This is a genomic window from Actinoplanes sichuanensis, from assembly GCF_033097365.1.
GTDB lineage: Bacteria > Actinomycetota > Actinomycetes > Mycobacteriales > Micromonosporaceae > Actinoplanes > Actinoplanes sichuanensis.
In genome coordinates this window covers 2,693,265-2,808,607 of record NZ_AP028461.1, presented here as the reverse complement: position 1 = coordinate 2,808,607, position 115,343 = coordinate 2,693,265, and the positions used below count along the sequence as shown (strand labels likewise).

103 protein-coding genes and 3 pseudogenes (2 of these 106 cut by a window edge) are annotated in these 115,343 nt (G+C 70.4%); 45 read left to right on the top strand and 61 right to left on the bottom strand.

Going from position 1 to position 115,343, the window contains the following annotated elements; genetic code table 11:
* Together Q0Z83_RS12505 and Q0Z83_RS12500 are read right to left on the bottom strand one after the other, a co-directional pair.
* On the bottom strand, positions 1-207 hold the 5' portion of the coding sequence (locus tag Q0Z83_RS12505; protein ID WP_378078153.1) for a DUF397 domain-containing protein. 15 nt of this gene lie to the left of the window's left edge; 207 of the gene's 222 nt are visible here — the first part of the coding sequence; its start codon is at positions 205-207; the stop codon falls past the left edge of the window.
* Positions 207-431 carry a hypothetical protein gene (locus tag Q0Z83_RS12500; protein ID WP_317794043.1) on the bottom strand — a complete coding sequence of 75 codons (225 nt, stop codon included), beginning with the start codon at positions 429-431 and terminating at the stop codon, positions 207-209. Before Q0Z83_RS12500 ends, Q0Z83_RS12505 begins: the two co-directional genes overlap by 1 nt.
* A 596-nt stretch (positions 432-1,027) precedes the next feature.
* Between Q0Z83_RS12500 and Q0Z83_RS12495 the strand changes: the two genes are divergently transcribed.
* Both Q0Z83_RS12495 and Q0Z83_RS12490 read left to right on the top strand, forming a co-directional pair.
* Entirely contained in the window at positions 1,028-1,822 is a 795-nt protein-coding gene (locus tag Q0Z83_RS12495; protein WP_317794042.1) for a helix-turn-helix domain-containing protein, read from the top strand.
* A 5-nt stretch (positions 1,823-1,827) separates the two neighbouring features.
* On the top strand, positions 1,828-2,163 hold the full coding sequence (locus Q0Z83_RS12490) for a PCC domain-containing protein (RefSeq protein ID WP_317794041.1): 336 nt from the start codon (positions 1,828-1,830) through the stop codon (positions 2,161-2,163).
* A gap of 98 nt (positions 2,164-2,261) precedes the next feature.
* Here Q0Z83_RS12490 and Q0Z83_RS12485 read toward each other — a convergent pair.
* The 5 genes and pseudogenes from Q0Z83_RS12485 to Q0Z83_RS12465 form a co-directional block, all read right to left on the bottom strand.
* Positions 2,262-2,450: pseudogene (locus tag Q0Z83_RS12485) on the bottom strand (HAD family hydrolase); the annotation flags it as partial.
* A 159-nt stretch (positions 2,451-2,609) separates the two neighbouring features.
* The gene (locus Q0Z83_RS12480; RefSeq protein ID WP_317794040.1) at positions 2,610-3,068 is read right to left on the bottom strand and encodes a hypothetical protein; all 459 of its coding nucleotides are present in this window, start codon (positions 3,066-3,068) and stop codon (positions 2,610-2,612) included.
* Between the two features lie 29 nt (positions 3,069-3,097).
* Positions 3,098-3,985, bottom strand: coding sequence for a hypothetical protein (locus tag Q0Z83_RS12475; protein ID WP_317794039.1), 888 nt, complete (start codon positions 3,983-3,985; stop codon positions 3,098-3,100).
* 86 nt (positions 3,986-4,071) lie between these two features.
* Positions 4,072-6,084, bottom strand: a complete 2,013-nt coding sequence (locus Q0Z83_RS12470; RefSeq protein WP_317794038.1) for a M3 family metallopeptidase — start codon at positions 6,082-6,084, stop codon at positions 4,072-4,074.
* Positions 6,085-6,350: 266 nt separating this feature from the next.
* Positions 6,351-9,407: a WD40 repeat domain-containing serine/threonine protein kinase gene (locus tag Q0Z83_RS12465; protein WP_317794037.1), complete on the bottom strand. Its 3,057-nt coding sequence runs from the start codon at positions 9,405-9,407 to the stop codon at positions 6,351-6,353.
* A gap of 193 nt (positions 9,408-9,600) precedes the next feature.
* On the opposite strand from Q0Z83_RS12465, the gene Q0Z83_RS12460 reads away from it, so the two are divergent.
* Both Q0Z83_RS12460 and Q0Z83_RS12455 read left to right on the top strand, forming a co-directional pair.
* Complete coding sequence (locus Q0Z83_RS12460) at positions 9,601-9,768, top strand: hypothetical protein (RefSeq protein WP_317794036.1); 168 nt, start codon at positions 9,601-9,603, stop codon at positions 9,766-9,768.
* The gene (locus tag Q0Z83_RS12455; RefSeq protein WP_317794035.1) at positions 9,765-10,721 is read left to right on the top strand and encodes a sensor histidine kinase; all 957 of its coding nucleotides are present in this window, start codon (positions 9,765-9,767) and stop codon (positions 10,719-10,721) included. The genes Q0Z83_RS12460 and Q0Z83_RS12455 overlap by 4 nt, the downstream gene beginning before the upstream one ends.
* A gap of 38 nt (positions 10,722-10,759) precedes the next feature.
* Here the strand turns inward: Q0Z83_RS12455 and Q0Z83_RS12450 are convergent, their stop codons facing one another.
* The 3 genes from Q0Z83_RS12450 to Q0Z83_RS12440 all read right to left on the bottom strand — a co-directional run bounded on the left by Q0Z83_RS12450 (position 10,760) and on the right by Q0Z83_RS12440 (position 13,588).
* Positions 10,760-11,689: a DUF389 domain-containing protein gene (locus Q0Z83_RS12450; RefSeq protein WP_317794034.1), complete on the bottom strand. Its 930-nt coding sequence runs from the start codon at positions 11,687-11,689 to the stop codon at positions 10,760-10,762.
* 85 nt (positions 11,690-11,774) lie between these two features.
* Positions 11,775-12,152, bottom strand: a complete 378-nt coding sequence (locus Q0Z83_RS12445; RefSeq protein WP_317794033.1) for a DUF2795 domain-containing protein — start codon at positions 12,150-12,152, stop codon at positions 11,775-11,777.
* Between the two features lie 215 nt (positions 12,153-12,367).
* Complete coding sequence (locus Q0Z83_RS12440; protein WP_317794032.1) at positions 12,368-13,588, bottom strand: ester cyclase; 1,221 nt, start codon at positions 13,586-13,588, stop codon at positions 12,368-12,370.
* A 94-nt stretch (positions 13,589-13,682) separates the two neighbouring features.
* Here Q0Z83_RS12440 and Q0Z83_RS12435 point away from each other — a divergent pair, with 94 nt between their 5' ends.
* On the top strand, positions 13,683-14,051 hold the full coding sequence (locus tag Q0Z83_RS12435; RefSeq protein ID WP_317794031.1) for a winged helix-turn-helix transcriptional regulator: 369 nt from the start codon (positions 13,683-13,685) through the stop codon (positions 14,049-14,051).
* Positions 14,052-14,119: 68 nt separating this feature from the next.
* On the opposite strand, the gene Q0Z83_RS12430 is transcribed toward Q0Z83_RS12435, so the two are convergent.
* The 9 genes from Q0Z83_RS12430 to Q0Z83_RS12390 all read right to left on the bottom strand — a co-directional run bounded on the left by Q0Z83_RS12430 (position 14,120) and on the right by Q0Z83_RS12390 (position 19,997).
* On the bottom strand, positions 14,120-14,263 hold the full coding sequence (locus Q0Z83_RS12430; protein WP_317794030.1) for a Fe-Mn family superoxide dismutase: 144 nt from the start codon (positions 14,261-14,263) through the stop codon (positions 14,120-14,122).
* Between the two features lie 75 nt (positions 14,264-14,338).
* Positions 14,339-15,100, bottom strand: a complete 762-nt coding sequence (locus Q0Z83_RS12425) for a hypothetical protein (RefSeq protein WP_317794029.1) — start codon at positions 15,098-15,100, stop codon at positions 14,339-14,341.
* A 94-nt stretch (positions 15,101-15,194) separates the two neighbouring features.
* Positions 15,195-15,890, bottom strand: coding sequence for a YwqG family protein (locus tag Q0Z83_RS12420; protein ID WP_317794028.1), 696 nt, complete (start codon positions 15,888-15,890; stop codon positions 15,195-15,197).
* A 26-nt stretch (positions 15,891-15,916) separates the two neighbouring features.
* A complete protein-coding gene (locus Q0Z83_RS12415) occupies positions 15,917-16,684 on the bottom strand; it encodes a hypothetical protein (RefSeq protein ID WP_317794027.1) in 768 nt (255 codons plus the stop codon).
* A complete protein-coding gene (locus Q0Z83_RS12410; RefSeq protein WP_317794026.1) occupies positions 16,677-17,177 on the bottom strand; it encodes a SigE family RNA polymerase sigma factor in 501 nt (166 codons plus the stop codon). Before Q0Z83_RS12410 ends, Q0Z83_RS12415 begins: the two co-directional genes overlap by 8 nt.
* A complete protein-coding gene (locus Q0Z83_RS12405) occupies positions 17,170-18,306 on the bottom strand; it encodes a DMT family transporter (RefSeq protein ID WP_317794025.1) in 1,137 nt (378 codons plus the stop codon). The genes Q0Z83_RS12410 and Q0Z83_RS12405 overlap by 8 nt, the downstream gene beginning before the upstream one ends.
* 160 nt (positions 18,307-18,466) lie before the next feature.
* Positions 18,467-19,126 (bottom strand): hypothetical protein, encoded by a 660-nt coding sequence (locus Q0Z83_RS12400; protein ID WP_317794024.1) that lies wholly within the window; start codon positions 19,124-19,126, stop codon positions 18,467-18,469.
* 41 nt (positions 19,127-19,167) lie between these two features.
* The gene (locus tag Q0Z83_RS12395; RefSeq protein WP_378078135.1) at positions 19,168-19,413 is read right to left on the bottom strand and encodes a helix-turn-helix domain-containing protein; all 246 of its coding nucleotides are present in this window, start codon (positions 19,411-19,413) and stop codon (positions 19,168-19,170) included.
* Complete coding sequence (locus Q0Z83_RS12390; RefSeq protein ID WP_317794022.1) at positions 19,413-19,997, bottom strand: DUF2975 domain-containing protein; 585 nt, start codon at positions 19,995-19,997, stop codon at positions 19,413-19,415. Before Q0Z83_RS12390 ends, Q0Z83_RS12395 begins: the two co-directional genes overlap by 1 nt.
* Positions 19,998-20,199: 202 nt before the next feature.
* On the opposite strand from Q0Z83_RS12390, the gene Q0Z83_RS12385 reads away from it, so the two are divergent.
* Both Q0Z83_RS12385 and Q0Z83_RS12380 read left to right on the top strand, forming a co-directional pair.
* Positions 20,200-21,807, top strand: a complete 1,608-nt coding sequence (locus Q0Z83_RS12385; protein ID WP_317794021.1) for a methyl-accepting chemotaxis protein — start codon at positions 20,200-20,202, stop codon at positions 21,805-21,807.
* A 153-nt stretch (positions 21,808-21,960) separates the two neighbouring features.
* Entirely contained in the window at positions 21,961-23,769 is a 1,809-nt protein-coding gene (locus Q0Z83_RS12380; protein WP_317794020.1) for a S8 family serine peptidase, read from the top strand.
* A gap of 53 nt (positions 23,770-23,822) precedes the next feature.
* Here the strand turns inward: Q0Z83_RS12380 and Q0Z83_RS12375 are convergent, their stop codons facing one another.
* A complete protein-coding gene (locus tag Q0Z83_RS12375) occupies positions 23,823-25,220 on the bottom strand; it encodes a sensor histidine kinase (protein WP_317794019.1) in 1,398 nt (465 codons plus the stop codon).
* Between the two features lie 109 nt (positions 25,221-25,329).
* Here Q0Z83_RS12375 and Q0Z83_RS12370 point away from each other — a divergent pair, with 109 nt between their 5' ends.
* The gene (locus Q0Z83_RS12370) at positions 25,330-26,013 is read left to right on the top strand and encodes a response regulator transcription factor (protein ID WP_317794018.1); all 684 of its coding nucleotides are present in this window, start codon (positions 25,330-25,332) and stop codon (positions 26,011-26,013) included.
* A gap of 87 nt (positions 26,014-26,100) precedes the next feature.
* The gene (locus Q0Z83_RS12365) at positions 26,101-26,523 is read left to right on the top strand and encodes a hypothetical protein (RefSeq protein WP_317794017.1); all 423 of its coding nucleotides are present in this window, start codon (positions 26,101-26,103) and stop codon (positions 26,521-26,523) included.
* Positions 26,524-26,531: 8 nt separating this feature from the next.
* Here the strand turns inward: Q0Z83_RS12365 and Q0Z83_RS12360 are convergent, their stop codons facing one another.
* Complete coding sequence (locus Q0Z83_RS12360) at positions 26,532-27,494, bottom strand: isopenicillin N synthase family dioxygenase (protein ID WP_317794016.1); 963 nt, start codon at positions 27,492-27,494, stop codon at positions 26,532-26,534.
* A gap of 154 nt (positions 27,495-27,648) precedes the next feature.
* Positions 27,649-28,119 (bottom strand): GNAT family N-acetyltransferase, encoded by a 471-nt coding sequence (locus Q0Z83_RS12355; protein ID WP_317794015.1) that lies wholly within the window; start codon positions 28,117-28,119, stop codon positions 27,649-27,651.
* 108 nt (positions 28,120-28,227) lie between these two features.
* Between Q0Z83_RS12355 and Q0Z83_RS12350 the strand changes: the two genes are divergently transcribed.
* Positions 28,228-29,700: an amidase gene (locus Q0Z83_RS12350; protein WP_317794014.1), complete on the top strand. Its 1,473-nt coding sequence runs from the start codon at positions 28,228-28,230 to the stop codon at positions 29,698-29,700.
* 318 nt (positions 29,701-30,018) lie between these two features.
* Here Q0Z83_RS12350 and Q0Z83_RS12345 read toward each other — a convergent pair whose 3' ends face one another.
* The 3 genes from Q0Z83_RS12345 to Q0Z83_RS12335 all read right to left on the bottom strand — a co-directional run bounded on the left by Q0Z83_RS12345 (position 30,019) and on the right by Q0Z83_RS12335 (position 32,521).
* Positions 30,019-30,516: a hypothetical protein gene (locus tag Q0Z83_RS12345; protein WP_317794013.1), complete on the bottom strand. Its 498-nt coding sequence runs from the start codon at positions 30,514-30,516 to the stop codon at positions 30,019-30,021.
* Between the two features lie 550 nt (positions 30,517-31,066).
* Complete coding sequence (locus Q0Z83_RS12340) at positions 31,067-31,366, bottom strand: hypothetical protein (protein WP_317794012.1); 300 nt, start codon at positions 31,364-31,366, stop codon at positions 31,067-31,069.
* A 123-nt stretch (positions 31,367-31,489) separates the two neighbouring features.
* Positions 31,490-32,521, bottom strand: coding sequence for a hypothetical protein (locus Q0Z83_RS12335; protein ID WP_317794011.1), 1,032 nt, complete (start codon positions 32,519-32,521; stop codon positions 31,490-31,492).
* Between the two features lie 889 nt (positions 32,522-33,410).
* Here Q0Z83_RS12335 and Q0Z83_RS12330 point away from each other — a divergent pair.
* A complete protein-coding gene (locus Q0Z83_RS12330; RefSeq protein ID WP_317794010.1) occupies positions 33,411-33,728 on the top strand; it encodes a PadR family transcriptional regulator in 318 nt (105 codons plus the stop codon).
* Positions 33,728-34,327, top strand: a complete 600-nt coding sequence (locus Q0Z83_RS12325; RefSeq protein WP_317794009.1) for a hypothetical protein — start codon at positions 33,728-33,730, stop codon at positions 34,325-34,327. The genes Q0Z83_RS12330 and Q0Z83_RS12325 overlap by 1 nt, the downstream gene beginning before the upstream one ends.
* 281 nt (positions 34,328-34,608) lie before the next feature.
* Here the strand turns inward: Q0Z83_RS12325 and Q0Z83_RS12320 are convergent, their stop codons facing one another.
* Genes Q0Z83_RS12320 through Q0Z83_RS12310 form a run of 3 tightly spaced genes read right to left on the bottom strand, consistent with a single transcriptional unit; the run spans position 34,609 to position 36,159 of the window.
* A complete protein-coding gene (locus Q0Z83_RS12320) occupies positions 34,609-35,457 on the bottom strand; it encodes a helix-turn-helix domain-containing protein (RefSeq protein WP_317794008.1) in 849 nt (282 codons plus the stop codon).
* Positions 35,438-35,956: a DUF6879 family protein gene (locus tag Q0Z83_RS12315; RefSeq protein ID WP_378078154.1), complete on the bottom strand. Its 519-nt coding sequence runs from the start codon at positions 35,954-35,956 to the stop codon at positions 35,438-35,440. Before Q0Z83_RS12315 ends, Q0Z83_RS12320 begins: the two co-directional genes overlap by 20 nt.
* The gene (locus Q0Z83_RS12310; RefSeq protein ID WP_317794006.1) at positions 35,956-36,159 is read right to left on the bottom strand and encodes a hypothetical protein; all 204 of its coding nucleotides are present in this window, start codon (positions 36,157-36,159) and stop codon (positions 35,956-35,958) included. Before Q0Z83_RS12310 ends, Q0Z83_RS12315 begins: the two co-directional genes overlap by 1 nt.
* Positions 36,160-36,845: 686 nt before the next feature.
* Between Q0Z83_RS12310 and Q0Z83_RS12305 the strand changes: the two genes are divergently transcribed.
* A complete protein-coding gene (locus Q0Z83_RS12305) occupies positions 36,846-37,547 on the top strand; it encodes a Type 1 glutamine amidotransferase-like domain-containing protein (protein ID WP_317794005.1) in 702 nt (233 codons plus the stop codon).
* Positions 37,548-37,566: 19 nt separating this feature from the next.
* Positions 37,567-38,400 carry a hypothetical protein gene (locus tag Q0Z83_RS12300; RefSeq protein WP_317794004.1) on the top strand — a complete coding sequence of 278 codons (834 nt, stop codon included), beginning with the start codon at positions 37,567-37,569 and terminating at the stop codon, positions 38,398-38,400.
* Between the two features lie 101 nt (positions 38,401-38,501).
* Here the strand turns inward: Q0Z83_RS12300 and Q0Z83_RS12295 are convergent, their stop codons facing one another.
* On the bottom strand, positions 38,502-39,110 hold the full coding sequence (locus tag Q0Z83_RS12295; protein WP_317794003.1) for a hypothetical protein: 609 nt from the start codon (positions 39,108-39,110) through the stop codon (positions 38,502-38,504).
* A 316-nt stretch (positions 39,111-39,426) separates the two neighbouring features.
* Here Q0Z83_RS12295 and Q0Z83_RS12290 point away from each other — a divergent pair, with 316 nt between their 5' ends.
* The gene (locus Q0Z83_RS12290; protein ID WP_317794002.1) at positions 39,427-40,524 is read left to right on the top strand and encodes a hypothetical protein; all 1,098 of its coding nucleotides are present in this window, start codon (positions 39,427-39,429) and stop codon (positions 40,522-40,524) included.
* 84 nt (positions 40,525-40,608) lie between these two features.
* A complete protein-coding gene (locus Q0Z83_RS12285; RefSeq protein WP_317794001.1) occupies positions 40,609-43,395 on the top strand; it encodes an AfsR/SARP family transcriptional regulator in 2,787 nt (928 codons plus the stop codon).
* Positions 43,396-43,426: 31 nt separating this feature from the next.
* Here the strand turns inward: Q0Z83_RS12285 and Q0Z83_RS12280 are convergent, their stop codons facing one another.
* The 9 genes from Q0Z83_RS12280 to Q0Z83_RS12240 form a co-directional block, all read right to left on the bottom strand.
* Positions 43,427-43,753, bottom strand: coding sequence for a hypothetical protein (locus tag Q0Z83_RS12280; RefSeq protein ID WP_317794000.1), 327 nt, complete (start codon positions 43,751-43,753; stop codon positions 43,427-43,429).
* A 36-nt stretch (positions 43,754-43,789) separates the two neighbouring features.
* Positions 43,790-44,020, bottom strand: coding sequence for a hypothetical protein (locus Q0Z83_RS12275; RefSeq protein WP_317793999.1), 231 nt, complete (start codon positions 44,018-44,020; stop codon positions 43,790-43,792).
* A 103-nt stretch (positions 44,021-44,123) separates the two neighbouring features.
* On the bottom strand, positions 44,124-45,578 hold the full coding sequence (locus tag Q0Z83_RS12270; RefSeq protein WP_317793998.1) for an FAD-dependent monooxygenase: 1,455 nt from the start codon (positions 45,576-45,578) through the stop codon (positions 44,124-44,126).
* 12 nt (positions 45,579-45,590) lie between these two features.
* Positions 45,591-46,727, bottom strand: a complete 1,137-nt coding sequence (locus tag Q0Z83_RS12265) for an SGNH/GDSL hydrolase family protein (RefSeq protein ID WP_317793997.1) — start codon at positions 46,725-46,727, stop codon at positions 45,591-45,593.
* 114 nt (positions 46,728-46,841) lie between these two features.
* A complete protein-coding gene (locus tag Q0Z83_RS12260; RefSeq protein WP_317793996.1) occupies positions 46,842-49,751 on the bottom strand; it encodes a BTAD domain-containing putative transcriptional regulator in 2,910 nt (969 codons plus the stop codon).
* Positions 49,752-49,897: 146 nt separating this feature from the next.
* Entirely contained in the window at positions 49,898-50,845 is a 948-nt protein-coding gene (locus tag Q0Z83_RS12255; protein WP_317793995.1) for a carbohydrate kinase family protein, read from the bottom strand.
* 12 nt (positions 50,846-50,857) lie between these two features.
* Positions 50,858-51,634: an ATP-binding cassette domain-containing protein gene (locus Q0Z83_RS12250; protein WP_317797068.1), complete on the bottom strand. Its 777-nt coding sequence runs from the start codon at positions 51,632-51,634 to the stop codon at positions 50,858-50,860.
* Positions 51,628-52,665, bottom strand: coding sequence for an ABC transporter permease (locus tag Q0Z83_RS12245; RefSeq protein WP_317793994.1), 1,038 nt, complete (start codon positions 52,663-52,665; stop codon positions 51,628-51,630). The genes Q0Z83_RS12250 and Q0Z83_RS12245 overlap by 7 nt, the downstream gene beginning before the upstream one ends.
* Before the next feature lie 50 nt (positions 52,666-52,715).
* Positions 52,716-53,777: a sugar ABC transporter substrate-binding protein gene (locus tag Q0Z83_RS12240; RefSeq protein WP_317793993.1), complete on the bottom strand. Its 1,062-nt coding sequence runs from the start codon at positions 53,775-53,777 to the stop codon at positions 52,716-52,718.
* A 315-nt stretch (positions 53,778-54,092) separates the two neighbouring features.
* Between Q0Z83_RS12240 and Q0Z83_RS12235 the strand changes: the two genes are divergently transcribed.
* Positions 54,093-55,112, top strand: a complete 1,020-nt coding sequence (locus tag Q0Z83_RS12235; RefSeq protein WP_317793992.1) for a LacI family DNA-binding transcriptional regulator — start codon at positions 54,093-54,095, stop codon at positions 55,110-55,112.
* 72 nt (positions 55,113-55,184) lie between these two features.
* Here the strand turns inward: Q0Z83_RS12235 and Q0Z83_RS12230 are convergent, their stop codons facing one another.
* Positions 55,185-56,765, bottom strand: coding sequence for a tetratricopeptide repeat-containing diguanylate cyclase (locus Q0Z83_RS12230; RefSeq protein WP_317793991.1), 1,581 nt, complete (start codon positions 56,763-56,765; stop codon positions 55,185-55,187).
* Between the two features lie 135 nt (positions 56,766-56,900).
* Here Q0Z83_RS12230 and Q0Z83_RS12225 point away from each other — a divergent pair, with 135 nt between their 5' ends.
* Together Q0Z83_RS12225 and Q0Z83_RS12220 are read left to right on the top strand one after the other, a co-directional pair.
* Positions 56,901-57,788, top strand: coding sequence for a DUF4142 domain-containing protein (locus Q0Z83_RS12225; protein WP_317793990.1), 888 nt, complete (start codon positions 56,901-56,903; stop codon positions 57,786-57,788).
* A 128-nt stretch (positions 57,789-57,916) separates the two neighbouring features.
* Positions 57,917-58,306 carry an ATP-binding protein gene (locus tag Q0Z83_RS12220; protein ID WP_317793989.1) on the top strand — a complete coding sequence of 130 codons (390 nt, stop codon included), beginning with the start codon at positions 57,917-57,919 and terminating at the stop codon, positions 58,304-58,306.
* Between the two features lie 59 nt (positions 58,307-58,365).
* Here Q0Z83_RS12220 and Q0Z83_RS12215 read toward each other — a convergent pair whose 3' ends face one another.
* Entirely contained in the window at positions 58,366-59,397 is a 1,032-nt protein-coding gene (locus Q0Z83_RS12215) for a helix-turn-helix transcriptional regulator (RefSeq protein WP_317793988.1), read from the bottom strand.
* 189 nt (positions 59,398-59,586) lie between these two features.
* Here Q0Z83_RS12215 and Q0Z83_RS12210 point away from each other — a divergent pair, with 189 nt between their 5' ends.
* From Q0Z83_RS12210 to Q0Z83_RS12170, 9 genes are all read left to right on the top strand, one after another.
* On the top strand, positions 59,587-60,627 hold the full coding sequence (locus tag Q0Z83_RS12210) for a sugar ABC transporter substrate-binding protein (RefSeq protein ID WP_317793987.1): 1,041 nt from the start codon (positions 59,587-59,589) through the stop codon (positions 60,625-60,627).
* A gap of 8 nt (positions 60,628-60,635) precedes the next feature.
* Complete coding sequence (locus Q0Z83_RS12205; RefSeq protein WP_317793986.1) at positions 60,636-62,141, top strand: sugar ABC transporter ATP-binding protein; 1,506 nt, start codon at positions 60,636-60,638, stop codon at positions 62,139-62,141.
* Positions 62,138-63,160, top strand: coding sequence for an ABC transporter permease (locus Q0Z83_RS12200; RefSeq protein ID WP_317793985.1), 1,023 nt, complete (start codon positions 62,138-62,140; stop codon positions 63,158-63,160). Before Q0Z83_RS12205 ends, Q0Z83_RS12200 begins: the two co-directional genes overlap by 4 nt.
* Positions 63,157-64,854: an amidohydrolase gene (locus Q0Z83_RS12195; RefSeq protein WP_317793983.1), complete on the top strand. Its 1,698-nt coding sequence runs from the start codon at positions 63,157-63,159 to the stop codon at positions 64,852-64,854. The genes Q0Z83_RS12200 and Q0Z83_RS12195 overlap by 4 nt, the downstream gene beginning before the upstream one ends.
* Position 64,855: 1 nt before the next feature.
* Positions 64,856-65,794 (top strand): TIGR03619 family F420-dependent LLM class oxidoreductase, encoded by a 939-nt coding sequence (locus tag Q0Z83_RS12190; RefSeq protein ID WP_317793982.1) that lies wholly within the window; start codon positions 64,856-64,858, stop codon positions 65,792-65,794.
* Between the two features lie 127 nt (positions 65,795-65,921).
* Complete coding sequence (locus Q0Z83_RS12185; RefSeq protein WP_317793981.1) at positions 65,922-66,362, top strand: phage holin family protein; 441 nt, start codon at positions 65,922-65,924, stop codon at positions 66,360-66,362.
* The gene (locus Q0Z83_RS12180; protein WP_317793980.1) at positions 66,359-66,736 is read left to right on the top strand and encodes a DUF3618 domain-containing protein; all 378 of its coding nucleotides are present in this window, start codon (positions 66,359-66,361) and stop codon (positions 66,734-66,736) included. The genes Q0Z83_RS12185 and Q0Z83_RS12180 overlap by 4 nt, the downstream gene beginning before the upstream one ends.
* A gap of 81 nt (positions 66,737-66,817) precedes the next feature.
* The gene (locus Q0Z83_RS12175) at positions 66,818-67,144 is read left to right on the top strand and encodes a hypothetical protein (RefSeq protein ID WP_317793979.1); all 327 of its coding nucleotides are present in this window, start codon (positions 66,818-66,820) and stop codon (positions 67,142-67,144) included.
* Positions 67,145-67,276: 132 nt separating this feature from the next.
* Positions 67,277-68,206: a GNAT family N-acetyltransferase gene (locus Q0Z83_RS12170; RefSeq protein ID WP_317793978.1), complete on the top strand. Its 930-nt coding sequence runs from the start codon at positions 67,277-67,279 to the stop codon at positions 68,204-68,206.
* Here the strand turns inward: Q0Z83_RS12170 and Q0Z83_RS12165 are convergent.
* Positions 68,140-68,913 (bottom strand): tyrosine-protein phosphatase, encoded by a 774-nt coding sequence (locus tag Q0Z83_RS12165; RefSeq protein WP_317793977.1) that lies wholly within the window; start codon positions 68,911-68,913, stop codon positions 68,140-68,142. The genes Q0Z83_RS12170 and Q0Z83_RS12165 overlap by 67 nt on opposite strands.
* A gap of 112 nt (positions 68,914-69,025) precedes the next feature.
* Between Q0Z83_RS12165 and Q0Z83_RS12160 the strand changes: the two genes are divergently transcribed.
* The 5 genes from Q0Z83_RS12160 to Q0Z83_RS12140 all read left to right on the top strand — a co-directional run bounded on the left by Q0Z83_RS12160 (position 69,026) and on the right by Q0Z83_RS12140 (position 73,190).
* Positions 69,026-69,643, top strand: a complete 618-nt coding sequence (locus Q0Z83_RS12160) for a TetR/AcrR family transcriptional regulator (RefSeq protein WP_317793976.1) — start codon at positions 69,026-69,028, stop codon at positions 69,641-69,643.
* A 143-nt stretch (positions 69,644-69,786) separates the two neighbouring features.
* Complete coding sequence (locus Q0Z83_RS12155; protein ID WP_317793975.1) at positions 69,787-70,305, top strand: TrmH family RNA methyltransferase; 519 nt, start codon at positions 69,787-69,789, stop codon at positions 70,303-70,305.
* A 134-nt stretch (positions 70,306-70,439) separates the two neighbouring features.
* Positions 70,440-72,353 (top strand): ABC transporter ATP-binding protein, encoded by a 1,914-nt coding sequence (locus Q0Z83_RS12150; protein ID WP_317793974.1) that lies wholly within the window; start codon positions 70,440-70,442, stop codon positions 72,351-72,353.
* 50 nt (positions 72,354-72,403) lie between these two features.
* Positions 72,404-72,607, top strand: coding sequence for a hypothetical protein (locus tag Q0Z83_RS12145; RefSeq protein WP_317793973.1), 204 nt, complete (start codon positions 72,404-72,406; stop codon positions 72,605-72,607).
* A gap of 166 nt (positions 72,608-72,773) precedes the next feature.
* On the top strand, positions 72,774-73,190 hold the full coding sequence (locus Q0Z83_RS12140; protein WP_317793972.1) for a S26 family signal peptidase: 417 nt from the start codon (positions 72,774-72,776) through the stop codon (positions 73,188-73,190).
* A 50-nt stretch (positions 73,191-73,240) separates the two neighbouring features.
* Here the strand turns inward: Q0Z83_RS12140 and Q0Z83_RS12135 are convergent, their stop codons facing one another.
* Both Q0Z83_RS12135 and Q0Z83_RS12130 read right to left on the bottom strand, forming a co-directional pair.
* A complete protein-coding gene (locus Q0Z83_RS12135) occupies positions 73,241-74,056 on the bottom strand; it encodes a DcrB/PsbP domain-containing protein (protein ID WP_317793971.1) in 816 nt (271 codons plus the stop codon).
* Positions 74,057-74,172: 116 nt separating this feature from the next.
* The gene (locus Q0Z83_RS12130; RefSeq protein ID WP_317793970.1) at positions 74,173-74,673 is read right to left on the bottom strand and encodes a serine/threonine-protein kinase; all 501 of its coding nucleotides are present in this window, start codon (positions 74,671-74,673) and stop codon (positions 74,173-74,175) included.
* Between the two features lie 9 nt (positions 74,674-74,682).
* Here Q0Z83_RS12130 and Q0Z83_RS12125 point away from each other — a divergent pair, with 9 nt between their 5' ends.
* Positions 74,683-75,399: a hypothetical protein gene (locus Q0Z83_RS12125; RefSeq protein WP_317793969.1), complete on the top strand. Its 717-nt coding sequence runs from the start codon at positions 74,683-74,685 to the stop codon at positions 75,397-75,399.
* 66 nt (positions 75,400-75,465) lie between these two features.
* Here Q0Z83_RS12125 and Q0Z83_RS12120 read toward each other — a convergent pair whose 3' ends face one another.
* A complete protein-coding gene (locus tag Q0Z83_RS12120) occupies positions 75,466-78,495 on the bottom strand; it encodes an AfsR/SARP family transcriptional regulator (RefSeq protein WP_317793968.1) in 3,030 nt (1,009 codons plus the stop codon).
* Positions 78,496-78,763: 268 nt separating this feature from the next.
* Positions 78,764-83,332: a family 78 glycoside hydrolase catalytic domain gene (locus Q0Z83_RS12115; RefSeq protein ID WP_317793967.1), complete on the bottom strand. Its 4,569-nt coding sequence runs from the start codon at positions 83,330-83,332 to the stop codon at positions 78,764-78,766.
* Between the two features lie 233 nt (positions 83,333-83,565).
* Here Q0Z83_RS12115 and Q0Z83_RS12110 point away from each other — a divergent pair, with 233 nt between their 5' ends.
* A complete protein-coding gene (locus tag Q0Z83_RS12110) occupies positions 83,566-84,228 on the top strand; it encodes a tannase/feruloyl esterase family alpha/beta hydrolase (protein WP_317793966.1) in 663 nt (220 codons plus the stop codon).
* On the opposite strand, the pseudogene tnpA reads toward Q0Z83_RS12110, so the two are convergent.
* Positions 84,171-84,640: pseudogene (gene tnpA, locus Q0Z83_RS12105) on the bottom strand (IS200/IS605 family transposase). The gene Q0Z83_RS12110 and the pseudogene tnpA overlap by 58 nt on opposite strands.
* Positions 84,641-84,664: 24 nt before the next feature.
* Here tnpA and Q0Z83_RS12100 point away from each other — a divergent pair.
* The gene (locus Q0Z83_RS12100; protein WP_317793965.1) at positions 84,665-85,897 is read left to right on the top strand and encodes an RNA-guided endonuclease InsQ/TnpB family protein; all 1,233 of its coding nucleotides are present in this window, start codon (positions 84,665-84,667) and stop codon (positions 85,895-85,897) included.
* 76 nt (positions 85,898-85,973) lie between these two features.
* Here Q0Z83_RS12100 and Q0Z83_RS12095 read toward each other — a convergent pair whose 3' ends face one another.
* Both Q0Z83_RS12095 and Q0Z83_RS12090 read right to left on the bottom strand, forming a co-directional pair.
* Entirely contained in the window at positions 85,974-89,315 is a 3,342-nt protein-coding gene (locus tag Q0Z83_RS12095) for a toll/interleukin-1 receptor domain-containing protein (protein WP_317793964.1), read from the bottom strand.
* Positions 89,316-89,479: 164 nt separating this feature from the next.
* Positions 89,480-90,340, bottom strand: coding sequence for a pyridoxal-phosphate dependent enzyme (locus Q0Z83_RS12090; RefSeq protein WP_317793963.1), 861 nt, complete (start codon positions 90,338-90,340; stop codon positions 89,480-89,482).
* Between the two features lie 133 nt (positions 90,341-90,473).
* Between Q0Z83_RS12090 and Q0Z83_RS12085 the strand changes: the two genes are divergently transcribed.
* Positions 90,474-91,649: a serine hydrolase domain-containing protein gene (locus tag Q0Z83_RS12085; protein WP_317793962.1), complete on the top strand. Its 1,176-nt coding sequence runs from the start codon at positions 90,474-90,476 to the stop codon at positions 91,647-91,649.
* A gap of 202 nt (positions 91,650-91,851) precedes the next feature.
* Here Q0Z83_RS12085 and Q0Z83_RS12080 read toward each other — a convergent pair whose 3' ends face one another.
* The 9 genes from Q0Z83_RS12080 to rpmB all read right to left on the bottom strand — a co-directional run bounded on the left by Q0Z83_RS12080 (position 91,852) and on the right by rpmB (position 98,749).
* Positions 91,852-93,021: an MFS transporter gene (locus Q0Z83_RS12080; protein WP_317793961.1), complete on the bottom strand. Its 1,170-nt coding sequence runs from the start codon at positions 93,019-93,021 to the stop codon at positions 91,852-91,854.
* Between the two features lie 34 nt (positions 93,022-93,055).
* The gene (locus tag Q0Z83_RS12075) at positions 93,056-94,093 is read right to left on the bottom strand and encodes an ABC transporter substrate-binding protein (RefSeq protein WP_317793960.1); all 1,038 of its coding nucleotides are present in this window, start codon (positions 94,091-94,093) and stop codon (positions 93,056-93,058) included.
* A gap of 15 nt (positions 94,094-94,108) precedes the next feature.
* Entirely contained in the window at positions 94,109-94,933 is an 825-nt protein-coding gene (locus tag Q0Z83_RS12070) for an ABC transporter permease (protein WP_317793959.1), read from the bottom strand.
* Complete coding sequence (locus Q0Z83_RS12065) at positions 94,930-95,691, bottom strand: ABC transporter ATP-binding protein (RefSeq protein WP_317793958.1); 762 nt, start codon at positions 95,689-95,691, stop codon at positions 94,930-94,932. Before Q0Z83_RS12065 ends, Q0Z83_RS12070 begins: the two co-directional genes overlap by 4 nt.
* Positions 95,688-96,623, bottom strand: a complete 936-nt coding sequence (locus tag Q0Z83_RS12060) for a DUF6282 family protein (protein ID WP_317793957.1) — start codon at positions 96,621-96,623, stop codon at positions 95,688-95,690. Before Q0Z83_RS12060 ends, Q0Z83_RS12065 begins: the two co-directional genes overlap by 4 nt.
* Before the next feature lie 210 nt (positions 96,624-96,833).
* Entirely contained in the window at positions 96,834-97,868 is a 1,035-nt protein-coding gene (locus Q0Z83_RS12055) for a CobW family GTP-binding protein (RefSeq protein WP_317793956.1), read from the bottom strand.
* Between the two features lie 175 nt (positions 97,869-98,043).
* Entirely contained in the window at positions 98,044-98,349 is a 306-nt protein-coding gene (gene rpsN, locus Q0Z83_RS12050; RefSeq protein WP_317793955.1) for a 30S ribosomal protein S14, read from the bottom strand.
* Entirely contained in the window at positions 98,349-98,516 is a 168-nt protein-coding gene (gene rpmG, locus Q0Z83_RS12045) for a 50S ribosomal protein L33 (RefSeq protein WP_317793954.1), read from the bottom strand. The genes rpsN and rpmG overlap by 1 nt, the downstream gene beginning before the upstream one ends.
* Positions 98,516-98,749: a 50S ribosomal protein L28 gene (gene rpmB, locus Q0Z83_RS12040; protein ID WP_317793953.1), complete on the bottom strand. Its 234-nt coding sequence runs from the start codon at positions 98,747-98,749 to the stop codon at positions 98,516-98,518. Before rpmB ends, rpmG begins: the two co-directional genes overlap by 1 nt.
* A gap of 59 nt (positions 98,750-98,808) precedes the next feature.
* Between rpmB and Q0Z83_RS12035 the strand changes: the two are divergent.
* Positions 98,809-100,060 (top strand): annotated as a pseudogene (locus Q0Z83_RS12035) (CobW family GTP-binding protein).
* Positions 100,061-100,062: 2 nt separating this feature from the next.
* Here Q0Z83_RS12035 and Q0Z83_RS12030 read toward each other — a convergent pair.
* Positions 100,063-100,566, bottom strand: coding sequence for a hypothetical protein (locus Q0Z83_RS12030; RefSeq protein WP_317793952.1), 504 nt, complete (start codon positions 100,564-100,566; stop codon positions 100,063-100,065).
* 57 nt (positions 100,567-100,623) lie between these two features.
* On the opposite strand from Q0Z83_RS12030, the gene Q0Z83_RS12025 reads away from it, so the two are divergent.
* The 3 genes from Q0Z83_RS12025 to Q0Z83_RS12015 are packed head-to-tail and all read left to right on the top strand — an operon-like array spanning position 100,624 to position 105,506.
* Entirely contained in the window at positions 100,624-102,888 is a 2,265-nt protein-coding gene (locus tag Q0Z83_RS12025) for an ATP-binding protein (RefSeq protein ID WP_317793951.1), read from the top strand.
* Between the two features lie 46 nt (positions 102,889-102,934).
* Positions 102,935-104,392: an aldehyde dehydrogenase family protein gene (locus tag Q0Z83_RS12020; RefSeq protein ID WP_317793950.1), complete on the top strand. Its 1,458-nt coding sequence runs from the start codon at positions 102,935-102,937 to the stop codon at positions 104,390-104,392.
* Position 104,393: 1 nt separating this feature from the next.
* A complete protein-coding gene (locus Q0Z83_RS12015) occupies positions 104,394-105,506 on the top strand; it encodes an NAD(P)-dependent alcohol dehydrogenase (protein WP_317793949.1) in 1,113 nt (370 codons plus the stop codon).
* 58 nt (positions 105,507-105,564) lie between these two features.
* Here Q0Z83_RS12015 and Q0Z83_RS12010 read toward each other — a convergent pair whose 3' ends face one another.
* Together Q0Z83_RS12010 and Q0Z83_RS12005 are read right to left on the bottom strand one after the other, a co-directional pair.
* Entirely contained in the window at positions 105,565-107,346 is a 1,782-nt protein-coding gene (locus tag Q0Z83_RS12010; protein WP_317793948.1) for a serine/threonine-protein kinase, read from the bottom strand.
* 40 nt (positions 107,347-107,386) lie between these two features.
* Positions 107,387-108,895, bottom strand: coding sequence for a protein kinase domain-containing protein (locus Q0Z83_RS12005; protein ID WP_317793947.1), 1,509 nt, complete (start codon positions 108,893-108,895; stop codon positions 107,387-107,389).
* A gap of 188 nt (positions 108,896-109,083) precedes the next feature.
* Here Q0Z83_RS12005 and Q0Z83_RS12000 point away from each other — a divergent pair, with 188 nt between their 5' ends.
* The 4 genes from Q0Z83_RS12000 to Q0Z83_RS11985 are packed head-to-tail and all read left to right on the top strand — an operon-like array spanning position 109,084 to position 111,381.
* Positions 109,084-109,374 (top strand): WXG100 family type VII secretion target, encoded by a 291-nt coding sequence (locus Q0Z83_RS12000; RefSeq protein ID WP_317793946.1) that lies wholly within the window; start codon positions 109,084-109,086, stop codon positions 109,372-109,374.
* An 8-nt stretch (positions 109,375-109,382) separates the two neighbouring features.
* Positions 109,383-109,670, top strand: coding sequence for a hypothetical protein (locus Q0Z83_RS11995; RefSeq protein WP_317793945.1), 288 nt, complete (start codon positions 109,383-109,385; stop codon positions 109,668-109,670).
* Positions 109,667-110,812 carry a hypothetical protein gene (locus Q0Z83_RS11990; protein WP_317793944.1) on the top strand — a complete coding sequence of 382 codons (1,146 nt, stop codon included), beginning with the start codon at positions 109,667-109,669 and terminating at the stop codon, positions 110,810-110,812. Before Q0Z83_RS11995 ends, Q0Z83_RS11990 begins: the two co-directional genes overlap by 4 nt.
* Positions 110,809-111,381, top strand: coding sequence for a hypothetical protein (locus tag Q0Z83_RS11985; RefSeq protein ID WP_317793943.1), 573 nt, complete (start codon positions 110,809-110,811; stop codon positions 111,379-111,381). The genes Q0Z83_RS11990 and Q0Z83_RS11985 overlap by 4 nt, the downstream gene beginning before the upstream one ends.
* A gap of 6 nt (positions 111,382-111,387) precedes the next feature.
* On the opposite strand, the gene Q0Z83_RS11980 is transcribed toward Q0Z83_RS11985, so the two are convergent.
* A protein-coding gene (locus tag Q0Z83_RS11980; protein WP_317793942.1) for an FtsK/SpoIIIE domain-containing protein crosses the window boundary here: on the bottom strand, positions 111,388-115,343 show its 3' portion. It continues 451 nt past the right edge of the window; only the last 3,956 of its 4,407 coding nucleotides appear in the window; its start codon lies off the right edge, out of view — the gene reads right to left on this strand; its stop codon occupies positions 111,388-111,390.

Genomic DNA, 115,343 nt, shown 5'->3' with positions numbered 1-115,343 from the left:
CTCGCCGTGCCGAGTGCCCTCCAGGAACGCGGACCACTCGTCTGGCGTGAAAAGCAGCGCCGGACCGTCCGGGTTCTTCGAGTCGCGGACCGCGGTCGCCTGCCCGACGAACGCGACCTCTACGCAGTTGTCACAGTTCGGGCCGCTGAAACTGCTTTTGAACCACTCCGCACCGTCCAACTCGACGCTCATGCCCTTGACTTCAATCATGATGTTTCTCCCTCCTGCCCGGTCGCTCCGACCGGGACGTCTTCGTGTGCGAGGCACAGGTTGTAGATGGCGTCATCGCCGCTTCCGTCGTCGATCGACGCCAGAGTGAGCCGGGCGGCCGGCACTCGGGTCACGAACCCTGGGCCGGCTCCCGTGTCGATCCATACTTCCGCCCACTCCTGGTCCAGCTCGCGCGGGCCGACCACCAGCGGCTCATACACGTGGAATCACCGGCCCTGCCACGCTCGATGTGTCCGATGCGCTATCGCCGTGGGTACCGCGACACGTCCGGCACAGTGCGCGGGTCGCGTCACGAGGCCGATTTGACGACGGCACGTAGATGTGCGGGCCGTATTCGACGCGCTCGATGACCACGTACGGCGCGGTATCCGGGCCGCCGCCAGTACAGAGGCAGTAGCGGTGACTCGGGTTCGCGGTGACGGCCTGGAGGACCGGCAGACTCGGTGCGGAATGACCGTTGATCTCCGGGCAGGACGACGTGTGGAAGATCGCGCCCGGCGGGTACTCGCGGAGACTCACGCTGTCCGCCCCGTCTGTCGGGTGGCCGGATCGATCGGGCCAGGACTGGATAGCGGCATCGTGTTCTCACCGCACCGGGGGCACCATCGACTCTTCACCCTGAACAGGGTCAGTCCGGCCGCGAAGCCCAGACACAGAAACACGATCGCGATGCCGCCTACCACTTCGCCCCCCAGGTGAGTAATGATTCCTTTCGGCTCAGCATTGACCTGCGGACAGCCACGCCAAAGGCAGCGGGTGTCTTCAACCCGCTTCAGTTCGGGATCAGGGGTAGCGGATGAGCCAGCTAGGCGCGATCTTGAAAGAGGCGCGAACCTCAGCCGGCCTGTCCCTGGCCGGATTGGCGAAGCGAACCGGTTACAGCCGCTCGCACCTCGGCAACATTGAGAACGGCGTACGTCAGGCGACCCCCGACGTGATACGGAAATACGAGGAAGCGTTAGGGGATTCTTTGAAGCGTCGAAGTCTCTTGCTGGGAAGCCTTGGCATTCTCGCTGCCGGTTCGGAGGACGACACGGCAACGGCGATAGCGCATGAGATCACGAACGGGCGTAGCGGCCTGCTGACGGAGCTACAAACCAGTCACGCCACCGATAAAGCGATTGCCGCGATCGTTTCCCAGGATGCGGCGTCCCTTGCGGCTCTGAAGAAATGGAGCCATCGGGGTGAAGCCGTTCTCCGGGTGAACTCTGCCGGCATCCTCGCGAAGACCCGTTCCTCATTGGCCGGCACGGAAGCCGTCACCGTCCTACGCACCGACGGAGACGTGCGGGAGCTGTACGCCACGGCCGTCCTCAGCCGTGTTCTCGCCCTCCCGTGGGAGGACGCTGCCCGGTCGACAACGGGCGGCACGCTGTCCGATGTCCAGGTAGCGCGTATGGCTGAGGAACTGGCGAACCCTTACGACGCGGGCGCCCGATGGTGCGCCGCTCTCGCCCTTTACCGGAGCCGGGACAGCAATCCTGAGGCCGTTTCCGGAGCCCTTCTTTCGGCTCTCCGTGTGGAGACGGCAGCCGAGAATCTTCGCGCGATCGGTTCCGCCCTGGCAGGTATCGACCCCCTGAAAATCTAGGAGTCATGGTGCATCTGATCACTGTCGAGAAAGATCAGGAAGTTCTGGCGACGATTGGGGCGGCTCTTGCTGAGTTAGGCGTAACCGCCGGTTCGATGACCCTGATCGGAGCCGTTCAGACGGCGACCGTCTCGGTTATGAAGAAAGATGATGCGCTGACTGACTACCTGCGCACCTACGATCAGCCGCTAGAGCTGAGCGGAACCGGAGAAATCTGGGACGGCAAGCCACACATTCACGTCACGCTGTACGCGGAGGACTTCGTAACCGGCGGACATCTGCACTCCGCGACGGTAAGGGAATTCTTTGTTCATGCCTACGTCACGCCGTTGGCAAGCTGATTTTGCGGCCCTCCACATGATGGTGGAGGGCCGCAAAATCCGTCGCATGGCATGGCTGGAATCAATTCTCGAAGTAGCCGCACAGTCCGGTTCTGGGCCTATTCGTGTTCAGCGCGTTCGATTAGGATCCGTGCAACGGCTCCCATGCTCGTGATCACTGCGTCGGCTCCGGCCTGCCGGAACGGTTCTTCTTTCGTAGGCCGGTTCGCGTAGGCGATGCTTCGTACCCCCGCAGCGTGTGCGCCCTCGATGTCGGAGAGCGAGTCACCCACCAGGGCACAGCGGGTGAGATCCAGCGCGGTCGAGTGAGACTGAGTGAGATCAACGAAAGAAGCCCCTGACCGCCGAATCGGCTGTTCAGGGGCCTCTTTGTGCCTGTGGTGGCGGGTAGAGGATTCGAACCTCTGTAGCTTTCGCGACGGATTTCCGGGCCGATCCGGCTCGGTTCAGGCCTGGAGGGAGCAGTGGCCGAGGGTCCCGTCCGCGCTGGTCGGCGGGTTGAGACTGGTGAGATTCACCTGGGCCGGGTGGAACTGCCAGTTCACCGTCTCGACCTGCCATCGCAGCTGCATCCGCCGTGGTGACCGGAAGTCCATGAGCAGGACGTGGTCGGCCGGCTCGACGTGCCACTCCCCCGCCCCGTCGGGGACCGGCACATCCATCGGGCCGTCGGAGCCGTCGACGACGACGCCGACCTCGCCGATGCAACGGCTGATGCCGCTCGCGGTGAAGGTCCCGTCGCTGTTCAGGCTGATGGCAGCGGTGCGCTCGGCGCTGAGCCAGTCGGCGGTCAGGTTCTCCGCCGTCGCGTCCACGGTGACGCCCAGCACCGCGACGTAGCCGACCACCCCGGCCGCGACCAGCACCGACAATGCCACTGCCGACACCAGAACCCTCATCCTCATGATCGCGGAAGCTATCAGGTCGATCGATGTCAGATGCTGACCGGGTGGCCGGCCAGGACGGCCTCGACCAGCGCGCCGCCGGCCAGGAAGAAGTCCAGACCGGCGGCGCCGGCCCGGACGGTGAGGACCTGGACACCCCGGTAGGCAGGGTGCGGCTGAATCTGAATGCCGGTGATCCGGCTGCGGGGCAACACCGTACGGGCCGAGGACAGGTCGTCGCCGGTGCCGGTGAACCAGTCGCGGCGGTGGATGACCTGGATCTCCCGGTCGTCGGCGGCCACGATCGAGGCGTGCAGGACCGTGGGCCACACCTTGCCGCGGACCCGGGCGAGCCCGGCGACCGGGGTCACCACGCGTCGGCCGGCGACGTTGACCGGCCGCATCCCCGGCTCCTGCGTGACCATCCGGTGGTAGTCGGTCAGCAGGCCGGTGTCGGCGCGGTCCAACACCGGCTCGACGTGGTACGCATCGGCGGGCACCGTCGTCCGCTGCGGCACATACCACCGCCGGAGCAGCGTGATCAGCTCCCGGATCGGCCCGTTGGCGGACCCGTTGTACCGGACGGTCACCACCGGCCCGTCGACCGTGTGCACGCTCAGCAGCCCGTTGAGCAGCCGCACGCTGTCGGCGATCGCCGCGATCCGGTCGTGTGGGATGCGGTGGGTGTCGTAGTGGTCGTCGCGGCGGGCCAGGACGGTCAGATTCTCCTCGTCGACCGCGAGCAGGTAGTCGTACAGATGCATGTCGGGGTGGGCATTGCGCCGTTCGATGTCCCGCGGCACCTTCAGGACCAGCCGGTAGGCGGCCGGGTCGATCCCGGCGCTCTGATAGAGGCGCGGCAGGTCGTCGAAGTCGCGGACCTCGTCGATCCACGGGCCGAAGCGGTCGAACTCCGGGGTGCTGTCGGCGCTGATCACAACGCCGCAGCGTACCCGGGCCGGGAAAGGACCGGCGTGCGGCGGCAGCCGGCCCGTGCGGGGCTTCGGCTGCCGCCGGAGGACGGTCAGGCGAAGCCGCGCAACCGCATCAGCGCCTCGGTGTCGACGTCGCGGCCGCGGAACCTGCGGAACGCCTCGTCCGGCGCGACGGCGTTGCCGACCGCGAGGATGTCGTCGAGGAACGACTTGGCGGTGGCCGGGTCCCACACGCCCTTCTGTTCGAACAGCTCCCAGGCGTCGGCGGTCAGCGCATCGGCCCAGAGATAGACGTAGTAGCCGGCCGAATACCAGTCGCCGGAGAAGATGTGCCCGAACTGGGTCGGGCGGTGACGCATGACGATCTCCCTCGGCAGGTCGATCTCGGCCATGCAGCTCTTCTCGAATTCGTCCGGATCGATCGGGTCGTCCGGCGTCGCGGCCAGGTGGATCTTCATGTCGTAGATCGCCGAGGCCAGGAACTCGACCGTGCTGAAGCCCTGGTTGAACTTCAGCGACTGCTGGATCTTGGTGAGCAATTCGGCGGGGATCGGCGCGCCGGTGTCGACGTGCAGGGCGAACCGTTCGAGCACCTCCGGCGTCGGGAGCCAGTGCTCGTTGATCTGGCTGGGGAACTCGACGAAGTCGCGTTTGACCGCGGTACCGGCCAGACGCGGATAGGTGACGTTCGAGCTGAGACCGTGCAGGGCGTGGCCGAACTCGTGGAACATGGTCACGGCGTCGTCCCAGGAGATGAGCACGGGGCCGGTGCCCGACTTCACGAAGTTCGAGTTGTTGGACACGATCGGGGTGACCTCGGTCCGGAAACGCTCCTGGGTGCGGTACTCGTTCATCCACGCACCGGAGTTCTTGCCGGCACGGGCGTAGGGGTCGAAATACCACAGGCCGACGCGCTCGCCGTCGCGCGTCACCTCGTAGACCGACATGTCCTCGTGGTAGACGGGTAGCCCGTGGAGTTCGGCGAAGTGCAGGCCGTAGAGTTTTTCGGCGGCCCAGAACATGCCGTCACGGATCTTGTCGAGCTGGAGGTAGAGCTTCACCTCGTTCTGGTCGAGGTCGTACCTCGCCTTGCGCACCTTCTCCGAATAGAACCGGTGGTCCCAGGCCTCGATCGTGATGCCGGCACCCTCCTGGTCGGCGATCGCCTGCATGTCGGCGATCTCCTCCCGGGCGCGCCGCAGGGCCGGCCCCCACAGCTTCATCATCAGGTCGATGGCGGCCTGCGGCGTCTTCGCCATGTTGTTCTCGACGGTCCAGTGGGCGTGCGACTCGAAACCGAGCAGCTTGGCCCGTCGACTACGGAGTTGGAGGATCTCGCTGATCACGGCCTTGTTGTCGGTGGCCGTGCCGTTGCCACCGCGCATGATCCACATACGCCAGCCCTGCTCCCGCAGGTGGCGCTTGGCGGAGTAGGTGATGAACGGCTCCATCGAGGAACGCGTATTGGTGAAGACCCACTTGCCCTTGAGACCGTGTTCCTCGGCTGCGGCCGCGGCCGCCTCCCGCAGCGACTCGGGCAGGCCCTCGAGGTCCGCCTCGGTCTCGATGGTGAGCCGATAGTCCTCCTCGTCGGCCAGCTCGTTCTGGCTGAACCTGGTGTAGAGCGAGGCGAGCTTCTGATTGAGGTCCTTGAGCGTGGCCTTGTCGGCGTCGTCGAGCGCCGCGCCCTGCCTGGTGAATCTCTGGTAGTAGGTCTCGACCAGGCGCACCTGCTCCGGCGTCAGGCCGGCGGCGGCCCGGCCGTCGTGGACGGCCTTGATCCGGGCGAACAGCCGAGCGTTCTGAATGATGTCGTCGCCGAAGGCGGACAGCACCGGCGACATCTCGGTCTGCAGGTCCTGCATCGCCCGATCGTTCATCGTCGAGGTGAAGACGCTGAACAGACGTCGAGCCCGGTCCAGGGCACGACCGCTGTCCTCGAGCGCGACGATCGTGTTCGCGAAGGTCGGTGCCTCGGTCACGCCGGCGATCTCGGCGATCTCGGCCCGGTTGAGCACCATGCCCTCGTTGAGCGCCGCTCTGATCGAGGCCGGGTTCACCTGGTCGAAGGGCGGGTAGCCGCCATGCTCTCCAGTCCACACCCCGAACACCCTATCCCCCCGGCCGCTTTCTGCCGCGCGGGCGAGGCTCGAGAGGCCGGGCGATCCGAGTGCGGCGGTGATGGCGGCGGACTGCAGAAAGACGCGGCGTCGCACGGGAGGTCCTCCGGCATCGGTTCGAACACGGCCCAGGCCGCTCCAAGATCGCTTATGGGACGGGAAGCCGGTGGTGTTTTGTCGGCTTCAGTTGGCTATTTCAGCATAAAACCACCAGGAGAGAGGACACGACGGGCAGGGGCCCGAGCCGATCACCCGCAGGGGCGCTCGAACTGCAGGCCCGGGGCGTACGCCGCCCACTCCTGCGCCGTCAGGCCGCTGGTCTGCTGGCAGGCCGCGGGCAGCGGGTCACGCAGCACCGCCCGGATCGGCACCAGGTCCCAGAGCGCCACCCCGGCCGGCTCGGCGGTGACCAGCAGCGGCTGCCGGGAGCTGAACGCCGAACCGGTGGTCCGGCCGCCCACCACCGCCAGCAGCACCGGATCGCTGGCGAAGCCGACACTCCAGATCTCGGTGGACCCGCCCGAGGTGACCGCCAGCAGCGAGCCGTCGGCGGACAGGGCGAGCGAGTCGGGCCGGCCGAAATCGGTGCGCCGCGCGGTCCGTACCGACCGGTCGTTGCCGTCCCGGTTGTTCCAGACCGTCAGATCCTGACCGACCGTGACGGTGAACGCGCCTCCCGCGACGAGCGCCGCGGGCCCGACGCTGTTCACCGCGAGTGTCCCGGTCTTCGTCGGCGCCGCCGGGTCGACCAGGTCCCAGACGGTGACGTTGCTGCTGCCGCTCTGCGGCCCGGCACTGTCGGCGACCGCCAGGGTGCCGCCGGCCAGGCCGAACCGGGCGGTCAACACGTTCACGGCCGGTATGGCGGCGACCAACGGCGGTTTCTGCCCACCGGCCAGCCGGTGGATCCGGATCTGCCGCTGCGGGCCGTCGGCCAGGACCGCGACCAGCCCACGGACCGGCTCCAGGTCGAGCACGGCACCCGCCTCAAGGTCCGGGAAGACGTTGCGCGGGCCGGCCGCGGTCAGCGCGTAGAGACTGCCGCTGGTGTAGTAGAAGGTCGTGCCGTGCACCGCGTAGGTACTGCTCACCAGCGGTGCACCGGCCGCCGGCAGCAGTGTCGCGGTACCGGCCGGCCGCGGGTTTCCGGCGTCGATGACGTCCCAGTAGTCGAGGTGCTCGGCCGAACCGGCGGCCACCACGTCCTCGGCCGACACCGAGACGGTCCGATCCGGGATCACGGTGGGGCCCTTGAGGGTGGCCCGGCGCCGTGGCGCGAACCCGTCGATCTGCCACAGCATCGCCGACCCGGTCAGGCGTGGTCCCGGCGTCAGGATCCGGGCACCGTCCGGGCTGAAGTCGATCGAGGTGATCCACCCGCCGGTCCGGGTCATCACCTTCGTCTGCACCGGGGAGTCCGGGTCGGCGACGTTCCACACCTCGACCGTGCCGTCGATCCGGCCGAGCGCGATGGCCGTACCAGAAGGATCGAATTCGGTCGTCGCCAACCGGTCTCCGGAGACCGTGATGGTGCCGCGGCGCCGGGGTTCGGCCGGATCGGTCAGGTCGTAGAAGTGGATCGCCTTCTCGCCGTCCTGGACCGCCAGGATCCGGCCGTCCGCGCCGAAGGCGACCGGGACGCCGGTCGAGACCCCGGTGACGATCCGGCTCCCGGAGGGGCGCCAGATCGTCAGCCGCCCGTCGTCACCGGTGCCGACGAGCAGGGTGCCGTCCGCGCTCATCACGGTCGGGAAAGCGGTGCCGGTGCTGTCCCAGAGCGCGCGCGGCCGGAGCCGGTCGCGGACGTCCCACACGGTCGCCCGGCCCGCGACGGTGAACAGCCGCGATCCGTCCGCACTGAACCGCACATCGATGACCGGCGACTCGAGGTTACGGGTGGTGAGCAGGCGTGGTGCGGCCGGAGCGGCGACGTTCCACAGGGTCAACCGGTCGGCGGCGATGGCCAGGGTGCGGCCGTCCGGGCTGAAGGCCAGCTCGTTCACCTTTCCCAAACCGGAGGGCAATGCTCTGGTACGGGTGACGCCCGCCCACAACTCGACGGTGCTCTCGCCACCGACCGCGATCAACCTGCCGTCCGGCCGGAACGCCGCGCTGACCACCGGCGAGCCCGTGCTCAACTCCCCCGCATACCCGGTGGCCAGGGCCGCCATCACCGCCGCACCGCTGCGCGCCGACCGGTCCATCCCGTAGGCGCTGACCGCCAGCCGCGACGCCAGCCCCGGATCGGCGGTCAACGCCGCCGCCGACCGGGCCAGCAGATCCTGCTGCACCAGCTCGCGCTCCTGCTGTCTCGCCTGGTCGGAGGCGCGATCAGCGTCGGCACGCGCCTGCACTGCGGCGAACCCGGCTCCGCCCAGCAGCACGGCCACCACGGCGGCGGTCAGCACCCGCTTCGGCCATCGGCGCAGCCGGGAGCGAGCCCGGGCGGCGAGAGCGGCCTCCCGCAGTTCCGGGGTGACGGTCGAGACGTCGGTGGTGCCCATGCTGAGCAGCGAGTCGAGGAGCTCCCGGGCGGTCGGCCGGCCCGCCGGATCCTTCTCCAGGGTGGTGGCGACCAGGTCGCGCAGCGAGTCCGGGATGCCGTTCAGATCGGGCGGCTGGGTGAGCATCCGGCCGATCGTCGCCATCGGGGAGTCACCGCGAAACGGGGTACGGCCGGTGGCCGCGTAGCCGATGAGCACACCCCAGGCGAAGACGTCGGCGGCCGGACCGGCCTTCCCGGAGCCGTCCAGACTCTCCGGAGCGACGTAGCCGACCGTACCCATCACCTGATCAGGACCGGTCAGCTCGGCGCTGAGCTCGGCACCGCGGGCGATCCCGAAGTCGATCACCTTGGGCAGCCCGACGGCGAGCAGGACGTTCGCCGGTTTCAGGTCCCGGTGCACGACTCCGGCACCGTGGATGGCGACGAGCGCGGTGGCCACGCCGACGGCTACCCCGTACACCTCGGAGGGGTTGAGGGGTCCTCGATCTGCGATGACACCGGCCAGGCTGGGCCCGTCGACGAACTCGACGACCAGGTAGGGCGGATCGTGTTCGACGTCGGCGTCCAGTACCGCGGCGGTGCAGAACGGGGGAACCTCCCGCGCGCGTTTGACCTCGCTGCGGAAACGGGCCAGGAAGGCGGGGTCGGCCGACCACTCCGGGCGGATGGCCTTGACCGCGACCCGTTGCCCGTCGGGGCCGGTGCCGAGGAAGACGGTGCCCATGCCGCCGGCGCCGAGCCGGCCCAGCAGCTGGTATCGCCCGAGCCGCTCGGGGTCGCCGGAACGCAGCGGCGTCATGGTCACTGCGGTGCCACCCATCGAGCTCGGCCGTTGCGGATCTTCCGGCTGAATATAGAACACGGCGTCGCCGATGCCATCGACCCGCAGGCCGTCGGGCACCGGCCGGACCGGTCGGTGACCTCCACGGCGCCGGGCGAGAGTGCGGCGGCTACTGTTCCGTCATGACCAGCGCGGCGTTGTCCTCCCCTACGTGCTGGTCATATACCGATCACGGCGACCTCCTCGGCCACTCATCACCCTGCACCGCTACGCCCGGCAGCGACGGATGACAGTCCTGGTCCGCACCGCCCTGAGCTCGGCGGTTCGTCTCGCCGAACTGGTCGGGCTGCCCGACGTGCGCGTGGAGCCGACGCGATGAGGACGGGTGCCGCCGCCGGGCATGCCGGCTACTACCACACCGCCGGGTGCTTCGGCTCGGATCAGGAACTGCTCGACCTGGCCGTTCCCTTCCTGATGGGCGGAGCCGCCGCCGGCGAACCCAGCGTGGTGGTCCTCGACGGGCGCAACGCCGAACTGGTCCGGGCCGCACTTCCGGCCGGCGCCGCGGTCACCTTCCTGCCCGGTGGAGCGGTGTACGAGCGACCCGCCTCAGCCATCCGGTCATACCGCGGGCTGCTGGCCGGACATCTGGCCGCCGGTGCGTCCCAGATCCGCATCTTCGGTGAGCTGACCTCGGTCGCTCAAGGCGTGACCTGGGACTGGTGGGCCCGCTACGAGTCCGCCATCAACCACGCCTACGACGAATTCCCGCTCTGGAGCATCTGCGCCTACGACACCCGTACGACCCCGCCGGCCGCGTTGGCCGACGTCCTGCGCACGCATCCCCGGACGATGCTGCCGGACGGGCGGTGCCTGCCCAACGCCGGCTTCACCGACCCGCGTCTGTACCTCGGCGAGCGGCGTGCTCCGGCCCCCGACCCCGTGCAGAGCGGCGAACCCGCCGCCGACCTGGTCGACCCGTCCCTGTCCGCGGCGCGCCGGGTGATCCGCGCGGCCGACCGCGGCCACCTGGCCCCCGTCGAGGTCGACGATCTGGTCGTGGCGGTCAGCGAGGCCGTGGCCAACGCCCAGCGCCACGGCGTCGGGCCGGTCCGGCTCCGGGTGTGGAGCGGCATCGACCGTCTCGTCGTGACGGTCACCGACACCGGCGACGGGCCCCAGAACCCGTTCGCCGGTCTGCTGCCCGCCGGTGACGGTGCCGACGGCGGCCTCGGGCTGTGGATCGCCCACCAGTCCTGCAACCATGTCGCCCTGTACCGGCACGCCGACGGTTTCACGATCCGGCTGACCGCCGGTAATCCGCACCACTGACCGTCTGCCGCCGGCCCGGCAGCGTCCGGGCAGGGCCGTCAACCGGTGCGCTGCGCGCGTCGCCACACCACCCGCTGGACCAGCAACGTCAGTACCCCGGCCAGGACGATGGCGGCCAGGTTGATGAGAAGCTGCAGGGCCGACCCGAGTGCCTCGTCGCGTACCCCGTAGGCGACGGCGACGGCCGCGTTGGCCGCCGCCGGGACGGTGGTCACCGAGATCAGCACACCGACGAGGGTGCCCGCCTTCGCCGAGGTCAGCGACAGGATCCCGGCCACCCCGCCGAGGAAGCCGATCACCCAGGACAGCGCGTCGGGACGCCAGATGAAGTCGGTCAGGGGCCGTTCGGCCAGCAGCATCGACTCGTCCACGAGGCCGGCGGCGGTCAGCAGCCACACCGCCACCACCGTGATGACCATCGCGAACGGGAACCCGATCCCGAGTGCCACCAGCGAGCGGCGCACCAGGTACGTCTTGGCCTGCACCAGGCCGATACAGAGGGCGGCGAGCGGGCCGAACTCGGGCCCGACGACCATCGACCCGACGATCAGGATGGGCTGGTCCAGCAGCACCCCGATCGCGGCGATCACCGTGGCGATGGTCATGAACGCCAGGAACGACGCCGACAGCGCCGTCTCCTCGCCGGTCTGCTGTTCGATCTCGTGCCAGACCACGGCGTCCACGCCCAGGCCGGGGACGCGGCGGGCCGCCCGCCGCGCCGATGCCGACAGTGCGGCGTCGACGCGTTCGACCACGATGGCGCCGTCGTCGTCGATCCCGAGACCGCGCAGCCGGTCCAGGACGGTGCTGGCGCCCTCCCGCACGACGTCGAACTCGACGACGTCACCGGGCGGCGACAGGGCGACGTCCGGCAGGCGCACCACGTGGGTGGCCGCCTCGTCCGCGGTCAGCGCATCCAGCACCTGGTCGGTGACGCGTTTCGGCGCGATCACCCGTACATGAAGCATGCCCGCCCCTCACGATCACCGAGACGGGAATCCTATGCGCCGCGGTGTCGAGGTGATGGCGGGGCGGGTAGGTCCGACGCCTCGGTCAGCCCGGCCGTCGGTCGGCGGATCCGCGGCCGAGCGCCGCCCAGATCTCCGTGACGGTGTGGAACTCCACGCCGTCGGGGAGCCGGTCCAGGTCGTCGAGCACGTCGTCCGGCGCTCCCAGGGCCGCGGCGCCATGGCGGAGGGCTTGCCGGTCGCCGGGCATGCTGGACAGCCCGATGTAGGTGCCGAAGCGGCTGAGGTCCGCGCTGTCGTCGGCGTTCGGTACCCGGCCGGCTTCGGGCTGGTCCTCGCCCGCCGGTTCCGGTGTCTTCCACTCCTCGGCCCGACCACCGGCGACACCTTGGACGTGGCCGCGCACCTCGTGCTTCATGCCCTCGTCGAGGCGGGGCCCGTGCTTGCTGCTCACTCGTTCCATGGCCGCCGCATACCCGCGGCGAACCGAGACAACCGGCCTTGCCGGGGACAGCCGTGGCGGTCGCGTGGTGCCGGACCGGTCATCTGGCGTTCGACGACATCGCGCCCGGGGAGCGTCCGATGTCGTGACCGGGTCAGCCGGTACCGCCCGCCCCCGGATCAGGCTGCGGCCGGCCATGGTCGTGAGGGCGTACCGGTTTCCGGTGGTGGCGGTGATCAGGAGACCGGGGTACGGAGCTGGGCGCTCAGTGCCAGGAGGTCTTCGATGTGGTGCTGCTCGGTGAACCGGCCGTCGTCCGCCCGGAAGAGGTCGGTGCCCACGAAGTCGACGCGGGCGCCGGTCGGGTCGGCGCCGAAGAACGTCGCGCCGGTGTGTGTCCCGGTGAACCGCCAGTAGAGAAGGGCCTCGTCGGCGCCGACCGGGGTGACCCGTTCCAGAGTGTGCCGGCCGTCGGGAAACGCCGCGGCCAGGCCGGTCAGGAGCAGGATCAGGACGTCGCGGTCGCTTGCGTCGTCGCCGAAGCCGGCCGGCCGGTTGTGGTCGTGGAAGTTCGGGGCCAGGTGGGCGCCGACCCGTTCGGGGTCGAAGGGGCGGGCGTCGACCGCGGCGTAGAAGGACCGGGCCAGCGCTGCGGCGCCGGGATCAGGCAGGGTGATCGCCTGGCCGGGGGTGGGCCACCGCTGGGGACGCCCGGCGGTGTCGAAGGCGTGTTCGACGTGGCTGCGGTCTTCGGTGTAGTGCGCCCAGCCCTCGGCGTGTACGGCCACGACTAGCGGGTCACCGAGCCGGTGGGCGGCCTCGACGGCCTGGTCGGCGGTCAACGACAGTCGCAGGTCGCCGAGCTCGGGGAAGCCGGCCGCGCCGAGGTGCAGCAGGGCCACGTCGATGCGGTGCCGGGTGGCCAGCGTGCTCATCGCGTCCAGGTCGACGGTGTCGCCGGAGATGTAGACGGTCGGGTCGGCGCTGTTGTCGGTGTGCAGCAGGAATCCGGTGACCGGGCCGGTGACGGCTTCGGTGCCGGCGGGGCCGTGGGCGGCCGGCACGGCGGTGATGTGCAGGGTCGTGCGGCCCGGTGCGGACAGGGTCGTGGTCTGCCACGGCTGCAGGCCGACGGCGCCGGCGCCGAGGTCGGCGGCGCCGGCGACGGTGGTGAAGACCGGTGCGGCGCCGGTGGCCACGTCGCGTCCGGCGGTGTCGAGGTTGTCGACATGCTGGGTGTGGCTGACCAGCAGGGCGTCGAGGGTGGGCAGCTGTGCGGGTTTCAGCGCCGGGTCGGTGGTCTTGCGCAGCCGAACCGGGCCGTCCTGGTATTCGGTGCCGGCGGCGTCGAAGGTGGGGTCGGTCAGCAGGGTCCATCCGGCCAGGTGGATCAGGACGGTGGGGCCGCCGAGCACGGTCACGGTGTTCTCGGCTCGGGTCGCGGCGGTGTCGGTCACGATGGTTCTCCTCGGTGTTGCCCGTCTTGGCAGGACTAACTGTGGCCGAGTTACTAACTATTGGGAAGTACGTACCTTTAGGTAAGGTGAGTACGTGGAGGAGAGCACACACGGTAACGTCCGGGATCCGGCATGCCCGGGCCGGCAGTTGTTCGACCTGGTCACCTCCCGGTGGGCGAGCCTGGTCCTGGTCGATCTCCAGGACGGCCCGCAACGCTGGTCCGAGCTGCGCCGACGCGCCGGTGGCGTCAGCGACAAGATGCTGGCCCAGACCCTGCGCGAGCTCGAGATCGGCGGGCTGATCACCCGTACGGTGCAGGCCACCCGCCCGCCGACGGTGGAGTATGCGCTGACCGACCTGGCCCGCGGCGCCACCGCCGCGCTGCAGCACCTGCAGACCTGGGCCGAGCAGCACACCGGCGACTTCGCCCACCACCGGCAGATCAACACACCCAGCCCATGAGGGCGGCTTTGATCACGAAGCAACGATCAGCGGGTTGCCGGCGGCGCGGGCCGTGGCGAACCGCTTGGTCACAGCCGACCAGTTGACCAGCTCCAGAGCCGGTCGCCGTAGTCCGGGCGTACGTTCTTGTACTGCAGGAGGTAGGCGCGCTCCCAGGTGTCGAGGACCAGGATGCGCTTGGGCCCTGACCGACGTTGCCGTGGTGGTCGCACCTGGTGGCGGTGGACGGCCGGCTTTCATTGGTGGGGATCGTCAACCGGCTGCGGCGGTTCCGGTCGGCCGGTGGCCTACGGCACCCATTGATCACCGAGCAGGCCGTGCAGGACGGCGACGATGATGCCGACCAGAAACGACGCGAGGATGCCGATCAGCAGACCGAACCATCCCCGGTCCCGGGTCTCTCCGCTGATCGTTGTCGGGGCCGCCGGGGCGGTGGGCGACCACGGGCGGTCGCGGAGCAGCCAGTACACCAGGCCCAGGCCGTACGGGGCGGTCAACGTCAGCCAGAACCAGAACCAGCGGGTGCCGCGTACCGGCGCCGGCCCGGCGATGACCACTCCGAGAAACAGGAGGGTGAGGACGGCTTCGGCACCGGAGATCCACGCGTTCCGGGCGTCGACGTCGCCGGCACGGTCATTCAGTCCGGCGGCTGTCAGTGCCTGGGCGAGTCCGGTGGCGCCGGGCCCGGAGTAGTCGTCTCGCTCGACGCCGTCGGGGATCGTGACCTCGCCGAAGTCTTCCGTGTCGGTCCAGCGCACCCGGCCGTCACCGGTGCGCCACGCGAAGATCGGACCCTGGGTGCCGGTGGACCGCAGCGTCGAGTCGTCGAACCACCCGCGCCGATCGGTGGTGTCCCACGAGTCGCCCCACTGATAGGCGGTCAGGCGCTTTTCGGCCACGGCGGCCTTCGCGTCGTCGTAGCCGGCCTTCCGGGGCGCCGTCCACCACGTCGCCGCGGCCAGGATCAGCCACACCACCAGCACGATCATGCGGAACACCCGCCACCATCGATCGAGTCGATTCGGGCGCGAGGGCGGCTCCACAGTCATGATCACATCTTGTCAGCACGGTGCGACGGCAGACGTCCACGTGCGTCCGGTGACAACGCGGAAGTCGGCTGTCGACGATGCCGAACCGTCGCGGTCAGGCGCTCGCGTCGTGGGACTGTTGCGCGTTCTGGAATCGGCGGGCGAGCAGGTCGGCTTCGCCGAGGCGCCAGTAGAGGATCGCCGACGGCAGGTCGAAGAAGCCCGCCGAGTCGGACCACGAGGCCAGCACGATCCGGTCGTTCGGCGGCGGATCGTTCCAGTGCGGCGGATATCCCCCGATCTGCAGGGGGCCGCCGCTGTGCAGACCGGCCGCGGACCCGGCGACCGCCTCCCCCAGTTCGTCGATGTCGTCCAGATCGTCGTCGTCGAAGTCGATCCCCCATTCCAACGGCGCGAGACTGATGTCCACCGACAGCCGCAGATCGCGCCGGACGAGGGTCATCACACCGGGGACCCGCCGTTCGGTCACCGCAGTGCCCGCCGGCAGGTAGCGGACCTCACCACGGTCGTAGACGTCACCGAAGAACAGCAGATGCCCGTCGCGGGGCCAGGCGACGCCGGTCACCTCGGCCGGGATGAGCGCGCAGTCGACGGCGGCGATGAACGGGCAGTGATGGTCAGGCATGCCGGCCGGCATCGACGGGTTCCCGCCGAGCACGCCGGCCACCGGTCCCGGCACGTCCGGCCCCAGGGTGACGCAGGAACGCGCCGTCGAGGCGAGACGTGTGACCGTCGGGAGCGGGACACCCGCCGCAGACGCCGCCGCCACGAATCGCTTCACCCTGTCCACAGAGCTGCTCCCGGGTGGCGAGGTCGTCACGGGTAGAGGGTGAGGTCGGCGGATCGGGCGATCTCCGTCAGCCCGGCCACGGTGGGCAGGGACGCGGGCCGGCCGATGACCACCACGCTGACCCGTGTGCTGTCGGGACGGTAGACGGTCACGCTGCGCTGGCGTTCGCCTTCGATCAGCGGCATCGAGTCGGACATGGCGATCTCTCCGGGACCCAGATCGGTCCGGGTACAGGCGGACCCGGTGGCGGCGAGGCAGTGTGGTGTGGTGTCGGATCGTTCGGCGGCCCGGACGAGGATCACCATGGACACCTCGGTGGCGCCGTCGCCCTGCCAGGCGACCGCCTGATAGGCGGCGGCCTGCTTGTTCCACCAGAACTCCACCCGGTCGCAGCTCGAAGTCCGGCTCGGGCGGCTGCCGGGTGGGATCAGGTGCGGCAGTGCCGCCGTGAGGCGTGCGATCGCGGTGTCGTGGGTTTCCGGCAGAGGCCGGACCGGTTGCGGGGTGCGGGCTGCTGCACCGACGCCGTCCGTGGGATGTGTGCAGGGCGACGGCGCCGGGGTGGACGGTGTCACCGGCGGCCGGCTCGCCGTCACGGCCGGCGTGGCCCGGTCGGCCTGATGTGTGGTCCACGCGACGCCGCCGATCGCGGTGATGACGGCGAGCACGCTGCCGGCGGATGCGGTACGCCAGGTCTTGCGGCGGCGCTCACCGTCGATCATCCGGTCGAGGTCGATGCGGGTCGGTGGTGGGTTCCGGGTCGCTTCGCGCAGCATGGCCGGCAGGTCATCCATCGGTGGTGCTCCCTTCTCTGACGGCGCCCAGGGTGTCGCGCAGGGTGAGCAGTGCTCGCGCGGTCTGGCTCTTGACGGTGCCGGGTGTGCAGTCGAGTTCGGCTGCGGTCTGCTCCACCGACAGGTCGCAGAAGTAGCGCAGCACGACCACGGCCCGGCGACGTGGCGGTAGCTGGGCCAGCGCCGCGACGACGGTGACCCGGTCGGTGGCCTGCGCGTCGGTGTCGACGGTGCGCGGCTCCGGCAGCCGGTCCCAGGAGATCTCGCGCCGCCAGGGTCGGCGTCGTTCGTCCAGGAGGCAGCGCAGCAACACCCGCCGCATGTAGCTGTCCGGATCCTCCATGACCGATACGCGCCGCCAGTGCCGCAGCAACTTCAGCAATGCCGTCGAGACGAGATCATCGGCCAGGTGCCAGTCACCGCACAGCAGGTACGCCGTCCGGCGCAGACTGGTCATCCGCGCCGCGACGTACTCCCGGTAGTCCTCAGTCACCCGAGCTCCTCGCCTGGTCCGTACTGAAACGGAAGGGAGGCGCGGTGGGGTTGCCCGTGGGATGCACCAGATCGGGACCCCACGGTTGCGGTGTGCGGAGGGCGGCGATGTCGGGCTGTTCGCACGAGCGCTCGACCGTGGTCCACGCCTTGGCCACTCCTCGCGCGGGCGGGTGCGGCTGGCCCACCAGGTCCGGTCGCAGAGGCACCCGAACCGGCATGGGCACCATGCCGATCGCGACCACCAGGGGCGCCTGCGCACCGGCCGGTGCCCGGGTCGCCAGTACCAGGCCCGCCAGGATCGTGGCGCAGGCCGCCCATTCGGCGAGGGTGAGGCGCTCGCCGAGCACGGTGAGACTCAACAGCGCGGCGGCCACCGGTTCGCCCAGGCTCAGGGTGCCGGCGACATGGGTGCCGACCGATCGCAGTCCGCGGGCGTACAGGACGTAAGCGGCGGCGGTGGTGACCACACCGAGCCAGACGACGACCGCCAGAATCCGTGGCCTGGTCAGTTCGTGTGCGTCAGCGATCATGGTCGGCGACAGGATGAGGCCGCCGATCAGCATGCTGACGCCGGTGCCCGCGTACACCGAGACGCCGGTGGCGCCGAGCCGTTTCGCCGCGGCGGTGTACAGCGCGAACAGAGCGCCGGCGGCGATGCCGAAGACGAGCCCCGCGGGCGCGATCCGGGCACCGGCGCCCGGGTAGAACAGCAGGAGTGAGCCGGCCGCGGCGAGCGCCGAGCCGGCGATCCAGCCGCGGATCAGCCGCTGCCGGTCCGCCAGGTACGTGGCCAGGCCGCAGAACAGCGGGACGCCCGCCACACCGACCACGGTGCCGACCGCCGCGCCGTTGTACGCCACCGACGTCAGGAAGCTGGCCTGGTAGGCGGCGCTGGCCGGTCCGGCAAGCAGCATCGCGGTCCAACTGCGACGCTCACGAAGCCGACGCCCGCCGGACGGGTCGGCCAGGGCTATGCCGCAGAGGACCACCCCGCCGACGAGGTGGCGCCATCCCGCGAGCGCCACCGGGTCGAGGTGACCGGTGGTCAGTGTCTGGGCGGGGCCGATGGTGCCCCAGAGGAGCGCGGCGGTCAGGACGAGGCCGGCGCCCCGCGATGGTGTCGTCACGAATCTCGGTCAGCTTCCTGCGTGTAGGCAGCGGTGTCCGGTCGGTTTCTGGACGCCCGCTACCAAACGGAGGCGAAGGTTCCGACGGTTGCCTGCGCATCGGATCTTTTTAAGGCGTGACGATCGCTGAGGGTGGGACGCCGTTCGCCGGCGTTGCCGGTCAGGGGTTGTCGGGCGAGATGACCGCCGGGGCGGGTCGGCGGTGACGTGCCCGGAAGATGGTCAGCGGGATGGCCGCCGCCAGGACCAGGGCGATGACCGGGCCCCACGCTTCGAGCCGGCCGGGCCACGGCACGAGGGTGAGCAGGAGACACAACACCACGGCCTGGGTGACGTAGCCCGAGGTGTATGGAGTGGACCGGGTCGAGGTCGGTCTGCGGATCTGGACGGCGGAGATGGCCGACAGCACGAACGCCCCCGCCATGATCAACAGCCCGATCCCGACGACGGCCGATTTCGATCTGACGTAGACGCCCTCCACCGACACCAGCCGGCCGTGGGAGAGTCCGACCGACACCATGTCGCCCTCCTGCACGTCGACCATGGTCCCGCTCATCGATTCCGTCCGCTCGGCGCCGTCGTCCAGCCGCAGCGTGAGTTGCTGACTCGTCCAGTGCTGGGCGGTGTCCCAGCCGGAGTCGTAGTCGATGGCCACAACGGTCGCCCGGTGCGTCTCCAGGCGGTCGGCGGCGAAGTCGCTGAGGGTCGTGATCTGGACGTAGGTGGGGTAGGCCACGACGAACAGCAGGATGACGAACAGGCCCGCCGCGTACCTCAGGATGGTTTGCTCGAAGGTCTTGTCCCCACCCACTGCGTCCATCGCCTCACTGTATATTTGCGTGTCTGCTCACCCGGTGAGCGTCAGGTCGGCACCTGCACCTGCGATGGCCGGCGGACGGTGAACAGGTCGCCGGGTTGACACTGCAACGCGTCGCACAGCGCGGTGAGGGTGCTGAAACGCACGGCCCTGACGCGTCCGTTCTTGAGCGCGGAAAGGTTGGCCAGGGTGATGCCGACACGGTCGGCGAGCTCGGTCAGTGTCAGGCCCCGGGCGGCGAGCAGCTTGTCGATGTGGACCTCTACGCGGTGCTCGCCCTCCGGTGGCATCAGACCACCTCGTCGAGTTCGGCGCGCAGCGACCGACCTCGGCGCACGATCTCGGCGATGGCGAACATGCCGAAGCCGAACAGCAGCCATGATCCCGGGACGGCGAAGTCCAGCAGTGTATAGGCGTCGAGGGGCTTGAGTGTGGTGCTGAGCGCGAACCCGGCGGCGGACTGGATCGCCCAGACCACCGGACCGCCGATGACCGACAGCAGACCGAGCGCCCGAAAGCGGGTGACGATGCCCCCGGTGAACGGGTCGTCGTGCCGTGCCCGGCCGACCAGCCGCCAGAGCAGGAACAGCACCAGCAACAGCAGCAGGATGGCGGGGAGCGTCGCCAGCAGCTCCCAGGCTCGCTGCGCGCCGGTCGGGTGGTCTACTTGCAGGCTGACCGCGGAGTCGATGCTGGTTCCCGGCGGCAGATTGAGCGGCACATCGGCACTCAGCAAGCTCGCGCCGCTCACCTGCACGTCGAAGGGCCGTCCCATGAGGATCCCGATCGTGGTCACCGCACCCCCGATGCCGGTCAGCACCACGCCCATCGTCAGCAGCCCGTGAAGCTCATCCAGCCAGTCGGGCCGGCGCAAGGACGTTCGCATGATGACCACATCCCTTCGGTTTATCGACAATCGATGTATCGACTATCGATAACTCTAGGCGTCCTGTCAAGGCGGTGACGTCGGTTGGGCGTGGCGCGTTCGGTGTGCCGGCCGAGTCGCTCAGTCTTCGCGCCCAGGTGACGATGAGACTTCGGAAGACTTTTCACGTTCAGCGGCTGACGGAGTGGTCGTGGAGACGAACTCAGGCCCGCTCGGGTTGATCAAAGACCGTCGGGTGATCACCAAGATCCTGACGGCCGTACTGCTGGCCGCGGCGATCTGCTCCGGTGTCGCGGTGTTCTCGCTGGTCAAGATGTCGGCGGTCAACGACAGCACCGGCGTGGTGTACGACGATGGTCTGCAACTGCGGAAGATCGCCGAGGTGCGCAACGCGTTCAACCGGACCCGGACCGAAGCACTCGAACACTATTTCACCACCGACAGCGCCGCCAAGGACGCCGCCGAGCAGGCACTCCGGCACCACGAGCAGGTTCTCGCCGAGGTCAGGGACGAGTATCGGCGGTTCCATCTGGGCCCGATCCGCCTGGAGGCGCTGGCCGCCTTCGATCAGGCCTGGGAGCGGTATCAGACGATCGTGAACGACCGGCTGTTACCGCTGAGCCGGGCCGGCAAACGGATCGAGATCGCCGCCATCCGCGAGGCGGAGACCGCACCTCTGGTGGCCGAGATGCGCAAGGCGATGGACATCCTCGCCGAGCAGACCGTGGTCAAGGCAGACGAGGAGAGACACGCCGCCGAGGATCGTTACACCACCGCCCGTACCCTGGTCGCGGCTCTGATCGTCGTGGGTGTGGTGATCGGCGTGGCCGCGGCGGCCGCGATAGCCAGACTGATCACCCACCCGTTGACCCGCTGCGTGCAGGTCCTGGACCGGGTCCGCGACGGTGACCTCACCGGCCGTACCGGGGTGACCGGTCGTGACGAGATCGCGCAGCTGGCCCGGGCGCTGGACGCGTCCACCGACTCGATCGCCGAGATGGTCCGCCGGGTCGGTGACAGTGCGCAGCACGTCGCGGCGGCGTCCGAGGAGTTGTCCAACGTCGCGGTCGAGATGTCGTCGGCCGCCGAGGAGACCTCCGCGCAGGCCGGGACCGTGGCGGATGCGGCCGGTGAGGTGTCCCGCAACGTGCAGACCGTCGCCGCGGGGGCCGAGCAGATGGGCACCTCGATCCGGGAGATCGCCAGCAGTGCCGGCGAGGCGGCGATCGTCTCCGCGTCGGCTGCTCAGGCCGCCAACCGCACCAACGTGATCGTGGCGAAACTGGGCCAGTCGTCGTCCGAGATCAGCGAGGTGGTTCAGTTGATCACCGCGATCGCCGAGCAGACCAACCTGCTCGCGCTCAACGCCACCATCGAGGCGGCCCGGGCCGGTGAGCTGGGCAAAGGTTTCGCCGTGGTCGCGTCCGAGGTCAAGGATCTGGCCCAGGAGACGGCGAAGGCCACCGACGACATCTCGCGCCGGATCGCGACGATCCAGGACGAGACCCAGCAGGCCGTCACCGCGATCGTCGAGATCACCGCGGTCACCTCGCGGATCAACGACTACACCTCGACCATCGCGGCCGCGGTGGAGGAGCAGACCGCCACCACCGCGGAGATGGCTCGTAACGTCAACGATGCCGCCACCAGCGCCGGTGGTATCGCCGAGACGATCGGTGGTGTCGCGCAGGCCGCCGACTCCACCGCCACCGGTGCCACGCAGACCCAGACCACCGCCCACGACCTGGCGCGGATGGCGGCCGACCTCCAGTCGACGATCTCCGCCTACCGCGTCTGATCCGGTCGCCTGATCTTTGTCCAGCGGTGTCCAACGAGCACCACACCGAGCTCGCAAACCCCATAGGTTCGCGTCCATCGTGGACTGCCTATGGGGAGGTAGCTCTTGTTCCGAAGGAATTCTCATCGGCCGGCGGCCGTACTGGCGCCGGCCGTGGTCCTGGCTCTCGGGATCGTGCCAGGGCCGGCCCGTGCGGCGGGCGGCGACGACATGGCCGACCGGATCGCCGCGGCCCAGGCCGCGCCCGCATCGTCCGAGACCAGGCCGCCCGCCCGCCGCATCGGCCCGGCCGCTCCCGCGAACGGGCCGGCCCACCTGGTGGTCGGCTATCGAGCCGGTACCAGCGCTACGGCGATGGCCGGACATCTGCGCGCCACAGGCGTGAGCGTACGGGCCGACGCCTCGCTGGCGAGCCTCGGCGCGCAGGCGGTGACGGTGCCGGCCGCCGACCTGGCCGAGGTGACGGCGGCTCTACGGGCCGATCCGCGGGTCGCCTACGTCGAGGCGGACGCGGTCGTTCAGGCCACCGCCCTGACACCGAACGATCCGCTGTACCCGCAGCAGACCGAACTGCCGCAGATCACCGTGCCGGACGCGTGGAGCACCACCACCGGCTCGGCGGTGACGGTCGCCGTGATCGACACGGGAGTGAGCCCGGTCGGTGACCTCGCCGGGGCGGTCGTGCCCGGCTGGGACTTCGTCAACAACGACGCCGATCCGAGCGACGACCAGGGCCACGGTACGGCGGTGGCCTCGCTGATCGCCGGGCGCGGCAACGACGGTGTGGGGATGGCCGGGGTCTGCTGGTCGTGCAAGGTCCTCGCGGTCAAGACGCTGGACGCCACCGGCAGCGGCCTGGCGAGCGCCTCCGCGGCGGGCATCGTGTTCGCCGCCGACAAGGGCGTCAAGATCATCAACGTGTCGCTCGGCGGCTACACGGCGACCCAGGTGGAGAAGGACGCGGTGGCGTACGCCCAGAGCAAGGGTGCGCTGGTCATCGCCTCGGCCGGCAACGACCTGGTGGCCGACAAGCTCTACCCGGCGGCCTTCGACGGGGTGCTCGCGGTCGGCGGCACCGACGAGGACAGCGAGCCGTACATCTTCTGCTGGTTGTGGTGTGAAGGCACCAACTACGGGCCGGACTGGGTCGACGTGGCGGCGCCGTGGTGCTCGATCGCGGCGAACCTGCCCGGCTACTCGACCCCGGAGACCGACGACGACTACGACGTGTTCTGCGGGACCTCCGGTTCGGCGCCGCTGGTCTCCGGGGTCACCGCGCTGCTGAAGTCGAAGTCCCCCGGCGCCACCTCGGCGGCGCTCACCCAGGCGCTCACGTCCACGGCCCGGCCGACCCAGACGACGGGCTTCACCCAGTTCGGTGAGATCCGCGCCGCTGCGGCGCTGAGCCGGGTCGACGCCTCCGCACCGAAGATCACCGGAGTCGCGCCGGGACCGAACGCCCGGTTCCGGGGCACCGTCACGGTCACCGCGACGGGCGTGTCCGACACCGGCTCCGGCGTCGCCTACGCCGCGCTGTACGCGGGCGGCAAACTGGTCGGGCGCGACACCACGGCGCCGTACGCGGTGAAGTACAACAGCGGAAAGAGCAACGGCCCGGTCGCCTTCCAGTGGCGGGTCGTCGACCGGGCCGGTAACTCCGCGGTCTTCAACCGGACGCTGATCGCCGACAACAAGGCACCGACGGTGAAGATCACCAGCGGGCCCAAGAACGGCGCGAAGGTCAAGGGGACGGTGACCGTGAAGGTCTCGGCCGGCGACACCGCCGGCATCAACCGGGTCGAGCTGCTGATCAACGGCAAGGTGGTGGCGAAGGACGTGTCCGCGGCGTACGCCTTCAAGATCAAGGTCTCGAAGTTCCCGAAGACGATGAAGATCCAGATTCGGGCGGTCGACAAGGTCGGCAACACGGCGGTCACCACAGTCCGCACCTGGAAGCGCTGACCCGCGCCGGGGCATCCCGGATCGTCTCGGGGCGATCCGGTGTGCCCCGGCCATCAGCCGGTCACCGAGCCGTCGGACGGCAGGCGCAGCCGGAAGGCGGCGCCGTCAGTGAGGTCCTCGACGGTCAGGGTGCCGTCGTGCAGGACGGTGATCTCCCGGGCGATGGACAGCCCCAGACCGGTTCCGCCGTCCTGGCGTGACCGGCTGTCGTCGAGGCGTACGAACCGGTCGAAGATCCTCTCCCGATCCTGAGCCGCGATGCCGGGCCCGTCGTTGCCGACGACGATCTCCGCCTGCTCACCGGCCCGACCGAGGCTGATCGTGATCCGGTCACGAGCGTGACGCATCGCGTTGTCGACCAGGTTGCGCAACAACCGGTGCAGCTGGTCGGCGTCACCGAGCACCCGTACCGGAACGACCTCGCCGGCCAGGCGCAGCCCGGGCCGTTCCACCGCGACCCGCTCCCGCGCGGCATAGACCAGATCGTCGAGGTCGACCTCCTCGCGGCGCAGCCGCAGGGCGGCGTCGTCGACCCGGGCGAGCAGCAGCAGGTCCTCCACCAGCCGCGCCAGCCGGGTGCTCTCCCGGTGGATCCGCGTCACCGATCGTTCGGCGCTCTCCTGCAGGTCGGCCGCCCGCAGCAGGTCGGCGTTGGCGTGGATGGTGGCGAGCGGGCTGCGCAGCTCATGGCTGGCGTCGGCGACGAACCGTCGCTGCGCGGCCGAGGCGACCTCGATGCGGTCGAGCATCGTGTTCATGGTGGCCGCGAGCGCGGCGATCTCATCACCCGAGTCCGGCACCGGCAGTCGCGCACCCAGGTTGGCCGCGGTGATCGACGCGGCCCGGTGGGTCATCGCCTCGACCGGGCGCAGCGTGCGGCCGACGAAGAAGAACGTCGCCACCCCGACCACCAGGGCGAGCGCCGGCATCCCGACCAGCAGTGCCGTCACGACCGCCCCGGTGGCCTCGTCGACGGTCTCCGTCGACTGCGCGACCAGCACCGTCCGCGGACCGGACGGCGTCGCCACGCCGATGGCCACCACCCGGAACGGCCCGTGCCGGCCGTTCCGGAGCCGCCTGGTCTCCCAGGCGCTGCGACCGGGCCCCGGACGCGACGCGGACAACGGCCGGTCCGCGGCGAACGCCGGTGAGGACCGGATCACCCGGCCGGACGCGTCGACGATCTGCACCAGGGTGCGGCCCGGCTCGGGTGGGCTCATCGCGACGGTCAGCGCCGCGGGGTCGTCGGCGCGCAAGGCGGCGATCACCTGGTTGGCCCGGTCGGTGGCGGCCGCGGACACGTTGTCGAGCAGGATCCCCCGAGCGGTGGCCAGCAGCGCCGCTCCGGCGAGCACGGCGGCGACCGCGACGACCAGCGCGGCGGCGATGGCGGAGCGCAGCCGGATGCCGATCCTGCGGGGCAGCAACCGCGACACGGCACGCATGGGCATGGCCGCAACGCTAATCAGCGGCGGCTGAACGAACGCTGAAAACACGGTTCAGCGGATTCTCAGTGCACGGCGGGCAAGCTTGGAGACGACAAGGACCAGGAGGTACGGGATGCGGATTCTCGTCGTCGAGGACGAGCGGGAGCTGGCGGAGACGATTCGCGACGGCCTGGCCCGGGAGGGTTTCGCCGTCGACCTGGCCCACGACGGCGCCGACGGCCTGTGGATGGCCACCGAGAATCCGCACGGCGCGTACGACGCCATCGTCCTCGACATCATGCTGCCCGGTCTCAGCGGCTACGAGATCTGCCGGCAGCTGCGGTCACGGGCGGTCTGGACCCCCGTGCTGATGCTGACCGCCAAGGACGGCGAGTACGACGAGGCCGACGCCCTCGATCTCGGCGCCGACGACTACATGATCAAACCGTTCTCGTTCGTGCTCCTGATCGCCCACCTGCGTGCCCTGATCCGCCGGGGCGCGCCGGAACGCCCGGCGGTCCTGACCGCCGGTGACCTGACCCTCGATCCGGGGCAGCGGCTGGTCAGCCGTGGCGGTGTGCCCGTCCCGGTCACTCCCCGCGAGTTCGCGCTGTTGGAGTTCCTGCTGCGCAACCGGGGCCGGGCCGTCACCAAGGCGGCGATCATCGAGAACGTGTGGGACGCGCACTTCGCCGGCGACCGCAACATCGTCGAGGTGTACGTCGGCTACCTGCGCAAGAAGATCGACCATCCGTTCGGCCGCAACGCCATCGAGACCGTCCGCGGTGCGGGATACCGGATCTCCGCCGACGGCTGACGCGGGCTTCTTCAGCGATATTTCAGGTCCTCTCTGGCAGCCTGTGCCTCTCGACCAGCGCACCTCCCCGAGAGACCGAGGATTCCGATGAGTGACCTGACGCCACGTTCACCGCACGACGATGACGAGACACCGGAGGTGACCGCCGTCGCCGGCGCCGCGCCGGCCGATCCGCAACCCGCGCCGGCCGCGCCGCCGGCCCCGCCCGCGGTGGTGGCGGCCCCTGCGGGTGTCCGGTGGTATCGCCGTCGGGTGCCGGTGCCGGCCGTGGCCGCCGCGCTGGTTCTGGGCGTGCTGCTCGGTGCCGTCACGGTGCTCGGCGCCGTCGCCGCCGGCGGGCACCGCGGCGACGAGCGGGGCCGTCCCGGTTCGGCGGCCGAACGGCACGGCGGTGACCGCGGTGACAGGCGGGGCGACCACCGACGCGACGACCGGCGAGGACCCGCTCCGGCACCGACGGCCAGCACCGTCCCTCAGGCGCCCACTCCCCTGCCGAGCGCATCCGCCTGACCGGCGTGTCAGTCCACCGACGCTGCGGCTTCCCGTTCCCGGAAGTAGTCGCCGGCCACCACCGGCGGGTAGTCCGTGCCGCCACCGATCGGGGGTGCGAGCGGTGTGACGACCCGGTCCATGTCCGATTCACAGAAGACGATGAGACTGATCAGTTCCTCGTCGGGGTCGACCTGCGACGGCGGCAGCACCCGGTGCCGGGTGGAACGCCACCGGTCGCCGGTCCACCGGGCGAGCAGGTCGGCGATGTTGACGGTGAAGGCGCCCGGGACGTATGGCGCGTCCGCCCACTCGCCGTCGAGGGTCTGCACCTGCAGCCCGCCGTAGCCCGGCTGCCGGTCGAGGATGGTCAGGATCCCCCAGTCGGTGTGCGGCGCCACCCGGAACTGGCCGTCCAGTGGTGTGCCGGTCGCCGACAGTGCCGGATAACGGTTGATGTTGAACGTGTGCGGTGCGTTCCTGGTCCGGTCGACGAAGTAGCCGGGGTCCAGCCCGAGCGCGACGGCCAGCACCTCCAGCAGCTCCCGGTAGAGGTCCTGGATCTGGTCGGCGTAGGTGGTCACCGGCTCGCGCAGACCGGGCACCTCGGCCGGCCAGACGTTCGCCGCGAACCAGGCGGGGTCACCGGCGGGAAACTCCCGCCCGAGGGTGAAGGTCTCCTTCAGGTCGGCCTTCTCCGCGTCGGCGACCTCGCCGTAGAAGGCGTTCGCCTCGCGTCCGTACGGGATCCAGCCGCGCCCGCCGACACCGGTGGCGTACCCCTGTTTGACGGGGTCGGGCAGGGCGAAGAACGCGCGGGCCGACTCGCGGATGCTCTCCTTGAGTGATTCGTCGATGCCGTGCCCGCTGACCATGAAGAACCCGGAGTCGCGCATGGCCCGGTCGAGCCGGGCGGCCAGCGCGGAGCGCTCCCGCGGACCGGCGCCCCGCCAGACGCCGATGTCGAAGAGCGGAATGTCCGGCGTGCTCATGAATCACATCCCCGGAGAAAAGGAGAACCGTCGGAAGACTCGTTTTGACGATACGTGTCGCCTGTTACAACGGCTCGGGCCGGACCCGGGCGTCACGGTGTGACTCCACCACGTCTTCGATGGCCGCAGGTCGTGCTGATCCCGGCCGGTGTCACTACGCTGCGGAGCGCCGTTCGACCCATACCGCCTCGGGCCAACCGGGACGTTCGTTGGCTTCGCGACGAATCTCGACGAATCCGTGTGCGGCGTAGAAGCCGGCCGCCGGCGTGTTTCCGTCGGTGTACTCCAGCCGTACGGGCCGGCCGTCGGCGTAGCCGCACAGCTCAGTGATCAGCGCCGAGCCGATGCCCGTTCCCTGGGCCTCGGGAACCACGTAGAGCTTCCAGATGATCGCAGCCTCACCCCGCAGATCGATGTTCCCACTGCCCACCACTGCTCCGTCTTGCTCCGCGACGAGCACCGTCGTGTTCTCCAGACTTCGCCTGATCGCCTCGGGCGACCACCACGTCTCCAGGCCCTCGGCGATGTACTCCGGGCCGGCGAACCGGTACGTCGTCGGCCACGTTCGCTGCCCCACGGAGATGATCGCCTCGACGTCATCGGGGCCGGCCTCGCGAATCCTCATGGTCACCACGACATCATCCCCGCCGACCCATCGACCGACCGGGAACTGTTCGGGAGATCGGTTCGCGTGTCGGTGATCGTCGGCCACCCGATGAGGCACGCTGTGAGCATGACCGACCACACGTATGCGACGGCTGCCGAACTGACCACGGCGATGGATACCGGCGAAGTGTCTGCGGTCGAGCTCGCCACGGCCGCGATCGCCCGGATCGAGCGCCTCGACGGCGACATCAACGCGGTCTGCGTACCCGACTTCGACCGGGCCCTCACGGCGGCCCGCGAGGCCGATGCGGCGCGGTCGCGGGGAGAAACCGGGCCCGTGCTCGGCGTCCCGATGACCATCAAGGACTCGCTCGACGTCGCCGGGCTGCCCACCACCTGGGGACTCCCGCCGTTCAAGGACCATGTGGCAGCGGCCGACGCGGTCGCGGTCGCCCGGCTCAAGGCAGCCGGAGCGGTCATCCTCGGCAAGACGAACGTCCCGCTCGCGCTCGGCGACTTCCAGTCCTACAACGCGATCTACGGCACCACGAACAATCCGTGGGACCTCGGCCGTACCCCCGGGGGCTCCTCCGGCGGCTCGGCCGCCGCCGTCGCCGCCGGCTTCGGCGCCCTGTCGCTGGGTTCGGACATCGGCGGTTCGCTGCGGGTTCCGGCGCATTTCTCCGGGGTGTACGCCCACAAGCCCTCGATCGGCCTGCTCCCGTTACGCGGCCACACCTTCCCGGGCACCCCGCCACTCCCCGATCTCGGCGGCGACCTGGGCGTCATCGGCCCGCTGGCGCGCAGCGCGGCCGACCTCACGATGCTGATCCGGCTGCTCTGCGACCCCGACGAGGAGGGCCTCGGCATCGCCTACCGGACCGCCGTGCGCCCGGCCCGCCACGACGACCTCAGCACGTTCCGGGTCCTGGTGCTGGACACGCACCCGCTCGTCCCGATCTCGTCCGAGGTACGCGCCGCGATCACCGAGCTGGCCACAAGACTGGAAGCCTCCGGGGTGACGGTCCTGCGAGACAGCCCACACCTGCCCGACCTGGCCGAAGGCGCCCGCTGCTACATGCGGCTGCTCCAGTCGACCCTGGCGGCCAACCTCCCACCCCACGTGTACGCGACGGCGCTCACGGCCGCGGCCGCCCTCGACCCGGCCGACACGTCCCTGTTCGCCGAGCGGACCCGCGGCATGGTCCTGAGCCACCGCGACCGGGTTGCGGCCGACACCGTCCGGGCTGTTCAACGCGCCCAGTGGGCGCGGCTGTTCACCCACGTCGACATCGTGCTCGCGCCGGTGTCCTCCACCCCGGCCTTCCAACACGACCACAGCGAGCCGATATGGCGACGCACGATCCCCATCGACGGTACGGAACACGACTACCTCGACCAGTTGGCGTGGGGCGGCATCGCGACGGCACCCGGTCTCCCGTCGACCGTGGTGCCGCTGACCCGCTCGGCGCAGGGGCTACCCATCGGCGTCCAGCTGATCGGCCCGCTCTTCGAGGACCACACCCCGCTGCGCTTCGCCGAGCTCCTCGACCGCGAATTCGGCGGCTTCACCCCGCCCCCGATCGACAGGCCCGTCTAGGAAGCCCCGCGCACAGCTGGGAAGCCCACCCGGCGAGCACCGGCAGCGCCGTCTGGGCCGAATTGCGGCTGGACGGTGCGTGGCGGACTGCGGTCCGCGGCGATCGTCTGACGGTGCGGGCGCACCGTCATGGTCAGGGTCTCCACGGTTGATCGATTTCTTGGGGAGGCCGCGGGTCTGTCGATGTTGGAGGTGCGGTTTCGGGTGTGACGGCGGGTCCTTGGACGTGTCAGGTTTTCGCAGAAGTCGTCGTTACGACGTTGTGGTGTACGACCTCTGGCCGCCGCGTCCTACCCCACCGGCGCATGCGCGGGCGACTCAGCCGACCCACGTGTCGATCGCCTGGTGGATCCGGTACAGACTCTGCTCTCCCCACTCGGCTTCCGGGTCCGGCTCGAGGAAGGTCATCGCGACACCGGCGACGCTCAGCGCCGACAACGTGCAGCGCTCTCGCTCAGGGGCACCGTAAGGGCTGGCAGTGATGTGTCGGCCGGCGATGTCCGGTGCGCCGAGTTCGGCGACCAGTCGACCGTGCATGGCGATGCTCAGAGCGGAGGTCAGGGTCTCGAAATCGGCGTCGAGCTCAGCCCGCAGACGGTAACCGAACAGGCCGGTCAAGGTCCGCCAGGCTTCCGCGACCTGCGTGATGCAAACCTTCTCCGACTGAACGAAAACGATCTGAACCTGCTCGCGCAGGTCGCTGTCGGCCAGACCGAAGACGGTAACGCAGAGCGCGTGATAGGTACGCCAGGCCGGCGACGCCGGAATGGCTCGCAGAACGCTCAATATCAAGGTCCTGGGCAAGGTCCGCCACACCGTCGAGCAGACCTTCGCTCTCCTACACCGGCTCTACCGATCGCCATCCGCCGAAAACGCCGTATCGGCATCCACGACAGCCACGCCTGCGCCATGAAATGCCGACACCGCTTGATCAAATGAACGCGGTAGAGATCGCGTTAGCCAGCTCTTGCCTTCGAAGATCCCGAATGTCGCGGTCCGGTTTCCGAACCACGTAACGGCACCCTGCCCGCGGTTGACGAGGACCCTATGATGGCGATAGAGACCTAGGCGGAACCTACCGACTGTCTGGAGTCACATGAAGGGCGACGACCTACGAAATATCGTCATCAACATTGTTGCCGGTATATTGCTATTTTTCCTGGGCGTGCTGACTCGCCGACTATTCGAGCTCTGGCGAAGTTTTACGAACGGCCGATTCTGGCGACGATTTGCTCAACGCGACGTGACGGTGGTCGTGGGTCAGTTGGACCGCCAAGAATTCTTGGCCTTCGAGCCGTCCGGCGTCGTGGGTGTAGGTGACGTCCGCGCCCTTGACAGGCTGAACGAGGTTTTTCTTCGTGGAAGGCTACGCCGATTCGGGATAGCATTCGGTGGCGCCTTGAATGACAAGCAGAGAAAAGGAAATCTGGTGCTGCTCGGGGGAATTGACGGAAATCCCCTGTCGGCTGAGATCATGAAAGGGGTCGGATCGCTGGTTGAGTTGATGAATGAAGATAAGATTCATCCCCCGGTGCTGGTTGACAAGATCAGCAGCCCACCGCTGCGTCTTCAGCCTGAAGTGGTGGACGGCCGCGTGATCTACGACTACGGCGTGCTGATTCGGGCACGTAATCCACTGGAACCCCAACAACTGGGTCGTCATCATCGCCGGCTGTCTGGGGTACGCCACATGGGCGGGCGTACATCTCACACTAATGCCCGAGATATCCCATGCTCCGGCCGAGTTCGAGTGCGTCTACCGGGTCCGGGCCGACAGCGGATCCCCTACTCAACTCACCATCATCACCGGAGCCCGCCGACTGAAGCATGCAGCAGAATAGCCGCCCGCAGGGATCCCCAGCGGGTGGGCGCTGCGAATCGCGGCGACCGTGTGCACTCGGCGGTAGTCCTCCCTGGACCACTCAGCCTCGGGGCGGACCATCTTGAGGTTGAACGCCTTCACCCGTCGATAATTGTCCTGCTCGGCCTCGACCGTTTCAAACTCTTCATCAGGCATACGGATCGCCTCGATCCACGTTTCTTGACCGTCGTGCTTGAGCACACCTCGCATCAGCCGGGCTAAATCGGTACTGAAGACGTGCCAATAATTGTCCTGATCCAGCTCCGTCTTATAGAGCACGTCACCATCGCTCTCGATCGGCAGATCGCCGACAGTGCCATCAGCCAGGAGGTTGGCAGAATGGGTCTGCGCGTCCTGCAGATCGCCGGTGGCGGCGACGGCTAAGAGCAGCTCTCCGGTTGGAAGCGTCAGAACGCCGAGCTCCTCGAAGAACTGCCGGCGTAGATCGGAGGGGAAGATGTGGCCGAGGCCGCTATACCACGAAGTGACTAGCAGATACGGCCGGCCCTCATTGACGTTCAGCAGCCGGCTTCGAACCGTAGCCGGGTCGTCGGACTCGCTGCCATGCACAAACGTTACGGTGATCGCCGCGTCGCCCGACCCCATACGCATCGATCCGACGGTATGCCCAGTCCTAGGGCGTTTCTCCCAGTCGAGCGACTCGCCCCCCGAGAAGCCGTGCGCAGTCAACTCATCGGCCGCCTTGTGCAGCCCGACGATGGAGACGTCGTAGGCGACGACGGTGAGGCCGACCGAGTACCGCTCGTGGAACTTGAACACGAAGTCGTTGGTGACTCGACCGGTGCCATAACCAAAGTCAAGTAGCGTAACGGGCTGGTCGGCGTTGATCTCGATCGCACGCTCCACTGCGTTCCACAACGCCGTTGATTCAGCCGTCAACACGCGTACCGAAGACCGCTCCTCGTATCCGGCGTGACGATAGCGCTCGTCGTAGATCACTTCTTGTGAATACAACTTGACCAGCCGATCCTTTTCTTGAGGCCACACTTCGCGACGGTCACAGTATCAGCCACTCGAGTCCTACCCGGACAACGACGCCGCGGCCCGCCTTTCGGCAGAGCGTTGAACGCGATCTCTTCGCGGTCGTGCAGAATGCGGTAGGCGGCGGATGCCCTCCGGAGCTCGACGTGAACGACGAATTCCTCATACCGGCGTGCGGTTCCGCAGCTACGCCGGAGTCCCGGTGCATGGCCCGTTCGGCGAGATCACCGCCACGCTGCGATCCTGCAGACGTTCGGGATCCAGGCCGAGCTGATCCTGCGCTCCCGACCGCAGGTGGCGACATCGTCGCCATCCGGTCGGTCGCGGTCGGGGACGCCGCCGCGACCGACATGAACGCCCACGCCTCCGCCGCGAACCTCCGGCTGCGATTCTTCGCCCAGCCCGGCCCGGCCACACTCACCCCGAGGTGGACATGGCCGATGCGATCGTCGACGACCGCGACCGAACCGCTGAGCGCGCCTCCCTCCGCACGCTGCTCAGTCCGGCGTCGGTGGCGGTCGCCGGTGCCGGTCGACGACCTGACGGCGTCGGCCGGAGACGCTGCTGTCGCTGATGGAGTACGAATACGGGGCCTGGCGGCCCTCCCAGCGCGGGCCTTCACCCCCGACCTGAAGGCCGAAGCACTGGCCCACACCCCGGTAGCCGGCGGCACCGAGAGTGACCGACATGTGGTGGCGGGCGGGAACCGGTAGGTCAACTCGCCGGAAGGATGCCGGGCACAGGCGAGGGCGTCGAACCCTCGCACGAGCGCTGACCCCGCCTCCGGCAGCGTCGAGGCGGCGGACCTGCCTGGACGGCAATAGTCGACATAGGTAGAGTTTCGTTCGTGGCTCGACGACCCGACACTCATCCGCGGACCCTTGCGGTCTTCGACCTGCTCGCCGCAGACCCCGATCAATGGTGGTACGGCTACGACATCGCCCGCCGAACCGGGCTCAGCTCCGGCACCCTCTACCCCCTGCTGGCGCGCCTCTCCGACCGTTCCTACCTGCAAGCGCAGTGGGAGACCGACCCGCCGCCCGGCCGCCCACGCCGGCACCTCTACCGGCTCACCGCCACCGGCGTGCAGCACGCCGCCGAACTCGCCCGGCCGACGCCTTCCCCGGGCCCGGCCCGGATCCGTCCCGTTCTCGGAGGTGCCTGATGCGACGGTGGTTGACCGACCAGGTGTGCCGGCTCGTCGCCCGGCTGGCGGCGGACCTTCCCCCCGGTCGCCGGGAGTGGGGTGAGGCGATCGTCGCCGAGCAGTCGGCTGTGCCGGACGGCGAGCGCCGGCTGCGCTGGGCGCTGGGAAGCCTGTGGTTCGTGGTCGCGCATCGCGGTCCGGCGGCGGCTCCCACGATCGAAGCACCGGTACGGTCGTGGACGCGACCGGTCTGCGTGGCGGTCGGCATCCTCACCGTCAGTCCCTGGCTGGCCGTGTCGGTGCAGGGCCTGGCCGAACGAGACGCGCCGGACGGCAGCCCCCGGTCGACGGCAATCATGCTGGCGGCGCAGATCCTCGTGGTGGTGGCGTTCCTGGCGAATCGGCGCCGCACCGCCGGCCGCCGGCCACGGATCACCCTGCTGGCCGCCCTCCTCGGCTACGGGGCCGCAGCGGCGGCGTCCTCGCTGGACAACGTCGGTGAGCCGGCGCTCGCCGTGGTCGCCGCCCTGCTCTTCGCCGGCCCACCGCTGCTGGCCGCGTTCCCGCTGCTCAGCACGTCGGCCATCGCATCGGAGGGTGTGCGGCCCGCCGACTGACGAGCTATCCGGACCCGAGGCCCGAGGTGTCCGCTCCCGCGCACGACCACTCCGGCGCACCGCGATGCGAGGCCGGCGCACTTCGATGCCGCCGACACGGTAAGCCTGCAGATCGCTCCTATGCCCTGAGTCTCTGCATCGGCGATGCGCCACCTGATGTCGCGGCAATCGCGGGAGCTTCACCTGGGAATCCGGGAACACCGCGACCGACGCTGCCCGGCGATACCGGGAGACCGCCCGCACGACGGCTGACCAGCTGCCGGAGGGCTGCTTCCATCCGGTCACAGCCGGTCGATGACAGCGTCGACGAGGTCGCGGGCGGGCTGTCCGTAGACGGCCTCGGCTCGGAGACGCTCGAACATCGCCATGTACCGGGCGATCTCCTGCGGTCGCGTCACTTTGATGGCGGCGGTGGGCGTCTCGAGGGCGACCGCATTGTGGTCGAAGATCCAGAAGCCCGTGGTGGCGATGGCGAATCGTTGGACATCGGCGGGGATGATGCCAACCGAGATGAACGGCAACCGCATCATGTCCAGCAGATGGCGCAGTTGCTCAGCATGCTCATCCGGTGCGCCCCGCCGGGTGTGCAGTACCTGCTCGCCCAGGACCGCGACGATCCGTTTGGCCGGCGTCAGCGCGATGGCGGTACGGTCAGCCTTCATGGCCACCGTCTCGTCGGCGTCGTCGGGAGCGTCGAGGAAGTCGTACCAGAAGGCCAGCATCCGCCTGATGTACGCCTCGGTTTGAAAGATGCCGGGCATCACGAGCGGTTCGTGGATGCGAAACGTCGTGGTGGCCCGGTAGGTCGCGATGGAATGAAGGTCGCCCAGCCGCCGCATACCGGCTCGCGCCTGTCGTGACCATTCCAGGTAGGCGGACTCGATCGATTGAGCCGTGGCCAGTAGATCGCCGATTTGGTCCTCGGCATCGCAGGCCAGGCACCAGGCTCGGATATTGGACTCGGTCGGAGGTTGGCCGCCGTTCTCGATGCGACTGATCCGGGTGAAGTGCTGACCGGTGGCGGCGGCCAACTCCTTGCCCGTGAGCCCGGCGGCCTTCCGCAGGTGTCGTAGGCGTACGCCCAGGTCCTTGCGTGTCTCCTGAACGGAGCTACTCGGATCGGTTGTCATCGGCTTTCGTCAGGCCCCAGACGTTCTCGAATGCGGTGACGCAAGTGTGAACGATCCGCGGGTCATCGGTGATCTCGAACGAGGCATTGGTTCCTGTCCCCGCATAGTGCAGGAACAGGACGGTCGTTCCGTCGAAAACGTAGAAGTCGCCGCTTCCGGGCAGCATCACGTCGGTGAGCCGGGAACGGCTGACGTATCTGATGTCCTCGCCGGCCCGGGTGAACAGTTTGACGTGGCTTCGGGTCCACTGTTGGTAGGGGCTCAGCGGCTCGGACACGATGCGGGCCCGGCGGCAGGTTCGTCCGGCTGCTCGGTGGCCGCGCAGCATGTCGAGCCACCAGCCCAGCCAGGCGTAGTCATCCGCTTCGCCGCGAACCCACTTGGCCATGTGTGGCAGTTCCACCTCGGTGCCGTACGCGTCGCGTGTCTCCAGGTGCACGAAGGACTTCCGGATGCCTCGGCACAGGTTGTTGAGGTCTTCGTAGGTGGCGGGCCGCATCACGGTTGGAGCTGGAAGTACGGCACCAGTCGATCCGGGATCTCCACGCAGGATTCACCGGCCGGGATGTCCATGGCGGCCAGTGCGTCCGGGTCGTTCACCACCCAGCCCTGGACCACCCAGAAGCCACGATCGGTGCGGTAGAGCGTCGGTGACCCGGACGGTTCGGAACCGGGGTCCTTGGCGACGAACTGGAGTTCCATCTCTGCCTCCTCGTTTCGCATCGGTCCCGGCTCAGAGTTGCCGACCCGACTCGCGGTGTCAATCTGCAAACTTCTGCAAACTTCTAGTGGGTGATCATGCGGTCGCCATAGCGTTTCGGGCACCGGCACGGGGATTTCTCGACCTCTCGCCGCGCATGACCCTCGTGTGCAACTTTCTGACCAGTTCGGAGGCGGAGATGCTCGTGGAAGCCGCGCGGAGACTGTTCTGGCGTCGCCGACTGCGCGAAGCACGGGTCTGGCAGGAAGCCGAACGCCGACAGGCAGCCGAGCACAGCGCCGCCGTGCGCCGCATCCTCGACCACGCCGGCCGGGCCGCATGCGCTGGCCGATCCTGACCGTCGGCCCCCGCAACCTGCCTTCCCACGGCAGGGTGCGCGTATGGATCGACATCGGATCCGGACCAGGCCACATGCGAGACGTTCTCGTCTGCCAACTCACTCTTGCCGACCAGGATGACGGTCGCGGTGACAGCGCGCTCTACCGGCTGCATCCCGCCGCGGAGAAGGGCCCAGCGGGATAGCCGCGGGAGACCGAAGGCGGTCGTCCTGCGGGCGAAGGCGTTTGATGGTTGGATGGCCGCGAGCGGAGGGATCGGCGAACTGGGACGTCGGCCCACATGGGCAACATGATCGTCGGCATGCGATGGCGGCAGGAGAGCGGATTTCATGAAGTTCCTTCTCACGTCGGGGGGCGTCAGCAACCCGAGCATCTCCGGCGCGCTCGTCGACCTGCTGGGTAAGCCGATCGCCGAGTCCACAGCGCTGTTCATCCCCACCGGCCTCCATCCCTTTCCCGGTGGAGCCGGGATGGCGTGGAAGACGATCCACGGCCAGGGCCCGAGCCGGCTGTTACAGCTGGGCTGGAAGTCGCTCGGGATTCTGGAGCTCACCGCGCTGCCGACGATCCGCGAGGAGAACTGGGTTCCCGCGGTTCGGCAGGTCGATGCGCTGCTCGTCGGCGGCGGGGACGTGCTGTACCTGACCTACTGGCTACGCCAGTCGGGCCTGGCCGACCTCCTGCCGTCGCTGACTGACACGGTTTATGTGGGGGTCAGCGCCGGCAGTATCGCCGTCACCCCGTACAACTGTGACGCCGAATTTGATCTTGCCTTCATGCCCGACGGCCATGACATGGGGCGGGACGCCGACCGGGCGCTGGGGCTGGTGGATTTCACGCTGTACCCGCACCTGAATCACCCGGACATGGAGGACACCTCGCTGTCCAACATTCAGAAATGGGCGTCCGGGATCCCCGTCCCGACGTATGCCGTCGACGACGACACCGCCATCAAGGTCGTCGACGGCGAGGTCGAGGTCATCTCCGAAGGTGACTGGAGATTGTTGAACGACAGCCATGGCGAGCGCTGACGATCCAGGGTCTGCGGGGGTGGTGCTGGGTGAGGTGTCCGCACCATCGGGCGCCGTTGTCCTGGCATGCGCGGGCTTTCTCGACGAGTGGGCGGAACTCGGTGAGCCGCTGTCCGTCCGGGCTGGGCGGGCCGTCGCTGCCGGGGGTTGCTGTCTGCGGGATCGGCTCGCTGAGGCGGTGGCCGTGCCGGCTGGTCCCGGATCGTTGACCGCGACCGCGATCACCCGTGCCGGCGCCTACCAGCCGTACGACACCAGCGAAACGATCGCGGTGCTGACTGTCGACCTGGATCTGCCCTGGGCAGCGTTGGCGTCCGGTTCCGGACCGGTGTCGCTCGGGGACCTTCCCGTGGATCGGTGCGGGATGGTCGTCGGCGACGCTCGGGCTCTCGACTCCTGGGTCGGGTTTCTGCACGGTTCGCGTACAGTTGATGGGCTTGCGGATGTGCGGGTCTCGGGCCGGGGCGAGGAGCAGGCGTGGGCTCATTTCGGGGCCTTGCCGTTGCCGTCCGGGGACGGCTGTCGTGGCTGGCTCGACCTTCCGGTCGAGATGGCCCGGGAACGGGCGCGGGCGATCAACGAGTGGTCGGCCGAGCAAGGCCTCTACCGGCACATGGCACGTGTCGATCTGCACCATCATCAGCATCTCGGGTGGCGGGCGGGCGGGCCGGACCCGCTCGGTGCCGGGCTGATCGAGGTGGCGGGTTCACCGGTTCTTTGTCTGGCCTGGACGCCGCTCGAACTTCAGCGTTTCGGCGGCGGCCGGTCCGCCGGACAGGTCTATCCGGTCTCCCTGGAGAACGACGAGGGCGGGGCGGTCCTCCGGTGGCGGGTTCCGCCGATGGGGCAGTAGGGCTGCGACACACCGCTGCTCGATCGGCGGGTCGATCGGCCGCAGAGGAACACACAAGGGCCGGCTCACTCGATTGAAGTGGGCCCCACTTCACCGAATGATCAGTTCTCCAGGATCTTCCGCAGATCGGTCAGCGCGGCCTCGTCACGCAATGACGGGCTCGCCTCCAGCGCCAGCCGGACACCCTCACCGAGCTGCTGCTGTGTCAGCGGCTTGGAATCTCGCAACTGTGCGGTCAGGGCCTCGACGATCCGGTCGCGGGCCTCGATGCGGCTTCCACCGATCTGGAAGAATTTGAGCGCCTCGGAGACCTCCCGGGCCATGTCCCCCGGCGTCAGCGCCGCCCGCGGCTGACGCCGTTTCCTCCACCATTCCACCGTCTTTCGGACGGCCGGGGCAGCGGTCACCGCAAGGGCGGCGACTCCCAGGGCCACCAGTTCGACGAGATCCGTATCGTCGTCCTGTTCGGCGCGTTTCTGCTGAGGCTGCGTGTCCGCGTGCTCGTAGGTGTGGGTGTGGGTGTGAAAGACGTATGAGACCGACGGCTCGTCGTCGTCCTCCTCGTCCTCGTCGATCGGGTCGAGGGTGACGTGCCCGAGCTTGTTGGTGCCGTCCTCACGGGTCAGCGGGCTGAAACTGCCCGGCCGCTTGTGCGATTTCGACAGCTCCGCGTCGTCCTCGTACGTGACCCACATCTTCTTGCGCGGCATGGCACCTTCCCCGTCCGACCCCCTGACGCGGTCGATTGTGCTACGCCGCCAGCCGGCCCACATCCTCATGACGGACCGATTTCGTTCATCGGCATCGCTGATCGGCCGGACCGCGTCGCGGCGGACGATGCCTCCCGCCGAGTCGGGTAGCGGTGGATCAGGAAGCGACCACTCACCATCCGGCGCCCGGTGAAGGCGATTCGGCCGAACGGCGGCCACCGGGTCCGAGGCGGCCGCCGCCGCTGACCGTTCGGGATCGTTGATGCGCCGGTATACCGGCACCGCGGGCGCCTCCGCGCGTCCTAGGGTCACCCGAATGATCAAGGTGTGGTTTCCGGCTTCCGGGAGTCCCGGCGCGATGACCCGGGTCGGTGCGGCCCTCGCAGCCGGCGGGGTGCTCACTCTCGCGCTGGCCGGTTGCGCCGGCCAGGTGAGCCGCACCGGATCGGCCCAGCCGCTCACCTCGGTCGCCGCACCCGTGTCGGACCCGCAGCCGTCCAGCGCACCGACGATCCACCCGAAGTGGCGTACCTGTGCCGACGAACCGACCATGCAGCCGCAGGACGGCGGCAACGACGCCGTGCCGCTCGCGCACTTCGCCGGCACCTTCCACCCGGTGGCCGCCCTCCTCTGCCGGGAGGACACCCAGCGACGGACGGACGGCGGAACGGACGCGATCGCCGTGGAGGACCGGGCCGACGATGTGGCCGCCCTGATCGCCGCACTGAGTCTGCCCGACGAGCCGCCGCCGTCACTCGAACCGCCGACCGGCGACGTGCCACCGGAGGCGGGGCTGATCTGCGCCGCGGATGGCTACTTCACACCGCGGATGGTGCTCCTCGACGGCCAGGGTCGCTGGGTGCGGCCCCGGCTCCCCCGCGACAGCTGCGACAAACCCCGTGCCGAGGCCGCCGCCGCCCTGGGCGAGCTGCGGTGGACGCGCGTCAGCACCCGGGTTCTCGGCGAGGTCGAGTCGGCCGGTGCCGCCGCGAGCGGATGCGATCAGGTCCACACCGACATGGTGTGGTTCACCGGCGTCCATCCGCCCGGTCGGCAGGGCGATCTGGCTGCTCTGGCCGACGACGCCGCATCGGTGCGGTTGTGCGTCTACCGGGTGCTGGCGAGCGGCCGCGACAGCGAGAAGCCGCAGGGTGACTTCGTCTCCGGCCGCGTCCTGCCACCCGGCAGGTGGGCGGCGGTCAAGCGGGCGGTCGCGACCTCCGGAAAAGCGGCGGCATGTACCACTCCGGCGAACCGGTTCGCCCGGCTGGAGACTCCCCGGGGCGACATCTACGTGGAACTCGACGGTTGCCGGCGCCTCGTCGCTCAAGGTGCCCTCGCCGCCGACGGAACCAGCGGCGACACGATCTGGCAGGCGTCCACGGACCTGCCCGCGCTACTCACCGGACCATGAACGCCCCGTCGTGGGCCGAGTGGCAGCTGTCGCGAATCTGCCAGATCCTTCCGACCATTCATTCTTATCGAGGAATCTCGATGAGTGGCTGATTTCAGGGGCGCCGTCGAGTTCCGCGTGCTCGGCGACTTCGAGGTCCGCATCGGGACCACCGCGATGGACGTCGGTCACGCCCGCCAGCAGCGTGTGCTGCTCGCCCTGCTGGTCGACGCCAACCAGGTGGTCTCGGCCGATCAACTCACCGACCGGGTGTGGGCCGACCGGCCGCCGCAGCGCGCACGCGGGGCGCTCTACAACTACGTGTCACGGCTGCGGCGAATCCTGAACACCGCCGACGACGTCGCGATCACCCGACGGCCGGGTGGCTACCTGCTCCAGGTCGACGCGCCGGCCGTGGACCTGCACCGGTTCGAGCAGCTGACGACACGGGCCCGGGCCGCCGACGACGACGAGGCGTCGGCGCTGTTCGCCCGGGCGCTCGGGCTGTGGCGGGGGCAGGCGTTCGCCGGCCTGGACTCGCCGTGGCTCGACCCGGCACGCGACGCGGCCCACCGGCGGCGGACCGCTGCCGAGCTCGACCGCACCGATGTCGAGTTACGCCTCGGGCGGCACGGTGAGCTCGTACCGGATCTGTCCGTGCGGGCCGCCGCGTCGCCGCTGGACGAACGGCTCGCCGGGCAGCTCATGCTCGCGCTGTACCGGTCGGGCCGCCAGGCCGAAGCGGTGGACACCTTCCAGCGGACCCGATCCCGCCTGGCCGACGAGCTCGGCATCGACCCCGGACCCGACCTGTGGTCACTGCACCAGCGGATCCTCACCGTCGACCCGGCGTTGGACGTCCCGCGGCGACCGGTGATCGCCGGGGCGCGGGTCACGCCGCCACGTCAGCTACCGGCGCCGCCGCGGTCGTTCCGTGGCCGACACGACGCACTCGCGCGGCTCGACACCATTCCCGCCGACCACGGCATGCCGGTCGTCGCGGTGTCCGGCCCGGCCGGGGTCGGCAAGACGAGCCTGGCCGTGCACTGGGCACACCGGGTCGCCGACCGCTATCCCGACGGCCAGCTGTACGTCAACCTGCACGGCTTCGACCCACGTCGCCAGGCGACCGATCCGGCCGAGGCGCTGCGCGGTTTTCTGGAGGCGTTCACCGTGCCGGCCGGGCGGCTGCCTTCCGGGCTCGACGAGCGGGCCACCCTGTACCGGAGCATCCTGGCCGGTAGACGGGTACTGGTCGTGCTCGACAACGCCCGTGACGCCGAGCAGGTCCGGCCGATGCTGCCCGGCACACCCGGCTGCGCGGCCGTGGTGACCAGCCGCAACCGGCTCACCCCGCTGGTCGCGGCCGAAGGCGCGCACCCGGTGGCCCTGAACGTGTTGACCGTCGGCGAGTCCCGGGAGCTGATCGCCGCCCGGCTCGGCGCGGACCGGGTCGCCGCGGAATCCGGTGCCGTCGACGAGATCATCGAACGGTGCGGGCGGCTGCCGCTCGCTCTGGTCATCGCCGCCGCAGCCGGGGCCTGGGCGCCACTGGCCGAGCTGGTCACCCAACTGCGTGATGCCGCCGGTGTGCTCGACGCGCTCGACGGCGGTGACGCGTCGACCGATGTGCGGGCCGTGTTCTCCTGGTCCTACCGGGCACTGAGCGACGGCGCGGCCCGGCTCTTCCGACTGCTCGCCCTGCACGCGGGCCCGGACATCGACGTCATCGCGGCCGCCGGTCTGGCCGGGCTCGGCGTGGCCGGCATCCGACCCATGCTGGCGGAACTCACTCGTACCCATCTGCTGGAGCATCCGGCCGAAGGCCGTTTTGCCTTTCACGACCTTCTCCGCTGGTACGCCCGTGAGCTGGCCGAACTCCACGACAGCGCCGTGGACCGTCACCTGGCTCGGCAGCGGATGCTCGACCATTACCTGCACAGTGCCGACACGGCCGCCCGGCGCATGGATCCGCATCGGGAGCCGATCATCGGGTCTGCGCCCGATCCCGCCGCGCTGCCGATGTCGTTCGCCGGATACGAACACGCGCTCGCCTGGTACACCGTGGAGAGGCCGGTGCTGCTGGCCGCCGTCGGTCAGGCCGCCCGGACCGGTTTCGATCAGCATGCGTGGCGGCTGGCGTGGACGTTGATGGACTACCTCGACATGCACGGCTACTGGACCGACCTGCTCACCGCCCAGACCACCGCGATGGCCGCGGCCGAACGGCTCGGTGACCGTACCGGGCGGGCGCACGCGCACTGGGGTCTGGGCCGGGCCCATGCGAAGCTGGGCCGCGCCGGTGACGCCCACACCCACTTCACGCGGGCGCTGGATCTGTTCGAGCAGGTCGGCGACCTGACCAGTCAGGCGCACACCCACCTGAACCTGGCCTGGTCACTGGACCGGCAGGGTCGGTACGCGGAGGCACTGCCGCATTCACGGCGGGCCGTCGGCCTCTATCGGAGCATCGGGCACGTGGCCGGGCAGGCCGACGGGCTCAACAGCATCGGCTACTACCTCACCCACCTGGGCCATCACCGGCAGGCGCTGATCCACTGTCGCCGGTCGGTCGCCCTGCACCAGCGGGCCGGCGACCCGCGCGGTGAGGCGCAGGCCTGGGACAGTCTCGGCCGGGTCCACATGAACCTCGGCGGCGCCGACCGCGCCACCGAGTGCTACCTGCGGGCCATCGACCTGATCGGCGCCCTGGGCCTCGGCTACGACGAGACGATCGTGCTGACCGGCCTCGGCGACGCCCGGCGCGCCACCGGAGACCTCGACGGCACCCGACGGGCCTGGCAGCGTGCTCTGAGCATCCTGCGGCGACTCGACCATCCGGACGCCGACACGATGCGGGCCCGCCTCGAGGAGTTGTCCCGGCTGAACTGATCCCCGGGGCGGGCCGCGCTCTACCGCCGAATCAGAACCGTGTGCCGATCTGTTCCGCGATGACCTCGGCGAAGTTCGCCTCGAGCGCGCCACCGGCCGGCAGGTTGTTGTCGTGGAAGCACTGCGCGTTCAGCCGGTCCGGTTCGGTGAGAGTGATCAGGCCCGGAATCGTGACGCTGTGGTAGGCCGAACCCTCCACGGTCGTCGCGTCCCCGGTCAGCAGCCCACCGGCGCCGTTGTTGAGCCCGCACCGGAAGGTGTCCCGCACGTTGGTGCCGTTGATCAGGATGACCCGCAGCGTCACCGACCAGGTCCCGGCCGGAAGCACCGGCCCCGGCACCAGGATCCGCCCGGTCACGGCCGTGCGCGGCAGCGCGACCGGCCCGGCGGTGTGTCAGGACGTCGCCCGCGATCCCGACGACGGCCAGTTGAGCGGTTGTTCGACCCCGCGGCAGGCCTGCCCGATCTGCGTGTCGATCACTCGCAGCGCCCCGTTGTCGGTGTTGTAGCAGGCGTTGATCAGCCCCGTGCCCGAGTTCGGAATCGAGGCATTGGCCACCGACCCGATCCCGACCACGGCGACCATGACGGCAAGGGCCGCGAACCATTTCCTACGTGCGCTCATGTCTTCCTCTTTCCCCCTGGTGGACTAGCGCGTCGGTAGGAGTTTCGGCGCGGACCCCACACCAGAACTCACACGAATCTGGAATCCCCTGCCGGGGGCGTTTTCACGATGTCGGTGCACCGAACCAGTGGGCCGCGGCGCGGACGAAGCCGCCACGTTCACCGGCCCAGGCGATGACACCGTCCGGCCGGATCAGAACGCCGTCGAGGCCGAGGTCGTCGTACGCGGGGCCGGCCGCGTAGTGGATGCGATCCGCCCAGGGCGCAACGGCGTGTTCCAGGTCGCCGCGGAAGTCGAGCAGCACGCCGGTCCCCCGCTGCAGCAGGTCGCCCAGCCGGGTGCCGTCCTGAAGCCGAAAGTCCGGGGCGTTCCGGCCGGCGAGCGGGTGTGCGTCGCCCACGTCGTAGGTGTTCGACAGGCCGGCCACCCGGCCGAACACGTACGTCGCTCCGGCCCGGGTAGCGAGCAGATCCCGGATGAGACCTTGGAGCGCCGGGGCGGTCGCGTCCGGCCGCATGACCGCGACCTGGGCACGGGACCAGTCGAGCACGCGGGCACCGATCGGGTGCCGTTCGCTGGTGTAGGTGTCGAGAAGGGCGTCCGGCGCGTGCCCGTGCACGGCCGCCGCCAGCTTCCACCCCAGGTTCATCGCGTCGCCGATGCCGAGGTTCAGACCTTGGCCGCCGAGCGGGGAGTGGATGTGCGCGGCATCCCCGGCGAGCAGTACCCGGCCGCGGCGGTAGGTGGTCGTCTGCATGGCGCGGTCGGTGAAACTGGCGGCCTGGTGGACCTCGTTCAGTGTCACGTCGGTGCCGGAGATCCGGCGCAGTACCTGCTGGAGATGCTCGCGGGTGGGCGGTCGGGAGCGGTCGAACGCGCCGCCGTCGAAGTCCATCATGCCGAGGTGTCCCTCGATGGGTGTGCGCAGGTACATACCGTGCGGTGTGAGGTTGAAACCGGGACTCAGCTTCTCCGGGTCGGCGATCGCGGTCAGCGCGACGTAGCCGGTGAGCTGCGGTCCGGTGCCGGTGAATTCGAAGCCGGCCGTCTTGCGTACCACGCTGCGTCCGCCGTCGCAGCCGACGAGCCAGCGCGCTCGATACTCTCGGGAGCCGGCCCTGGCGACCACGCCTTGATCGTCCTGATCGATCGCGTCGACCGTGACGGCCCGCTCGATGTGGACCCCGAGTTTGGCCGCGCGCTCGGCGAGGATCGTCTCGACCGCTTCGAGGCTGGTCATGTGGCCTTCCAGGGCCGGGCTGGGCAGCGTCGCCAGGTCGACGTTCGCCGCGTCGAGCATGATCCCGGCGAAGTGGCCGAGGTTGCGTGGGGTGGTGTGCGGGTCATCGGCGACGCCGAGGTCGGCGAGCATGCCGCGGCGGTAGAACGCCTCCACCGAGCCCGCGTTCAAACCACGCATGCCGAGCGGAAGGGCCTTTCCGGGGGTACGCGACTCCGGCTCACGTTCGAGCACCAGCACCGCGCAGCCGGCGAGTCCGAGCTCGCAGGCCAGGAAGAGCCCGACCGGGCCGCCGCCCACGATCACTACGTCATACATGAACGGTCTCCCCTACTTGAAGATCGACGGGTCGATGGAGTCGGCCAGGGCCTGGTAGCCGGCGTCGTTGCCGTGCAGGTGGTCGCCCTCGTGCAGGTCGCCGCGGATCCGGTCGAGCCGGGTCGGATCACGCCAGACGGCATCGAAGTCGAGAACCGCGTCGAAGGCGTCGCTCGTGCGGATCCAGTCGTTGACCGTGCGGCGTACGGCTTCGCCCTCCGGGCTGAAGATGTCGTTGCCCCCGTAGGGCGCCATCGTGGTGGCGTACACCCGCACCCCCCGATCGTGGCCGCGGTCGATCAGCTGCCGGAATCCGGCGATGACGTCCTGAGCCGTCACCGGTTCGCCGGGGAACATCGTGAGGAAGTCGGCGAGTGGTCCGACCCGCGGGGCGAACGAGACGGCGATGTCGTTGAGGCCGATCGAGACCACCACGTGGCTGAGCCCCGGCGTGGCCAGCACGTCGCGGTCGAAGCGGGCCAGGCCCGACGGGCCCAGTCCGTCGTTGAGCAGCCGGTTCCCGCTGATCCCCTGACCACAGACGTAGACGCCGCGTTCGGCCAACCGCTCCGGCCAGCCACCGCCGGCGGTGGAGCCCACGCCGTCGACGCGCGAGTCGCCCAGCACCACGACGACCCCGGCCGGTTCGTCGGGCAGCACCTCGACCGCGGAGACCAGTGCCCACGCCGGCAGCGGCTCGGCGTCGCCCGGCAGTGCGGCTTCGGCGACCGCATCGCCCGGGATCACCCAGCCGGTGTCCAGCGGCATGTCGTGGCCGGTGCACGCCTCGACCCGGTTGGGCAGATACAGGCTGACCGACAGCCGGGCCAGGGCGGACACCGGCAGGTCCACCGGATCACTCAGGACCGGTGCACCGGCCGGGATCACCACACCGGCACGGCCGCCGAAGGTCAGGACCCGGTCACTGCCCGGCGCGATGCCGCCGCCGGCAGTCGCCAGACCCAGCCGCCCCGCGCCGACGGTCAGCGGCGCCGTTCCGTACTCGTTGGTCAGCCGGATCCGCACCCGCCGGCCGCCGCCGCTGATGCGGATCTCCTGACGTAGCGTCACATCCGCGAACACCGCGTCGGTCATCTGCGGCGACGTCGCCCAGCTGCGGATCCAGCCGAGATCTCTGCTCTCTGTCATGCCGGGAAGCATGCGGGCGCCCGCTGTCATCGAACTCGCACGGCGCTGGCAGCGGGCGCACACGACACCGTCGGCGCCTTCTGCGGCACGTGCGACCTGACAGCCCTTCCGACATCACCGCGACGCCCTGGCCGCCTGACTCGACCCGGCCAGGCTGTCACGCAGGCGGCCATGCCGGAACTGGTACACCGCACCGTGCCGGCGCAGCACGCCGATCCGGTGCGCCTCGGCCAGGAACCCGGTCAGATCCCAGGGCAGCCTCCCGCGCAGTACGAGCCACAGCCGGGCCGCCTGATAGCGGGGCCACGCCGCGGTGAATCCGAACGCCACCGCCAGCACGAACGCCCCGCCCAGACCGGCGCTCACGCCGTGCCCGACGGTCTCGGCGATGCTCAGGTCGAGCGAGACCAGTGCACCCGAGGTGAAGGCGACCACGATCGTCGTGGTGACCATGGCCAGCAGCGTCAGGTACTGGCGGCGGTCCACGGCCAGCGTCGAGCGCAGATCGTGCGCCCGCTCGACCGCGATCGGCGTACGCGACCAGTGGATCAGCGCGGACGCCGGCCCCACCACGAGACCGAACACCAGAGCGGGCAGCAGGCCGATCACGAGTTCGTCGTCGTACCGGACACCGGCGTGCCGGGCGAACGCCAGCACACCCTCCTGGACCCCGCCGACCACCAGCCCGACGACGGCACCGGCGGCGACGCCCCGGCCCAGCATCCGCGCCGGCCTCCGAACCCGGCCGCGGAGCCGGAAGTCGGTCGCGGTCGGCGTGGGCACGGCGGCGATCACCGCACTGAGACCGAACGCGAACCCCAGCCCCAGCCCGTACGCGACACCGGTGACGACACCGCCCGCCGCCGACTCGTTCCCGAGCGCCGCCCCGGCACCCTGCACCAGCCCGAGCACGCCGCCACCGGCCGCACCGGCCTGCAGCGCCCCGGTCAGAACCCGCCTGCGGCGCGGTGCGTCCTGCGGGCCGGGCGGGATGATCGACCCGACACAGAGGGCGGCGGCCAGGGTGCCCAGGCTGTACGCCAGGCCGTGCTTGACCGCCTGCAGCGAGCAGTGCTGCAACGCGGCCACCAGACCGATCTTGGCGACATAGTCGGGCAGGTCCTTGACCAGCACGATGACCACCGCGATCACCATGATCAATGCGGCGGCGGTGACGGACCGGCCGACCCGGCTCGCCAACGGCCGGACCGACCGGGCCAGATCCCACCACGCGAGGTCGTACGTCTGAACGCTGCGCGCGTGGCGGGCCAGGAACGCCAGCCGATCACGGAAGATCCGGTCGTCGCGGACCGTCCGCCGCTCGTCCCGGTGTGCATCCTGTTCGAGCAGCGTGGGCACCAGCACGTCGAGCAGGTGCGCCTCGATCGCATCCCGATCCGGGAAACGGACGCTGTCCAGCAGTTGCGCCGGATCGCTCGCCCCGCCGTAGACCTGCCGCGTCAACATCAGCGTCGACGGGCTGGTCAGAGCAGCCGCGAGCGGTCCGTCCGGCTGGGCGGTCAGCGCGGCGAGGACGGGTTCCCAGCGGTGCTCGCCGGCCTGCAGTGCACTGGCGGCCCGGAGGTATTCGGCGGCTTCGGTCAGGCGTACCGGCTGAGCCTCGATGATCGTCGCGGCGGTGAGTCGCTCGCCTGCGGTGACCGCCGCCCGGTATTCCTCCGCCCGGGAGGTGAGCACGAACGCGTCGCCGGCCAGCACGGCCCGGTTGATCGCCCGGATCGCCGCGGACCGGCGCGACGCCGGAACCTCGTCCAGGCCGTCGAGGATCGGCACGAGCCGCCGGTCGGCCACCAGGTCGGCGATCGCGGTGGGCCCGAAACGGGCCCGGTCCTGCAGGATCGGGTACCGCTCAGCGAGTTCCCGACGCAGCCAGGCGTGCAGGTGTTCGTTGCCGGGTCGCCAGGAGGACAGCGACAGCAGCACCGGCACCGGCTCCCCCGGCAGCCGGCGGGTCGCCAGTTCCACGGTCAACATGACCGCGAGGGTGGTCTTGCCGGACCCGGCCGGTCCGAGCACCACCAGACGCCGCCGATCCAGCGCCTGGAAAGCCGACGCGAGGGCGGCGACGTCAGCGGACCCGTCGCTCCATCGCACCGGGATCGGGTACGGATCCGACAGCTGCAACAGGGCGATCTCGTCCTGCCACTGCCGGCGGACCGCGCTCGTGAGCGTCTGCGCCGCCGCTTCGAGCAGGTCGGCGGGCATCATCGGCGGCAGGCGCGGGGCGGTGTCCGGGGCGGACAGTTCGTCGGCCACGGCGTACAGAAGCGTGGGTGTCGATCCGCTCTTGTGCAGTCGGGCGATGCCGTCCTGGCAGGCCGAGAGCGCGGCTGCCGGCTGACCGCTGCGGTGCAGGGCGATCACCAGCGCGTGGTGCAGACGCTCGCTGTCCGGGTACTCCTCGATCCAGCGGCCGAGCCCCACGTCGGTGAGAAGCTCGCGGTAGCGGTGCAGCCGCTGGAACGCGTCCGCCGTCGCCTCCAGGGCCTCCAATCGTGCGGCGTCCAGCCGGGCGACGGTGTCCCGGGCGAACGCTTCGGTGTGCAGACTGCCCAGCGGCCGGCCGCGCCACAGGGCGAGAGCACTGTCGAGCCGTTGCACCGCCACGGCCGGCTGGTCCGCGGCGAGCGCGTCCTGCCCTTGCCGGATCAGGCCACGGAACTCGGTCTCGTCGACGTGATCGTCGGGCAGGTCCAGGCGGTAGCCGCCGTCCTCGGTGACCAGCAGCGTGTCCCGGCCGATCGCCGCGGCCGCCGGTGCGAGTGCCACCCGCAGGCGGGCGATGTAGGTGAACAGCGCCCCACGTTTGCGGTCCTCCAGCTCCCAGCCGTCGAACGCCTCGGCGTCGGCCGACCAGACTTCCTCGATGAGGGTACGGCGTGCGACGTTCTCGTTGCGGCGCAGCAGCAGCGCCGCCAGCACCCGGCGTTGCAGGGGCGGCCCCAACGGGAGCGACTCACCGTCCAGCTCGACAGCCAGCGGCCCGAGCACCTGAAACTGCAATCGGGCCTCCACAGAGAACACCGGCGAGCACGGACGGGCGTCATCGTACTGACGCCCGTCTCGGTGATCGCCAGGTGACGGTGCGGCGAGTCGGCGGGTCGGGTCGGCGTGCGCCAGGCCCAGGCGACGACGAGGTGCCCAACGCTTCAGGCGGCGAGGGCGGCGGTTCCCCAGCGTTGACGCAACTCCTCGCGGGTGGGCATCGCGTCCGCGCCGCCGGGGCGTTCGCAGACGAGTGCGGCCACATGGAGTGCGAAGTGGATGTGGTCGTGCCAGGTGGTGGTGCTGTCGGGTAGTCCGGTGTCCAGCAGTCGTGAGATGAGGGCGGCCATCACGGAGTCGCCGGCGCCGGTCGCGTCGATCGCGGTGACCTGCGGTGCCGCGATCACTCTCGTCTCGTTCCCGGTGTCCAGCCAGGCGCCGTCCGGGCCGAGTGTGACGATGACGGCGGCGGCTCCGGCGGCGCGCAGTCGTGCCGCCGCCTGCGCGACGGTGGCACCGCCGTAGAGCACGGCCGTGTCTGCCGCGCTGAGTTTGACCAGGTCGGCGGTGGCCGCGAAGTGCTCGATGAGGTCACGCAGCTCGGTGACGGCGGTGTGGTCGGGTAGCAGCCCGGGGCGGATGTTGGGGTCGAGGACTCGCAGTGGGCCCGGTCGTGCCCAGGCCCGGCGGGCGGAGTCGAGGACGGGCTGGGCGAGCAGGCTGATCGAGCCGGTGTAGAGGACCGCGGCTCCGCTGAGGTGCGGCAGGTCCAGGTCGGCGGGTGCGAGCTGGGCGTACGAGGCGGGTGTGCCGTAGAACCGGAACTGCGGTTCGGGACCGGCGAAGGTGGTGAGGGCCAGTGTGCTGGCTGCCGGCACCCGCCGCACGTGACGGGTGCCGACGCCGTTGTCGGTCAGGAACGCGGCGATCCGGTCGCCCCAGGTGTCCTCGCTGAGAGTGCCGATGAAGTGGGCGTTGCCACCGAGGCGGCTCACGCCGACTGCCACGTTCAACGGAGCGCCGCCGATGGCGCAGCGGTAGACGGGTCCGGTGTCGGTGGGGGTTTCCAGCAGATCGACCAGGGCTTCGCCCAGGACCGCCGCGTATCGCATGGTTCTCCTTTTCTATTCGGCCGGCTGGGCCGGTGCGGGGGCGGCTCCGGTCATGATGGCCACAGCGTCGGACATGGTGTGGGTCTTGGGGCTGATCACCGCGATCCGGCGGCCGAGGCGCTGGATGTGGATACGGTCGGCCACCTCGAAGACGTGTGGCATGTTGTGGCTGATCAGGATGACCGGCAGGCCGCGGTCGCGGACGTCGCGGATGAGTTGCAGGACCCGGTTGCCCTCCTTGACGCCGAGTGCGGCGGTCGGCTCGTCGAGGATGATCACCTTGCTGCCGAAGGCGGCGGACCGGGCGACCGCGACGGCCTGGCGCTGGCCGCCGGAGAGTGACTCGACGGCCTGGCCGATGTTCTGCAGGGTGCCGACGCCGAGTTCGCTCATGTGCCGGGCGGCTTCGGTGCGCATGTGTTTGTGGTCGAGCATCCGGAAGACCGAGCCGAGCAGGCCGGGCCGACGTTTCTCCCGGCCGAGGAAGAGGTTGTCGGCGATGTCGAGGCCGGGGGCGACGGCCAGGGTCTGGTAGACCGTCTCGATCCCGGCGGCGCGGGCGTCCATCGGGTTGCGGAAGTGCACCCGTTCGCCGTCGAGGTAGATCTCGCCCTGGTCCGGGACCAGGGCACCGGACAGGGCTTTGATCAGGCTGGACTTGCCGGCTCCGTTGTCGCCGATGACGGCCAGGATCTCGCCCGCGTGCAGTTCGAGGTCGCTGCCGTCGATCGCGACGACTCGGCCGTACCGCTTGGTCAGGCCTTTCGCCTGCAATACCGGAGTCACGATTTGACCTTTCTGATCCACTGGTCGAGGGAGACCGCGACCAGCACGAGCAGGCCGATGGCGAAGCCCTGCCAGACCACCTCGACGCCGGCCAGTTGCAGGCCGTTGCGGAAGACCCCGACGATCAGCGCCCCGATCAGCGTGCCGATCACCCCGCCGCGACCACCGAAGAGGCTGGCGCCGCCGAGCACCACCGCGGTGATCGAGTCGAGGTTGTAGTCGGTGCCGACGTTCGGGCTGGCCGAGGCGAGGCGGCCGATGAGGATCCAGGCGCCGACGGCGTACAGGGCTCCGGCGACGGTGTAGACCGACAGCAGGACCCGGTTGGTGCGGATGCCGGCGAGCCGGGCCGCGTCCACGTCGTCGCCGGTGGCGTAGACGTGCTTGCCCCAGGCGGTCATCCGCAGCGCGTACAGCAGGGCGGCGAAGAGCAGCAGCATGATGAGCGAGCCGTAGGTGAGCCGGAAACCGCCGAGCGGGATCGTGGTGCCGGTCCAGGTCATCAGGGCGGGCATGTCCGAGCCGCGGACCGTCTCGCTCTTGCTGACCACCGAGTTCAGCGAGAAGAAGATGGTCAGGGTGCCGAGCGTGACGATGAACGGTGGGAGCTTGATCCGGGTGACCAGGATGCCGTTGAGGGCGCCCATCGCGGTGCCCAGGACGAGCCCGATGACGAGGGCGAGGGCTCCGGGAAGGCCGGCGTCGGTGGCGAAGTGGGCCATCAGGATGGAGGAGAAGACGGCGATCGCACCGACCGACAGGTCGATGCCTGCGGTCAGGATGACCAGGGTCTGACCGAGCGCGAGTACGGCGATGACGGTGACCTGGGCCAGGACCAGCGACAGGTTCGGTGCGGTGAAGAAGCGCGGGCTCATGGCGCTGAACACGATGATCGCCGCGATCAGGACGGTGAAGGGTCCGAGGGTGGGGTTGGCGTGCATCAGGTGCTGCAGGCGCGTACCCCAGGAGTCGTTCTTGTCGGTGTCGAAGTCGGGTGCGGGAACCGGGTTTCTGGTGACTGACCGGGTAGTCAAGATCGGCACTCCTCATGCCAGGGGGTGGGGGCGGGTCACGGAGGTGCGGGTCAGCCCCAGCAGTTGTCCTTGCCCCAGGTGGAGTCCTTGCTGTCGACGCCGGTCTGCGGCTGGTCGGAGATGAGCTGGACGCCGGTGTCGGTGAAGGTCTTGCCCTCGGTGGCGGTGGGCTTGGTGCCGTCCTTGGCGAACTTCGCGATCGACTCGACGCCCAGAGACGCCATCTTCAGCGGGAACTGCATGGAGGTCGCCCCGATGACGCCGCCCTTGACGTTGTTCACGCCGGGGCAGCCGCCGTCCACGGAGACGATCGTGACGTCCTTCTCCTTGCCGGCCGCCTTGAGGGCCTCGTAGGCGCCGGCCGCGGCGGGTTCGTTGATCGTGTAGACCAGGTTGATCGACGGGTCCTTCTGCAGCAGGTTCTCCATCGCGGTCCGGCCACCGTCCTCGGCGCCGTCGGTGACGTCGTGTCCGGCGATCCGGGGGTCGGCCTCGTCGCCGATCTTCGTCTTGTCCTTGACGTCCACCCCGAAGCCCTCCAGGAAGCCCTGGTCACGCTGGACGTCGACGGAGATCTGGTTGGCGTTGAGATCGAGCAGGGCGATCTTGGCCTGCTTGCCGTCGGCGGCGAACTTGGCCTTGGCCCACTGGCCGATGAGCAGGCCGGCCTGGTAGTTGTCGGTGGCGAAGGTGGCGTCGACCGCGCCGGCCGGGTCGGTCGGGGTGTCCAGCGCGATCACCAGCAGGCCCGCCTGGCGGGCCTTGTCGATGGCCGGGACGATGGCCTTCGAGTCGTTCGGGGTGATCAGGAATCCCTTGGCGCCGACGGAGATCAGGTTCTCGATCGCCTGGACCTGGGCCTCGTTGTCGCCGTCCTGTTTGCCGGCGAACGTCTGCAACTCGATGCCCTGCTGCTGGGCGGCCTGTTGCGCGCCTTCCTTCATCTTGACGAAGAACGGGTTGGTGTCGGTCTTGGTGATCAGGCCGACGATCGGCTTGCCGTCGGAGCTCGCACCGGTGTCGGAGCCACTGCAGGCGGCGGCGGACAGGCTGAGCGCGGCGGCCAGACCCATCGCCGAGAGCCGACGGCCGGTTATGCGGGTACGGGGCATCGAAGCCTCCAGGAGGGTATGCGGGCGAAGGATTTTCGTTCATCGCTGTGACTGAGACAACGTTGTCCTGGAGTAGACGCGACGGTGTGTGGCTTGTCAACACCATGTGACATCGGGATTTCCGTGAGACACCAATCCAGCAGGGATTGGTCCGTGATCCTGGTTCGCGCCTACTCAACCCCGGGGCGAGTCTCGCCGAGACATCGTTGTCTCTTCACCTTGGCATTGCTACGCTGCGCCTCTCGAACGAGGCCAGCTAGGAGCAGCGTGTCAAGCGAAGTGACGCCCGACGGGGGTAGGAGCGGCCGGCCGAGGATGAACGATGTCGCCCGTGCCGCAGGGGTGAGCCTCAAAACGGTCTCGCGGGTCGTCAACGGCGTGCAGACCGTCGACCCCACGCTGGCGGCGCAAGTGCGCAGCGCCATCGAAGCCCTCAACTACCGCCCCGACATGGGTGCCAGCACCCTGCGCCGCAGCGACCGGCGTACCGGGACGATCGCCCTGCTCCTCGAAGACGTCAGCAACCCGTTCTCGTCGGCGTTGCACCGCGCGGTGGAGGACGAGGCCCGTACCCGCGGGGTCCAGGTCCTCACCGGAAGCCTCGACGAGGACCCCCAACGCGAACGGGAACTGGCCCGGGCCTTCACCATGCGCCGGGCCGACGGGCTCATCATCGCCCCGGCCAGCACCGATCAGAGCTACCTGACCAGCGAGTTCCAGGGTGACACCCCCGTCGTCTTCGTCGACCGCCCGGGTCACGGCATTCCCGCTGACACCGTGCTCGCCACCAATGTCATCGGCGCCACCGAGGCCACCCGGCACCTCATCGACCACGGGCACCGCCGGATCGCCTACCTCGGCGACTACACCCGCATCTCCACCGCCCGGCAGCGGCACCAGGGATACCTCACGGCCATGGGCGACGCCGGCCTGGAACCCGACCCCGCGCTCGTGCTGCCGGACCTGCACACCGCACTCTCGGCAGAGAGCGCGGTCATGGAGCTGCTGCACCGCCCGGACCCGCCCACCGCCCTGTTCACCGGTCAGAACCTGGTCACGATCGGCGCCGTGCGGGCCCTACGCCGCCTCGGCCTGCACCGCACGCTCGCGCTGATCGGGTTCGACGACTTCCCACTCGCCGACCTGCTCGAACCAGCGGTCACCGTCATCGCCCAGGATCCGGCGATGATGGGCCGGATCGCGGCCCAGGCCCTGTTCAGCCGCATCGACGGCGACTCCGGCCCGCCCCGCCAGCACTGGATACCCACCACCCTGATCCGCCGCGGCTCGGGCGAACTGCCACCGCGCTCCCCCATCGCCGCCGACTCATGGTGAACCGGCCCCAGCGCAACAGAGGTCGCCACTGCGCCGTGGTCCCCATCCGGGCCTGCGGCACGGCCGCGCGGTTCAGGACAGTCGCAACGCCTCCTGAACCCGGTGACCGTCCACGACCACCTGATCGCGGCCCCCGTGCTTGGCCGCATACAGGCATCGGTCCGCGGCGGAGAGCACATCGGCCTGGGTGAAGCCCGGGGCGGCTTGCGCCACCCCGACACTGACCGTCACGGACAGCCCGTCGGTGACACTCTGCCAGTCGTACGCGCGGATCGCCCGCCGGACACCGTCCAGCCGGGCGCCGGCCTCGACGGCGTCGACACCCGGCAGCACCAGAAGCAGCTCCTCACCGCCCAGACGCGCGGCGAAGGCGGGCGGGGCGGCGACGAGTTCGTTGTCCAGCAGTGCGGCGACACGTTTCAACACACGATCGCCGACGTCGTGCGAGAAACCGTCGTTGATCAGTTTGAAGTGGTCGAGGTCGAGGATCGCCACACTGAGCGGCTGGTCGGGACCGTTCATCAACAGTGGCAACTGCTCGTCGACGAAGCGGCGGTTGCGCAGGCCGGTCAGCTGGTCCCGACGGGCCTGCTCACGGAAGCGTTCCGCGTCCCGACGTGCTTCCGAGACCTCGAACATGGCGTGCCGGTCGCGGGCCTGCGTCCGCTGCAGGGACAGGTGCTGGTCACGGTAAGCGACGAAGAACCTCCGGTACATGCCGAACGCGGCTTCGAAATCACTGCGGGCGGCATGCAACTCGGCCTGTTCCTGCCACAACCGCACAAGCACGTCACCCAGCTCGCGCTGCGCACAGAGGTCGCCGCACGCGTCGAGGCATGCCTGCGCCCGCTCGTGCTCGCCCTGTCCCCGCAGAGCGGCGGCCAGGGTGAGCAGATACTCGGCGCGGGAGTCCGCCTCCTCGACGCCGTGGCTCTCGTCGTAGGCCATCGCCTGCTCGACAGCCCGCTCCGCCTCGGCGAACCGGCCGTTCGCCAGGTGAATGTTGGCGATCGTGTCCAGGTCGGCGCCCTCCAACTCCAAGCCGTCGGCCTCGGCCGCAGCCTGGAGCCGCCGGGCCACCTGGTGCGCGTCCCGGGAGAAACCCGAGGTCAACTCCATGTACGCCCAGTTGTTGAGCACCGCCATCCGCAGCCAGGACAGCCGGTGGCGGGCCGCAAGCTCCTCGGCCTGCCGATAGTGGCTGCGGGCGAGCTCCATCGAATCGAATTGCCCCAACGCGTCGGCGAGCTTGGCTCGATGCCACACCCGGGTGCTCGCCGTCGCGGTGTCCTCGAGTAACTCCACCGCCAGGACGGAATGCTCCAACGCCTCGGCGAAACTGCCGACATGCCGCTCGAGGTTCGCCCAGAGCAGATGAGCGCGGGCCCGCACGGGCGGTGAATCGTTCACGACGCCCCACTGCTCGATCTCCCGGACCTGACGGGCCGCGGCCGCGATCTCGCCCTTGCGCATTCTCATCTTCGCCTGGCAGATGCGGGCCCTCATGACCAGTTCCTCATCGCCGAGGACCCGGGCGCGCTCCTCCAGGTCCACCGCGGTCTGCAAGGTGTCCAGATCCGCCCAGGCGAACTGTTCTTCGACCTCGACCAGCGCACCGAAAAGTTCCGCACGTGCATCCGTCGGACCGGCCATGAACCACACCTTAGTGTCGTCGACTCGGAGCCGGTCCTCATCCGGGTGGCGGTGGACAGCTGATTCATCGATCACCGCACCACTCGTCGCCTCCGGACCCGAACAACTCGGCACGTCGTTGATCCGGGCGTCCCGGTGATCCGTGGTCATGGGCAGCCGGAATTCCCCGGACTGTTCCTGGAGGCGCACGTGTTCGCCGTCGTCCGCATGTTCGCGTCGCCCCGCCGGGTGACCGCGTTGCTCATAGCCGCACTGGCTCTCGTCCTGTTCAGCCCGCAAGCGGCATCGGCCGTCGAGCCGGGCGTGCCGGACCCGCCGACCAACCTGGTCCCCGACACCGGCGAGGGCAAGCTGGCCGCCGCCGACAAGGACTTCGTGATCAAGGTTCGGCTGGCCGGTCTGTGGGAGATCCCGGCCGGCGACATGGCGCAGGACAAATCGAGGAGCAACCGGGTCAAGGGCATCGGCGCGGACATCGCCGAACAGCACAAGGTCCTCGACCAGCTGACCCGGGACGCGGCGAAGAAACTGAAGATCACGCTGCCGAACGAGCCGAACGAGGATCAGCAGGGCTGGCTGCGGGAGATGGAGGACGCCGCCGTCGGCCAGGAGTTCGACCAGATCTACATCGACCGGCTCCGCGCCGCGCACGGCAAGATCTTCCCGGCCATCGCCACCATCCGGACCAGCACCCGCAACGACACCGTCCGCAAGCTGGCCCAGCGCGCCAACCAGTTCGTGATGACCCACCTGACCCTGCTGGAGAGCAGTGGCATCGTCGACTTCGCGGCGCTGCCCACCGCCCCGCCGCCGAACGCCGCCACCGCCACCACCGCCGCGGCGAACCCGGTGCTGTCGGCCTCCGACACCGCCACCGGCGGCACCTCGTCGGTGAGCCTGCCGGTGGTGGGCGCGGTCGTGGTCGCGGCCCTGGCCGGCGGCCTGTGGGTGAGCCGCAAGATGATGAACGACCCGCGCCGCCGATACCGCCGGCGACAAAGCCGAGGCGGATACGGCTACTGACGGCAGCCGGGAGCCGTCGGGAGGTTCCCGGTCCGTCCACGCGGACGCTAGGCCTGGAAACCTTGCGTAGTGGGCATATGCCAGCGGTGTCCCGACTGCAGACATCGCCGCCCCCACCCGTTTCCGAGTTGATTCAAGCGTGGATCCTCGACGACAGCACACAGCTCCGCCACCTCCGTTCCGCGTTGCAGGAGGCGCTGACCGGCCACCCGCTCGTGGCCGGCGACACCCTCGGTGACGTTCCCGAACGCATGGTCCTGGTGGCGACCGAACTGGCGACCAACGCGATCATTCACGGGCACCCGCCCACCGAGGTCCGGTTGCTGAGGGCCGACGACTGCTTCGTACTCGACGTCGCCGACCGTGACCTGAGCACCGTGCCCGAACTGGCCGACACCCGGCCGTTGCATGCCGGTGGCCGCGGACTCCAACTCGCGCGATCCTTCTCACTCGACGTCGGCTGGTACGCCACCGCCACCACCAAACACATCTGGGCCACGTTTCCGCTGCACCCGTGACGGAGATAAGGGGCGGCGAGCCGACGTCCGGTGAGAGGGATCGTGCCGGTGCCGTCAGCTCACGGTCGGGTCATGTCCGGTTTGGCGAAGGATCTCAGCCATGGGCCGGGTGTCATCCCGGCGGTGAAGCGCATGAGATCGTCTCGGATGGCCATGGCCGCCACCTCCGCCCGTGAGTTCGCTCCGGTCTTTCGCAAGATGTGCTCGATGTGGGTGTGCACGGTGCGCGGTGACAGGAACAGGTCGTGGGCGATCGCCGGGTTGGTCTGCCCCATCGCGGCCCGGGTCACCACTTCGAGTTCGCGCGGGCTCAAGGTGTACGGAAGATCGACCGGCCGTGCGTCGACGAGGATGGCCGGGCGGGATCCGGCAAGGTGCTGGTGTCTGAGGTTCACCCGCAACCAGTCGCGGCCGACCGGCCACAGCAGGCTCAGCCGACGGCCGGGCCATCGGGCGAGTTCGTGGACCAGCTGACGAAACGTCACATCGTCGAGCATCGGCGGACGAGTGCGGCCCGGCATGTCCACCACCTGGTCACCGGCGATCAGCGAGGCGCAGGGGCCCACCGCCCTGTCGTCGGTGTCGCCCGCCCAGGCGAGCCGGTCGGCCAGCACGGCCAGTGCCGGCATCACGGCGGCGAGCAGACGCCGGCAGTCGGTGCCGAACACGTCGGCCCGGCCGGTGGACAGATTGACCAGGCCGACGTAGCGGCCCTGGTGGCGCAGCGCCCCGGTCATGGCGTCGCGGTAGCCGGCCGGCCTGACGTGTTCGGCATAGAACCAGCCCTGCCGGAACGACTGGCCCGCCTCGTCGGAGATGGATTCGGGCAGATCGCGGTTCAGGATCTTGCGGTGCCACGGGGTCCGGGCGAATTCTTCGGCCAACCGGTTGCTGACCGCGGCCGGGTATCCGATGCCGGCGAACTGAAGGTGACCGCCGGTTGTCGGGTCGACTCCGACCAGGGTGACCGCGTCCGCCGGGATCGCCTCGCCGAGTGCGCTCAGCGCCTCCTGGCAGGCTGCCGCGACGTCGCGTTCCCGAGTGAGCATGCCCAGTCGGGTGGCGACTGCGATCTGGCGATGGGTGAGCAAACCGAGCCTCCCCGGCGAGGGCAGCCGATAACGTTCGGGCCCTAACGATAGGCCGCGGCGTGGGTCAGGACAAGGAATTCGGTATTCCTACGGATGCGGCGCGGACCGGGTCCGCGCTTTGCTTCTCGGCACCCCGGACCCCGCTGTCAAGGGCACCGACACAGGGCCGGAAACCCGAGAGGCCTCATCATGACTTCCTTCCTCAGCCACCCCTTGCCGCCGGCCGGCCGGAGCCTGTCACGCCGTAACCTGCTCACCCTGGCCGGCGGGATGACCGCCGCCACCGCTCTGGGCGCGTGCAGCGGCCCGCAGACGCAGCCGACATCCACCGGCTCGGCCTCCTCCGGCCCGAAACCGGTCACGAAGATCGGCTTCGACTACCCCTTCACACAACTGCCCCTGTACGCCACCCTGGTCAAGCTGGCCACAGCCGCGGCCCGGCGACAGGGCGTCGAGGTCGTCACCACCAACGACGCGGCCAAAGTCGACGCGCAGATCACCAACCTGAGCACCTGGGTCGGCCAGGGGATCCCGGCGATCGTGTCGTTCCCGATGGTCTTCGAGGCGACCGAGAAGATCGCAAAGGCGGCACTGGACGCCGGGCTGATCTGGGTCACCTACGGCGGAACGCTGCAGAACCAGAGTGCCGACATCCAGTTCAGCTTCCTCAAGGGCGGCACCCTGCTCGGGGAGGCCGCCGCCCGATGGGCCGACGAGAACCTGGGCGGCAAGGGCAAGATCGCCTTCCTCGTGGACGAGACCATCCAACTCGGCCGTGACCGGACCAAGGGCATGGTCGACGCGTTCACCAAGGCCGCACCGAATGTCGAGGTGGTAGCGCAGGAACAGGCCATCGACCCGGACACCGGCCTGTCGAAGTCATCGGCGCTGCTGGCCCGGCATCCCGATCTCAACATCATCCTGGGAGTCACCGACGCCGCCGCCTACGGCGGATTCAAGGCCCTGCAGCAGGCCGGCCGGGCACTGACCGACGCACGGACCTTCGTCGGCGGGCAGGACGGCGCGGTGCCCTCGCTGATGGCGATCAAGCAGGGCAGCTTCTACCGGGCCTCGGCGGCACTCGCCCCGAACGACATCGCCGCCGCCGTCGTCGAGGTGCCGTTGGCCGTGGCCGCCGGTAAACCCGATCCCAGCGTCGACCTGCCGATCACCCTGCTCCAGCAGGCCGACGGCACGAAGATCGACGACTTGATCGCGCAGAACTCCTGAGCCACGCCATGAGTCTCCAGGTCACCGCTCTGGTGAAGACCTTCAACGGCGTACCCGCTCTGAATGGTGTCGATCTGCGGGTTCCGGGCGGTCAGGTGCACGCCCTGCTCGGCCACAACGGTGCCGGCAAGTCGACGTTGATCAAGTGCCTCGGAGGCGCGTTCGCTCCCGACGCGGGCTCGATCGAGGTCGGCGGCACCAGGTACGCGCGACTGACTCCCCGAACGGCGATCTCGGCGGGTGTCGCGATCATCTACCAGCACTTGAGCGTGGTCGAACCGCTCACCGTGGCCGAGAACATCTTCCTCGGCCAGGAATGGACCCGCGCCGGAATAGTCGACCGGCGCGCTCAGCGCGAGGTGGCGACCGGGTTGCTGCAGCGGGTCGGCGCTTCCTGCCGGGCCGCAGACCGGGTCGGTGACCTGCCGATGGGGCAACGTCAGCTGGTCGAGATCGCCAAGGCACTCAACCGCAGCGCCTCCGTGCTCGTACTGGACGAACCGACCGCAGCACTGTCCACCGCGGAGAGCACCGCACTGGCCGCGTGCGTCGACGACCTCCGCGCTCAAGGCCTGGCCATCGTCTACGTCACGCACCTGCTGGCCGAGGTGGAACGGCTGGCCGACGCGGTGACGGTGATGCGCGACGGACTGGTCAGCCATCACTCCGCCGGGCGCAGCCGTACCGAACTCGTCACGGCGATCGCCGGAGAGTCCGCCGCTGCGCCGCCGCCGGGCGGCGTGCCCACTCCCGGCCCGCTGCGCCTGGAAGTCGACCATCTGACCGGACCCGGGTTCGGGCCGGTGAGTCTCACTGTCAACGCGGGCGAGATCGTCGGCCTGTACGGGCTGATCGGCTCCGGCCGTACCCGCCTGATCGAGACGTTGTTCGGCCGGCGCCACCGGATACGCGGCACGATACGAGTCGACGGCCGGACCGTCGCCCTCCGGAACCCGTCCGATGCGCTCGCCGCGGGAATCGCCCTGGTGCCGGCGGACCGGCGCAGCCAGGGCCTGTTCGGCTCGCTCAGCGCCGCGGACAACGTGCTGCTGCCCGCACTAAGCCCGTTGGCACGTCACCGCCTGCGCCGGCGGCGCGCCGAACGACGGCTGTTCGCCGACACCGCGACGGCCCTGCGGCTGCGGCCGGCCGTACCGCAAACGCCGGCCGCGGCCTTCTCCGGCGGAAACCAGCAGAAGCTCCTGCTCGGCCGTTGGGTAAACCGGTCTCGCACCACGAGACTGCTGCTGCTCGACGAGCCGACACAGGGCGTCGATGTCGGCTCCCGCCAGGAGATCTACCGGGTCGTCGCCGAACAGGCCGCGGGCGCCGGAACCGCCGTTCTGTTCGCCTCGACCGACCCCGAGGAGATCGTCGCTCTCGCCCACCGCTGCCTGGTGATCGCCGGCGGTCGGGTGACCGCGGAATTCTCCAGGCCCCGACTGACCGAGGCGGCCCTGCTGGCGGCAGCCCACGCCGCGTCGCCGCCATCCGCCGAAGGAGCCGCCCGATGACCACGATCGACCCGCCACTGCCACGCCGACGGCTGGTCGCCGACACCGGCCGGGCCGCGGCCCTGCGCCACCCGATGCTGCCGCTGCTGGTCCTTCTGGCCCTCGCCTTCCACCTGAGTACCGGCAGCTTCCTCGATCCCGTCAACCTGCGCGGCATCGCCCTGGACGCCGCGACCATCGCGATCGTGGCCGCACCGCTCGCCCTGCTGATCATCAGCGGCTACCTGGACCTGTCCGTCGGCTCGACGCTCGCCCTCGGCGGCCTGGTCGCCGGATGGCTGGCCGCCGACGGACACTCGCTGCCGGTGGCCGTGCTCGGCGCACTGGCCGCAGGTGCCGCGGTGGGCGCACTCAACGCCCTTCTGTGCTGCCATGCCGGACTGTCGTCGTTCATCGTCACGCTCGGCATGCTCACCGCGGTACGGGGCCTCGGCCAGCAACTGTTCCCGCTCCCCCTGAGCAACTTCGGCACCGGATTCGCCTGGCTCGGCGGCGCGGCACTGGCCGGCATCGCCGCGCCCATCGTGATCGCCGCGGCCGTCCTCGCCGGTGCGGCGGCCTTCCTCGCGCTCGTCCCGGCGGGACGCTACGTCTTCGCCATCGGCGTCAACCGGGAGGCCGCCCATCTCTCCGGGATCAACGTTCGCCGTACCCCCGCCGCCCTGTTCGTGGTCACCGCCGCGGCGGCCGCCCTGGCCGGCGCGATCAAGGCGTCGGTGCTGGACAGTGTCGCCTCCGGCACCTCCGGCCTCGGTTTCGAACTGACCGTGCTGACGGCGGTCCTGCTCGGCGGCGTAGCACTCAGCGGCGGCGCCGGATCGATCTTCGGCGTGCTGCTCGGCGTGTTGTTCCTCGGCGCGCTGCAGAACGGCCTGACCCTGCTCAGCGTTCCCACCTTCTGGCAGCTCATCGCCCAGGGCGTCGCCCTGATCGTCGGTGCCGGGCTGGCCACTCTGGCACCACGACTGCAAACCGTGCGGCATGCCGCCACGCCACACCGCGAAGGAGTTCGTCGATGACTGACGAGCCGGATCTGATCCTGTTCAACGGCACGGTCCTCACCGTCGACAGGCGGTTCTCCATCGCACAGGCGGTCGCCGTCAGCGACGGGCACGTCGTGGCCGTCGGCTCCGACAGCCTCGTGCGACCCCTGGCCGGGCCGTCCACCCGCCTGATCGATCTGGCCGGACGGACCGTGCTTCCCGGCATCAACGACTCGCATCTGCACGGCGCCGCGTACGGGATGTCGCGACCGCCGTTCGCACTGGACCTCGCCTATCCCGCGGTACGGTCGATCGCCGACGTGGCCGCCACGGTGGCCCGCGCCGCCGACGCGACCCCGGCCGGCACGTGGCTCGTCGGGCTCGGCTGGAACCCGGGCTATCTCACCGAATGCACCACCGATCCGCAGCGCCTGCCTCACCGGCACGACCTGGACCGGGTCGCACCGGATCACCCGGTCTGCCTGAACGACTTCTCCGCACACATGGTCTGGGCGAACACCGCCGCACTGCGAGCGGCCGGAATCACCGCCGCCGGGCAGGCACCGCCCGGCGGAACGATCGACGTCGACGACGACGGTGTGCCGACCGGGATCCTCCGGGAAGCGGCGCAGATCCTCGTCCAGCAGCACCTGCCGAAACCCACCGTCGCCCAGCGGCGCGCCGCCATCGAAACGGTGATCACCGAGTTGCACACCCGGGGAATCACCAGCTACACCGAACCCGGCCTCGGCGTCGGCGGAACGGACACCCTGTTCGGCGGGCTCAGCACCGACAACCTGACCGCGTACGCCGAACTGGCGGCCGACGCGGCGCTGGCCGCCCGCGTCAGCGTGCTGCTGCTGCCCGCTCCGATGGGCGGGTCAGCGGCCGATCTGGCCGCCGGGCTGGCCGACGCGCTGCCGCAGCCGGCCGATCCCCGCCGGCTACGGGTGCTCGGCGTGAAGATCTTCGGCGACGGGGTGCCACCGAACCGGACCGCGTGGATGAGCGAGGAATACACCGGCGGCGGGCACGGAGCCCTGTGCGTACACGGCACCACCGCGGCCGCACAGGAGCAAGAGCTCCGCGAGATGGTACGGATCGCGCACGCAGCCGGCTATCAGGTCGGTGTCCACGTGACCGGAGACCGCGCGATCGACACCGTGGTGGACGCGCTGGTCTGCGCCGACCGGGCCCATCCGCGCCCCGACGCCCGCCACTACATCATCCATGGCGACTTCATCGGTGCCGGCAGCCTCGCCGTCATGGCCGAGCACGGGTACGGCGTGAACATGAACCCGGCCATCAAATGGACCATCTCCGACCTGATGGACGAGCTCGTCGGCCCGGCCCGGTCGGCCTACCAGTGGCCGGTACGGGCGGCCTTCGACGCCGGCGTGAACGTCTGCGCCAGCTCCGACGCGCCGATCACCATCCCGGACTGGCGACAGGGGGTGGCCGCCATGCTGCTGCGCGAGTCCAAGGCCACCGGCCGGATCAGTGGGCCGGACCAACGTGTCGGACTGGCCGACGCGATCCGCGCCTACACCATCAATCCGGCCCGGCAGGACTTCGCCGAGGACTGGAAGGGATCGATCGAGGTCGGCAAGGTGGCCGACCTCTGCGTGCTGGCCGCCGACCTGGCCACCGTCGATCCCCACGATCTGCCCGGCATACCGATCGACCTCACCGTCTTCGACGGCACCGTGGTCTACGAGCGGACGCTCTGACATGCCGGCCCCGAAGCTGCTGATGGTGCTGACCGAGAACTGGACCCTCGTACCGCCCCGCGACCTGCGTGCTCTGATCCGCCTCGCCGTCGAGGCCGAGCAGGCGGGCATCGACGGCGTCATGCTCAGCGAGCACATCGTGCTCGGTCCGGGCGCCGGCGCGTACGGTGTGATGGCCAATCCGCGTGACTACGCCGCACCCGGCAACCAGGATCCGGCCATGCCCTGGCCCAGCTCGACCGTCCTGATGGCCGCGATCGCCCAGGCCACCAGCACACTGCGGATCGTCGCCGGCGCGATCATCGCACCGCTGCGTCATCCACTGCACCTCGCGAAGGAACTCGCGACCCTGGACCTGTTGTCCGAGGGGCGACTGGTGGTGCTGCCCTCGGTGAGCTGGCACCGGGACGAGTACGACGCGCTCGGGGTGCCGTTCCACCGGCGAGGGCGAATCATGGACGAGCAACTGGAGATCCTGCGGGCCGCGTGGACGCCCGGGCCGATCAGCCACCACGGCGCCCACTTCCAGTTCGACGACGTCTGGATCGAGCCCCAGCCATGGCGGCCCGGCGGGCCACCGCTGTGGTTCGGTGGACAGGGTGTGCACCCGCCGCTCCTGCGCCGGCTCGTCCGCTACGGCGCGGGGCTCAACCCGTTCGGGCCGCTCACCGACACCGACCTCACGGCGGTCCGGACCGCGTTCACCGAGGCCGGCCGCGATCCGGGCGACCTGGAACTGATCGGTGGCATCCGGGCCACCTTCGGCGGCGAGGACGACACCGGTGACATCGACGCGGCGCTCGCCGACCTTCCCCGCCAGCTGGACCAGGGTTTCACCACCATCTGTTTCAAACCCTCCATGTTCATCGACGACCCGGCCATGATCGGACCGTTCTGCCGTCGACTCCGGCGAAAGGTGGACGCCCTCACCCCGCGGTGAATCCAGCCCGGCAGACGACGCCGTCGAATCGTCGGACCCAAGCCGGGCCAGTCGAATTCCGGACAGTCGCTCAGACGTTTTGGCAGTTCGGTCCATGGGCACGCAGTTGTTACCGCTGAGCAAGGAGGTGAGTGCTGTGACAACGAACGCGGCGCATGGCGGTGGGCCGACCGGATCGGCCTCGACGGCGGATCTGGTGAGTCAGGCCGCGGCGCAGATCTCCACACTGGTACGCGACGAGCTCGCCCTCGCCAAGCTCGAACTGGCCGAGAAGGGCAAGCGGGCCGGCGTCGGAGGCGGCCTGCTCGGCGGGTCCGCGGTTCTGGGCTGGTTCGGCTTGGCCCTGCTGGTGACCCTGGCCGTGGTCCTGCTGGACCTGGTCTGGCCACTGTGGCTGGCCGTGCTGGTCGTGATGGTGGTCGTGTTCGCCGCCGCAGCGGTGGCCGCACTGCTCGGCCGGCAGAAGCTGAAGGCCGCCACCCCGCCGGTGCCCGGCGACGCCGTCGCCGGTGTGCAGGCCGACGTGCAGACCATCAAGACCGCAGCCCGGAGAGGACGGCATGGATGAGCACCCCACAGAACGATCCGCAGCAGCTACGAAGTGAGATCGCCCAGACCCGCGCCGATCTCGGCTCCACCGTGGAGGCGCTGGCGGCCAAGACCGACGTCAAGGCCCGGGCCAAGCAGTCGGCCGCGGAACTGGCCGAACGCGGCCGCGAACAGCTGGCCGCCACTGGCGACAAGGTCGCGGCGACCGCCGAGGCGGTCAAGGACAAGATCGTTTCCGGTACGGCGCCGGTACAGCAGCACGCCCGTACCGCCACGTCGAAGGCCGCCTCGGCCGCCCGCGATCCGAAGGTTCGCAGCACCGCCGTGCCGGTCGCCGCGGTGGCCCTGGCCGCCGCCGGCGTGATCCTGATCGTCCGCGGAAGCCGCAGGTGAGAGGCGTGTTCTTCGCGTTCGCCGAAACCAGCGCGACGGGTGTACGGCCCGACTGACCACGAGAATCGGAGAAGACACATCATGAAGGTTCTGAAGCTGGCCGTCGGGTTCGCCGCCGGTTACGTACTCGGCAGCCGCGCCGGCCGGGAGAAGTACGAGCAGATCGCCGCGGCCGCACGCAAGGCGAGCAACCACCCCACCACGATCCAGGCCCAGGAGCGGGCGAAGGCGCTACTGGGCACCGGCCGGCAGAAGATCGCCGCGGCCCTCCCCCACGACGACACGGTCACCGGCAGCGAGTCCACCGTCGCCGCCACGACTGTCACCACGCCGGGGTCACCCGCGCCGTCGGCGCCGAGGCCGGCTCGCACCAAGCCGTCACCGGCCGGCGGCGACCCGCTGCGGTGACCACGATCGTCACGCGGATGGGGTGGGTGTCGGCAGGCACCCACCCCATCCGCGTTCGCCGGTGGGCTCAGCCTTGCACCACCGATGATGTGGCATTCCGGGCAGCCGTACCCGTACGGCATGATCGGGCAGATGGAAGGTGATGCGAAGGCGACCGGAAGCATTCGGGTCGCCGAATCCGACGCCGATCTGCAGTTGTTCGCGCGGATCCGGCTCGCCGCGTCGCCGCGGGAGTGGCCCGTTCCGCCGCGGCGTGAACCCGACCGGCTGATGCTGCTGTGGCGGGATGTGGGCTGCGGCCTGGCCGCACGCTCGGACCTCGCCGACTCGGTCACCGTTCAGATCTACGTCGATCCGGCCGCCCGGCGCGCGGGCATCGGCCGGGCATTGTGGGACCGTCTCACGGTTCATGCCCGGACCTTCGGACGGCCGTTCGTGTTCTGCACCGTGGACGAGCAGTCGGCCGACGGTGTGGCCTTCGCCGCGCGCCGCGGCCTGGCCGAGGTGGCCCGCGAGGTGGAGGCCCGGCGCCGCATCTCGCACGAGGCCCCACCGGCGGCGCTGCCCGGCATCGAGGTGGTGACCATCGCCGAACGCCCGGAGTTGCTGGAGGCCGCCTGGCACGCGGTCGGCGCCGACGGTTGTGCCGACATCCCCCTGCCCTCCCCGCTGTCGATGACGGTCGAGGACTGGATCGAGGAGGAGGCGACGGTTCCCGACGGTTCCTTCGTGGCGATCGAGGACGGCCGGATCGTCGGCTACGCGGGGATGCTCAAGGACGAGCACGGGCTCACCACGGTCGCCCGGTCCCATCGCGGCCGCGGCATCGCCACTCACCTCAAGCTCCGGCAGCTGGCGTGGGCGTCGGCGGCGGGCGTTCCCGAGCTGGTCAGCTACACCCAGGGTGTCAATCACGGGATGCGACGGGTCAACGAGAAGCTCGGCTACCGGATTCAGCCCGCCTGGTTGAAGATGCAGGGTCCGCTACCGGCGATTCAGCCGGCGATGCGCTCGCGCAGGGCTTCGAGGTCGTCGTCGGAAAGTCCCCCGTCGCACAGGTAGCGGGCCGAGCCGCCGCGCTCGTCGAGCCAGGCGAAAGCGGCCTTGATCGCCTCCGGCGGGGTGGCGGTGACCAGGTCGGTGATCGCCGGGAGGGGCGGCACTCCCCAGGCCTTCAGGCGGGCCAGCATCAGATCGGCCCAGTCACCGACGAGATTCGTCTCACTGAGCGCGTAGTCGGCGATGACGGCGTCGCGGTCGGCTCCCGCGGCGTCGAGCAACAGGGCGACGGCCACGCCGGTACGGTCCTTGCCGGCCGTGCAGTGCACGAGCACCCCGTTGTAGGTGTCGTCGGTGGGCCGGGCGACGAGTCGGGCGACCTCGGCGAAGGTCTCGGCGGCCGTGCCGAGCATCCGGAGATAGAGGTCGGCCAGTGTGGGGATACGCACGAACAGCTCTCGCATCGTGGCCTCGTCGAGGTCGGCCGGCGACGGCATGCCGGTGAACGCCCCGTCGAGCAGCGGCAGTTGCACGGCGGTGAACCGGCGCCGCGTGCCGACCCGGTTCGGTAGGCCGGTCTTCTCCATGTCGGTGCGGAAGTCGACGATCGTACCGATCGGGCTCGCCGTCAGGGTTTTGATCCCGTCGTCGGTGGTGCCGGCGAGGGCGTCGGACCGGTAGAGCACTCCGGTGCGGGTCGAACCGCCCGCCGTGAGCGGGATGCCTCCGGTGTCCCTGGAGTTGTAGGTCCCGGCGATGATCGCGCTCACGCGACCCCCTTCTGCTCTGGATGCATGATCGACCCGTCGACTTAGTCGCGACTAAGTTAGCTGACGGCACCGCCCGCCGTCACCCGGCGGCGGCATCTCGTAGGGTTTCCGAGTGGAAAGCTCAGAGCGTGCCCCCGACGGCGACCATCGACTCGCTCGCGGCGACGCACGACGAGCCCGGATCCTCACCGCCGCCACCGCGGAGTTCGGCCGTAAGGGCTACGACGGCGCCCGGGTCTCCGACATCGCCCGGTCGGCCGGGGTGACCGACGCCGGGGTGCTGCACCACTTCGGAACCAAGTACGACCTGTTCATGGCCGTCGTCGAGCGCCGCGAAGAGGTCTATCAGACGATCAAGCTGACCACCGAGTCCGTCCGAGCCCTGTTCGACGAGTTCATCGCGGTGGTACGCCTCGCCGCCCGGGAACCCGACCTGCTGCGATTCCGTGTCATGCTCACCGGCGCCTCCCGCATCGCCGGTCATCCGGTGGAGGGTCGCGCCGGCCGCAACCTGGAGGCGGCCCTGGACACGCTGGTCCCGTTCGTCCAGGAGCGCATCGCCGCCGGGGAGATCGCCGAGGGAACCGATCCGCAGCAGCTCGTCCTGGAACTGCTCGCCCTCAACGACGGCATCCGGGACCAGTGGTCCGCGCTGCCCGACCGCATCGACTACGTCGCCGTCTTCACGGCCGCCGCCGACGGGCTGTACGAGCGGGTGCGCGCCCGGTAGCGCACCGGGTCGCGCAGCGCGTGCCGGTGGAAGACGCGGTATCCTGTCGCTCGGAATCACACATCGTTCGTCGATGGCTCGCGTGCGCCGAGAAGCACGTCTCACATGACCTTCGAAAGCTGGAGCGCCTCTGCTCCCCTCCGGTGAGCCCCGCGATCCGGGTCCGGACCGCGCGGGAGATCCGTTCGGTCCGCCGTCCTCGCCGGCACGAATGCTGGGGACATCTCGTCGCGGCACCCCTGTGGCCCATGCACGACGCCAATCTCGGCACGCTGCTGCGGACCTGTGACGCGGTCGGGGCCTGCCTCGCGGTGCCCCCGCATGGCTGGGTGGACCGGGCCCTCGCCCGCGGCAACACGTTACGCCGACCCGCCTGCGTCCACCGCGTCGGCAGTCCCCTCCGCTGGCTTGCCGACGAGCGCAAGGCCGGAACGAGCGTCCTCGGGGTGGAACTGGCCGACGAGGCGATCCGGCTCGCCGACCTGCCTCCGGCCCGGCGCCGGACCGTCATGGTGCTCGGCCACGAGGCGACCGGCATCCCGCCCGAGGCGCTCGACCTTCTCGACGGCGCCGTGGAGATCCCGATGGTCGGCACCGGGTCCAGCCTCAACGTCGCCGTCGCCGGGTCGCTGGTGCTCTACAAGCTCGCCGGGCTGATGTAGCGACGACGAGAAAGACGACCATCGACACGCACGGTCAGCGGCCGAGAGCGAATCGAGAGCCGATGAAGAGTCGCGGTGCCTAGCGTACGGAACTCGACAGGTTCTCGATCAGCGCAGCGGTACGGGGGACACAGGTGGCGGTTCGCTGGGGACGACCTACCGGTCGCGGCGGCCGCACGAGCAGGGCAGACTCCGGCGCCCACGGCACCCTCGCCCTGCTGAAGGCCGCCTTCGCGCTGGTCTGGCAGGCCTCCCGAGGGCTGCTCGCGGCACGGATCGGCGTCGCGCTGGCCGGTGGCGTGGCCCCGGTGGCGGTGGCCTGGCTGACCAAGCTGCTGCTCGACCTGCTGGTCGACGGCGGGGCGACCACGGCGGTGCTGACCGTGGTGCTGGCGCTGGCCGGGGCCACCCTGGCCGGCGCACTACTGCCGGCGGTCGGCAACTTCGTCGACGCCGAACTGAGTCGGCGTACCCAGCTCGCCGGGCGGGCCCGGCTCTACCGGGCGATCGGCGGTTTCGGTGGGCTCGGCCGCTTCGAGGATCCGGACTTCCAGGACCGCCTGCAACTGGCCGTCTCCGACGGCCCGGCGACCCCCGCTCAGGTCACCGCGAACGGGTTGACCATCGCGCAGTCCGCGGTCACCATCGTCGGCTTCGTCGTCACGTTGGCGAGCATGGCCCCCTGGATGGCGGTGGTGGTGGCCGTCGCGGCGATTCCCACCGTCCGAGCCGAGCTGACCCTGTCGCGGGCCCGGGCGGCGATGATGCTGCAACTCGGGCACGCCAACCGGCGCGAACTGTTCTACGCGGACCTGATCTCGTCGGTCACGGCGGCCAAGGAGGTCCGCATCTACGGGCTCAGCGACCTGTTCGCCGTCCGGATGACGACCGAGCTGCGGAAGATCAACCGGGGAATGCGCGGACTGGACCTGCGAGAGTTGCGGATGCAGTCGGCACTGACCGGGCTCGGCGCCGTGGTGGCCGGCGGCGGGCTGGTGTGGGCGGCGCTCTCCGCCCGCTCGGGTCGGTTGGGCGTCGGCGACATCGTGGTCTTCGCGGCGGCGACCGCCGGGGTCCAGAACCTGCTCGCCTCGATCATCGGCAACGTCGCGCGTACCCATCAGGCACTGTTGATCTTCACGCATTTCCAGCAGGTGGTACGGGCGCCGGCCGACCTGGCACCGTTGGAGGGTCTGCCGTTGCTGCCCGTGCCGTCGTTGCGGGACGCCATCGAGCTGCGCGACGTGTGGTTCCGCTACGGCCCGTCGCTGCCCTGGATCCTTCAGGGCGTCAACCTCACCATCCGGGCCGGCCGGGCGACGGCGTTGGTCGGGCTCAACGGCGCGGGCAAGAGCACGATCGTCAAACTCCTGTGCCGGCTCTACGACCCGACCCGCGGCGCGGTGCTGTGGGACGGCGTCGACCTACGCCGATTCCCGGTCGAGGAACTGCGCGAACGCCTCGGCGCCGTCTTTCAGGACTTCATGGCGTACGACCTGAGCGCGGCCGAGAACATCGGGCTCGGCGACATCGCCCGATTGGACGACCGCTCGGCGATCGAGGCCACCGCCGAGCGAGCCGGCTGCCACGTGACCGTCGAGAAGCTGCCCCGCGGCTACGACACCCTGCTGACCAGATTCTTCTCCCCGGAGGAGGTCCTCGACGGGGAGGCGTCGAGCGGCGTGCAGCTCTCCGGCGGGCAGTGGCAGCGACTGGCTCTGGCGCGCGCGTTCATGCGCGCCGACCGGGACCTGCTGATCCTCGACGAGCCGAGCGCCGGACTCGACGCCGACGCCGAACACGAGGTGCACACCCGGCTGCGGGCGCTGCGCGAGGGATCCACCAGCGTTCTCATCTCGCACCGGCTGAGCACCGTACGCGACGCCGACACCATCGCCGTGCTGTCCGACGGGGTGGTCACCGAACTGGGTGACCACGACACCCTGCTGGCGGCCGGTGGCACCTACGCCGGGCTCTTCACCTTGCAGGCATCCGGCTACACATCGCCCGATGCGCGCACCGAGCTTCACCCGTCGACCGGCGGGTGAGAGATACCGGCCGGGAAACCCACCGGCCGGTGCACTGGAGGGAGCAACAGATGAGCATGATGGGCAAGCTTGCCGACCGTCTGCTGGCGATGGTGGCCCCCACGACGGAGGCCGAGGCGGCCTGCGTCCTGATCAGCACGGTGCGCACCCCAGCCGGCTACTGCGCCGGCGCCGACGGCGTCGTCCGGTACAAGATCACCAGGAACTACGACTCCTGCCCGGCGAAGGTGACCTACAGCTGCCCCCGGCAGTAGTCGCCCGGGTTCACCCGCCGATCGGCGGGTGAACCCGCGCCGGCCAGTCTGCTCGCGACGGTGACCGCGTCACCCACGTCGCCTGCGGCTGCTCCACGTAGGGTGTTGTTCCTGCCGCCGGGCGACCACTCGGCGGCAGGACTTCCTCGTCAGACGGAGGACCGCTTTGCTGATCGCCGCCGCCGCGGTGCTCGCACTGGCCGGGGCCGGTGCACTGTGGATTCGAACCGCCGTACTCGTGGCCGTCGTCCGCGGCCCGAGCATGCAGCCGACCTACCGCGACGGCGACCGGCTGATCGCCCGCCGCCGGCGTACGGCCACACCTCGGCGCGGCGACGTGGTGGTGTTCCGCAACCCGCGCCCGCATGGGGTGCCGGGATCCTCCGACGGGCCGGTGCTGGTCAAACGGATCGCGGCGGTCGCGGACGACGCCGCCCCGGACGGGATGGCAGCCGCCGTCGTGCCGCACGGCCACGTCGCGGTGCTCGGCGACAACCGGGCGCAGAGCCTCGACTCGCGGCACCTGGGCTTCATCCCGATCACCCACATCCTCGCCACGGTCGTGCGCCGCATCGGCGACTGAGGTCCCGGTGGGCGTTTTCGTAGGTGATCCACGCTCGGATGGCGGCCTCCTCAGTTGGTTCTCGATGGCGGCATGGACGGTGAAGGCACACCGATGAGCCGCGCGCTGTTCAGGATCCGGGTCAGGGTCGGTTTCATCTGCGCCCATTCACGGTTCAATTCCGTCCGCGAATCTGCGTCCATCGACACGCTGAACAGGTAGAGATCGCCATTGGCGAGGGTGATCGCCCTCGTGATGTAGCGCCCGTAGCCGCCTTGGGAGTAGTGGGTGCTCGTGGTCGTGTATTCCCACTCGGCCGCGCTGGTCCCGCCCACCGGCGCGTCGATGTCGGTCAGACGGATCCGGTGGTGGGCGTGGTACTGCTTGGTGCCCTGTTCCCGCTCGGTCAAGTAGGTTGCCGCCGACACTTCGGCACACACCGTGTCCTGGATGAATATCAAGTGCACCCACGGGTGGGGACGTTCGTCCGGGCTCGACCAGCTGTCGTTGCCGCCCAGCCATTTCTGCGGCACGGCGATCGTGAGCGTGTCTCGATAGTCGACGGTCTTGAAACCGGCCGGCGGCGACGGGATGGTCAACGGCGGCGACGGCGGTACGGACCCGGAGGCCGGAACCCGGCTCGCCGAGTTCGTGCCAGGGGTGGAGACCGCCTCGCCGTCCGGACCGCGATGTGTCCTGGCCAGCAACTCTCCCGCAGAGGCCCCGACCACCAGCAGTCCGAGGACCACCGAACCGGCGATCCACGACGTTCTCCGGCTGCGCGCGGCCGGCGCCTCTGCCACCACGTCCGGCTCGACCGGGGGTGCGACGCCGTCGACCGGGACGTCGGTCTCGTCGCCCGGCGGGGCGGGCCGTGTCGCCGGCATGCTCACGCCCTCGGGCCGGGGGCGCCGTCGCAGTGCCCACCGCGACCGTGAACGCGACCCTGATGCCGTGACCGGGAAAGCGATCTCTGTCAGGGACCGTGCTGCGGACTCCGCGGTCAGCCGCCGGCCGCTCCGTCGATCGCGGAGATCCCGAAATCGGTCAAGACCACCCGGTCACCGTCGAGCAGGATGTTCGGTGGTTTCACGTCCCGGTGCAGGACGCCCTGCTGGTGCGCGACCCGGAGCGCCTCGAGAACCCGTAGCCCGATCAGTGCGGCTCCCTGCTCGGGCACCGCACCGTCGTCGTCGACGATCTGGCTCAGCGAACGTCCACCCACCAGCTCCATCACGATCCACGGCCGTCCGCTGTCGACGACGACGTCATGCACGGTGATGATCGCCGGATGCTTGAGCTGGGCGGCGGCCCGGGCCTCACGCAGTACGCGCGGCGTGACCGGATCGACCCCGTCGGACGCCGCGCCCAGCAGGTGGACTTCCTTCACCGCCACGTCACGCGCGAGAAGTTCGTCGTGGGCGTGCCACACGGCGCCCATGCCGCCGCGCCCCAATTCCCGGACCAGACGGTAACGGCCGGCGACCACTCCCCGGCGGTCCATACTGGAATCGTGACGGGCAGAGGTCTCTTTGAGGCGATCACCGAGAAGAGCGACTCCTCCTTCGCCATTTTGTCCTGTTTCGCCCTCATCGCCCTATTGTTTTGGTTCGCCGCCGCCATAGGCCCGGTGACGCTGCTGTTTTCCGCGGCGCAGAAGCGCCGGCTGGCTCAACGACCTTTACTGACCGTGGCGGAAGTCGGCGAAGCCCCGGAGGGCATACCCGTCATGGTGTTCGGCCACACCGCCGCTTCGGGCACGTCCAGCCGCCACGACCTGGTCTGGTGGAAGTCCCGCACCGGTTCGACCGGCCATCGAGACATCCCTCCGGAAATGGAAAAAGACTGGACGGAACACGGCACCCTGGCCATCTATCACGACGGACGACAGCTGGAGATATCTCTGGAAATCGCCCGCAAAGCACTTTACGCCGGCCGGCCCATGGCAGAACACAGCTACGTCGAAGAAAGCGATTCCTGGGGAATACGCGCATCGGAGAGTTTCCACGTTCGCGGTGATCTTCCAATCGTCGCCGCCGGGACCTTACGCATCGGAACGGATGGAGTTCGACGCCTGGAGGCCACGACTTCCGACGACGGCAACACGACCGTCGAGGATCTGGACGCCTTGGCGGATCTCTTCAAGAAGGAACGCCGCGGCGATCTCCTGATGTCGCTGTACCTCAGCATTCCGGCCGTCCTGTTCACCTGGTTGGTGGCGGTCAGTTGACGTCGGCGCGTCATCGGCCGTCGCCGGTCATGCGGGGCAACCCCGGATGCTTCGTTCGCGGGCCGGTCAGCAGCGGGCGCTGCGGTCGAGGGCGCTGATCAGGGTGGTCAACTCCGCCGCGGTGTCGGTGTGGCCGAGGCGCTGGTGAATGTCGCGGGCCTCGCTGAACGCTCGCCGGGCGGCGCTCGGGTCGGCCCGTGCCTGCGCGTCACCGAGTTTGCGCAGAGCCTCGGCGAGGAACGCGGGCCAGCCACGGCGCCGCCACAGCCGTACCGAAGCCTCCAGATGTTTGATCGCCGCATCGTGGTTGCCCTCGGCCAACTCGATCACGCCGAGGACACCGAGGGCGTCCGCGGTGTGATGCGGCAGGTTGTATTCGCGGGCGATGGTCAGCGCCTCGGTGGCGAAGGCCCGCGCCGGATGCTTCGGAAGGTGTGCCCGGGCCAGCGTCAGCAGGGTCAACACCTCGGCGTAGCGGTCCTGATAGCGCCGCAGGATCCGCAGCGACTCGTCCAACGCGATGATCGCCTCGGCAGCACGGCCGGCCCGGGTGTTCAACACGCCGATGAACTGGAGGGTGGTCGCCACGTAACGCTGGTTGCCCAGCCGCCGGGCGAGCCGCAGCGCGATGGTGAGGTGCCGCTCGGCCTCCGGCAGTGCCAGCGACTCGCCGTAGACGACGGCGCGGGCCACGTGGGCGCGGGACTGACCGCCGAGGTGCTCGTGCTGTTCGGCCAGCACGATCGCGGCGTCGGCGCATGCGGCCGCCCGATCGTAGTCACCGGTCGCCGCCAGCGCCCACGCCTGATCCACCGCCGCGTCGGCCATGCCGGGACCGTGGCCCGCCTCGGTGAACAGTTCGAACAGGTGGTCGGCGTCGCGGAGCATGCGCTCCATGGCCGCGCCCGGGTGGTCCGCCTCGTGCCAGGTGGAGAGCTCGATCAGGCCCCGCAACATGACGGCCTCACCGAGGCGGTGCCCGGCGGCCCGGCAGGCGGCGAGCACGTAGTCGTTGGTGGACCGCCAGTCGATGTAGACGCCCCGGATGTCGAAGAACTTCTCCAGGCAGCCGGCCAGTTCGAAGGCCGCGTCGAGCGCGCCGATGTCGCAGGCCTGCCGGATCGCGGCGGGCAGCGACAACCGTTCGCCCGCGAACCAGTCGAGCGGGTCGGGCAGGTCGTCGGCCCCGGGGACCGCCACCTCGATGGCGTCGCCCCGCACCGCGGCGTAACACGGGCCGGGGATCCGCTCGCTCATCCGGCGGGCGAGCCACAGATAGCCGCCCAGGCCGGCGCTCAGCACCTCGGCGCCCTCGGACGGTTCCTCGGCACGGGCGCGTTCACGCAGGTAGAGCAGAACCAGGTCATGGAAACCGTAGCGGCCGCCACCGGTGGTGTCGGTGCCCGCGTCGAACAGCAACTGGGCGTCGACCAACTCCTCGAGCAGGTCCTCGGCCTCCGCGGTGGAGGTCCCGGTGACGACAGCGGCCAGCCACGACGGGAGATCCGGCAGAGCGAACAGGCTGAGCCGGCGGGCCAGTCGCCGGGCGGGCTCGCCGATCGCCCGGTAGCTGGCGGCGATCGAAGTGCGCACCGCCAGGTCACCCGCGACCAGGTGATCCAGACGCCGGCGCTCGTCGCGCAGTGCCCGGGTGAGGCGCGACATCGGCCAGGCCGGGCGGGACCGCAGGCGGGCGCCGACGATCCGGACGGCGAGCGGCAGGCGCCCGACCAGCTGCAGGATCGCGGCGCTCTCCGCCGGATCGTCGGTCACCCGGTGTGCGGTGGCGACCCGGTCGAGGAACGCCACGGCCTCCTCACCGGAGAAGACCTCCAACTGCAGGCGCTCGGCGCCCTCCAGCCCGTCCAGCCCGGAGCGGCTGGTCACCACCGTGGTGCAGGAGTTGCCGCCGGGCAGCAGCGGCCGGATCTGCGCCTCGTCGGCGGCGTCGTCCAGCACCACCAGAATCCGGCGCCCGGCCATCAGCGAGCGGTAGACGTCGGCGCGTTCGGTCAGATCGATCGGGACGGCCCGCTCGTCCATGCCGAGGGCCCGCAGGAAACGGGCGAGCACGTCGCCCGGCTCGGCCGGATGTGCGTCGGTGCCGTGCAGCCGGGCATAGAGCTGCCCGTCCGGATGATCGTGGGCGGCCCGGTGGGCGGCATGCACGGCCAGGGTGCTCTTGCCGACCCCGCCCATCCCGGTGATCGTCACGACCGGACGCGGCCCGTCACCCGGCGCGAGCACGCCGTCCAACCAGGCGACCTCGGCGGCGCGGCCGGTGAAGTCCCCGACGGCGGACGGCAGCAGCGCCGGGGCCGGGGAGACCGGGGCGGGCGGTCCGCTCTCGCCGTCCTCGACGGCTCCGACGGCCTGCAGGACGGTCCGCTCCGCCGTCACGAACGCCGTGCCGGGCTCCAGCCCGTGCTCATCGGCGAGGAACCGGCGCATCTCCCGGGCCGCGGCGAGCGCGTCCGCCTGGCGGCCACCCCGATGCAGCGCGGTCATCAGGGCGATCCACAGCCGCTCCCGGGTCGGCTCGTCGCGGGCCATCCCGGCCAGCTCCGGGACGATCTCGCGGTGCCGGCCGGCCTGCAGCTCGAGGTCGAAGACCTCCTCCCAGGCGGCGAGCCGCTCCTCCCCCAGCGCGCGGCGGGCCGTTGCCACATAGGCGCCGGCGGCGTCGGCTAGAGCCGGGCCGCGCCACAGCGCGAGAGCCTCCCGCAGCCGCGTGACGCGGTCGACGGGTGGGAGGTCGCCGGTCGGTGCGGTGAGCTCCTGGAAGCGCAGGTAGTCGAGGTCGGCCGGCCCGGCTTCGAGCAGGTAGCCGCCACTGTGGCTGAGCAGCGCCAACCGGCCGTCACCGGCCCGACGGATCGCGGAGATGTCGGCCTGCAGCTGAGACCGGGCGGTCGCCGGCTCGGCCCCGCCCCACATCGCGTCGGCCAGGGCTTCGACGGTGACGACCCGGCCCGCGTTGAGCAGCAGGTAACCCAGGACAGCCCGGTGCCGCGGCCGGGCGACGACGACGTTCGCACCGCTCAGCCGCACTTCCACATTGCCCAGGATTCGATAGTGGACAGTCTCGGATGGCATTGCGGCCAGGCTAACTTCGAAGCCACCGAAAGTCGATCTTATGGTGGTTTTGCGACACAGTGCTCCGGGGCGGGGTCGTCCGGTGGACGAACCCCGCCCCGGTCACCGGCCTCCGCCGCGGTTGGGCCCCGTGCCCCTACCGAACCGGAGTGCGACTGCACCTGTGGTCCTCCGATCATCGGCCACGCCGTTGACACGTACGCCATCCGTTCGCCATACGTGTGCAGACGGCCGCGGTCGTCACCACGACGACCGCGGCCGTCGCGGCTCAGCCGGTGGTCGCCGGCAGGGACCAGACGTCGGCGATGGACGGGTCGTAGTTACGGCCGTCGGTGTCCTCCTGGAAACGGACACGTACCGTGCCGTCGCTTGTCAGGTCGGCCCGGTCGACCAGGATCTGGTAGCCGACCGTGCCCTCGCCGCCCGCGGTACGCCGGTGGGAGCGGGAGTGGAGGAGGACGCCGTCGATGAGAATGTCGTAGTCCTTGATCTGTGCCTGGTTGTAGGTCTCGACGACGCGGAGGATGAACGGCTTCCCGGGGGTGACCGCGAGGTCGAACTCGAAGTGGGCGCCGGCGACGCCCTGCTGGGTGTAGCGCCGGGTCTTCCCGGCCTCGGTGTTGGTGCCCGACGTCGCCGAGGCGGTCAGACGGTGCGCCTGCTCCGAGGTGCCGTCGCCCAGGTCGGCGTGGTCGACGGCACCGGGCGGCGGCACCGCGACGACGACCCGGACCTCGGCGGTGGCCCGTTCCGCCGTACCGGGGCCGGTGGCGGCGGTCAGGGTGGCGGCGCCCTCGGTGACGGTCACCGGCGCGGTGGCCGGCATCGTCACCGTCCGTTCCTGCCCGGCGCCCAGGTCATAGCGCTGTGCCGGACCGGCCGTCCAGTCGGCCGGGGCGGTGAGGGTGAGGTCTCCTCGCGCCGGAACCGTCGATCGGTTACGCAACGTCACGCTGACCTGTGTGGTGTCGCCCGGGTCCAGGGTGTCGCGGTCCGGGTCGACCGCGGTGATCTCGACGGATGGTGCGACGGTGAGTGCCGCGCTGATCGGCAGGGTGGCGGTGCCGACCGGCCGCCGGTAGGCGACGGTGCCGGTCAGGTCGACGGTTCCGGGTCTCTGGTCGGCGCCGATCCGGACGTCGTACCGGGCGGTCACCGTGCCGCCGGGCCGGACCGTGGTCGCCGGTGCCGGGGCGACCGGTGTCACGGTCCAGCCGATGGGTGCCGGCACGGTGATCCGGACGTCGGTCAGGGGCGTGTCGCCCCGGTTCTGCAGTGTCGCCTCGACCCGGACGACCGCCCCGGGAAGCAGGTCCCCGGCCGGTGGGTTCATCGCCGCGACCGCGCCGACCAGGGCGGCCGAGACCCGGGACAGGCGGGTACGGATGTCGGCCAGCACGGGTCGCCGGTCGGGGCCGATCCGGCGGTCGAGGTCGGCCGCCGCGGCCAGCGCGACGTGCACGGTGGCGGCGGTGGCCGGCGGCGACACGACACCGTAGCCACGGTCGGCGGCCGCGATCGTGAGCGCCAGAGCCCGAGCCGACGGTGTGCCGGACGCCAGCGTCGCGGCGGCGACCCGGGCCTCGCCGAGGTCACCACGGACGGTGTCGACGGCGAACCGGTAGCTGCCCGCGCCCACGGTGAACACCGCCGTGGGCCCGTCCATCCGCACGAACGTGACGCCGTCGGCGTCGGCGGCGGGACGGCCGCCCTCGGTGACGGCCCAGCGGCTCACCGCCGGGATCTCCACGGTGGCCGTGGTGTTACCGGGCACGGTCACGTTCAGCGACATCTGCCCGGCCGCGTCGAGACTCCAGTCACTGACGAACCGGCCGTACCGGGAACGATAGGCGGCCGTGGCCGAGGTGAGGCCGCCGCCGGGTTTCGGCGCGATGGTGACGTGCCGGTATCCGGGCGCGCCGTCGTCCGGGCGGATGCCGCCGATGGTCCGGTACATCCAGTCGCCGACCGCCCCGTACGCATAGTGGTTGAAGGAATTCATGCCGACGTCGCCGAAGGTGCCGTCGGGTTTGATCGAGTCCCAGCGTTCCCAGATCGTGGTGGCGCCGCGCGCGATCTCGTAGCCCCACGAGGGATAGTCCCGGTTGGTCAGCAGCCGGTAGGCGATGTCCAGGTTGCCGGTGTCGGTGAGCGCCGGCAGCAGGTCGGGGGTGCCGAGGAAGCCGGTGGACAGGTGGTGGCCGCGCGACGCGACCCGCTCGGCGAGGCGCTTGCCGGCGGCGTCACGCAGGGTGGCCGGGACCAGGTTCATGCTCAGGGCCAGGACGTACGCGGTCTGGCTGTCGCCCTGGATCCGGCCGTCGGCGGAGATGTAGGCGTCGGCGAACGCCCGGGTGACGGCGGTGGCGCGAGCGCCGTACCGCTCGGCGTCCGCGGTGCGGCCCAGGGCCGCGGCCATCTCGGCGAAGAGCCTGGTGCTGTACGCGGCGTAGGCGGTCCCGACCACGCCGGCCGGAGTCGGGTCGTCCAGGTTCAGCCAGTCCAGGTACGGGCCCGCGTTCGGCCGGAGCAGTCCGTCGCTGGTGGCCTGCACGTAGTCGACGTACCGGCGCATCGAGTCGTAATGGTCGGTCAACACCTTCGTGTCGCCGTAGCGTTTCCACAGCGTGTACGGCACCGTGATGCCGGCGTCGGCCCAGCCGGAGACCCCCTCGCCGCAGCAGCTGCGGGGCGCCACGTCGGGGTAGGCGCCGTTGGCGGACTGGGCGTCGCGCATGTCGGCCAGCCACTTGGTGAGGAAGCTCAGCGAATCCATGTTGAACGTCGCGGTCTCGGCGAACACGTTGATGTCACCGGTCCAACCGAGCCGCTCGTCGCGGGCCGGGGTGTCGGTCGGCACCGACAGGAAGTTGCCGCGCTGGCCCCAGACGATGTTGCTCTGCAGCTGGTTGACCATCGGGTCGGAGGTGGTCAGTTCGCCGGTGAAGGGTGCCGCCGTCCCGATCACCCGGCCGGTCACCGTGGACAGGTCGGGCGTGCCGGGGTAGCCGGTCAGCTCCACGTAACGGAAGCCGTGGAAGGTGAACCGCGGCTCGTACACCTCGGTGCCGGTGCCGGCCAGGGTGTAGTAGTCGGTGGCCTGGGCGGTGCGCAGGTTGGCGGTGTAGACCGTGCCGTCCGGGTTGAGGACCTCGGCGTGCCGGATCCGCACGGTCTGCCCGGCCTCGCCGGTGACCTCGAGCCGGGTCGAGCCGACCATGTTCTGGCCGAGGTCGAACACCCACACCCCGGGCTTGACCTGGGTGACCGTCTTGGCGGCGAGTTCGCCGGTCACCTTGACCGGCGGGTCGACCTGCGCGACCAGGCGACTCGTCGGGTCGTCGGTGGAGGTGTCGCGCACGGTCGCCGCCGACCAGGTGCTGTCGTCGAAGGCGGAGGTACGCCAGCCCGGCGGGTCGAGTCGTGCGTCGTACGTCTCGCCGTGGATGTTGTCGCCGCGCAGCACCGGCCCGTCGGCGGACCGCCAGGTTCCGTCGCTGCCGATGATCTGCGAGGTGCCGTCGGTGTAGTCGATGCGCAGCTGCGCGAGCAGTTCGGGCCGTTCGCCGTAGAGCTTGTCGCCGAGCCAGGCGATGGAACCGGAGTACCAGCCGTCGCCGAGCATCGCCCCGATGGTGTTGTCCCCGGTGACGAGCTGGTCGGTGACGTCGAAGCTCTGGTACTGGATCCGCTTGGCGTAGTCGGTCCAGCCCGGTGCCAGCTGGTGGTCGCCGACGCGTGAACCGTTGAGCGACAGCTCGTAGACGCCGAGCGCGGTCGCGTGGATCCGGGCCCGGCTGACCTTGCGGTCGACGCGGAACTCACGGCGCAGCAGCGGCTTGCCGCCCGGGTCGGCCAGCAGCGTCTCGGTCGAGCCGGAGACGGCCAGTCCCTGCGGGGTCGGAGTGCCGGCGGTGAACGGGTTGGCGCCCCGGGTGAGGTCGGCGTCGACCTCGACCTTCCCGGCGACGGTGAGTCGCACCGAGTGGACGATCGCCGATTCGGGATTCGAGGTGCGCAGGCCGATGGTGCCGCTCGTGCGTCTGGTGTCGACGGTGGTGTCGACCAGCGCGCCGTCGACGAACGTCCGGATGGTGCTGCCGGCCGTCTCGATGCGCAGGTCGTGGGGCTTGTTGAAGTCGGCGGGCGCGATCACGGCGTCGATCGGGACCTGTTTGAGCAGCTGCCAGGTGCCGCCGGTGCGCACGTGCGGGCGCAGGACGGGTGCGTTGCCGAAGTTGGCGAGCTGCCACATGTAGGCGTCGTTGACGCCGCGCGCCCTGAAGAAGATCCCGGCGGCGTCGCGGGTCACGGTCAGGCGGACGTCGAGGGTGTAGTCCGACCAGGTGGCGCTGGGCCGTTCCCGGCCGATCCACTTCGCCTGCCAGTCGCCGGTGTTCAGCAGGCCGGTCTCCCACCAGGACGGGGTGCTCCAGGCCGAGGCGCGGCCGGCGGCGTCCCAGATCCGGACCTGCCAGTGGTAGCGGGTGGCGGAGGTCGGTGCGGGGCCGCCGTACGGCACCTGGGTGGAGTCGGTGCCGGTGGTGCGGCCGCTGTCCCAGACGTCGGGTTTTCCGGCCGCCAGTCGGGCGGCGGCGGACGCGACCCGTACCTGGTAGGCCGACTGGGTGACGCCGCGCCGGGCCGAGGCGATCTGCCAGCCGAGCCGGGGTGCCGGGGTGTCGATGCCGAGGGCGCCGGGAACGCCCTCGACGGTCAGGCCGGTCACGGTCGGTGCGGGAGCGGCGGCGGTCGCCGGGGTGGGGAGGCCGACGATGGTGAGCAGGAGGAGGGCCGCCAGGCAGGCGGCGCGGAGCGGTCTCGTTTCTCGGTTCATGTTTCGCCCTTCTGAATCGGGCACGCCGAAGTGCGGCACGGAGAGGCGTGCCGAGCGGGTGGAAACGATTGCTGAAACGTTTCAGGGCGGCTGTTAACACGATCGTACGGACACCGTCACGTCAGCGCAATGATCGGCCATAGTGGAGGGCCCTCGTCGGGTTTCTGATTGACGCCCGTCGACGGCCGGATCTAGCGTCCGTGCTCGAAATCCCACGATCACGGGAGGACACCATGCGTACACCCGCTCCGCTACGCGCCATCCGTACCGCCGGAATCCAGGCCCTGTCGGTCGTCCTCGCCGTCCTCGTGGTGGCCGGTGGCAGCCAGGCCGCACCCCGGACGCCGGTGACCGCGGCGCTCACGGCGGACGGCCCGGCCGTCGTCCTGCCGAAGATCGACTGCGCCGCCCTCGCCGGGCAGGACCTGTCGGGCACCCCCGACGCCCCGGCGGTCATCGCATCCGCGACCGAGACCACCTCACCGAGCGGCCGGCCCGCCTGCGAGGTCAAGGGGATCGCGGCGCCACAGATCCAGTTCGACGTGCTGCTGCCCACCGAGACGTGGCGGCAGCGGTATCTGCAGACCGGATGCGGGGCGTTCTGCGGCAGTGTCGACTTCTTCGCCGACGCCGCCGACGGGTGCGTACCGCTGGACCGTGGCGACTTCGCCGTCGCCACCGGCAATCAGGGACACGTCGGCGCCTACGGCTTCGACGCCGCCTTCGGGGCCGACCCGCAACTGCGGGTCGACTTCGGCCACCGGGCCGACCACGTCGTCGCGGTCGTCGCCAAACAACTCATCGCCCGCTACCGGGGTGCGGACCAGCGCTTCGGCCTTCAGGTCGGGGGTGAAGGGCCGCGTTGGGAGGGCCGCGAGGCCCGGGCGGTGCCTTGACCGGGACGGTTCTGCTGCTCGATGTACTGCTTTGCGACGCTCAGTGGTGCGCCGCCGGCGGAGCCCGCGAAGTACGAGCCCGACCATAGCTTATTGGCCCGGTAGTAGTGCTGCACGAGGTCGGGGAACTCCTGCCGCAGGCGGCGCGAGGAGACGCCCTTGAGGGAGTTGACCAGCCGGGTCACGGCGACCTCCGGCGGGAAGTCGACCAGCAGGTGCACGTGGCTGTTCTCGCCGTTGAACTCGATCAGCTCGGCCTCGAAGTCGGCGCACACGTCCCGCATGACCGCCTCCATCCGGGTCAGGTGCCGATCGGTGAACACCTCGCGCCGAACTTCGTCACGAAGACCAAGTGGACGTGCATCGCGAAAACACAGTGTCTGCCAGTGCGAATGCCTGCAAGATCAACCATCGACCAAATGGTACGTTTTGTCTCGTGCAGCTCCGTTACAACTTCCGCGTCTACCCGACGCCCGGCCAGCAGATCGAGCTGGCCAGGGCGTTCGGGTGCGCGCGGGTGGTGTTCAACGACGGGCTGCGCCTGCGCCAGGCGGCGCGGGAGGCGGGCGAGAAGTACGTTTCCGACGCCGAGTTGTCCCGGCGTCTGATCACCGAGGCGAAACTGACCCCGGAACGGGCGTGGCTCGGCGAGGTGTCGGCCGTGGTGTTGCAGCAGGCCCTCGCCGATCTGAACACCGCCTACCGCAACTTCTTCGCCTCGATCACCGGCAAGCGCAAGGGCCGCAAGGTGGCCCCGCCCCGGTTCCGGTCGCGTAAGGACAACCGGCAGGCGATCCGGTTCACCAAGAACAGCCGGTTCAAGGTTCTCGACGACGGCCGCCTGCGGCTGCCGAAGATCGGCGACCTGACGGTGCGCTGGTCGAGGACCCTGCCGTCGGACCCGTCGTCCGTGGCGATCATCCGGGACGCGGCCGGGCGGTACTTCGCCTCGTTCGTCGTCCACACCACCGACGAGGCGTTGCCGCCGGTCGAGTCCGAGATCGGCATCGACCTGGGCCTGACCCACTTCGCGGTCCTCTCCGACGGCACGAAGGTGGCCGCGCCGAAGTTCCTGCGCCGCGCGGCGCGCAAGCTCAAGCGGCTGCAACAGGCCCTCTCACGCAAGCAGAAAGGCTCGGCCAACCGCAAGAAGGCCGTCGAGAGGGTCGCCAGGGCACACGCCCGGGTGGCCGACACCCGGCGCGACTGGCAGCACAAGCTGTCCACGGCGATCATCCGCGAGAGCCAAGCGGTGTACGTCGAGGACCTGTGCGTCGTCGGTCTCGGCCGGACCCGGCTCGCGAAGTCCGTACACGATGCCGGGTGGGCCGGCTTCACCGCGATGCTGGAATACAAGGCCGCCCGGTACGGCCGGGCCTTCGGCCGGGTGGATCGGTTCTTCCCCTCCACCCGCCTGTGCTCGCAGTGCGGCCACATCAACGAGAAGATGGCACTCAACGTCCGAGCATGGCACTGCCCCTGCGGAGCAGCCCACGACCGGGACGTCAACGCCGCCATCAACGTGCTCGCCGCCGGACGGGCGGAGAGTCGAAACGACCGTGGAGCGCAGGTAAGACCAGGACTCGTCCCGGCACCGCGCGGCGAAGCGGTAACCCACCCGGACGCTGCGCGTTCCACACGCAGCGTGGAGGGAATCCCCGCCCCTTAGGACGGAGAGGATGTCAAGAGCAGATCTGCGGTTGGAAGGACGGCCGCTGGGTCTGCGCCCCGGCACCGAAGGCCGGTCAGCCGGTGCAGGTACGCCGGTACGGAACCTCCGGAATGTAGCGGGCCCATTCGTCGGCACCGAGGCCGCGGCCGGTGATGGCGCAGGCGTAGGCGGCCGGGTCAGCGCGGAGCTTGTTCAGCTTCGAGTAGTCCCACAGCTTGACGGTCGCGCCTCGGCTCGTGGTCTGGGCGGCGACGGCCAGGGTGCGCCCGTCGCGCTGGAACATCACCGCCCGCGCCTGGCCACCGAGGCCACGCAACGAGACGAGCCGGATCGGTCCGGCCGGGTTGGCGGTGTCCCACAGGAACAATTCGGAGTCCGAGTCCCCGGTTGCCAGGGTGCGCCCGTCGGGGCTGAAGGCCATCGTGGCCACGTTGCCGCTGTGGCTGGTCAGCGTGGTGAGCCGGAGCGGACGGGCTCGGTCGGTGATGTCCCACAGCATCGCCAGGGTGTCGACGCCGCCGCTCGCCACGGTGTGCCCGTCCGGGCTGAAGGCCATCGCGGTCACCTGACCGTTGTGGCCGGCCAGCGTGCCGAGCTGCACGGGGGTGGCGCGGTCGGTCACGTCCCACAGCGTCAGGCCGCGATGGAGGCCGCTGGTGGCCAGCGTGTGCCCGTCCGGGCTGAAGGCCACCGCCGTCCCGAAGGTCATGCCGCTCAGCGTGGCCAGCAGGGTGGGACGGGTCCGGTCGGCCACGTTCCACAGCAGCAGCCGGGTGGAGTCGGCGACGACGGCGAGGGTGCGCCCGTCCGGGCTGAACACCATCGGGTTGGTCCCGTACATGGCCTCGGTCCGGCCCGGGAGCGCGACCGGCTGGTCCGGGCGGGTCACATCCGTCAGCGTCAACTGCCCGTCCTGGCTGCCGATGGCCGCCGCCGTACGGCCGTCGGGGCTGAACGCCACCGCCCGCACCGCTGCGCTGCGGATGGACAGGTCGGCGCCCTGGACGGGCCGGGCCGGGTCGGTCACGTCCCAGGAGCGCGCCGTGCCGTCGGGGCCGGCGGCGACCAGGGAACGTCCGTCCGGCCGGATCGCCGCCGCCTTGATCTGCCCGCCCTGGACGGGGAGCGCGGCGAGCGGATCCGGAGTCCCGACGGGTTTGACGTTCCAGAGGATCGCCGTCTCCGAACTGTCGATGGTGACCAGGGTTTCCGCGTCCGGAGCCAAGGAGACGGAATTGATGGCGCCGTTGGCCCGCACGGTGACGACCGCCCCGGGTCCCTCCGCGTACGTCATGTTCCACACCATCGCTGTGCCCTGCGCGTCACCGGCGGCCAGATGGCTTCCGTCCGCGCTGTAGGCGATCGCCTCGACGGAAGCGGTCAGGCCGCCCATACGGGCGTACGGCTCGGAGTCCGGGTCGTCGGGCGGCAGGGGCGGCGGCGGTGTGACCTCGTCCTCCGGGTCCTCCTGCTCCTCCTGGTCCTCCGGGTCTTGCTGTTCCGGCTGGGCCGGCTGGGCCGACTCGACCTGGGCGGTGGCGGTACGCCGCATGTGGTAGAGATGCAGGAATCCGTCGTAGTCCCCGGTGGCCAGTGTTCTTCCGGTCGGATCGGGCGCCATCGACGTAAACTCGAAGCCGGGCATCGAGCGGAAGTGGACGGGATCGGTCCGATCGCTCAGGTCGTAGACCGCGACGAATCGGATCTTGTCCACGACCAGGATGGTGCCGTCGGAGCTGAACGCGAATCCGTCCGCCGTATACGGGGCGAATTCGCCCATGGTGGCGAGTTCCCGGGGCTGGGATCGGTCGGTCACGTCCCACAGCGTCGTGATCCCGCGTCCGTTGCCCGTGGCGATGGTGATCCCGTCCCCGCTGAATGCCACCGTTTGCACGCCGCCGTCGGGATCCGCCGTGGCGAGCCGGACCGGATGGGGCCGGTCGGTCAGATCCCACAGGGTCGCGGAGTGCTCCCGGTTGACAACGGCCAGGGTTCGCCCGTCCGGGCTGAGCGCCAGGGAGGTGTGGGCCGCGACCGGCTCGCTGAGTGTGGTGATGCGGGTCGGATTCGTCCGGTCGGTCGTGTTCCACAGCGACACCTTGCCGTCGGGGCCGAGAGCCAGCAAGACGCCGTCCGGCGCGTAGACGGCCTTCACCACGTCGCTGATCGTGCCGGCGTAGCTCGTCGCTGTGACGACACCGGTGACCTCGCTGTGCGTCGCGGCGTCGGGCACGATCTCCTGGGCTGCGGCACTCAGCATCAGGGCCGTCTTCGGGTCGCTGCCGATCGTGGCCTTGCCCTGGGTCGTCAGCCGCCGACTGATCGCGATCCGCTGCTGAAGGTCCGCTTTGGCCTGTTGCCTGGCGGCTTCCGCGGTCGCCTCCTTGGCCTCCCGCTGCTTCTCCTCGGCGATCTTGGTCAACCGCCGCGCCTCCGCCTCCAGCTGCTGAGCCTCCTGCTCCAGCTGCCGCGTCCGCTCGCCGGCCTCCTCCGACAGCCGCTGTAGCTGTCGGGTCCGATCCGCCGCCTGATCGGCGATCCGCTGCTGCCGCTGGGCCTCGGCGGTCGCCTGATCCGCCTGCCATTGCTTCTCTTGCGCCGACTGCTCCGACCGCTGCGCCTCAGTCGCCGCGGCCGCCGCCAGGGCCTGCTGCTCCTTCGCCACCCTCTGCTGCCGGGTCGCCTCCTGCTCGAACCGTTCGGCGCTGCCGCGTTGCACTTCCGCCACCTGCTGCTGACGCAACGCCTCGGCGGCCGCGGCCGTCGCCCGCTCCGCGTTGCGCACCGACGACACGCTGGTCAGCACCGCCAACAGGCTCAGCACCACCAGCATCGCCAACGCCCCGGACCCCAGCCGGCGCGCCCGGCGATGGTGCCGGACGTCCTCACCCTCCAGTTCGTCCTTGCTCACCCCGTGCATCGGGGCGGCCAACTGGGCGATCGCGTCCCGGAAGCGGGAATGCTGCAGGCTCAGATGCTCGCTGCCCCGCGCCCACCGCAGATCCAGGAACAGCGGCTCCTCGGCGAACACCCCCCGCAGCGCATCGGGCACCGCCGTCGAGTCCTCGGTGAAGTCGTGACGGTCCTGGTCCCACGCCCACTCCCCGTCGGTCACCACGGGCAGGATCCGGTTCGCCGACTTGGTGTCCATCCAGTGCTCGATCTCCCGGTTCACCCACCGCGATTGCGCGGCCTCGGGCGAGGCGAGCAGCACGAAGTACTCCGAGCCGTCCAACGCGGTCTGGATGGAGGACCACAGACCCGGGGTCACCGCCAGTCCGGTCTGATCCCGGAAGATCCACAGGGCGCGCCGGCGATGCCAGGGCTTGGCCAGGCGGTGCAGGCCCCGTTGCACGGCGGGAGCCAGCCTGCCGTCCGCGGCATGGCTGTATGAGATGAAACCGTTGAAGGTCACTACGGGTCCCCTGGCGATCAAAGACGTTCGGCGACCACAGATTGTCGCCTGTCTTTGCCCTATCAGGAAGGCCGAAGATCAGTATCACGGTGTCGCACGGCGTCGACGGGTACCGGCACCACCGAGATCGTCGCCGACGAGCCCCGGGAAACCGGCGGCCCGACTCACCACTCGGGGTGCGCGAACAGCGCCGGGACACCGCCGCTGTGCAGGAAGACCATGCGCGACCCGTGACCGCCCGCGATCAGTGACGCCATCGCCCGGCCGGTGTACGTCGGATCCAGGAAGACACCCTCCAGCCGGGCGGTGATCTCCAACGCCTGCCGGACCGGACCGGTCAACGCCGCATAGCCCGCGCCGATCTGGTCGCGGTCCACCCGCAGATCGAGCGAATCGTCGCCGACCAGCCCCCGGACCACGGCCACCGGATCAGGCAGCGCACCGACATCGACACCGACGACCCGCGCCGGACCGAGCTCGCGGACCAGCCCGGCCATCGTCCCACCGGAGCCGAGCGCCACGATCACGGCGTCGAACTCCCCCACCTGTTCGCGCAGCTCACGGCCACAGCGCGCATAGCCCTCGATCGACAGCGGCGACGACCCGCCGAACGGGATCACGAAGGCGTCGCCACGCTCGTCCTCCACCGCCGACGCCAGCGTCCGGTCACCGGCCCACCGGACCTCGGCACCGGCCAGCCGGTCCAGCAGCAGGTTGCCGCCGCCCGCGGCGGGCGGTTCACCGGCGAGGACCAGCACACACCCCAACCCCAGCCGGGCGGCGGCCGCGGCGGTCAGCCGGGCGTGGTTGCTCTGCGGGCCACCCGAGGTGATGACCGTACGCGCACCGGCCGCGACCGCCTCGCCGAGCAGAAACTCCAGCTTACGAACCTTGTTACCGCCCGCACCGAGCCCGCACAGGTCGTCCCGCTTGAACCACAGCGCCTCCAACCCGAGCCGGGCCGCCAGCCGCGGCGCCTCTTCGACGGGAGTCGGCCAGTTGCCCAGCGGAACAGTGGTCACCATCGTCCGAGTATGCCGACTCAGAGGAGGATGTCGCGCGCCCGACCGGCCGATCAACTACTCGGGGTGTCCGCTCAGGGGCGAGCCCGGGGATCACCCGATGCCCTCGACCCGGGCAGCACACCACAGTGGACGGATGACGATTCGTGCACGATACGTACTGCCGCTGGCCGGCGTCCTGCTCGTGACCGCGACAGCCGTCCCGTCGGTGGCCGTCGCCCCGCACCGGCCCGAACCCGACGGCCTCACACAGCTGCAGCGGGATGTGGACGAGCTCTACGCGACCGGGGCGACTGGGGTGCTCGCCGAGGTCAGCGGGTCCGGGCGACCGCAGGCGGCACGCGCTGGAGTCGCCGATCCCGCCATCGGGCAGCCGGTCGCGTGGAACACCCGGCACCGGATCGAGAGCACCACCAAGACGTTCGTCGCCACCGTGGTGCTCCAGCTGGTCGGCGAAGGCCGCCTCGGCCTGGACGACCCGGTACAGCGATGGCTGCCGGGGCTGGTGGCCGGCAACGGCCACAACGGCGGGGCGATCACGGTGCGGCAGCTGCTCGGCCACACGAGCGGGCTGCCCGACTACGCCGACGACCTGCCGCTGGCTCAGGCCACGTCACAGGCGGCTTTCAACCGGGAGCGGTTCCGCGCGTACCCCTCTGAGCAGTTGGTCGCGATGGCGATGCGCCATCCGCCGTTGTTCGCGCCCGGGCAGGGATGGGCCTACTCGAACACCAACTATGTCCTGGCCGGGATGATCATCGAAAGAGTGACCGGTGCACCGTGGGAGCAGGCGGTGCACGAACGGATCGTCGTACCGCTGGGCTTGACCGACACTGTTCTCCCCGGCAGCTCCGCCCACCTGCCGTCCCCGCGCCTCGCGCCCTACCAGCGGCTCCAGCCGGGGAGCCCACCCGCAGACGTGTCCACGCGCGTGGCCGGGCACGCCGACGCGTCGATCATCAGCACTACCGAGGATGTGAACCGGTTCCTCCGCGGGCTGTTGAGCGGCGGGTTGCTGAAGCCCGCCCAGTTGCGCGAGATGCAGACCACGCGCCTCGCGGAACCCTTCACGGCCGTCTGGGACGAGCCGGGTTACGGTTTGGGCCTGATGAGACGCCGCCTGCCGTGCGGCGGCTGGGCATGGTTCCACGGCGGCGGCTGGTGGAACGCGATCACCGACAACGCCGTCACGGCAGACGGCCGCCGCTCGGTCACGGTGTTCCTGGCCGGTTCCCTTGACCCGGGCCAGGACCCGACCGCCCAGGCCAGGGCCTCCGCGAAACTGATCGACCACGCCTTGTGCGCCGCATGAGGTCGCTCTGGACAGACGGCTGTCCGGGTCGGTCGCCCGAAACGGGAGCCGTTGCTGGACGACGGCGCGGCGGCCGGGCCGACAGACCTCGGCGGGGCCCCGAACGCCTCGACCGTTCGACCGCCGACAAGGCGTACGGGTCGAAGGCGAACCGGCGTTCCCCGCGGGCTCGCCGGATCCCGCACACCATCCCGGAACGCGGTCAGGGGTTCTCGGTGCGGGGGACGGCGGCTGCGGACCAGGTGGCGATGCCGAGGGTGAGGCCGGTGACGGCCAGGACGCCGGAGACGCCAGTGGTGGCGGCCGCCGTTCCGGAGATCATCGGGATCAGGGTCTGCGCGACTCGGTTGCCGGCCAGCCGCAATGACAGCACGGTGCCACGGGTACCGGCCGGCGCGAGCTGCGCCACCCAGCCCATGGTCATCGGCTGGCAGACGCCGGCGGCGAAGCCGTAGACCGCGGCGAGAGCGGTCAGCGCGACGGCCGGGACCGGCAGCGTGAGTCCCGACAGCGCCAGGGCCGATACAGCGCACGACGTCATGGTCAGCCGCCGACGGCCGAAGACCCGCGACATCAGGCCGAGGTTGATCCGGGACAGCATCTGTGCGGCGGCCCGCGCCACCAGCATCGCGCTCAGCCACACCGGTGTGAGGCCCCGTCCGTACGCGAGCATCGGCAGATACGCCAACGCGACGTCGACCGACGCCAGGATCAGCCCGCTGACCAGCATGGCCCGGCCCATGCCGGGCAGCGCCAGCAGTAGCAGCACCGGCCGTCCCTCGTCCGGAACGGTTTCCGCAACGGTCCGAAAGTCACCGAACCAGAACGACGCCGCCGTCACGGCCAGCCCGGCGACCGCGCAGACCAGCGCGATCGGCTCGACCGGCGGCGTCAGCGAACCCGGCCGCGGTCGGATGAGCAGCAGCAGCGGCCCGAGCAACTGCCCCACCGAGGTGAGGAAGGTGTAGACACCGAACGTGCCGTCCATTCCACCGTGCCGGGCCCGCCCGGCGACCGCTGACTGCTCCCCCACCATCGAGAACACGATCCCGACGCCCAGCAGCCCCGTCGCCACGATCAACAAGGGCAGGGATCGGGCGCCCGCGTACGACATGACGGCTGCCGCGACCAACCCGACTCCACCGATGACCATGCCGGGACGTTCCCCGAGCCGGTCCACGAGCCGACCGGTGAACAGCGCCAGGATCAAGGGCGGCACCGCGAACGCGGCGGCCAGCACGGCCGGCCACACCGATCCGAGGCCCATGTCGATGAGCGCGTACGACAACGCCGGCCGTAACGCGTGACTGATCGCCTGAACCAGGATGGCGTGGAGCCCGAGAGCGGGCCAGAACCGCTGCGTGGAGATCATCGACAAGATCGTCGCCAAGTTCCCTCGACGATGATCAAACGGTCCCGGAGAGCGCCGATTCAATCCACTCCACCGGCACGATGTCGGCGAATGCCGGAGCCTGCTCGACGAGCCCGGTGCCCTGGTGGAATTTGACCGACGCGTCGTACCCGCTCTGGATCGGCAACGGTGACTCGGGGATCTCCTGCTGCAGGATCGGCGTGAGCACCTGCACCGTCTCCGGTTTCATCGTCTCCTGGTAAGCCTGGAGCAGCGTCCCGGTGGCCGCCGCATCACTGTGGATCAGCGCCTGCGACTTCGCGATCGCCCGCAGGAATGCGGCGACCGCCTTGCCCTTGCCGTCGATCACCCGCTGCGTCGTGATGATCACGCCGTGGGTGGCGTTCTTGAGTTCCGGCACGTCCCCGTCGGCCGGGGAGATGTAGATCCGCCCTACTCCGGCCGCGGTCGCCAGCTGCGCCACCGGCTGCGGGAAGGACAGCAGATCCACTCGCTTCTGGCTGAGTGCTCCGAGCGCCGCCGATGTGTCACTGCCCAGGTTGACCAGGGTGGCGTCCTTGGTGGCGTCCATCCCGGCCTGCACGAACAAGTATTTCACCAGCGCCTCGGTGCCACTGCCCGGGCCGGTGATCCCGATCTTCTTGCCTTTCAATGTCGCGATCCGGGCTGCCAGGGGTGTGCCGTCACCGTCGGTGGGCATGGTGGCCCCGGCGATGATGTCGACGTAGTAGGTGTCGACCAGCGCCCCGATCAGTCGGGTCCCGTTGTTGGCCTGGTAGAGGTTGAACGCGTCGGTCATCACCGACCCGGCCACGTCGATGCTGCCCGATTGCAGGGCCGCCGCGACCTTGGAGCCGTTGCCGAGGCGGGGCCGTTCGCCCATGCTCAGCCCTTCGGCGGTGAAGTAGCCCTTGCTCTCGGCGATGGCCAGCGGCAGGAACGCCACCGAGTTGCTGACCTGCCCGACGTTGAGCTTCATCGGGTCGCTGCTGCTGCTTGAACGGTCCGCGCACGCGGCGGTGGCGAGGGCGGCGCCGGCGGTGAGGAGGAGGGTTCTTCTACGGATGAGCATGTCGAGCTCCCGATGTCACTGATCGAGCGGCTTCCAGCGGTTGGCGCGGGCGCCGAGGAGGTTGACGAGCAGGTTGAGCACTGCCGCGAAGACACTCAGCACGACCAGGGTGGCGAACACCCCGTCGGTGTCGAAGCGGGCCGACGCGTCGCTGATGAGGTAGCCGAGGCCGCGGTTGGAGGCGACCAGCTCACCGATGACGGCGCCGATGAGCGCGTACGGGATCGCCACGTGCAGCCCCGTGAGCAGCCCGGTCATCGACGCCGGCAGGGTCACCTTGACGGCGATGTCGCGTCGGGTGCCGCCCATCAGCCGGACCGCGTCGATCAGCCCTCGGTCGACGTCTCGCACACCGGCCGCGGTGTTGAGGAAGACCAGGAAGAACACGCTGACCGCGGCGAGCAGCACCTTCATCTGGGTGCCGATGCCGAACCAGACGATGAACAGCGGTGCCAGGGCCACCTTGGGGATCGAGTAGAGCGCCATCAGGAACGGGTCCAGCACCGACCAGATGGTGCGGACCGGCGCGATCAGATAAGCAAGGAGTGCCCCGGCGAGCGCCCCGAACGTGAACCCGAGCACGACCTCCTTGATCGTGGTCCACGCGTGTTCCCACAACGTGCCGTCGGTGGTCCACTGGGTCAGCCGTTCCAGGATGCCCGCCGGCGAGCTGACGAACAGCGGGTCCAGGACCGGCCCGGACAGCAACTGCCACGCCACCAGTCCCACGACGAGGACCAGAGCCCGCAAACCCCACACGGTGGTACGACGTCCGTGGCGCTGCCACCACGTCTGCCGGCTCTCGATCCGCAGTGGCCTGGACACGGATGTCGCGGTCATGCCGCCTCCTTCAGCGCGGCGGCCAGTCGCCGGTGCAGCTGGACGTAGCCGGGATCGACGCGGATCTCGTCCAGGTCGCGGGGCCGGCCCAGATCTACGTCCAGGTCGAGCACGATCCGCCCGAGCGCGCCGAGCACCACCACCCGGTCGGCGAGCACGAGCGCCTCGTCGATGTCGTGGGTCACGAACACCACCGACTTGCCGCTGCCCGACCAGAGCCGCAACAGGTCGGCCTGCAGTTCGGTGCGCAGCAGCGCGTCGAGGGCACTGAACGGCTCGTCGAGCAACAGCGTCTCCGGATCCCCGGCGAGCATCCGGGCGAGGCCGGCCCGTCTACGCATTCCACCCGACAGCTCCCGGGGGTAGTGCCGTTCGTACCCGGCCAGCCCGACCCGCTCGATCAGCTCCTGCGCCGCCCGGATCCGTTCGGCCTTCGGGTCCCCGCGCAGCTCCATCGGCATCTCGACGTTGCGTCGCACGTCCCGCCACGGCATGAGGGTGTCGTGCTGGGTGAGATAGCCGATCTCGGTCCGCGGCCCGGTCACCGCCGTACCGTGGTAGCGGATCACCCCGGCCGTCGCCGGGGCGAGCCCGGCGAGCAGGTTGAGCAGCGTCGACTTGCCGCAGCCGCTGCGCCCCAGCAACACCAGGAAGCAGCCGGGCTCGACGGTCAGATCGAAGCCGCGCAGCGCCACCAGGTCGGTGCCGTCCTTGGTGAAGTGTTTCGCCAGTTCCCTCACCTCGAGGACGGCCTTCATGGCGTCGGCTCGGCGACCCGGCGGCTGTTCACGACCGCCATGGTGTGCACGTCACCCTCGCTGAACCCCGCGTCCAGCAGACGATCCGCGAGCAGTGCGAGCCCGTCCTCCACCGGCGGGTTGAACGGCTGCCCGAGGTCGCTGGAGAGGATCGAGTTCTCCGGACCGGTCGCCCGGATGTGCTCGAAAACCAGGTCCCAGGACACTTTTCCGGTGTACGGGGTGGTGAAGCACCGTTCCAGGAGCGCACTCCGCTCCGCCAGGTGCCGTTGGGTCGCGACGTCCAGTTGCTGTGAGGTGAACTCGGGGTGGGTGACGATGATGTGTCGTACCCCGGCGTCGGCCGCCGCGTCGACCACCTCGACGATCTCCGGCCCGCTCAGGTGGCCGGTCGCCAGGACCAGGTCGTGCTTGGCGATGACCGCAAGCACCGCCAGCAGCTCGGGCCGGATCTCACCGTGGTCGTCGACGACCTCGATGGTCGGCGCGACGATCCCCTGCTCCGCGAGCTCGTCCTGCAGGGCGGCCCACATCGGCACCGGCGTACCCGGCGCCGGATCCGCCCGGCTGGCCCGCTCGTTCGCGCAGTCCACGGTGGGCAGCCAGACGACCCGGGCCCCTTGCCGCCCGGCGATCTCGACGGCCACCGGGTTGAGCCCGCCGACCGATCCGTTGAGGGTGAGCGCCCCCAGTGCCCCGACTCCGGGAACGATGCCGCGAACCACCTCGGCCCGCTCCGCCGTCGGCACGTAGTGCGATTTGAGCACGAATCCGGCCAGCCCGACCTCACTGAATCTCCGGGCCAGGGTGACATCGTCGATGCGGCGTCTCATCACGTCCGGCGCGACGTGCACGTGCGTGTCGTAGGCCCCGGCGACGATCTCTCGCGCACGGGCGGTAGGGGTGGGATGTGCGTTCGACGTGTCAGACATGGCGTCTCCACTGCAACGAGCGCGGCGGCCGGATCACCGAACAGGAAAAACGCGCAAACCAGCCATCGAGCGGACGAAACGCTGAAACCGCTTACCTGACCGAACATTTGCAGTCATCAACATGATTGTCAACAACCTGTTCCCTGCGAATGACAGCCCGCACGAAGCTCGAACCGGCCGCTACGAGAGATCTCGATGAGAAGGAGACACTCAGGTGCTGAGCGTGCGGTAGCGGCGCAACCGGCGGAGTCCGGCGGTGTCCGGTGCCGCGGCCGGGGCGCTCGCGACGGCGTCCAGACGCCGCTGTGCGGCGGGTTGGTCCAGCTGCATGCCGATGGCGACGAGTTCACCGACCGGCGGCGGTTGCGGTAGCGGCGCGACATGGATCAGGGTGCCGACGACGTTGACGAGGAAACCCTGCTCGGAACGGGAACCGCGCACCCGTACCCGACCTTTGAGCCGGTAGGCGCCGGTCGGTGGATCCTCGAGCAGATCGATCAGCAGGCTCGGGGACACCGGCCCCGCCAGTTCGACCGAGGCCGCCCGCGCGTGCTCGTGGTCGTGGTGGTCGCGGTTCTGCTCACGCATGAGCCGGGCGAGCGGCAGCTCGTCGATCGGGTCCTCGTCGGCGGCGGTGTCGAAGACCAGGGCCGGGTCGATCCGGCCGTGCCGGGCGGTGACGATCGGCACGGCCGGATGGCGCCGCCGGACCCGCTCCCGGATCCGGTCGACGACCTCATCGCGCTCGGCGGCGGGCAGCAGATCGACCTTGTTGACGACGACGAGCGTCGCCGCCGCGTAACGGGCCGGCGGCTCCGGCCAGAGGTCGACGGTACGGAAGTGCTCCACCGCGTCGATCACCTCGACCAGCCCGCCCGGCCGGATCCAGCCGGCTCCGCTGCCGCCGATGAGCCGGCTGAGCGTGACCGGCTCGGCCACCCCGCTGGCCTCGACCAGGATCGCGTCCAGCCGGAGCCGGGGCCGGGAGAGCCGCTGGAGCGCATCGTCCAGGCCACCGGCGTCGTCCAGGCAGCACACACAGCCACCGGAGATCGCCGCGGCCTCGTCGACCTGCCCGGAGACGAGCGCCGCGTCCACGTTCAGCACACCGAAGTCGTTGACCACGACCCCGAGGCGGGCGCCGGGGCGACGCAGCAGATGGTTGAGCAGGCTGGTCTTTCCGGCACCGAGGTGACCGGTGAGCGCGATGACCGGCACCCGACCGGCGTTTCTCCCGTCCGCCACCCCGTCCGACCCCCTGCCTGCCGTCCCGACCGACGCCCGCCGGCTGTTCGTCGTGGATCCTCGCGCATCGGCCAGGAACCGGTGAACGCGGCACCGGTGGTCGGGCCGGTGCCGCGCCGCGGACGCCGACCGTCCGGACGAGCGGCGGCTCAGCGCATGGTGTTCCGGTCGGTGGTCACCAGGACGCTTTTCGGATGCCCGGGAGTTCGCCGCGATGGGCCAGCTCGCGGAACCGGACCCGGGACAGGCCGAACCGGGTCAGCACGCCGCGGGGCCGGCCGTCGATCTGGTCGCGGCTGCGCTGCCGGCAGCGGCTCGAGTCGCGGGGCAGCGCCGCCAGTGCCCGTACGGCGGCCGCGCGCTCGTCCGGATCGGTCGACGGCGCGGAGATCGTCGTCTTCAGTGCGGCGCGGCGGTCGGCGTACCGCTCGGCGAGTTCGGTGCGTCGTCTCTCGCGCAGGGTGAGGCTGAGGCGGGCCATCAGCGGTCCTCCCGGAAGTCGACGTGGGCCCGGGCGAGCGGGTCGAATTTGCGCAGCACCAGGCGGTCCGGGTCGTTGCGGCGGTTCTTGCGGGTGACGTAGGTGTACCCGGTGCCGGCGGTGCTCTTCAGCTTGATCACGGGGCGGATGTCGGTGCTCCTGGCCATCAGAGCCGTACCCCCTTGGCGCGCAGGCGGGCGACGACCGAGTCGATGCCGTCCCGGTCGATGATCTTGATTCCGGTGGTGCTGACGTGGAGGCGGACGGTGGTGCCGTCGGCGAGCCGGAAGCGGCGGCGCTGGACGTTCGGGTTCCAGCGGCGTCGGGTGCGGCGGTGGGAATGTGACACGGCGTTGCCGAAGCTCGGCTTCGCGCCTGTCACGTCACAGACGAAGGACATGCCGAAACTCTATAATGAAAACCGTTGTCATTACCAAGTGGGCGCGACAAGATGAGCGGGTGAGTGCCAACCCGATCACCTCCGTCCTGCCCGTGCCCGTGGATCAGCGGCCCGCCGTCACCGTGTTGTCCGGCTTCTCGACCAGCGCCGTCCAAGCCACCGCGCGGGCCCTGCTCATCGCCGACGACACCCTGATCGCGGTCCGCCACGACCTCACCGGCCTCCGGCACGGACTGGTCAGCCGTACCGTCGAGTCCGCCGCCGCGGTGCTGGAACACACCGCCGTCGAACTGGTGCACGGATGCGTCTCCTGCACCCTGCGCGAGGACGTGCTGCCCACCCTGGTCCGGCTGGCCCGCGAGCACCCCGGCCGCGACCTGCTGCTGGTCCTGCCGACCGTGGTGGAACCCGAGGCCGTCGCCGCCGCCTGTGTCCACTGCGTGGTCGACGGCACGGCGGTGACCGACGCGGTGCGCTTCGACTCCTACGTCACCGTCGTCGACGCCGACACCTTCCTCGACGACCTGGCCAGCCCCGACGACCTGCGCGACCGCGACCTGCACGCGGCCGACGACGACCACCGGGCGGTCGCCGAAGTGGTCGTGCACCAGGTCGAGTTCAGCGACACCGTCGTCATCTGGAGCCGCCCCGGCGCCGACGGCACCGACATCAGCCGGCTCGGCACCCTGATCCACCGCCTCGCCCCGTGGGCGATCCAGGTCGACACCGGCACCTCACCGAACCTCGACTGCACCGCCCTGTCCACGCTCGTCCGCGGCACCGGCCGACACGACCCCGGCCGCCCCGGCCTGCTCGGACTCGCCCTCGAGGGTCGGCCGATCGCCGTACACGATCCGGACGACGACCACGGGGTCACCTCGATCGTCTTCCGGACCCGCCGACCGTTCCACCCGGATCGCCTGCACGACGCCCTGGAGGACCTGACCGAACACGCGCTACGCGGCCGCGGCCAACTGTGGATCGCCAGTCAGCCGGACACCGCCATCGCCTTCGAATTCGCCGGTGGCGGCACCAGCCTCGGCAGCCTCGGTTACTGGCTGGCCGCCCTGCCCGCCGACCGGTGGACCGAGACCAGCGACGAACGTCGACTCGCCGCCGACCTCGACTGGGACCCCCTACTACGGCGACCGGCGGACCGTGCTCGCCCTGATCGGCCTGCACCTCGACCACCGGGCGATCACCGAACTCCTGAACGCCTGCCTGCTCACCGACCCCGAACTCGCCGACGGATCCGACGCCTGGCGCGCGCTACCCGATCCGTTCGCCGGCTGCTTCCCGCTCACCGACTGACCTCAGATCAGGGCGTAGACCAGCCGGCCCGCGTACGCCAGGACCGCCACCTGGTAGGCGACGAGCAGCACCTCCAGGACCGCCAGGCCCAGCAGCGTGCCGAACGAACGATCGAGCCGGACCGCCGAACGGGGGTCCGGCGGGTAGTAGCGGACACCGACCCGGTCACCCACCCGTAGCCGTCCCAGCGACACCAGGACCACCACGTCCGAGGCGTCCACCCGGACCTGCGCCCACTCCGGGTCCTCGTCGGTGCGGACGTCCACGCCCACCACCGTCCCCTGCGTGGAGACGCCGTGCAGCCGCCTGCGCCACACGTTGCGGTACTGCTCGGTCAACAACGGAAAGCAGAACATCCGCAGGTACGTCCAGAACACGAACGCCACCAGGACCACCCAGACCAGTGGCAGGGCGACGAAAGCGACCACCACCAGAAGGACCGCGAGAAGAATGAACTCAGCTACCCTGGGCCGGCGGATCCACGTCCGCCGAACTCGCGCCGGCATGCCGCGATCGTATTCCGCCCGTACAAGCGCAAGGTTCACCCTCTTATGGTGCGAACGGTGGGTAACCTCTCCGCTGCCGTGACCAGCTTCGTCGGGCGGCGGCGAGAGATCGGCCAGGTCCGGGAGCGGCTGGCCACGTCACGGCTGGTCACCCTGACCGGGCCGGGCGGCGCGGGCAAGACCCGGCTGGCCGTCGAGGCGGCCGGCGAGGCCCGCCGCGCCTTCCCGGACGGGGTGTGGTTCGTCGACCTGGCCGCGCTCACCGAGGACGGCCGGGTCGCGTCCGCGGTCGCCGCCGCCCTGGCCATCCGCGACCAGTCGGCCCGGCCCGCCCTCGACCGGCTGACCGAGTTCCTCACCGACCGGCAGGCGCTGCTCCTGCTGGACAACTGCGAACACGTCCTGGACGCCTGCGCCACCCTCGCCGACACCGTCCTACGGCACGCCCCGGGCACCCGGATCCTGGCCACCAGCCGGCAGAGCCTCGGCATCGACGGCGAGCACGTCCTGCCCGTACCACCCTTGAGCCCGGTCGAGTCGGTGACGTTGCTGACCGATCGGGCCGCCGCCGTCGCACCCGGCTTCACCGTCACCGGCGTCAACAGCGAAGCCGTGGCCCGGCTGTGCACCCGCCTCGACGGCATCCCGCTCGCCATCGAGCTGGCCGCGACCCGACTGCGCACCCTCTCCATCGACCAGCTCCTGCAACGCCTCGAAGACCGGTTCGCCCTGCTGAGCGTCGGCAGCCGGGTCGCCGCACCCCGACAGCGCACGCTACGGGCCACCGTCGACTGGAGCTACGGCCTGTGCACCCCGGCCGAGCAGCGACTGTGGGCCCGGCTGTCGGTCTTCACCGGCGGCTTCGACCTGGACGCCGCCGAGGCCGTCTGCGCCGGCGACGGCCTGGAACGCGCCGACATCCTCGACCTTCTCGACCAACTCGCGACACAGTCCCTGGTCACCCACCGCGGCGCGCGGTTCGGCATGCTGGAGACCATTCGGGAGTACGGCCAGAGCCGGCTCGCGGAACTCGGCGAACAGGACACCCTGCGCCGCCGCCACCGGGCGTATTACCTGGACCTGGCCGTCCGCGGGGAGCGCGACTGGTGCGGCCCCGGCCAGGAGCAGACCCTCGCCCGGGTCCGCGCCGAGCACGGCAACCTGCGGGCCGCGTTCGAGGAGTTCCTCACCGACCCGGACGGCGCCGAACCGGCCCTGACCCTGGCCGCGGCGCTGCGCTGGCACTGGTCCGCGGACGGGCTGATCAGCGAGGGCCGCGAATGGCTGGAGCGAGCCCTGGCCCGGCCCGCCCCGGACGGCCGGGCCCGCGCCGACGCGCTCTGGGTCGGCGCGTGGGTGCCGCTGTTGCAGGGCGACCAGGAGACCGCCCGCGAACGGCTGGCCGAGTGCCGGCGGGTCGCCGCGGCCACCGGCGACCCGGTGCCCGCCGCGCACGCCGCCAGCCAGGCCGGAACGGCGAACCTGTTCCGCGGCGACATGCCGGCCGCCATCACCGAATTCCGGGCGGCCGTCGACGCGCTGGAGACCGCCGGTGAGACCGCCGGCGTCCTGCACGCCCAGTTCCAGCTGGCGATCACACTGTCGCACTGCGGCGAACACGAGCAGGCCACCGCCATCGCCCGGCGGGCCATCGACGTCGGCGAGGCCCGCGGCGAGCATCTGTCCCAGTCGTACGCCCGCTGGGTCCTGGCCTTCGACACCTGGCGCCGCGGCGACCCGGAACAGGCCCACCACCTGGTGCTGGCCGCGCTCGGTCTGCAGTCCGGGTTCCGCGACGCGGTCGGCGCCGGCCTGATGATCGAGACGCTGGGGTGGATCGCCGGTTCGGCCGGCCGGCCGGAACGGGCCGCCCAGCTGCTGGGTACGGCGTACTCGATCTGGCGCAGCATCGGCACCCACGTCGGCGTCTTCGGCCCGCCGCTGGGTGTCCACCACGACCGGTGCGCGGCGGCCGCCACCCGCGCGCTGCGGCCGGCCGCCTACCGGGCCGCCTTCGAGCAGGGTGTCCAGCCCACCCTCGAAGCCGCCATCGGCTACGCCCTGCGACAGCCCACCGCCGTGGCACCGGCGCCCGCCGGCGACGACCCCGGCCTGACCCGCCGCGAACGGGAGATCGCCGACCTGATCGCCGAGGGCCTCAGCAACCGGGCCATCGCCCAACGTCTGGTCCTGTCCACCCGCACCGTCGACGGGCACGTGCAGAACCTGCTGGCCAAGCTCGGATTCTCGTCCCGCTCGCAGGTCGCCGCCTGGGTCGCCCGGGTACCCGTTTCCGGACCGGACCGGGTAACACCCCCGTAACCTCACCGGTCCCGAAAGGGCCACGCGTCCCTACCGTCTCAGCACTATGACCCCCATCACCCGGCCCGAGCCGGCCCCCGGACAGCTGTTCATCGACGGCCGGTGGCGTGACGCCGCCGACGGCGGGCGCCTCGACGTGCTCGACCCGTCCACCGGCACGATCGTCACCACGGTCGCCGCCGGCACCGCGAAAGACGTCGAGGACGCGGTGACCGCGGCCCGCGCCGCCCTCCCGGCCTGGCGCGACACCCCGGTCCGGGAACGCGGCCGGATCCTGAACCGGGTCGCCGCGCTGATCCGCGAACACGCCGACGAACTCACCGCCCTGGAGAGCCTCGACGTCGGCAAACCGGTCAGCCTCTGCCGGCCGGTCGACGTGGACACCGCCGCCGACGTCTACGAGTACTACGCCGCCCTGATCCAGACCGTCGGCGGTGAGCACCGTACCGTCGCCATGCCCGCGCACGCCTACACCCGCCGCGAACCGGTCGGCGTGGTCGCGGCCATCACGCCGTTCAACTTCCCGCTGATCCTGAGCAGTTCCAAGCTCGCCCCCGCGCTGGCCGCCGGCAACACCGTCGTCCACAAACCGGCCGACGACACCCCGCTGTCCGCCCTGTTCATGGCGAGACTGCTGACCGAAGCCGGGGTGCCGGCCGGTGTCCTCAACGTGGTCACCGGCCGCGGACCCGACGCCGGGGAGCCACTGCTGCGTCACCCCGGCGTCGACAAGGTCGCGTTCACCGGCTCCACCGCGGTCGGCCGACACGCCGCGGCCACCGCCGGAGCCGCCCTCAAACCGGTGACCATGGAACTCGGCGGCAACGCGGCGAACATCGTGTTCGACGACGCCGACGTGGAGAAGGCCGTCGGCACGGTGATCAAGGCGTTCGTCTTCAACACCGGCCAGTTCTGCATGGGCGGCCCCCGGCTGCTGGTAGCCCGCCCGCTGTACGACACCCTCCTCGGCATCCTCGCCCAGGCACTGCCCGGCGTCCCGCTCGGCGACCCGTTCGACCCGGCCACCGTGATCGGGCCGATGGCCGGGGAACGACACCTGGCCAAGGTGCGCGACCACATCGACCGGGCCCGCGCCGAGGGCGCCCGCATCGTCATCGGCGGCGACCGTGTCGACCGCCCCGGCTTCTACCACCAGCCGACCGTCATCGCCGGTCTGCCCGACAGCTCCCCGGTCGTCCAGGAGGAGATCTTCGGCCCGGTGCTGACCGTGCAGGCGTTCGACACCGAGGACGAGGCGATCGCACTGGCCAACGGCACCCCGTACGGCCTGGCCGCCGGTGTGCAGACCCGCGACATCGCCCGCGCCCACCGGGTCGCCGCCCGCCTGGACGCCGGGATCGTGTGGGTCAACGACTGGGCGATGCTCGACCCGGCCATGCCGTTCGGCGGGGTGAAGGCCTCCGGCTTCGGCCGCGAATACGGCCCGGAAGGACTCGAGCCCTATACCCGTACCAAATCCGTTCTGATCTCCCTGGAGGCCTGAGTTGACCACGACCACCGCGGCGATCGTCGAGTCCGCCGGCGCCCCGTTCTCCCTCACCCGCGTCGACCTGGACGCGCCCCGACCCGGCGAGGTACTGGTCCGGGTCGTCGCGGCCGGGCTCTGCCACACCGACCTCGGCGTGGCCGCCGGGGCCCTGCCGTTCCCGCTGCCCGGCGTCCTCGGCCACGAAGGCGCCGGCATCGTGGAAGCCGTCGGCTCGGCCGTCACCTCGGTCGCACCCGGCGACCGGGTACTGCTGTCCTTCACCTCGTGTGGGGCCTGCGGAAACTGCCGCGACGGCCATCCCGCCTACTGCGCCACGTGGCTGCCGGACAACCTGCTCGGCGGCCGCCGCGGCGACGGCACCGCCACCCTCACCCGCGGCGGGCATCCGGTCGGCGGTCACTTCTTCGGCCAGTCCTCGTTCGCCGGACACGCCCTCGCCGACGAACGCAGCGTCGTCAAGGTCGCCCCGGACGCGCCACTGGACCTGCTCGCCCCGCTCGGCTGCGGCGTGCAGACCGGCGCCGGCGCCATCTGGAACGTCCTGCAACCCCGGCCCGGCGCCACCCTGATGATCACCGGCGCCGGCGCGGTCGGCCTGTCCGCAGTGATGGCCGCCCGGCTCAGCCCGGCCGGACGGATCATCGTCGTCGACCGGGTCCCCGGCCGTCTCGAACTGGCCACCGAACTCGGCGCCACCGACGTCGTCGACACCACGGCCGTCGACCTGGCCGACGCCGTCGCCGAACTGACCGGCGGCCACGGTGTCGACGGCGTCGTCGAGACCACCGGCGCCACCGGAGTCCTACAGGCCGGCATCGGCGTTCTCGCCGCGCGCGGCACCGCTGTCGTCGTCGGTGCACCCGCCTTCGGCACGACCGTGCCGGTCGACGTCAACCACATGCTCGGCGGCCGTACGATCACCGGCCTCACCCTCGGCGACAGCGAGACCCAGTCCCTCATCCCGGTCCTGGTCGACCTGGTCACCGCCGGGCGCCTGCCGATCGACCGGCTGATCCGCCACTACGCCTTCGAGGACATCCAGCAGGCCGTCACCGACGTCATCACCGGCGACACCATCAAGCCGGTCCTCCGGTTCACCCACCTGTGACCCGCCGGCCGCGGGTGGCGGGCGTCCACCCGTACCGAAGTGGTGACCTTCGCCCTGGTCAGGCCTGCCAGTACCAGAACAGCTGCCGATGGTCGAAGTCCTTCTCGGCGGCGGTCCTCAGCTGCCCGCTCGCACCGATCTCCAGGACACGGGCCGACGCCGAGCTGATCAGCACCCAGTGGTCCCGGTCCTGGGTGTCCTTGCCGCGCCAGCGGTGCGTCCACGTCTGACCGGCGCCGCCGTCGCACGGCCGTGTGCCGACCGTGGAGCCGCCGAGGTCGGTCAGGCAGTAGTTCGTCGTGACCGCCGCGGGCCGCAGGGTGGTGACGTTGCCCGAGCCGCAGGCGAACCAGATCTGTCGCGCGGCGCCCACGACCTCGGCGGCCATGGTCGGCCGCAGTGTCGCGCCGGAGACGTTCACCTCGATCATCTGTTGCGGGTCGGGGCCGGTCGGGCCGGGGTTGCGCACGGTGATCCGGATGCAACCGGTGGGCGTACGCTGCAGGCTCCCCACGACCGGCGGTGGTGTCGCGCGTCCGGTGGGTGACCGCCGGGGTGCAGCCGATCTGGTGGGAGCCGGGGCCGGATCGTCGTCGGCGGCCACCGGCGCGGGTCCGGCCACGTCGGGAAGGATCGCCGCGGCCGGCGCAGGAGCGGACGCGGCCGCCGGTGGCGGGGCCGACGGCGATGCCGGGAGCGACGGGGACGAGGATGCCGACCGGGCCGCCGCGGCGGGCTGTACGGTCAGCGCACGTTCGGTGACCGCGGCGGGTGTTTGCGGCGGCCCGGGTTCGCCGCCCCGCATGCCGTACCCGGCGATGCCGGTGACCGCCAGGGCGGCAACCACACCGGTGCCTGCGAGCGCCATCGCCCGCCCGCGTCTGCGGGCCGGAGCCGGCGGCGTCGCGGGCGCGGGCCGTGGACGCAGAACGGTCGGATCCGGCCCCTGCCGTCGGGGGGTGTCGAGCGCCGCCAGTTCGGCGACACGCCGGTCGATGTCGTCCACGACGGGCCGGGGCAGCCAGTCCGCCGGCGTGCCGTCGGCGCCCAGCCGGTCGAGCACCTCGGCCGCCGTCGGCCGGTCGGCCGGGTCCTTGACCAGGCAGGCGGCGATCAGGTCGCGGATCTCGCCGGGCACGTCGTCGAGGGCGGGTGGCTCGTGCACGACGCGATAGACCACCGCCGCCGTCTGCCCGGCTCCGAACGGCGAGGTGCCGGTCACGGCGAACGCCATCAGGGCGCCGAGTGAGAACACGTCCGTGGGTGCGCCCACCGGCCCGGTACCGAGTGCCTGTTCCGGCGACATGAAGCCGGGACTGCCGAGCAGCTGGCCGGTCTGGGTGATGGTGCTCGAGTCGAGAACGCGCGACACACCGAAGTCGATGATTCGCGGGCCGTCCGTACCGACCAGCACGTTGCCGGGCTTGAGGTCCCGGTGGACCAGGCCGAGGGCGTGCACACGGGTCAGTCCGGCGCACAGTCCGGCCATCAGCACCCGGGCAGCGTCGACCGGTAGCCTCCCGTGTGTGCCGACGACCTCGGCGAGCGACGGGGCGGGCACGTACTCGACGGCCAGCCACGGCGGGTCACCGTCCGGGTCGGCGCCGATCACCCGGGCGGTGTAGGGGCTGTCGGCCTGCGCGGCGACGGCGATCTCACGGCGGAACCGGACCCGGAAGTCGGGTTGGTGGGTCAGGTCGGGCCGGATCAGTTTGATCGCGGCGGCCGGTGCGCCGGGACGTCGCCCCAGATAGAGCTGGCCCATGCCGCCGGCGCCGAGCCGGGCGAGCAACTCGAAGTCGCCGACCATGACCGGATCGGCTGGTACCAGGGCAAGCATGTGGTGATCTCCTGTGTTCGGGAAAGTCGCGGCGGCAGAGTCACTCGAAGCCCGCACCGGACTCCACATCGATGCGGGTGGTGTCGACGGCGACGCCGCCGATGACGGCCGTCTCCGTGGTCAGGTCGAGTTGCGGGGCTGGTTCGGCGGCCTCGTCGACGGTGACGACGCCGACCTGGCGGCCGTCGGGCAGCACGATCCAGGAGCCCTTGACCCGCGCTCCGTTCACCCTGGTCAGCGACCGGAAGAGCCCGGCTCGGCCGCCCGCCGGCGGTAGCGTGAACTCGGTGGTGTCGTCGCCGACCGTCACCGAGCCACGGGCCGCGTCGGCGTCGTACGTGCCGGACAGGGTGTCGCCCTTCTTACTGGTCAGGTCGAGCTCGCCGGCGTCGGCGGTGCCGGCGAACCATGCCTCGACTCGCTCGCCGTCGCAGAGATAGGCGATCGCGGTTCCGTCGCGTACCGCGAGGTAGAGCGTGCCGGCGTCCTCGACGAGGTGGGCGGCATAGGTGATCCGGGTCGGGATCGACGGCACGACGGGAGCGGGTGCCGCGGCCACCGACGCCGTGAAGGTGGACGGTGCCGCGGACGAGGCCGTGGGCGCGGGTGCGGGTGGCTCGTCGGCGCTCGCGGTGACGGCCACGCCGGCGAGCGCCCCGGCCAGGACGGCCGCGGCGGCGGCCGATGCCACCGCCCGGCGTCGGCGGTGCGGCCGTGACGCCGCCGGTGGGGGTGGCGGTGCGGCGCCGGACCGCCGCAGCCGGGTGCGCTGTGCGGCGGGCACGAAATCCCGGCCGTCCGGGATGTCGGCCGCGCGGAGAGCGGCGGCGACCCGACGGGCCGACGGCCGGTCGCGGGGCATGAGGTTCAGGCAGTCGGCGAGGATCCCGCCGAGGATGGGCGGCAGCGCCGCCACGTCGGCGTGCGACGCCGGGCGGGCGCCGGTGACGAGCTCGGCGAGCAGCACACCCAGCGACCAGACGTCGGCGGCCCCGGTCGGCGGGTGGCCGGCGTCCAGTTCCGGTGCGGCGTACGCGGCCGTTCCCCCGGCGGGCGGCTTCGCCTCGCGCAGGATCGACGCCACCCCGGAGTCGCCGAGTTTCACCGTTCCGGCCGCGGTCAGCAGGACGTTCTCCGGTTTGACGTCCAGGTGCACGACACCCTGGGTATGCGCGTAGGCCAGCGCTCCGGCCAGCTGCGCGCCGATGTCGGCGACCTGCGCCTCCGGCAGGCGACCGCCGTGGGCGCTCAGATGCGTTCGCAGGTCCCGGCCGTCGACGAACTCGATCAGCAGCGCCATCCGGCCGCCCTCGACGACGAGGTCGTGCACCGCGACGATCGACTCGTGGTCGAGTTCGCGCAGCGCCAGCTCCTCACCGAGAAACAGCTCGCGTACGCGCCGGTCGGCGGCCACCTCAGGGCGCAGCACCTTCGCCGCCAGGGGCGGCCCACCGGCCCGGCGGGTCGCCCGGTGAACGACCGCCCAACTGCCGCTGCCCACCTTCTCGTGCAGCAGGTAATCGCGGCCGAATGGCGTTTCGCCGCCCATGTTAGTGCCTCCGCGTGACTTGTGGGTATCCCATTAATACCGGCAATTCGGGCTCACTCACACCCCCCGGACGTACGGAACTGATGACCGGAAGTCGTCCCCCGTTCGAGTGTCACCGCCAGACGATTTCCGGCCCATTCTGGCTATTGTCGACGACATCAAAGTCGATTCTCAGAAAGGTTCGGATCATGGCCCAGGGCACGTTCGACAGTGCGGAGATCGCCAATCACGCCAACCTGACCCGGCAGCGGTCGGACGAACTGGAGCAGGCCATCGCCGCGTTGCGCTCGGCTGCCGGACAGCTCTCCGCAGTGTGGACCGGCCCCGGTGCGGCCGCTTTCCAGAGCACTCGTGAGCAGTGGGAACGGGCCGTCCAGCCGCTGCTGGAGAGCCTGCAGCAGATGGGCCTGGTGCTGAACCAGGCCAGTTCGGCCTACGAGACGAACGAGAGTTCGATCGCCCGCGCCTTCGGCGGCTGAGGACCGCGATGGTGCGTGGCAGCTTCGACACCGACGGCCTGCGGTCGTCGGCCGATCAGATCAGCCGGACCGCCGCGTCGCTGGCCGAAATCGAATCCGCGCTCCGAGGGATTCCCTCCGGTGCGTGTCCGCGAATTGTCGATCAGGCACTCGACGAATTGGCTCGCAACGGCAGCGACATGATCTCCGATATCGACGAGGAGACAACGGCGCTGAGCCAGAAGATGCGTCAGGCGGCGCAGATCTACGACGGTTTGGAACAATCCATGGTGCGCTATTTCCGGAGCGGTCCGTGATGCTGCCCGGTTCGTTCCCACGGACTGCGCCGCTACTGCGCCGCGGTGACCCGGCGCCGGGCGATTCCGAGGTGATCGCCGCGGTGATCGCCCGGCTCCGCGACGCCGCCCGAACAGCCGGTGACGCGGTGGTGCTGCTGGGCCGGATCGGTGCCGACGTCACACTGTGGACCGGCCCGGCGGCCGACGCCTGCGGCCGGCGGCGGGACGAGATCGTACGCCGACTGCAGGCCGCGGAGTCGGCGTACACCGGCGCGGCCGAGGATCTCACGCGCTGGCTGCAGACGCTCGGGGCACTGCAGGCCACCGCCGCGCAGATCGCCCGCGAAGCCAACGACCTGCAACGATCGGCCGAGACGAACAACGCGCTGACCGTGTTCGCCTCCCCCGCGACGCCGAACGTGCCCGGGCTCGCCGCCCTGCAGCGCCGGCACGACGACGTAGCGGCACAGGCGACGGCGGCGGCGAAGACCTGTGCCGTGGCCCTCGGCCACGCCAGCGACATCGTCGAGAAGTTCAGGCACTCCCGTTGGCAGAACATCGGCGACGTCCTGCACGACGTCAGCGACGTGCTCGGCACCGCCGTCCTGGTCCTTACGGTGGCCTCCGCGTTTCCACCGCTCGCACCGCTCGCCCTGCCGGCGGCGGCGGCCGGTCGCGGACTGCTGCTGGCGGTCGATGTGGCCAAACTCGGAGTCGACCTGAAACTGGTGGCCGACGGCGACGCGAGCTGGAGCACCGTCGGCGGCGACACCGTCGATGTGGCCACGGGTGGTCTCGGCGCCGGGTTCAGACCGATGGCCAAGGCCGCCAAAGCCGAACACCAACTCCGTACCGCCGCTGAGACCGCGGGCGGGGCGAGGTTCGCGACCGGAGCCGCCGAGGCAGCCGATGAACTGGCGGTCGGTTTCACTGCCGCCGCACGCCGCGAGATCCTGCACCCCGTCACCGCCTTTCGCAACGAGCAGCAGATGACCGCAGTGGTGCAGGAGGCGAGACAGCATGCGCCGCTGCCGTCGATGCAACGGTGGCTGCCACCCGACAACCGGCGCTGGGTGGTGGGTGACGCCCTCGTGCAGACCCACGAGGCGAATGAGGTACGCAAGAACGTTCAAGGGTGGATCGGCGGCGACAAGCGATGACCTGGCAGCAGACGACGGTTCGAGCCGACGACGGCACCGTGCTCGACATCGCGCTGCCCCCGGGCTGGTGGTCTCTGCCGACCGACGAGCCGGACCTCACCGCCCGCGCCCACGGCATCGCCGACAACCGGCCGGCCCCGTTCCCCGGCATCGCCGACGAGCTGATCCAGCTGGCCCGAGTCGGTGCGTCGGCCGGCACGATCCTGATGGCCGGCGGCGCGGCCGCCGACGACGAGACCGGGCAGGTGGTGTCCGCGTCCCTGATGGTGATCATGGACGACACCGGAGACACCACACCGACCGACGGCATCGACGAGGGGCCGTCGGCACGCCTGGACCTGCCGGCCGGCGTCACCGTCCGACGACTCTTCCGCGGCATCGCTGCCAGCCCGCTCGGTGACCTCTGGGAACTCAAGGCCCAATACGCCGTGGCCCACGCACGCCCCTGGCTGTTGTCCTTCCAGACCCCGGCGATGACACACGCCATGCAACTGCTCGACGTGTTCGACGGCGTCGCCGCCACCCTGCACATCACGCCCCCACCCGGCGAAAACGCCGTCTTCGGCTGAGATCGGCTACCGGGCCGCCGCGACCAGATCCTCCGGCGTTCCGTCCCACCCCGGCGCCCACGCGACCGCCCGCTGCGCCGCATCCGGGGCGAGCTCGTCGAAACCCGCAGCCCGCAGCCGGTCGATCAGCTCACACAGCCGCCCGGCCGGCGTCGGCGCGGGCCCCGCCAGCACGTCGGTCACCTGCAGCAGGGCCGCCACCGACCCCGACCGGCGAGCCCGCCCGCGCACATCGGCACTCGACGCGTACGGCACCTGCACCGGCGCCGCCGCCGATCGGCGCAGCAGCACCGCACGCCCCGGCGGCTCGCTGCTGACGTACGCCTCGGGCAGCCGGGTGAGCACCCCGAACAGGTGCACCCGCGCCGACCTCGGCGTCAGCACCAGCCCGGTACCGCCGCGACCGGCCTCACCGAGCAGCGAGTTCGGCGCCGGCGCACTGAGCACCGCCAGGTCGGCGGCCACCACGAAGGCACGGCCGGCGTCCTCCGCCAGCATCATCCGGTGCAGCGCCCGACCGCCGTCGGAGTTCTGCAACTGTTCGGCGTCGTCGATCACCACCAGGCACGGCCCCGCCCCGGCGGCGGCGATCGCCAGCCCGATCTGCCGGTCGGTCGGCTGCCGGGCACCCAGCACCGCGGCGACCCCGGCCACCCCGGTCAGCTCGTGCAACACCGAACCCCGCGACGGCGCGACCGCGACCACCGGCACCCCACGGTCCAGGGCGTCCAGCGCGATCGCCAGCAGCGTGGTGCTCCGGCCGCTGTGGCGCTCACCGGCGACGAACACGGCCGGCCCCTCCCGAACGGCATCGGCACCCAGCCACTGCAACCGGTCTCCGCCCACGCCGAGCCCGATCCACGCGGGACCGGTACCTCGCGGCAACACCGCGGCCTCCGGGTAGCCGACCCGCGACGGCAACGCGTCGACCGGCCAGGGCCCGCCCTTCTCCGGACCTCGGGCCGGCGCCCGCAGTGGCTGCGACAAGACGGCCACCTGCACCGCCCGGTGCGGCGCGCCGAGCCGGACGGCCAGACCGGGCCGCGGCTCCGCCGGCCGGGCGGTGGCCGGCACCCCGATCCACCCGTAGTCCTCGGCGTCGAACGCCAGCGCCAGCCGATCCTGACTCGCCTCGTTGAGCGCACGAGCCCGCGCCGACGTGAACAGCGTGCTGCCGCCGGTGACCGCCACGTGCAGCCCGGCCGCCGGCCCCTTTCGTACGACACGCATCAACTGCTCGTGCAACGCCCCGCCGTCGACCTCACCGAACGTCTGCACCCAGCTGTCCCAGTCGTCGATGAACAGCACCGTCCGGGCCGCCGCCGGACCGCCCGACACCAGCGCTTCGAGACGGTCCAGCAGACGGGCGCCCCGAGCCAGTTCGCTCTGATCCAGGTAGGCGCCGCACTGCGGAAGATCACGCAGGTCGGCGAGCGCGCCACCGCAGTCCATCACATAGAGGTGAACCCGGTCGGCGGGCTGCTTCGCGATCGCCGCGGCGAGGGTCCGGAGCAGTGTGCTGCGGCCCGACCGGGGCCGCCCGGCGGCCAGCAGATGCGTGCCCGCGTCGAGATCCCATTCGGCGACCGGCTGCCGCCGCTCCTCCGGGCGATCCTCCCGGCCGTACGGCAGAGCCGGCGCCGACGAACTCGACAGGCCCGCCGCGTCCAGCCGGGCGGGCAGCTCAGGCAGCCACGGCAGCTCCGGCCGGCCGATGCCCGCTGCTGCCGCCGCCTCCGCGACCGCCCGCACCAGGATGTCGGCGTCGCGCACCTCGGCCACCTCCTCCCCCGCCGGCTCACGCCCGAGCTCGTCGAAAGCGGCGCGCAGCACCCGCACCGGCGGCCCACCGACCCGGCGGGTCCGGCCGCCCACGTAGGCGGACTGGAACACCACGACGTCCGCCTCCTGGCCACGCCGCACCAGACCGCGGCCCGGCACGGTGATCAGCCGCGCGTCCGGCGTACCCACGACGTCCTGCGAGTGGTCGGCGCTCAGGTGCAACGCGATGCGCAGTTTGGCGTTCTCGGCGATCTCCGGCGGCACCGCGCCCCGCGGCGTCTGCGTACCCAGGATCAGATGCAGCCCGATCGACCGTCCCTGGGTGGCGACGTGCACCAATCGCCGCAGGATGTCGTCGGACAGTTTCTCGCGCAGGATGGCGAACTCGTCGACCACGATGCACATCCGCGGCAGCCGCGGCGGGCAGCCGTCGGGGAGCGCGCCGGCGGCGGCCAGCCGCTGATACTCGGCCAGCTTCTCGACACCGGCCTCCCGCAGGTAGACCTGCCGGCGCAGGATCTCGCCGGCCAGCGAGTCGAGCGCACGCATCACCGCCCGCCCGTCCAGGTTGGTGATCATGCCCATCACGTGCGGCAGAGTCACAAACGGCGCAAACGCCGCCCCGCCCTTGAAGTCGATGAGCAGGAAGCCGAGTTCGTCCGGCCGGTTGGCCAGCGCCAACCCGGCGACCAGCGTCTGCAGGAACGCCGACTTGCCCCAGCCGGTGGCCCCGGCCACGATCGCGTGCGGCCCGTTGGCGGCGAGGTCGATGGCGAGTGGGCCGTCTGCGGCCCGACCCACCACGATGTCGGTACGGCGCGGAACGCCCCGCCATCGCCGGGCGATCGCGGCCGGGTCGCCGGCGCCGTCGTGATCGTCGAGCAGCGCGACCCGCTCGGGCAGACCACTCATGCCACCGGCCGACTGCGGGTCACGCAACGCGGCGATACCCCGCGCCGCGGTCTCGGCCGGTTCGACGCCGATCTGGTCGGCGACCACGTCGGGCCGCGGCGACTCACCGGCCCGCTGCACGGTGACGTTGGCACTGTCCTGGAAGGTGACCGTCACCGGACATCGATACGGCAACTCACCGACCGCCACCACACTGATTCCCGCGTCCGGACCGGCCTGCAACAACTCGGCCAGCCCGGGCACATCGTTGGCGGACAGTCCGTCGACCACCAGCAGCCGGCGCGGCGCCGCCGTACCGCCGTCGCCGGCCTGACGCCGCTGCGCCACCAGCGCGGCGAGCTCATCGATCCGGCCCTGCAACGACAGGGCGTCGGCGCCGACCGACGCGAGCGGCCCGTTCTCCGGCCGGGCGTGCGGTAGCCAGCGCACCCAGTCCCAACCGGCCTGCGCGGCCCGGTCGCCGGGGGCGGTGAGCACCACCACCCGCAGATCAGCCGGCCCGCTCTGGACCACCGCCTGCAGCACGATCCAGCGGGCCACCGCCCGCGCCGCCGGGAACGGGCCGGCCAGCCCGACCGTCCCGGCCACGGTCAGTGACACGGTCAGCGGCACGTCACGCACGTCCGGCACGGTGGTGCCGCCGTCTGGATCGCGGACGGTCACCCTCGACGGCAGCGCGGCGATGCCGATCCGCACCTCGAGGAAGTCGGGGTGAGTGGGCCGGCGTTCCCAGAGCGTCGGCCCCGGCCGCCGGGCGATGGCCACCACGTCGGCCGGGCCGGGCGTCGCCCGGCGGCGGGCCGTCCGCTCGGCCACCACGAGCGCCTCGATCTCGGCCTCAGCGGCGGCGTGTTCCGCCGCGTGCCGGCCGGCGGCCCGGGCCTGCTCCCTACGGGCCCTCACATAGGACACCAGCGCCGAGATCAGCAGCGTCGCCGTGCTGGCCGCGGCGAGCAGCAGGAAGGTGAAGCTGTGGAACACGAAGTACGCGACCACGCCCAGCACCAGACTGGACAGGGCCGCCCAGCCGATGCCGGCTGAACTGCGGCTGCGATCGGGCGGTTTGCGGGGCAGCCGCACCTCCCGCACGACCGGCGGCTCGGTGAAGCGTTGCGGCCGATCGAGGCGGTCACTGCCATCCGGTTGCCGCACCAGCTTCGCCGCGGGCGCAGCGTCCGGCCCGGCCCGGAAACGCAGCTGGTTGTCGCCGACCTGGACCACCGCGCCCGCGGTGAGCGGCTGCGCGTCGATCAGCACCGTACCGTTCA

Coding starts and splice junctions, on each gene's coding strand:
- Q0Z83_RS12495 (WP_317794042.1), top strand. CDS start 1,028: ATGAGCCAGCTAGGCGCGATCTTGAAAGAGGCGCGAACCTCAGCCGGC.
- Q0Z83_RS12490 (WP_317794041.1), top strand. CDS start 1,828: ATGGTGCATCTGATCACTGTCGAGAAAGATCAGGAAGTTCTGGCGACG.
- Q0Z83_RS12480 (WP_317794040.1), bottom strand. CDS start 3,068: ATGAGGATGAGGGTTCTGGTGTCGGCAGTGGCATTGTCGGTGCTGGTC.
- Q0Z83_RS12465 (WP_317794037.1), bottom strand. CDS start 9,407: ATGACGCCGCTGCGTTCCGGCGACCCCGAGCGGCTCGGGCGATACCAG.
- Q0Z83_RS12455 (WP_317794035.1), top strand. CDS start 9,765: ATGAGGACGGGTGCCGCCGCCGGGCATGCCGGCTACTACCACACCGCC.
- Q0Z83_RS12450 (WP_317794034.1), bottom strand. CDS start 11,689: ATGCTTCATGTACGGGTGATCGCGCCGAAACGCGTCACCGACCAGGTG.
- Q0Z83_RS12445 (WP_317794033.1), bottom strand. CDS start 12,152: ATGGAACGAGTGAGCAGCAAGCACGGGCCCCGCCTCGACGAGGGCATG.
- Q0Z83_RS12425 (WP_317794029.1), bottom strand. CDS start 15,100: ATGACTGTGGAGCCGCCCTCGCGCCCGAATCGACTCGATCGATGGTGG.
- Q0Z83_RS12415 (WP_317794027.1), bottom strand. CDS start 16,684: ATGGATGACCTGCCGGCCATGCTGCGCGAAGCGACCCGGAACCCACCA.
- Q0Z83_RS12400 (WP_317794024.1), bottom strand. CDS start 19,126: ATGGACGCAGTGGGTGGGGACAAGACCTTCGAGCAAACCATCCTGAGG.
- Q0Z83_RS12395 (WP_378078135.1), bottom strand. CDS start 19,413: ATGCCACCGGAGGGCGAGCACCGCGTAGAGGTCCACATCGACAAGCTG.
- Q0Z83_RS12375 (WP_317794019.1), bottom strand. CDS start 25,220: ATGCCCATGCGTGCCGTGTCGCGGTTGCTGCCCCGCAGGATCGGCATC.
- Q0Z83_RS12370 (WP_317794018.1), top strand. CDS start 25,330: ATGCGGATTCTCGTCGTCGAGGACGAGCGGGAGCTGGCGGAGACGATT.
- Q0Z83_RS12365 (WP_317794017.1), top strand. CDS start 26,101: ATGAGTGACCTGACGCCACGTTCACCGCACGACGATGACGAGACACCG.
- Q0Z83_RS12360 (WP_317794016.1), bottom strand. CDS start 27,494: ATGAGCACGCCGGACATTCCGCTCTTCGACATCGGCGTCTGGCGGGGC.
- Q0Z83_RS12355 (WP_317794015.1), bottom strand. CDS start 28,119: ATGAGGATTCGCGAGGCCGGCCCCGATGACGTCGAGGCGATCATCTCC.
- Q0Z83_RS12350 (WP_317794014.1), top strand. CDS start 28,228: ATGACCGACCACACGTATGCGACGGCTGCCGAACTGACCACGGCGATG.
- Q0Z83_RS12340 (WP_317794012.1), bottom strand. CDS start 31,366: ATGATGACGACCCAGTTGTTGGGGTTCCAGTGGATTACGTGCCCGAAT.
- Q0Z83_RS12325 (WP_317794009.1), top strand. CDS start 33,728: ATGCGACGGTGGTTGACCGACCAGGTGTGCCGGCTCGTCGCCCGGCTG.
- Q0Z83_RS12320 (WP_317794008.1), bottom strand. CDS start 35,457: ATGACAACCGATCCGAGTAGCTCCGTTCAGGAGACACGCAAGGACCTG.
- Q0Z83_RS12315 (WP_378078154.1), bottom strand. CDS start 35,956: ATGCGGCCCGCCACCTACGAAGACCTCAACAACCTGTGCCGAGGCATC.
- Q0Z83_RS12310 (WP_317794006.1), bottom strand. CDS start 36,159: ATGGAACTCCAGTTCGTCGCCAAGGACCCCGGTTCCGAACCGTCCGGG.
- Q0Z83_RS12305 (WP_317794005.1), top strand. CDS start 36,846: ATGAAGTTCCTTCTCACGTCGGGGGGCGTCAGCAACCCGAGCATCTCC.
- Q0Z83_RS12295 (WP_317794003.1), bottom strand. CDS start 39,110: ATGCCGCGCAAGAAGATGTGGGTCACGTACGAGGACGACGCGGAGCTG.
- Q0Z83_RS12290 (WP_317794002.1), top strand. CDS start 39,427: ATGATCAAGGTGTGGTTTCCGGCTTCCGGGAGTCCCGGCGCGATGACC.
- Q0Z83_RS12275 (WP_317793999.1), bottom strand. CDS start 44,020: ATGAGCGCACGTAGGAAATGGTTCGCGGCCCTTGCCGTCATGGTCGCC.
- Q0Z83_RS12270 (WP_317793998.1), bottom strand. CDS start 45,578: ATGTATGACGTAGTGATCGTGGGCGGCGGCCCGGTCGGGCTCTTCCTG.
- Q0Z83_RS12265 (WP_317793997.1), bottom strand. CDS start 46,727: ATGACAGAGAGCAGAGATCTCGGCTGGATCCGCAGCTGGGCGACGTCG.
- Q0Z83_RS12255 (WP_317793995.1), bottom strand. CDS start 50,845: ATGCGATACGCGGCGGTCCTGGGCGAAGCCCTGGTCGATCTGCTGGAA.
- Q0Z83_RS12240 (WP_317793993.1), bottom strand. CDS start 53,777: ATGCCCCGTACCCGCATAACCGGCCGTCGGCTCTCGGCGATGGGTCTG.
- Q0Z83_RS12235 (WP_317793992.1), top strand. CDS start 54,093: ATGAACGATGTCGCCCGTGCCGCAGGGGTGAGCCTCAAAACGGTCTCG.
- Q0Z83_RS12230 (WP_317793991.1), bottom strand. CDS start 56,765: ATGGCCGGTCCGACGGATGCACGTGCGGAACTTTTCGGTGCGCTGGTC.
- Q0Z83_RS12210 (WP_317793987.1), top strand. CDS start 59,587: ATGACTTCCTTCCTCAGCCACCCCTTGCCGCCGGCCGGCCGGAGCCTG.
- Q0Z83_RS12205 (WP_317793986.1), top strand. CDS start 60,636: ATGAGTCTCCAGGTCACCGCTCTGGTGAAGACCTTCAACGGCGTACCC.
- Q0Z83_RS12200 (WP_317793985.1), top strand. CDS start 62,138: ATGACCACGATCGACCCGCCACTGCCACGCCGACGGCTGGTCGCCGAC.
- Q0Z83_RS12195 (WP_317793983.1), top strand. CDS start 63,157: ATGACTGACGAGCCGGATCTGATCCTGTTCAACGGCACGGTCCTCACC.
- Q0Z83_RS12190 (WP_317793982.1), top strand. CDS start 64,856: ATGCCGGCCCCGAAGCTGCTGATGGTGCTGACCGAGAACTGGACCCTC.
- Q0Z83_RS12180 (WP_317793980.1), top strand. CDS start 66,359: ATGAGCACCCCACAGAACGATCCGCAGCAGCTACGAAGTGAGATCGCC.
- Q0Z83_RS12175 (WP_317793979.1), top strand. CDS start 66,818: ATGAAGGTTCTGAAGCTGGCCGTCGGGTTCGCCGCCGGTTACGTACTC.
- Q0Z83_RS12170 (WP_317793978.1), top strand. CDS start 67,277: ATGGAAGGTGATGCGAAGGCGACCGGAAGCATTCGGGTCGCCGAATCC.
- Q0Z83_RS12145 (WP_317793973.1), top strand. CDS start 72,404: ATGAGCATGATGGGCAAGCTTGCCGACCGTCTGCTGGCGATGGTGGCC.
- Q0Z83_RS12135 (WP_317793971.1), bottom strand. CDS start 74,056: ATGCCGGCGACACGGCCCGCCCCGCCGGGCGACGAGACCGACGTCCCG.
- Q0Z83_RS12130 (WP_317793970.1), bottom strand. CDS start 74,673: ATGGACCGCCGGGGAGTGGTCGCCGGCCGTTACCGTCTGGTCCGGGAA.
- Q0Z83_RS12120 (WP_317793968.1), bottom strand. CDS start 78,495: ATGCCATCCGAGACTGTCCACTATCGAATCCTGGGCAATGTGGAAGTG.
- Q0Z83_RS12115 (WP_317793967.1), bottom strand. CDS start 83,332: ATGAACCGAGAAACGAGACCGCTCCGCGCCGCCTGCCTGGCGGCCCTC.
- Q0Z83_RS12110 (WP_317793966.1), top strand. CDS start 83,566: ATGCGTACACCCGCTCCGCTACGCGCCATCCGTACCGCCGGAATCCAG.
- Q0Z83_RS12090 (WP_317793963.1), bottom strand. CDS start 90,340: ATGGTGACCACTGTTCCGCTGGGCAACTGGCCGACTCCCGTCGAAGAG.
- Q0Z83_RS12085 (WP_317793962.1), top strand. CDS start 90,474: ATGACGATTCGTGCACGATACGTACTGCCGCTGGCCGGCGTCCTGCTC.
- Q0Z83_RS12080 (WP_317793961.1), bottom strand. CDS start 93,021: ATGATCTCCACGCAGCGGTTCTGGCCCGCTCTCGGGCTCCACGCCATC.
- Q0Z83_RS12075 (WP_317793960.1), bottom strand. CDS start 94,093: ATGCTCATCCGTAGAAGAACCCTCCTCCTCACCGCCGGCGCCGCCCTC.
- Q0Z83_RS12070 (WP_317793959.1), bottom strand. CDS start 94,933: ATGACCGCGACATCCGTGTCCAGGCCACTGCGGATCGAGAGCCGGCAG.
- Q0Z83_RS12065 (WP_317793958.1), bottom strand. CDS start 95,691: ATGAAGGCCGTCCTCGAGGTGAGGGAACTGGCGAAACACTTCACCAAG.
- Q0Z83_RS12060 (WP_317793957.1), bottom strand. CDS start 96,623: ATGTCTGACACGTCGAACGCACATCCCACCCCTACCGCCCGTGCGCGA.
- rpsN (WP_317793955.1), bottom strand. CDS start 98,349: ATGGCCCGCCTCAGCCTCACCCTGCGCGAGAGACGACGCACCGAACTC.
- rpmG (WP_317793954.1), bottom strand. CDS start 98,516: ATGGCCAGGAGCACCGACATCCGCCCCGTGATCAAGCTGAAGAGCACC.
- rpmB (WP_317793953.1), bottom strand. CDS start 98,749: ATGTCCTTCGTCTGTGACGTGACAGGCGCGAAGCCGAGCTTCGGCAAC.
- Q0Z83_RS12030 (WP_317793952.1), bottom strand. CDS start 100,566: ATGCCGGCGCGAGTTCGGCGGACGTGGATCCGCCGGCCCAGGGTAGCT.
- Q0Z83_RS12020 (WP_317793950.1), top strand. CDS start 102,935: ATGACCCCCATCACCCGGCCCGAGCCGGCCCCCGGACAGCTGTTCATC.
- Q0Z83_RS12010 (WP_317793948.1), bottom strand. CDS start 107,346: ATGCTTGCCCTGGTACCAGCCGATCCGGTCATGGTCGGCGACTTCGAG.
- Q0Z83_RS12005 (WP_317793947.1), bottom strand. CDS start 108,895: ATGGGCGGCGAAACGCCATTCGGCCGCGATTACCTGCTGCACGAGAAG.
- Q0Z83_RS12000 (WP_317793946.1), top strand. CDS start 109,084: ATGGCCCAGGGCACGTTCGACAGTGCGGAGATCGCCAATCACGCCAAC.
- Q0Z83_RS11995 (WP_317793945.1), top strand. CDS start 109,383: ATGGTGCGTGGCAGCTTCGACACCGACGGCCTGCGGTCGTCGGCCGAT.
- Q0Z83_RS11985 (WP_317793943.1), top strand. CDS start 110,809: ATGACCTGGCAGCAGACGACGGTTCGAGCCGACGACGGCACCGTGCTC.